General features: G+C 64.2%; 96 protein-coding genes, 1 tRNA gene, 1 other RNA gene, 23 pseudogenes and 1 riboswitch (2 of these 122 cut by a window edge). Of the genes and pseudogenes, 64 read left to right on the top strand and 57 right to left on the bottom strand.

Features of this window, described 5'->3' with window-relative positions; genetic code table 11:
• Positions 1-676, top strand: partial view of a hypothetical protein gene (locus AAF143_RS05405; protein ID WP_414026618.1) — the 3' portion only. 425 nt of this gene lie to the left of the window's left edge; only the last 676 of its 1101 coding nucleotides appear in the window; its start codon lies off the left edge, out of view; it ends in the stop codon at positions 674-676.
• A gap of 9 nt (positions 677-685) precedes the next feature.
• On the opposite strand, the pseudogene smpB reads toward AAF143_RS05405, so the two are convergent.
• Positions 686-1182 (bottom strand): annotated as a pseudogene (gene smpB, locus AAF143_RS05400) (SsrA-binding protein SmpB).
• 51 nt (positions 1183-1233) lie between these two features.
• Between smpB and ruvB the strand changes: the two are divergent.
• From ruvB to thiC, 6 genes and pseudogenes are all read left to right on the top strand, one after another.
• A pseudogene (gene ruvB / locus AAF143_RS05395) lies at positions 1234-2342 on the top strand (Holliday junction branch migration DNA helicase RuvB).
• Positions 2342-3103, top strand: coding sequence for a tetratricopeptide repeat protein (locus tag AAF143_RS05390; RefSeq protein ID WP_255008638.1), 762 nt, complete (start codon positions 2342-2344; stop codon positions 3101-3103). Before ruvB ends, AAF143_RS05390 begins: the two are co-directional and overlap by 1 nt.
• Positions 3103-4310: pseudogene (locus AAF143_RS05385) on the top strand (amidohydrolase). Before AAF143_RS05390 ends, AAF143_RS05385 begins: the two are co-directional and overlap by 1 nt.
• A complete protein-coding gene (locus tag AAF143_RS05380; RefSeq protein WP_255008633.1) occupies positions 4307-4513 on the top strand; it encodes a DUF3188 domain-containing protein in 207 nt (68 codons plus the stop codon). The pseudogene AAF143_RS05385 and the gene AAF143_RS05380 overlap by 4 nt, the downstream one beginning before the upstream one ends.
• 24 nt (positions 4514-4537) lie before the next feature.
• Complete coding sequence (locus tag AAF143_RS05375; protein ID WP_414026617.1) at positions 4538-5113, top strand: HEAT repeat domain-containing protein; 576 nt, start codon at positions 4538-4540, stop codon at positions 5111-5113.
• A 53-nt stretch (positions 5114-5166) separates the two neighbouring features.
• Positions 5167-5272, top strand: a riboswitch (TPP riboswitch).
• A 92-nt stretch (positions 5273-5364) separates the two neighbouring features.
• On the top strand, positions 5365-6750 hold the full coding sequence (thiC, locus tag AAF143_RS05370; protein ID WP_255008630.1) for a phosphomethylpyrimidine synthase ThiC: 1386 nt from the start codon (positions 5365-5367) through the stop codon (positions 6748-6750).
• Between the two features lie 269 nt (positions 6751-7019).
• On the opposite strand, the gene AAF143_RS05365 is transcribed toward thiC, so the two are convergent.
• Entirely contained in the window at positions 7020-7274 is a 255-nt protein-coding gene (locus AAF143_RS05365) for a hypothetical protein (protein ID WP_255008763.1), read from the bottom strand.
• A gap of 2 nt (positions 7275-7276) precedes the next feature.
• Here AAF143_RS05365 and AAF143_RS05360 point away from each other — a divergent pair, with 2 nt between their 5' ends.
• Together AAF143_RS05360 and AAF143_RS05355 are read left to right on the top strand one after the other, a co-directional pair.
• The gene (locus tag AAF143_RS05360; RefSeq protein WP_255008747.1) at positions 7277-7450 is read left to right on the top strand and encodes a DUF4160 domain-containing protein; all 174 of its coding nucleotides are present in this window, start codon (positions 7277-7279) and stop codon (positions 7448-7450) included.
• A gap of 78 nt (positions 7451-7528) precedes the next feature.
• Positions 7529-7690: a DUF2442 domain-containing protein gene (locus AAF143_RS05355; RefSeq protein ID WP_414026616.1), complete on the top strand. Its 162-nt coding sequence runs from the start codon at positions 7529-7531 to the stop codon at positions 7688-7690.
• Positions 7691-7898: 208 nt separating this feature from the next.
• On the opposite strand, the gene tkt is transcribed toward AAF143_RS05355, so the two are convergent.
• The 3 genes from tkt to acpP all read right to left on the bottom strand — a co-directional run bounded on the left by tkt (position 7899) and on the right by acpP (position 11455).
• Entirely contained in the window at positions 7899-9890 is a 1992-nt protein-coding gene (tkt, locus tag AAF143_RS05350) for a transketolase (RefSeq protein ID WP_414026615.1), read from the bottom strand.
• A 66-nt stretch (positions 9891-9956) separates the two neighbouring features.
• Positions 9957-11204 (bottom strand): beta-ketoacyl-ACP synthase II, encoded by a 1248-nt coding sequence (gene fabF / locus AAF143_RS05345; RefSeq protein ID WP_255008626.1) that lies wholly within the window; start codon positions 11202-11204, stop codon positions 9957-9959.
• Between the two features lie 8 nt (positions 11205-11212).
• Positions 11213-11455: an acyl carrier protein gene (gene acpP / locus AAF143_RS05340; RefSeq protein WP_255008624.1), complete on the bottom strand. Its 243-nt coding sequence runs from the start codon at positions 11453-11455 to the stop codon at positions 11213-11215.
• A 144-nt stretch (positions 11456-11599) separates the two neighbouring features.
• On the opposite strand from acpP, the gene psaC reads away from it, so the two are divergent.
• Together psaC and glmS are read left to right on the top strand one after the other, a co-directional pair.
• Positions 11600-11845: a photosystem I iron-sulfur center protein PsaC gene (gene psaC / locus AAF143_RS05335; RefSeq protein WP_254939178.1), complete on the top strand. Its 246-nt coding sequence runs from the start codon at positions 11600-11602 to the stop codon at positions 11843-11845.
• Positions 11846-11937: 92 nt separating this feature from the next.
• Positions 11938-13842: a glutamine--fructose-6-phosphate transaminase (isomerizing) gene (gene glmS, locus AAF143_RS05330; RefSeq protein WP_414026614.1), complete on the top strand. Its 1905-nt coding sequence runs from the start codon at positions 11938-11940 to the stop codon at positions 13840-13842.
• 129 nt (positions 13843-13971) lie between these two features.
• Here the strand turns inward: glmS and AAF143_RS05325 are convergent.
• Both AAF143_RS05325 and rimM read right to left on the bottom strand, forming a co-directional pair.
• Positions 13972-15431 (bottom strand): annotated as a pseudogene (locus AAF143_RS05325) (mannose-1-phosphate guanylyltransferase/mannose-6-phosphate isomerase).
• Positions 15432-15472: 41 nt separating this feature from the next.
• Positions 15473-16014: pseudogene (gene rimM, locus AAF143_RS05320) on the bottom strand (ribosome maturation factor RimM).
• 53 nt (positions 16015-16067) lie between these two features.
• Between rimM and AAF143_RS05315 the strand changes: the two are divergent.
• A complete protein-coding gene (locus AAF143_RS05315) occupies positions 16068-16244 on the top strand; it encodes an NAD(P)H dehydrogenase subunit NdhS (RefSeq protein ID WP_255008619.1) in 177 nt (58 codons plus the stop codon).
• Positions 16245-16263: 19 nt separating this feature from the next.
• Here the strand turns inward: AAF143_RS05315 and rnc are convergent, their stop codons facing one another.
• Complete coding sequence (gene rnc, locus AAF143_RS05310) at positions 16264-16977, bottom strand: ribonuclease III (RefSeq protein ID WP_255008618.1); 714 nt, start codon at positions 16975-16977, stop codon at positions 16264-16266.
• Positions 16978-17012: 35 nt separating this feature from the next.
• An RNA gene (gene rnpB / locus AAF143_RS05305) (RNase P RNA component class A) lies at positions 17013-17397 on the bottom strand.
• 59 nt (positions 17398-17456) lie between these two features.
• Here rnpB and AAF143_RS05300 point away from each other — a divergent pair.
• The 3 genes and pseudogenes from AAF143_RS05300 (at position 17457) to AAF143_RS05290 (ending at position 18543) form a co-directional block, all read left to right on the top strand.
• Positions 17457-17530, top strand: a tRNA-Arg gene (locus tag AAF143_RS05300).
• 159 nt (positions 17531-17689) lie between these two features.
• A complete protein-coding gene (locus AAF143_RS05295; protein ID WP_255008617.1) occupies positions 17690-18013 on the top strand; it encodes a hypothetical protein in 324 nt (107 codons plus the stop codon).
• Between the two features lie 54 nt (positions 18014-18067).
• Positions 18068-18543 (top strand): annotated as a pseudogene (locus tag AAF143_RS05290) (hypothetical protein).
• On the opposite strand, the pseudogene AAF143_RS05285 reads toward AAF143_RS05290, so the two are convergent.
• From AAF143_RS05285 to AAF143_RS05275, 3 genes and pseudogenes are all read right to left on the bottom strand, one after another.
• A pseudogene (locus AAF143_RS05285) lies at positions 18540-19387 on the bottom strand (acetate/propionate family kinase). The pseudogenes AAF143_RS05290 and AAF143_RS05285 sit on opposite strands and share 4 nt — an antisense overlap.
• 184 nt (positions 19388-19571) lie before the next feature.
• A pseudogene (locus AAF143_RS05280) lies at positions 19572-22077 on the bottom strand (glycogen/starch/alpha-glucan phosphorylase).
• 14 nt (positions 22078-22091) lie between these two features.
• A complete protein-coding gene (locus AAF143_RS05275; RefSeq protein WP_255008613.1) occupies positions 22092-24521 on the bottom strand; it encodes a phosphoketolase in 2430 nt (809 codons plus the stop codon).
• Between the two features lie 146 nt (positions 24522-24667).
• On the opposite strand from AAF143_RS05275, the pseudogene AAF143_RS05270 reads away from it, so the two are divergent.
• Positions 24668-25209: pseudogene (locus tag AAF143_RS05270) on the top strand (methyltransferase family protein).
• 4 nt (positions 25210-25213) lie between these two features.
• Here AAF143_RS05270 and AAF143_RS05265 read toward each other — a convergent pair.
• Positions 25214-25516, bottom strand: coding sequence for a hypothetical protein (locus AAF143_RS05265; RefSeq protein WP_255008609.1), 303 nt, complete (start codon positions 25514-25516; stop codon positions 25214-25216).
• A 114-nt stretch (positions 25517-25630) separates the two neighbouring features.
• On the opposite strand from AAF143_RS05265, the pseudogene AAF143_RS05260 reads away from it, so the two are divergent.
• From AAF143_RS05260 to AAF143_RS05250, 3 genes and pseudogenes are all read left to right on the top strand, one after another.
• Positions 25631-26454 (top strand): annotated as a pseudogene (locus AAF143_RS05260) (alpha/beta fold hydrolase).
• A gap of 6 nt (positions 26455-26460) precedes the next feature.
• Positions 26461-26820, top strand: a complete 360-nt coding sequence (locus tag AAF143_RS05255; RefSeq protein WP_414026613.1) for a hypothetical protein — start codon at positions 26461-26463, stop codon at positions 26818-26820.
• On the top strand, positions 26757-27260 hold the full coding sequence (locus AAF143_RS05250) for a hypothetical protein (RefSeq protein ID WP_414026612.1): 504 nt from the start codon (positions 26757-26759) through the stop codon (positions 27258-27260). The genes AAF143_RS05255 and AAF143_RS05250 overlap by 64 nt, the downstream gene beginning before the upstream one ends.
• A 93-nt stretch (positions 27261-27353) precedes the next feature.
• Here AAF143_RS05250 and AAF143_RS05245 read toward each other — a convergent pair whose 3' ends face one another.
• Together AAF143_RS05245 and AAF143_RS05240 are read right to left on the bottom strand one after the other, a co-directional pair.
• Entirely contained in the window at positions 27354-27617 is a 264-nt protein-coding gene (locus AAF143_RS05245) for a hypothetical protein (protein WP_414026611.1), read from the bottom strand.
• Positions 27618-27861: 244 nt separating this feature from the next.
• The gene (locus AAF143_RS05240) at positions 27862-28503 is read right to left on the bottom strand and encodes an FAD-binding oxidoreductase (protein ID WP_414026610.1); all 642 of its coding nucleotides are present in this window, start codon (positions 28501-28503) and stop codon (positions 27862-27864) included.
• On the opposite strand from AAF143_RS05240, the pseudogene AAF143_RS05235 reads away from it, so the two are divergent.
• Together AAF143_RS05235 and AAF143_RS05230 are read left to right on the top strand one after the other, a co-directional pair.
• A pseudogene (locus AAF143_RS05235) lies at positions 28502-29889 on the top strand (four-carbon acid sugar kinase family protein). The gene AAF143_RS05240 and the pseudogene AAF143_RS05235 sit on opposite strands and share 2 nt — an antisense overlap.
• A gap of 49 nt (positions 29890-29938) precedes the next feature.
• The gene (locus tag AAF143_RS05230; RefSeq protein ID WP_255008601.1) at positions 29939-31270 is read left to right on the top strand and encodes a cation:proton antiporter; all 1332 of its coding nucleotides are present in this window, start codon (positions 29939-29941) and stop codon (positions 31268-31270) included.
• A 38-nt stretch (positions 31271-31308) separates the two neighbouring features.
• Here the strand turns inward: AAF143_RS05230 and AAF143_RS05225 are convergent, their stop codons facing one another.
• The 6 genes and pseudogenes from AAF143_RS05225 to AAF143_RS05200 all read right to left on the bottom strand — a co-directional run bounded on the left by AAF143_RS05225 (position 31309) and on the right by AAF143_RS05200 (position 36048).
• Entirely contained in the window at positions 31309-31605 is a 297-nt protein-coding gene (locus AAF143_RS05225) for a hypothetical protein (RefSeq protein WP_414026609.1), read from the bottom strand.
• A 192-nt stretch (positions 31606-31797) separates the two neighbouring features.
• Positions 31798-32184: a cupin domain-containing protein gene (locus tag AAF143_RS05220; RefSeq protein ID WP_255008598.1), complete on the bottom strand. Its 387-nt coding sequence runs from the start codon at positions 32182-32184 to the stop codon at positions 31798-31800.
• A complete protein-coding gene (locus AAF143_RS05215; protein ID WP_255008596.1) occupies positions 32181-32462 on the bottom strand; it encodes a putative quinol monooxygenase in 282 nt (93 codons plus the stop codon). The genes AAF143_RS05220 and AAF143_RS05215 overlap by 4 nt, the downstream gene beginning before the upstream one ends.
• A 55-nt stretch (positions 32463-32517) precedes the next feature.
• Positions 32518-33060 (bottom strand): hypothetical protein, encoded by a 543-nt coding sequence (locus tag AAF143_RS05210; protein ID WP_255008594.1) that lies wholly within the window; start codon positions 33058-33060, stop codon positions 32518-32520.
• Between the two features lie 108 nt (positions 33061-33168).
• Positions 33169-34580: pseudogene (locus tag AAF143_RS05205) on the bottom strand ((Fe-S)-binding protein).
• Positions 34555-36048: an NADP-dependent isocitrate dehydrogenase gene (locus tag AAF143_RS05200; protein WP_414026893.1), complete on the bottom strand. Its 1494-nt coding sequence runs from the start codon at positions 36046-36048 to the stop codon at positions 34555-34557. Before AAF143_RS05200 ends, AAF143_RS05205 begins: the two are co-directional and overlap by 26 nt.
• 69 nt (positions 36049-36117) lie before the next feature.
• Between AAF143_RS05200 and AAF143_RS05195 the strand changes: the two genes are divergently transcribed.
• Complete coding sequence (locus AAF143_RS05195; RefSeq protein WP_255008591.1) at positions 36118-36561, top strand: hypothetical protein; 444 nt, start codon at positions 36118-36120, stop codon at positions 36559-36561.
• Between the two features lie 11 nt (positions 36562-36572).
• Here AAF143_RS05195 and AAF143_RS05190 read toward each other — a convergent pair whose 3' ends face one another.
• A complete protein-coding gene (locus AAF143_RS05190) occupies positions 36573-36965 on the bottom strand; it encodes a type II toxin-antitoxin system VapC family toxin (RefSeq protein ID WP_255008589.1) in 393 nt (130 codons plus the stop codon).
• 439 nt (positions 36966-37404) lie between these two features.
• Between AAF143_RS05190 and AAF143_RS05185 the strand changes: the two genes are divergently transcribed.
• Both AAF143_RS05185 and AAF143_RS05180 read left to right on the top strand, forming a co-directional pair.
• Positions 37405-38118: a heme oxygenase (biliverdin-producing) gene (locus tag AAF143_RS05185; RefSeq protein WP_255008581.1), complete on the top strand. Its 714-nt coding sequence runs from the start codon at positions 37405-37407 to the stop codon at positions 38116-38118.
• Between the two features lie 10 nt (positions 38119-38128).
• Positions 38129-39159, top strand: a pseudogene (locus tag AAF143_RS05180) (glycosyltransferase family 4 protein).
• A 24-nt stretch (positions 39160-39183) separates the two neighbouring features.
• Here AAF143_RS05180 and AAF143_RS05175 read toward each other — a convergent pair.
• Complete coding sequence (locus AAF143_RS05175) at positions 39184-39930, bottom strand: O-antigen ligase family protein (protein ID WP_255008585.1); 747 nt, start codon at positions 39928-39930, stop codon at positions 39184-39186.
• A 704-nt stretch (positions 39931-40634) separates the two neighbouring features.
• Here AAF143_RS05175 and AAF143_RS05170 point away from each other — a divergent pair.
• The 4 genes and pseudogenes from AAF143_RS05170 to AAF143_RS05155 all read left to right on the top strand — a co-directional run bounded on the left by AAF143_RS05170 (position 40635) and on the right by AAF143_RS05155 (position 44698).
• A complete protein-coding gene (locus AAF143_RS05170; protein ID WP_255008583.1) occupies positions 40635-41348 on the top strand; it encodes a sulfotransferase family protein in 714 nt (237 codons plus the stop codon).
• Between the two features lie 496 nt (positions 41349-41844).
• Positions 41845-42558 carry a heme oxygenase (biliverdin-producing) gene (locus AAF143_RS05165; RefSeq protein ID WP_255008581.1) on the top strand — a complete coding sequence of 238 codons (714 nt, stop codon included), beginning with the start codon at positions 41845-41847 and terminating at the stop codon, positions 42556-42558.
• Between the two features lie 10 nt (positions 42559-42568).
• Positions 42569-43601 (top strand): annotated as a pseudogene (locus AAF143_RS05160) (glycosyltransferase).
• Positions 43598-44698 carry a hypothetical protein gene (locus AAF143_RS05155; protein ID WP_255008577.1) on the top strand — a complete coding sequence of 367 codons (1101 nt, stop codon included), beginning with the start codon at positions 43598-43600 and terminating at the stop codon, positions 44696-44698. Before AAF143_RS05160 ends, AAF143_RS05155 begins: the two are co-directional and overlap by 4 nt.
• Here the strand turns inward: AAF143_RS05155 and AAF143_RS05150 are convergent.
• The 13 genes and pseudogenes from AAF143_RS05150 to AAF143_RS05090 form a co-directional block, all read right to left on the bottom strand.
• The gene (locus tag AAF143_RS05150; protein ID WP_414026608.1) at positions 44692-45243 is read right to left on the bottom strand and encodes a hypothetical protein; all 552 of its coding nucleotides are present in this window, start codon (positions 45241-45243) and stop codon (positions 44692-44694) included. The two genes, AAF143_RS05155 and AAF143_RS05150, sit on opposite strands and share 7 nt — an antisense overlap.
• Entirely contained in the window at positions 45243-45434 is a 192-nt protein-coding gene (locus AAF143_RS05145) for a hypothetical protein (RefSeq protein ID WP_414026607.1), read from the bottom strand. Before AAF143_RS05145 ends, AAF143_RS05150 begins: the two co-directional genes overlap by 1 nt.
• Positions 45435-45448: 14 nt before the next feature.
• Positions 45449-45811 (bottom strand): hypothetical protein, encoded by a 363-nt coding sequence (locus AAF143_RS05140; RefSeq protein ID WP_414026606.1) that lies wholly within the window; start codon positions 45809-45811, stop codon positions 45449-45451.
• Positions 45812-45880: 69 nt separating this feature from the next.
• The gene (locus AAF143_RS05135; protein WP_414026605.1) at positions 45881-47245 is read right to left on the bottom strand and encodes a hypothetical protein; all 1365 of its coding nucleotides are present in this window, start codon (positions 47243-47245) and stop codon (positions 45881-45883) included.
• Positions 47246-49258: 2013 nt separating this feature from the next.
• Positions 49259-49927 carry a hypothetical protein gene (locus tag AAF143_RS05130; RefSeq protein WP_255008571.1) on the bottom strand — a complete coding sequence of 223 codons (669 nt, stop codon included), beginning with the start codon at positions 49925-49927 and terminating at the stop codon, positions 49259-49261.
• 344 nt (positions 49928-50271) lie between these two features.
• Positions 50272-51351, bottom strand: a complete 1080-nt coding sequence (locus AAF143_RS05125; RefSeq protein ID WP_414026604.1) for an IS3 family transposase — start codon at positions 51349-51351, stop codon at positions 50272-50274.
• Entirely contained in the window at positions 51296-51826 is a 531-nt protein-coding gene (locus AAF143_RS05120) for a hypothetical protein (protein ID WP_414026603.1), read from the bottom strand. The genes AAF143_RS05125 and AAF143_RS05120 overlap by 56 nt, the downstream gene beginning before the upstream one ends.
• A 378-nt stretch (positions 51827-52204) precedes the next feature.
• On the bottom strand, positions 52205-53068 hold the full coding sequence (locus tag AAF143_RS05115) for a hypothetical protein (RefSeq protein WP_255008565.1): 864 nt from the start codon (positions 53066-53068) through the stop codon (positions 52205-52207).
• Positions 53069-53361: 293 nt separating this feature from the next.
• Positions 53362-54489, bottom strand: a complete 1128-nt coding sequence (locus AAF143_RS05110) for a hypothetical protein (protein WP_255008740.1) — start codon at positions 54487-54489, stop codon at positions 53362-53364.
• Entirely contained in the window at positions 54482-54982 is a 501-nt protein-coding gene (locus AAF143_RS05105) for a KdsC family phosphatase (RefSeq protein WP_414026602.1), read from the bottom strand. The genes AAF143_RS05110 and AAF143_RS05105 overlap by 8 nt, the downstream gene beginning before the upstream one ends.
• Positions 54983-55059: 77 nt before the next feature.
• Positions 55060-55873 (bottom strand): annotated as a pseudogene (kdsA, locus tag AAF143_RS05100) (3-deoxy-8-phosphooctulonate synthase).
• 4 nt (positions 55874-55877) lie between these two features.
• Positions 55878-56078: a hypothetical protein gene (locus AAF143_RS05095; protein WP_414026927.1), complete on the bottom strand. Its 201-nt coding sequence runs from the start codon at positions 56076-56078 to the stop codon at positions 55878-55880.
• A gap of 87 nt (positions 56079-56165) precedes the next feature.
• Positions 56166-57568: pseudogene (locus tag AAF143_RS05090) on the bottom strand (ATP-binding cassette domain-containing protein); the annotation flags it as partial.
• A 306-nt stretch (positions 57569-57874) separates the two neighbouring features.
• On the opposite strand from AAF143_RS05090, the pseudogene AAF143_RS05085 reads away from it, so the two are divergent.
• Positions 57875-58871: pseudogene (locus AAF143_RS05085) on the top strand (KpsF/GutQ family sugar-phosphate isomerase).
• Between the two features lie 4 nt (positions 58872-58875).
• On the opposite strand, the gene kdsB reads toward AAF143_RS05085, so the two are convergent.
• Positions 58876-59646, bottom strand: a complete 771-nt coding sequence (gene kdsB / locus AAF143_RS05080) for a 3-deoxy-manno-octulosonate cytidylyltransferase (protein WP_255008556.1) — start codon at positions 59644-59646, stop codon at positions 58876-58878.
• 181 nt (positions 59647-59827) lie between these two features.
• Positions 59828-60166, bottom strand: a complete 339-nt coding sequence (locus AAF143_RS05075) for a hypothetical protein (RefSeq protein WP_414026601.1) — start codon at positions 60164-60166, stop codon at positions 59828-59830.
• A 28-nt stretch (positions 60167-60194) separates the two neighbouring features.
• Between AAF143_RS05075 and AAF143_RS05070 the strand changes: the two genes are divergently transcribed.
• The 4 genes from AAF143_RS05070 (at position 60195) to AAF143_RS05055 (ending at position 62152) form a co-directional block, all read left to right on the top strand.
• Positions 60195-60686, top strand: coding sequence for a glycosyltransferase family 2 protein (locus AAF143_RS05070; RefSeq protein ID WP_414026600.1), 492 nt, complete (start codon positions 60195-60197; stop codon positions 60684-60686).
• A gap of 97 nt (positions 60687-60783) precedes the next feature.
• Positions 60784-61080, top strand: coding sequence for a glycosyltransferase family 2 protein (locus AAF143_RS05065; protein ID WP_414026599.1), 297 nt, complete (start codon positions 60784-60786; stop codon positions 61078-61080).
• Entirely contained in the window at positions 61077-61379 is a 303-nt protein-coding gene (locus tag AAF143_RS05060) for a hypothetical protein (RefSeq protein ID WP_414026598.1), read from the top strand. The genes AAF143_RS05065 and AAF143_RS05060 overlap by 4 nt, the downstream gene beginning before the upstream one ends.
• A gap of 2 nt (positions 61380-61381) precedes the next feature.
• Positions 61382-62152, top strand: a complete 771-nt coding sequence (locus tag AAF143_RS05055; RefSeq protein ID WP_414026597.1) for a glycosyltransferase family 4 protein — start codon at positions 61382-61384, stop codon at positions 62150-62152.
• Here AAF143_RS05055 and AAF143_RS05050 read toward each other — a convergent pair.
• The 8 genes and pseudogenes from AAF143_RS05050 to AAF143_RS05015 form a co-directional block, all read right to left on the bottom strand.
• Positions 62149-63210, bottom strand: a complete 1062-nt coding sequence (locus tag AAF143_RS05050; RefSeq protein WP_414026596.1) for a glycosyltransferase family 2 protein — start codon at positions 63208-63210, stop codon at positions 62149-62151. The two genes, AAF143_RS05055 and AAF143_RS05050, sit on opposite strands and share 4 nt — an antisense overlap.
• Positions 63183-63914: a hypothetical protein gene (locus AAF143_RS05045; protein ID WP_414026595.1), complete on the bottom strand. Its 732-nt coding sequence runs from the start codon at positions 63912-63914 to the stop codon at positions 63183-63185. The genes AAF143_RS05050 and AAF143_RS05045 overlap by 28 nt, the downstream gene beginning before the upstream one ends.
• A gap of 208 nt (positions 63915-64122) precedes the next feature.
• Entirely contained in the window at positions 64123-64818 is a 696-nt protein-coding gene (locus tag AAF143_RS05040) for a sulfotransferase family 2 domain-containing protein (protein WP_414026594.1), read from the bottom strand.
• Between the two features lie 187 nt (positions 64819-65005).
• A complete protein-coding gene (locus tag AAF143_RS05035) occupies positions 65006-65482 on the bottom strand; it encodes a hypothetical protein (RefSeq protein ID WP_414026926.1) in 477 nt (158 codons plus the stop codon).
• Positions 65483-65768: 286 nt separating this feature from the next.
• A pseudogene (locus AAF143_RS05030) lies at positions 65769-65984 on the bottom strand (glycosyltransferase family 2 protein); the annotation flags it as partial.
• 32 nt (positions 65985-66016) lie between these two features.
• Entirely contained in the window at positions 66017-66736 is a 720-nt protein-coding gene (locus tag AAF143_RS05025) for a hypothetical protein (protein ID WP_255008537.1), read from the bottom strand.
• 108 nt (positions 66737-66844) lie between these two features.
• Positions 66845-67111, bottom strand: coding sequence for a hypothetical protein (locus tag AAF143_RS05020; protein ID WP_414026593.1), 267 nt, complete (start codon positions 67109-67111; stop codon positions 66845-66847).
• Between the two features lie 50 nt (positions 67112-67161).
• Positions 67162-67521: a hypothetical protein gene (locus tag AAF143_RS05015; protein WP_414026592.1), complete on the bottom strand. Its 360-nt coding sequence runs from the start codon at positions 67519-67521 to the stop codon at positions 67162-67164.
• Between the two features lie 420 nt (positions 67522-67941).
• On the opposite strand from AAF143_RS05015, the pseudogene AAF143_RS05010 reads away from it, so the two are divergent.
• The 3 genes and pseudogenes from AAF143_RS05010 to AAF143_RS05000 all read left to right on the top strand — a co-directional run bounded on the left by AAF143_RS05010 (position 67942) and on the right by AAF143_RS05000 (position 72002).
• A pseudogene (locus AAF143_RS05010) lies at positions 67942-70418 on the top strand (UvrD-helicase domain-containing protein).
• Positions 70418-71533: a CCA tRNA nucleotidyltransferase gene (locus AAF143_RS05005; RefSeq protein WP_414026591.1), complete on the top strand. Its 1116-nt coding sequence runs from the start codon at positions 70418-70420 to the stop codon at positions 71531-71533. Before AAF143_RS05010 ends, AAF143_RS05005 begins: the two are co-directional and overlap by 1 nt.
• Before the next feature lie 148 nt (positions 71534-71681).
• The gene (locus AAF143_RS05000; RefSeq protein WP_255008529.1) at positions 71682-72002 is read left to right on the top strand and encodes a thioredoxin family protein; all 321 of its coding nucleotides are present in this window, start codon (positions 71682-71684) and stop codon (positions 72000-72002) included.
• Positions 72003-72025: 23 nt separating this feature from the next.
• Here the strand turns inward: AAF143_RS05000 and AAF143_RS04995 are convergent, their stop codons facing one another.
• The 5 genes from AAF143_RS04995 to galE all read right to left on the bottom strand — a co-directional run bounded on the left by AAF143_RS04995 (position 72026) and on the right by galE (position 75257).
• Positions 72026-72544, bottom strand: a complete 519-nt coding sequence (locus AAF143_RS04995) for an AIR synthase-related protein (RefSeq protein ID WP_414026590.1) — start codon at positions 72542-72544, stop codon at positions 72026-72028.
• Between the two features lie 20 nt (positions 72545-72564).
• Positions 72565-72816 (bottom strand): hypothetical protein, encoded by a 252-nt coding sequence (locus tag AAF143_RS04990; RefSeq protein ID WP_414026589.1) that lies wholly within the window; start codon positions 72814-72816, stop codon positions 72565-72567.
• Positions 72792-72950, bottom strand: coding sequence for a hypothetical protein (locus tag AAF143_RS04985; protein ID WP_414026588.1), 159 nt, complete (start codon positions 72948-72950; stop codon positions 72792-72794). The genes AAF143_RS04990 and AAF143_RS04985 overlap by 25 nt, the downstream gene beginning before the upstream one ends.
• 133 nt (positions 72951-73083) lie before the next feature.
• A complete protein-coding gene (locus tag AAF143_RS04980) occupies positions 73084-74190 on the bottom strand; it encodes a hypothetical protein (RefSeq protein ID WP_414026587.1) in 1107 nt (368 codons plus the stop codon).
• Positions 74187-75257: a UDP-glucose 4-epimerase GalE gene (gene galE, locus AAF143_RS04975; RefSeq protein ID WP_255008525.1), complete on the bottom strand. Its 1071-nt coding sequence runs from the start codon at positions 75255-75257 to the stop codon at positions 74187-74189. Before galE ends, AAF143_RS04980 begins: the two co-directional genes overlap by 4 nt.
• Before the next feature lie 58 nt (positions 75258-75315).
• Between galE and hisS the strand changes: the two genes are divergently transcribed.
• The 3 genes from hisS to AAF143_RS04960 are packed head-to-tail and all read left to right on the top strand — an operon-like array spanning position 75316 to position 77751.
• Positions 75316-76593, top strand: coding sequence for a histidine--tRNA ligase (gene hisS / locus AAF143_RS04970; protein ID WP_255008738.1), 1278 nt, complete (start codon positions 75316-75318; stop codon positions 76591-76593).
• Positions 76594-76613: 20 nt separating this feature from the next.
• Positions 76614-77057 (top strand): MGDG synthase family glycosyltransferase, encoded by a 444-nt coding sequence (locus tag AAF143_RS04965; protein WP_414026586.1) that lies wholly within the window; start codon positions 76614-76616, stop codon positions 77055-77057.
• On the top strand, positions 77026-77751 hold the full coding sequence (locus AAF143_RS04960; RefSeq protein ID WP_414026585.1) for a glycosyltransferase: 726 nt from the start codon (positions 77026-77028) through the stop codon (positions 77749-77751). The genes AAF143_RS04965 and AAF143_RS04960 overlap by 32 nt, the downstream gene beginning before the upstream one ends.
• Positions 77752-77906: 155 nt before the next feature.
• Here AAF143_RS04960 and AAF143_RS04955 read toward each other — a convergent pair whose 3' ends face one another.
• Positions 77907-78422 carry an SRPBCC family protein gene (locus tag AAF143_RS04955; protein WP_255008522.1) on the bottom strand — a complete coding sequence of 172 codons (516 nt, stop codon included), beginning with the start codon at positions 78420-78422 and terminating at the stop codon, positions 77907-77909.
• On the opposite strand from AAF143_RS04955, the gene AAF143_RS04950 reads away from it, so the two are divergent.
• The 4 genes and pseudogenes from AAF143_RS04950 (at position 78403) to AAF143_RS04935 (ending at position 84498) form a co-directional block, all read left to right on the top strand.
• On the top strand, positions 78403-79659 hold the full coding sequence (locus AAF143_RS04950) for a hypothetical protein (RefSeq protein WP_414026584.1): 1257 nt from the start codon (positions 78403-78405) through the stop codon (positions 79657-79659). The two genes, AAF143_RS04955 and AAF143_RS04950, sit on opposite strands and share 20 nt — an antisense overlap.
• Positions 79656-82890: pseudogene (locus AAF143_RS04945) on the top strand (cytochrome P450). Before AAF143_RS04950 ends, AAF143_RS04945 begins: the two are co-directional and overlap by 4 nt.
• A 138-nt stretch (positions 82891-83028) precedes the next feature.
• Positions 83029-83295, top strand: a complete 267-nt coding sequence (locus AAF143_RS04940; protein WP_255008516.1) for an acyl carrier protein — start codon at positions 83029-83031, stop codon at positions 83293-83295.
• A 144-nt stretch (positions 83296-83439) separates the two neighbouring features.
• The gene (locus AAF143_RS04935; protein ID WP_414026583.1) at positions 83440-84498 is read left to right on the top strand and encodes a hypothetical protein; all 1059 of its coding nucleotides are present in this window, start codon (positions 83440-83442) and stop codon (positions 84496-84498) included.
• Between the two features lie 271 nt (positions 84499-84769).
• Here the strand turns inward: AAF143_RS04935 and AAF143_RS04930 are convergent, their stop codons facing one another.
• A complete protein-coding gene (locus AAF143_RS04930; RefSeq protein ID WP_414026582.1) occupies positions 84770-85480 on the bottom strand; it encodes a 4'-phosphopantetheinyl transferase family protein in 711 nt (236 codons plus the stop codon).
• Between the two features lie 234 nt (positions 85481-85714).
• Between AAF143_RS04930 and AAF143_RS04925 the strand changes: the two genes are divergently transcribed.
• The 13 genes and pseudogenes from AAF143_RS04925 to AAF143_RS04865 all read left to right on the top strand — a co-directional run bounded on the left by AAF143_RS04925 (position 85715) and on the right by AAF143_RS04865 (position 100326).
• A complete protein-coding gene (locus AAF143_RS04925) occupies positions 85715-86227 on the top strand; it encodes a Rieske 2Fe-2S domain-containing protein (RefSeq protein WP_414026581.1) in 513 nt (170 codons plus the stop codon).
• Entirely contained in the window at positions 86115-86813 is a 699-nt protein-coding gene (locus AAF143_RS04920) for an RHO alpha subunit C-terminal catalytic domain-containing protein (RefSeq protein ID WP_414026580.1), read from the top strand. Before AAF143_RS04925 ends, AAF143_RS04920 begins: the two co-directional genes overlap by 113 nt.
• Positions 86814-86995: 182 nt before the next feature.
• Positions 86996-88000, top strand: coding sequence for an MFS transporter (locus AAF143_RS04915; RefSeq protein ID WP_414026579.1), 1005 nt, complete (start codon positions 86996-86998; stop codon positions 87998-88000).
• Positions 87997-88284 carry a hypothetical protein gene (locus tag AAF143_RS04910; RefSeq protein ID WP_414026578.1) on the top strand — a complete coding sequence of 96 codons (288 nt, stop codon included), beginning with the start codon at positions 87997-87999 and terminating at the stop codon, positions 88282-88284. Before AAF143_RS04915 ends, AAF143_RS04910 begins: the two co-directional genes overlap by 4 nt.
• A gap of 601 nt (positions 88285-88885) precedes the next feature.
• A pseudogene (locus AAF143_RS04905) lies at positions 88886-89158 on the top strand (beta-ketoacyl synthase N-terminal-like domain-containing protein); the annotation flags it as partial.
• Positions 89121-90617 (top strand): beta-ketoacyl synthase N-terminal-like domain-containing protein, encoded by a 1497-nt coding sequence (locus AAF143_RS04900; RefSeq protein ID WP_414026577.1) that lies wholly within the window; start codon positions 89121-89123, stop codon positions 90615-90617. The pseudogene AAF143_RS04905 and the gene AAF143_RS04900, both read left to right, overlap by 38 nt.
• 20 nt (positions 90618-90637) lie before the next feature.
• On the top strand, positions 90638-93163 hold the full coding sequence (locus AAF143_RS04895) for an SDR family NAD(P)-dependent oxidoreductase (RefSeq protein ID WP_414026576.1): 2526 nt from the start codon (positions 90638-90640) through the stop codon (positions 93161-93163).
• The gene (locus AAF143_RS04890) at positions 93099-93812 is read left to right on the top strand and encodes an SDR family oxidoreductase (RefSeq protein ID WP_414026575.1); all 714 of its coding nucleotides are present in this window, start codon (positions 93099-93101) and stop codon (positions 93810-93812) included. The genes AAF143_RS04895 and AAF143_RS04890 overlap by 65 nt, the downstream gene beginning before the upstream one ends.
• A gap of 4 nt (positions 93813-93816) precedes the next feature.
• Positions 93817-96888 (top strand): type I polyketide synthase, encoded by a 3072-nt coding sequence (locus tag AAF143_RS04885; RefSeq protein ID WP_414026574.1) that lies wholly within the window; start codon positions 93817-93819, stop codon positions 96886-96888.
• Complete coding sequence (locus tag AAF143_RS04880; RefSeq protein WP_414026573.1) at positions 96870-97865, top strand: polyketide synthase dehydratase domain-containing protein; 996 nt, start codon at positions 96870-96872, stop codon at positions 97863-97865. Before AAF143_RS04885 ends, AAF143_RS04880 begins: the two co-directional genes overlap by 19 nt.
• On the top strand, positions 97865-98959 hold the full coding sequence (locus AAF143_RS04875) for a zinc-binding dehydrogenase (RefSeq protein ID WP_414026572.1): 1095 nt from the start codon (positions 97865-97867) through the stop codon (positions 98957-98959). Before AAF143_RS04880 ends, AAF143_RS04875 begins: the two co-directional genes overlap by 1 nt.
• Positions 98842-99590: pseudogene (locus AAF143_RS04870) on the top strand (SDR family NAD(P)-dependent oxidoreductase); the annotation flags it as partial. The gene AAF143_RS04875 and the pseudogene AAF143_RS04870, both read left to right, overlap by 118 nt.
• 271 nt (positions 99591-99861) lie before the next feature.
• Positions 99862-100326: an acyl carrier protein gene (locus AAF143_RS04865; RefSeq protein ID WP_414026571.1), complete on the top strand. Its 465-nt coding sequence runs from the start codon at positions 99862-99864 to the stop codon at positions 100324-100326.
• On the opposite strand, the gene AAF143_RS04860 is transcribed toward AAF143_RS04865, so the two are convergent.
• The 4 genes and pseudogenes from AAF143_RS04860 to AAF143_RS04845 form a co-directional block, all read right to left on the bottom strand.
• Positions 100323-101882 (bottom strand): hypothetical protein, encoded by a 1560-nt coding sequence (locus tag AAF143_RS04860; protein WP_414026570.1) that lies wholly within the window; start codon positions 101880-101882, stop codon positions 100323-100325. The two genes, AAF143_RS04865 and AAF143_RS04860, sit on opposite strands and share 4 nt — an antisense overlap.
• A gap of 447 nt (positions 101883-102329) precedes the next feature.
• Complete coding sequence (locus AAF143_RS04855; protein WP_414026925.1) at positions 102330-103496, bottom strand: hypothetical protein; 1167 nt, start codon at positions 103494-103496, stop codon at positions 102330-102332.
• Between the two features lie 237 nt (positions 103497-103733).
• A pseudogene (locus tag AAF143_RS04850) lies at positions 103734-104075 on the bottom strand (Wzz/FepE/Etk N-terminal domain-containing protein); the annotation flags it as partial.
• A gap of 177 nt (positions 104076-104252) precedes the next feature.
• Positions 104253-105230: a polysaccharide biosynthesis/export family protein gene (locus tag AAF143_RS04845; RefSeq protein WP_414026569.1), complete on the bottom strand. Its 978-nt coding sequence runs from the start codon at positions 105228-105230 to the stop codon at positions 104253-104255.
• Between the two features lie 323 nt (positions 105231-105553).
• Between AAF143_RS04845 and AAF143_RS04840 the strand changes: the two genes are divergently transcribed.
• From AAF143_RS04840 to AAF143_RS04805, 8 genes are all read left to right on the top strand, one after another.
• A complete protein-coding gene (locus AAF143_RS04840; protein ID WP_255008487.1) occupies positions 105554-105808 on the top strand; it encodes a hypothetical protein in 255 nt (84 codons plus the stop codon).
• A gap of 23 nt (positions 105809-105831) precedes the next feature.
• Positions 105832-106119 carry a hypothetical protein gene (locus AAF143_RS04835; protein ID WP_414026568.1) on the top strand — a complete coding sequence of 96 codons (288 nt, stop codon included), beginning with the start codon at positions 105832-105834 and terminating at the stop codon, positions 106117-106119.
• 54 nt (positions 106120-106173) lie between these two features.
• Positions 106174-106944, top strand: coding sequence for a glucose-1-phosphate cytidylyltransferase (gene rfbF / locus AAF143_RS04830; protein WP_255008483.1), 771 nt, complete (start codon positions 106174-106176; stop codon positions 106942-106944).
• Entirely contained in the window at positions 106944-108023 is a 1080-nt protein-coding gene (gene rfbG / locus AAF143_RS04825) for a CDP-glucose 4,6-dehydratase (RefSeq protein WP_255008481.1), read from the top strand. The genes rfbF and rfbG overlap by 1 nt, the downstream gene beginning before the upstream one ends.
• A 60-nt stretch (positions 108024-108083) precedes the next feature.
• Positions 108084-109619 (top strand): lipopolysaccharide biosynthesis protein RfbH, encoded by a 1536-nt coding sequence (gene rfbH, locus AAF143_RS04820; protein WP_255008479.1) that lies wholly within the window; start codon positions 108084-108086, stop codon positions 109617-109619.
• Positions 109616-111379, top strand: coding sequence for a thiamine pyrophosphate-binding protein (locus tag AAF143_RS04815; RefSeq protein WP_255008477.1), 1764 nt, complete (start codon positions 109616-109618; stop codon positions 111377-111379). Before rfbH ends, AAF143_RS04815 begins: the two co-directional genes overlap by 4 nt.
• A gap of 5 nt (positions 111380-111384) precedes the next feature.
• Positions 111385-112311 (top strand): NAD-dependent epimerase/dehydratase family protein, encoded by a 927-nt coding sequence (locus AAF143_RS04810; protein ID WP_255008475.1) that lies wholly within the window; start codon positions 111385-111387, stop codon positions 112309-112311.
• A gap of 231 nt (positions 112312-112542) precedes the next feature.
• Positions 112543-113780: the 5' portion of a hypothetical protein gene (locus AAF143_RS04805; RefSeq protein WP_255008473.1), read on the top strand. Its footprint extends 64 nt past the window's final position; the window shows 1238 of its 1302 coding nt (coding positions 1-1238); its start codon is at positions 112543-112545; its stop codon lies off the right edge, out of view.

Raw genomic sequence — 113780 nt, 5'->3', positions numbered from 1 at the left:
GCGCCGGCGCCTGGGCAGCTTCAGTGCCGGCGACTGGCAGAGCCAGCAGACCCGCCTGGGGGCCCAGGGGCTGAGCCCGGCGGTGCTGCGCCAGCTGGTGTCGGGCTCAGCCCAGAACTTGCTGCCCGGCCGCTCCGGTGAGGACATCCCCCCGGAGCCCTTCCGCCAGCTCTGGTATGCGGCGGCCCAGAAGAGCCTGGCCAACGTGCAGATCGAGCAGATCCAGACCCAGCTCGGTCAGACCCGGGTGCTCTCGGCCCAGGTGGAGGCCGGGGGTGCCCGCCTGTTCCCGATCCAGATCGGCCCCGGCTCCCGGCTGGTGCTGGGGGTCAACGGTTCGCCGCTGATGCAGATGAGCGTGTTCGCTGCCGACGGCGCCCTGTTGGAGGCCAAGGGGCCCCTGCGGGTGATCAGCCTCGACAGGATCACCAGCGCGCCGGTGCAGCTGCTGATCACCAATGAGGGCGTGGCACCGGCCCTGATCACCCTGTCGCTGCGCGTGGATCCTGCCCCGCCGGTGACGCCCACCACCCCGACCACCCCAGGGGAGCCCACGCCCACCGATCCGGCCCCCAGCACGCCCACCCCCGCCCCGACGCCCGAGCCCACTCCATCGGCGCCCGCGGGGCCCACCCCGCCGCCGCCGGTGCCCGGCGCCGAGCCCAAGGCGAACTGAGCGCTCCGATCAGATCCGGGCGATCGCGGCGCGGGTCTCCTTGGCGTCCTGCTTGCGTTTTTCATCCTGGCGCTTGTCGTGGAGCTTGCGCCCCTTGGCCAGGCCAATGGTGAGCTTGATCCAGGAGCCCTTGAGGTGGAGGTTGAGCGGCACCAGGGTGAGCCCCTTCTGATCGAGGGCGACGCGGAACTTGTCGATCTCACGTCGGTGGGCCAGCAGTTTGCGCACCCGCAGCGGCTCGTGGTTGAAGTAGGCGCCGGCGTGGCTGTGGGGGAGATATGCACGTTGTGCAGCTGCAGTTCGCCGTTCCTGATCAGGCAGAAGCCATCCCGCAGGTTGGCCTTGCCGGCGCGGATCGATTTCACCTCCGTGCCCAGCAGCTCCACGCCGGTTTCGAGCGTGTCGAGGATCTCGTACTGGTGGCGGGCGAAGCGGTTGTCCGCCAGCAGCTTGTTGGCGGCGTCCCGTGCGGACTTGGCGGTTTTCTTGCCTCCGCCCTTCGCCATCACCGTCCCTGGAATCTCCCGACCCTAGGCAGGGGCCGGTACCCTCGCCCCATGGCGATCGTTTCCTCAGGGGCCGGACGGGGCGCTGACGCCGCCGGGCGCTCCAAGCGCAAGCCGGCGGCGTCGGCGGGGGACTCGCTGGGGTCCCGGCCGCGGCTGGTGGATCCCGAAAGCCTGGCGGAGGAGAGCGCCCCCGACGCCCCTGTGCTGCGTGAAGACACCCTGCGCCCCCGTCGCCTGGCGGACTACATCGGCCAGCGGGAGCTCAAGCAGGTGCTGGGCATCGCCATCGAGGCCACCCGCCACCGGGGCGAGGCGCTCGATCACGTGCTGCTCTACGGCCCCCCGGCCTCGGCAAGACCACCATGGCCCTGGTACTGGCCGAGGAGCTCGGGGTGCGCTGCCGCATCACCAGCGCGCCGGCCCTGGAGCGCCCCCGCGACATCGTCGGTCTGCTGGTGAACCTGCAGCCCCACGAGCTGCTGTTCATCGACGAGATCCACCGGCTCAACCGGGTGGCCGAGGAACTGCTGTATCCGGCGATGGAGGATTTCAGGCTCGATCTCACCGTGGGCATGGGCGCTTCGGCGCGCACCCGCAGCCTGCCGATCGCCCCCTTCACCCTGGTGGGCGCCACCACCCGCGCCGGTTCGCTCAGTTCACCCCTGCGCGATCGCTTCGGGCTGGTGCAGCGGCTGGAGTTCTACGACCTGCCCGACCTCCAGGCGATCGTGGAACGGGCGGCGGGCCTGCTGAAGCTGCATCTGGAGCCCTTGGCGGCCCTGGAGGTGGCCCGGCGCTGCCGCGGCACGCCCCGGATCGCCAACAGGCTGCTGCGCCGCGTACGCGATGTGGCCAGCGTGGGTGGCCACGGCACCATCAGCGCCGAGCTGGTGGGCGAGGCCCTCAGCCTGCACCGGGTGGATGAACGGGGCCTCGACGCCAGCGATCGCCGTTTGATGGTGTTGCTGTTGGAGGGTTATGGCGGTGGCCCCGTCGGCATCGACACCCTGGCGGCGGGCCTGGGCGAGGACCCCGCCACCCTGGAGGCGGTGGTGGAGCCGTTCCTGCTGCAACTGGGCTTTCTGCAGCGCACCCCCCGCGGCCGGGTGGTGACCGCCAAGGGCCGGGAGCACCTGGGCTGGCCGGAGGCGGCCTGATGCTCGGGGTGCCACTGCTGGGGCCACCGCTGCTGGCCCTGCTGCTCACGGTGCAACTGACCCTGCCCCAGCTGTTCGATCAGGCGCTGGCCGCCAGCCAGGCGGGGCGCTTCGGTGAGGCCCTGCCCCTGTGGGATCGGGTGCTGGAGGAGGCGCCTGAATCGGCCTCGGCCTGGAGCAACCGCGGCAACGTGCAGCTGGCCCTGGGCCGGCCGGAGGCGGACATCGCCGACCAGAACCGGGCCATGGTCCTGGAGCCGGAGAGCCCCGATCCTCACCTCAACCGCGGCACCGCCGAGGAGGCGCTGCAGCAATGGCCGGAGGCGGAGGCGGATTACCGCTGGATCCTCGAGCGCGACCCCGCCGATGCCTCCGCCCTCTACAACCTGGGCAACGTGCGCGGCTCCCAGGGGGATTGGAGCGCAGCCCGCTCCTGCTTCGAGGCCGCCGCCGCGGCCCGTCCCGGCTTCGCCATGGCCCGTTCCAGCGCCGCCCTGGCCGCGATTCAACTGGGCGAGCAGGAGAACGCCGAGCGGCAGCTGCGCTCGTTGATCCGCCGTTACCCGATGTTCGCCGATGCCCGCGCCGGCCTCACCGCCCTGCTGTGGCGCCGGGGAGCCAGCGGTGAGGCCGAAAGCAACTGGGCGGCGGCCTCCGGCCTTGATCCCCGTTACGGCCAGCCAGAATGGTTGCTGGCGCAGCGGCGTTGGCCGCCGGAGCCCGTTCACGCCCTCGAGGATTTCCTCGCCCTCACCCGCTGATGTCCCCCGCCGCAACGGCTTCCACTGATCTCTGGCAGGCGCTGGCTCTGGAGGGCGCCCTGGCGGAGGCTCTGCCCCAGTGGATCGGCCTGCGGCGCCACCTCCATGCCCACCCGGAGCTGAGCGGGGAGGAGCACCAGAGCGCCGCCCTGGTGGCTGGTGAGCTGCGCCAGTGGGGTTGGCGGGTGCGCGAGGGGGTGGGCCGCACCGGGGTGGTGGCGGAACTGGGCCCGTCCCATGGCCCCCTGGCGGCCCTGCGGGTCGACATGGATGCCCTGCCGGTGGAGGAGCGCACGGGGCTGGCCTATGCCTCCACCCGTCAGGGGTTGATGCACGCCTGTGGCCACGACCTGCACACCACCCTGGGCCTCGGGGTGGCCCAGCTGCTGGCGCCCCACGCGGATCGGCTGCAGGGCCGGGTAAGGCTGCTGTTCCAGCCCGCCGAGGAGATTGCCCAGGGGGCCAGCTGGATGGTGGCCGACGGGGCGATGGAGGGGGTGGACGCCCTCTTCGGGGTGCATGTGTTCCCGAGCCTGCCGGTGGGCACGATCGGCGTGCGCAGCGGCGGCCTGACGGCGGCAGCGGGCGAGTTGGAGGTGGAGGTGCTGGGGGAGGGGGCCACGGGGCCCGGCCCCACCAGAGCACCGATGCGATCTGGATCGCCGCGAAGGTGGTGAGCGGCCTGCAGGAGGCGATCAGCCGCAAGCTGGATGCCCTCCACCCGGTGGTGGTCAGCTTCGGGCGCATCGAAGGCGGCAAGGCCTTCAACGTGATCGCCGACCACGTGCGCCTGCTGGGCACCGTGCGCTGCCTGGATCCGGATGTGCATGCCCAACTGCCGGGCTGGATCGAAGAAACCGTGCACGCCATTTGCCGCGGCTACGGCGGCGAGGCGCGGGTGCGCTATCGCTGCATCGCCCCTCCGGTGCAGAACGACCCGGAACTCACGGACCTGGTGGAGGAGGCCGCGATCGAGCGGCTGGGGCGCGCCCGGGTGTTGCGCCTGGAGCAGCCATCGTTGGGGGCAGAGGATTTCGCGATGCTGCTGCAGGACACCCGCGGCACGATGTTCCGCCTCGGGGTGGCCGGGCCCCAGGGCTGCTCGCCGCTGCACAGCAACAGCTTCGATCCCGATGAAGGCGCCCTGGCCGTGGGGGTGCAGGTGCTCACCCTCAGCCTGTTGCGCTGGCTGGAGCGGCAGCGATGACCCGGCGTCTGCTGGCCCTGGCCTCGCCGCTGCTGATCCTCCTTGCCCTGCTGGTCATGGTCAGCCGCCAGGAGCGGGAACGGCTCCAGGCTTTGCCGGCCCTGCTGATCGGTTCAGGGCTGCTGGCCACCAGTGCCATCGTGCGGGGCCAGCGCCGCCGGGCCCTGCTGAGCGCCCTACGGTCTGAGAAGACGGGTCGTTGAAGGAGACGTTGAATGGATCTGGAGATGCTCAAGCAGGCGATCGTCTCAGGTGATCCCAGCCGCTCAATGCCAGCGCTGGTGGGTTTGCGGGCGGCGGAGGTGGAGCAGGCGGTGCCCCTGCTGCTACTGGGGCTTGAGCAGGAGGTGTTCATGGTGCGCTCGTTGAGTTGCGCGGGCCTGGGGCAGAAACGCAACGAGGCGGGCTGGCAGGCCCTGGTGGAGGCCCTGCGTCACGACGGAGACCCCAATGTGCGGGCCGAGGCGGCCAATGCTCTCGTGAGCCATGGGGTGGCACGCGCCTGGCCGCTGGTGCGGGAGGCCTTCGAGCGCGATGGCCAGTGGCTGGTGCGCTGCAGCATTCTCTCGGCCCTGGCCGAGCAGCCGGAGATGGGGCCGGCAGCGCTGCTGGAGCTGGCCGAACTGGCCGTGGCCGATGGCGATGGCAGCGTGCGCGTGGGCGGCACCGAGATTCTGGGGAGGCTGGTGCGGGAGGCGACGGATCCAGGCGCCGCCGCCGCCGCCCGGGAGTTGCTGGTGGGCCTCCAGCAGGACGGGGACCACCGGGTGGTGGCGGCGGCCCTCAATGGATTGCGGGGTTAGGTCGTCGGCTCAGCTCCGGATTGGCGCTTGACCAAACAGCCTTGCTAGGTTTCACAGGTCACTAGGGGTGCCCGGCCAAATCAGAAGGCCTGGGCTGAGATCACACCCTCCGAACCTGATCCGGGTCATGCCGGCGCAGGGAAGTGCCCCGAAATCTGCCTTGCCTTCGGGCCCGGTGGGCGTCGGCTCCGGAGACGACCTCGCTCAGCCGACTGTCCCCAGCCCCGTTCTCCGCCCTACCCCCCACGATCATGCGCAGCGCCTGGATTGAGAAGCGTCGCGGCGACGCCAACGTGTCGCAAATGCACTACGCCCGCCAGGGCGTGGTCACCGAGGAGATGGCCTATGTGGCCAAGCGCGAGAACCTGCCCGAATCGCTGGTGATGGAGGAGGTGGCGCGGGGGCGGATGATCATCCCCGCCAACATCAACCACACCAACCTGGAGCCGATGGCGATCGGCATCGCCTCCAGATGCAAGGTGAACGCCAACATCGGCGCCTCCCCCAATGCCTCCGACCTTGAGGAAGAGGTGGCCAAGCTGCGCCTGGCCGTGAAGTACGGCGCCGACACGGTGATGGATCTCTCCACTGGCGGTGTCAACCTCGATGAGGTGCGCACGGCAATCATCAATGCCTCCACGGTGCCGATCGGCACGGTGCCGGTGTATCAGGCGCTGGAGAGCGTGCATGGCTCGATCGAGAAGCTCGACGCCGATGATTTCCTGCACATCATCGAGAAGCACTGCCAGCAGGGCGTCGATTACCAGACCATCCACGCGGGACTGCTGATCGAGCACCTGCCGCTGGTGAAGGGACGCCTCACCGGCATCGTGAGCCGCGGCGGCGGCATCCTGGCCCAGTGGATGCTGTATCACCACAAGCAGAACCCGCTGTTCACGCGCTTCGATGACATCATCGAGATCTTCAAGCGCTACGACTGCAGCTTTTCGCTGGGAGATTCCCTGCGGCCCGGCTGCCAGCACGATGCCTCCGATGCTGCCCAGCTGGCGGAACTCAAAACCCTGGGTCAGCTCACGCGCCGCGCCTGGGAGCACGACATCCAGGTGATGGTGGAGGGCCCGGGCCATGTGCCGATGGATCAGATCGAGTTCAATGTCAAAAAGCAGATGGAGGAGTGCTGCGAGGCGCCCTTCTATGTGCTCGGTCCGTTGGTGACAGACATCGCTCCGGGTTATGACCACATCACCAGCGCCATTGGCGCGGCCCTGGCCGGCTGGCACGGCACGGCGATGCTCTGCTACGTGACCCCGAAGGAACACCTGGGCCTGCCCAATGCCAATGACGTGCGTGAGGGCCTGATCGCCTACAAGATCGCTGCCCACGCCGCCGACATCGCCCGCCACCGCCCGGGCGCCCGCGACCGCGACGACGAGCTGAGCCGGGCTCGCTATGCCTTCGACTGGAACAAGCAGTTCGATTTAGCGCTCGATCCCGAACGCGCCCGCGAGTACCACGACGAAACCCTGCCGGCCGACATCTACAAGCAGGCCGAATTCTGCTCGATGTGCGGGCCGAAGCACTGCCCGATGCAGACGAAGATCACCGATGAGGACATCGCAGGGCTCGAAGAGGTGCTCAAGGCGCAGGCACAGGAGAAGGAGGCCGCGGTGGTGTGAGTAGCCAACCTGCTTGCTGATGATTGGCCCAGGGGAGTAACTCCTGGGCCTTGTTCATGTCTGAGGATCAGGGAAGTTGGCTGGTTGGATTGGCATTGGCTGGCATGGGCGGGCTGAGCCAGAAGCGCTGGCGAGAGCAGACCAGCTTCTGGGGAGTGTCAACAGTTGATTCTCGGTTCCGCCCAAGACTCTGCCTGGTCAAAGCCGTTGGCCCAAGGCCCTTGTGCCGCTGGAGTTTCATGCCATGCATCACACCTTGGTTGGGTCACCTACAACAGGAGGGCCTTGACTTCAGTTTGTTCGCTGGCCAGCCCAATCGGCGTTGGGAAGATCGTATGACCGGCTGAGGAGCATTCATCCTGTTTGAGCTTCCCGGAGATCATTAGGGCTGTTGCTGCGCCACGCCGCATGACATGGGCGACCTTCCTGCCTATGCTTGAGTGGTTATCTAGAGGAGTCCTTGTTGCCAACTGTTCTTCGAGATGGAGAATATCGTTTATTCTTCTTTTCGCGAGAAGAGCCACGCATGCATGTTCACGTCAGTCATCCTGATGGAGAAGCAAAGTTCTGGTTGACACCAGCTGTGCAAATTGCAAAGAATATTTGCCTTGGCGATTCGCGACTCAGGGATGCCCAACGCGTAGTGGAAGCTCACCATCAGGAGATCATCGATGCCTGGAACAACTACTTTCCCAGCTGAGGTCACCAATGTCTCCAGGCATTGCCTGTGGATACTGGTCGATGAAGAGGAGTTGGTGATCCCCTACTCGGAATTCCCTTGGTTCAGGGGGGCACAATTGAACAAGTAGCCAATGTGCTCCGCCCAACAGAAGATCATCTCTATTGGCCCGATCTCGACGTAGATCTATCTGTAGCCTCAATCCGTCATCCAAGTGAGTTTCCGCTTCAAGCAAGGATGACTTCCGAACATCAAGAATAAGCAGGCATGGCATGGCTTGCGTGATGCGCTCCCATGGCTGCTATCCGCCGCTGATCTTGACCGTTAGATCCAGCAATGGTTTCTGCGATCGAACCTTCTCAGCCAATGATCTCCCACAAGCCATCAAAAAGCCCCACCCATCTGGGCGGGGCTTTGATCGGCCGAGAAGCGTCCCGGCCCACATTCACTGGCTGAGTTCCGCCCAGCCTCAGCCCAGCAACGCCTTCGCCTTCGCCACCACGTTCTCCACCGTGAAGCCGAACTTCTCCAAGCACACGCCGCCCGGAGCCGAGGCTCCGAAGCGATCGATCGACACGGTGTCACCGTCGAAGCCGGTGTACTTGTGCCAACCGAAGGAACTGGAGGCTTCCACCACCAGGCGCTGGCGCACGGCGGCGGGGAGCACGGATTCGCGGTAGGCGGCGTCCTGCTCCTCGAACAGTTCCACGCAGGGCATCGACACCACGCGCACGTTTTTGCCCTCGGCCCGCAGTTGGGCGGCGGCCTTGGTGCAGAGCTCGAGCTCGGTGCCCGAACCGATCACGATCAGCTCGGGGGTGCCGTCGCTGTCCTCGAGGATGTAGCCGCCCTTGGCCACCTTGTCGGCGCTGGAGTTGGCCTGGTTGGCCATGGCCTGGCGGCTGAGGGCCAGCACCGTGGGCCGCTTGCGGTTGGTGACGGCCACCTGGTAAGCGCCGCTGGTTTCGTTGCCATCGCCCGGGCGGATCACCAGCAGATTGGGGATCGCGCGCAGATTCGCCAGCGTTTCCACCGGCTGGTGGGTGGGACCGTCTTCGCCCAGGCCGATCGAGTCGTGGGTGAACACGTAGATCACCCCCAGCTCACTCAGGGCCGAGAGCCGGATGGCGCCCAGGGCGTAGCCCGCGAACACCAGGAAGGTGCCGCCGTAGGGAATCAAGCCGCTGCCGTGATACGCGAGGCCATTGAGGATCGCTGCCATGGCGTGTTCGCGCACGCCGAAGTGCAGGTAGCGGTTGGCCTCGGCGCCCTTCTGAAAACTCTTCTCTCCCTTGATGTCGGTGAGGTTGGAGTGGGTGAGGTCGGCCGAGCCGCCGATCAGCTCGGGCAGCTTGGGCCCGATCGCATTGAGCACGTTGTAGGAGTACTGGCGCGTGGCCAGGCCCTTGTCGGCGGGGGTGAAGCTGGGCAGGGCCTGCTCCCAGCCGCTGGGCAGCTCGCCCCGCAGCCGGCGCTCGAATTCAGCGGCTTCAGCGGGGTAGGCGGAGCGGTAGGAGGCCAGGGTGTCGTTCCAGGCCGATTCCAGGGCGGCGCCGCGCTCGATTGCCTGGCGCCAGTGGTCGTAGGACGCCTGGGGCACTTCGAAGTCGCCGTAGGTCCACTCCAGGGCCGCCCGGGTGAGGGCCGCTTCCTCAACGCCCAGGGCCGCCCCATGCACGCCGGCGGTGTCGGCCTTGTTGGGGGAGCCGTAGCCGATGGTGGTGGTGACCTTGATCAGGCTTGGCCTGTCGGTGACCGCCTTGGCCGCCTCGATCGCCCGGCTGATCGCGTCCACATCGGTGTTGCCCTCGGCCACGTGCTGCACGTGCCAGCCGTAGGCCTCATAGCGCTTGAGCACATCCTCGGTGAAGGAAACCTCGGTGTTTCCATCGATGGTGATGTGGTTGTCGTCGTAGAGGCCAATCAGCTTGCCCAGGCCCAGGTGACCCGCCAGGGAGGCGGCCTCACCGGAGATCCCCTCCTGGTGGCAACCGTCGCCCATGATCACGTAGGTGTAGTGATCGACGAGCGGCAGACCGGGTTTGTTGAACTGCGCCGCCAGGTGCGCTTCGGCGATCGCCAGGCCCACGGCGTTGGCGATGCCCTGGCCCAGGGGGCCGGTGGTGACTTCAACGCCCGGTGTCTCAAACGTTTCCGGGTGGCCGGGGGTCTTCGATCCCCATTGGCGGAACTGCTTGATGTCCTCGATGGTGACGCTGTCGTAGCCGGTGAGGTGCAGCAGCGCGTAGAGCAGCATGCAGCCGTGGCCGGCGGAGAGCACGAAGCGGTCGCGGTTGAACCAGAGGGGGTTCTTGGGGTTGTGCTTCAACGCCCGATCCCAGAGGGCGTAGGCCATGGGAGCGGCGCCCATGGGCAGGCCGGGGTGCCCCGAGTTCGACTTGTTGATCGCGTCGATCGCCAGGAAGCGGATGCTGTTGACGCAGAGGGTGTCGATGGACACGGGGGCGCGGCGACCATGGGGATGGAGGGAAGGGTGAGGGGAGTGGGGCGTTCCGGGGGCTGGGAATCAGCCCATCCGACGGAAGGCAAGACAGACGTTGTGACCACCAAACCCGAAGGAGTTCGAGAGCACCACGTTCAGCTTCTGTTCCCGGGCTTGGTTGGGAACGTAATCCAGATCACAGGCCGGATCCGGGTTTTGGTAATTGATCGTAGGTGGAACGAGGCCGTGAACAAGCGCCAGCACGGAGGCCACGGCCTCGATCCCGCCGCTGCCACCGAGCAGGTGCCCCGTCATCGATTTGGTCGAGCTCACCGGGATCTGGAACGCACGCTCCCCAAGGACCGTCTTGATGGCGGCGGTTTCGTTGCTGTCGTTGGCCTGGGTGCTGGTGCCGTGGGCGTTGATGTAGTCCACGTCCGCCGGGTCGAGGTGCGCGTCCGCCAGGGCCAAGCGGATCGCCTCGGCGGCGCCCACTCCACCGGGGGAGGGCAAGGTGTAGTGATAGGCGTCACAGGTCATGCCGTAGCCCACCACCTCCGCCAGGATCTCGGCGCCGCGGGCCTCGGCGTGCTCCAGGCTTTCGAGCACCAGCAGGCCGGCCCCTTCACCGATCACGAAGCCGTTGCGCTCGGCATCGAAGGGGCGGCTCGCCGTGGCCGGGTCGTCGTTGCGGAAGGAGAGGGCCTTGGCGCTGGCGAAACCGGCCACCCCCAGAGGCGTGATTGCCGATTCGGCCCCGCCGCAGACCATGGCGTCGGCCAGACCAAGTTGAATCAGCCGGTAGGCGTCACCGATGGCATTGGAGCCAGCGGCGCAAGCGGTGGCCACGGCGCTGCTGGGTCCCTTGGCCCCCAGGGCGATGGCCGCCAATCCCGTGGCCATGTTCGGGATCATCATCGGCACACAGAAGGGGCTGACCCGATCCGGCCCCCGTTCCGCCAGCACGTGGGCCTGGGTCTCCATCATCAGCAGTCCGCCCACCCCAGAACCGATCGCCACACCGACCCGATGCTGGTTGAGATCGTCGACGCTGAGGCCCGCATCCGCGACCGCCTGTTTGGCGGCCACCACACCGAACTTGCAGAAGCGGTCCCAGCGCTTCGCCTCCTTGGGTTCGATCCAGCCCGTGGGGTCGAAGCCCTTGACCTCGGCCGCGAACCGACAGGCATGGCGTGAGGCATCGAACAGGGCGATCGGCGCCACCCCGTTGCGACCGGTGCTCAAACCTTCCCAGTAGGAGGAAACGTCATTGCCGATCGGTGTGACCGCGCCCAGGCCCGTGACCACGACGCGGTGGAGACCCTCCACCATCGGGATCCTCAGGCCTGCTTGTCCTGGATGTACTTGACGGCGTCACCGACGGTGAGGATGCCTTCGGCGGCCTCGTCGGGGATCTCGATGTCGAAGGCTTCTTCCAGGGCCATCACCAGTTCAACGGTGTCGAGGGAGTCAGCGCCCAGATCGTTCTGAAAGTTCGACTCTGGCTTGACTTCAGCGGCATCGACGCTGAGTTGCTCGGCAACGATCGAGCGGACTTTCTCGTAGGTCGCTTCCTGGGACATGACCGGTTGGTGGGAGGCCGCATCCTACGGGTCGCCCGGACACCCCCTGGCTTATGAACAAGGGTGACGGGGTGCCCAGGGCCCCGGTTGGCCCCGGTCCGCTTTGGGTACTTTGGGCTCCACGCCGTTCGCTTCCGGTCGGGCATGTCCCATTCCGTCAAGATCTACGACACCTGCATTGGTTGCACCCAGTGTGTGCGCGCCTGCCCACTCGACGTGCTCGAGATGGTCCCCTGGGATGGCTGTAAGGCAGCCCAGATCGCCTCGTCCCCCCGCACCGAAGACTGCGTCGGTTGCAAGCGTTGCGAAACCGCCTGCCCCACCGACTTCCTCAGCATCCGCGTCTACCTCGGCGACGAGACCAGCCGCAGCATGGGTCTGGCCTACTAATCGGCCCTCCATCAAGGAATCAAGCCCGGCCTCGGCCGGGCTTTTTCTGCCTGGCGATCCACTAGAAACGAGCCCACTCAGCCCCTTCCTCCATGTGCGGCATCGTCGCGGTGATCGGTTCCCGCGAGGCGGCTCCTCTGCTGCTTGAGGGCTTGCGTCAGCTGGAGTACCGCGGCTACGACTCCGCCGGCCTGGCCACCGTGGCCGGGGGTGAGCTCACTTGCCTGCGGGCCCAGGGCAAGTTGGTCAACCTCACCAGCCGCTACGAGCAGCAGGGGGCCCGGGGGCTCTGCGGCATCGGCCACACCCGTTGGGCCACCCACGGCAAACCGGAGGAACGCAATGCCCATCCCCACCTGGATGGTTCCGGCCAGGTGGCGGTGGTGCAGAACGGCATCATCGAGAACTTCCGCAGCCTGCGCCAGGAGCTGCAGGCCGAAGGGGTGGTGTTTCTCTCGGAGACCGACACCGAGGTGATCCCCCACCTGCTGGGCCGTGAACTGGCGGCCCTGCGTCAAGCCGGCCGTGCCGCCAGCGGCCAGCTCTTGCTGGAGGCGCTCCAGCGGGTGCTGCCGCTGCTCCACGGCGCCTACGCCCTTGCGGTGGTCTGGGCGGAGACTCCCGGTGCCCTGGTGGTGGCCCGCCGCCAGGCTCCCCTGCTGATCGGCCTGGGGGAAGGGGAGTTCCTCTGCGCCAGCGACACTCCGGCCCTGGCGGGCTTCCACCCGCACGATCCTGCCCATGGAGGACGGCGAGGTGGCCCTGCTCACCCCCTGGGAATCGAGCTCTATGACGGGGCCGGTGAGCGCCAGCAGCGCACGCCGACGCTGCTCAGCGGCACGGAGCACGTGGCTGACAAGCGCAGCTTCCGCCATTTCATGCTCAAGGAAATCCACGAGCAATCCGAGACCGCGGCCCTCTGGGTCGCCCGCCATCTGCCTGAATCGAGCGAGGCCGAGCGAACCGTGGCCGGGGCTGCACCTCTGGTGGCCCTGCCCCTCGATGAGTCGGTCTTCGCAGGGGTGGAACGCATCCAGATTCTGGCCTGCGGCACCAGCCGCCATGCCGCCCTGGTGGGGGCCTACCTGCTCGAGCAACTCGCCGGCCTGCCCACCTCGGTGTTCCATGCCAGCGAGTTCCGCTATGCCCCGCCGCCCCTGGCCCCCCACACCCTGACCATTGGGGTGACCCAGTCGGGAGAGACGGCCGACACCCTGGCGGCCCTGTTGATGGAGCAGGAGCGGCGGGAACTGGTGGCCGACCCGGCCTTCGCCCCGCGGCTGCTGGGGATCACCAACCGCCCGGAAAGCTCCCTGGGTCGCCTGGTGAGCCACATCCTCGACATCGGCGCCGGCATCGAGGTGGGGGTGGCGGCCACCAAGACCTTCATGGGCCAGATGCTGACCTTCTACGGTCTGGCGATCGCCTTCGCCGAGCGCCGGGGGCAGTGCCCGGAGACCTTGCAGCGGCTGGTGGGGGAACTGCGCACCATCCCCGCCCAGCTCTCTCAGCTGGTGGACGAACACGACCGGCGCTGCGCCGAAGTGGCCCACCTGTTCAACGAGACCCACGACATGATCTTCCTGGGCCGGGGGATCAACTATCCGATTGCCCTCGAGGGCGCCCTCAAGCTCAAGGAGATCAGCTACATCCACGCCGAGGGTTATCCCGCTGGCGAGATGAAGCACGGACCGATCGCTCTGCTCGATGCCCGGGTTCCCGTGGTCTCGATCGCGGTGCCGGGCGTGGTCTTCGACAAGGTGCTCTCCAATGCCCAAGAGGCCAAGGCCCGCGATGCCCAGCTGATCGGCGTGGCCCCTGAGGGCCCCGACACCGAGCTGTTCGACCTGCTGCTGCCGGTGCCGGTGGTCGATGAACTGATCTCGCCGCTGCTGACGGTGATTCCCATGCAGCTGCTCAGCTATCACATCGCCGCCCACCGGGGGTTGGATGTGGATCAACCACGAAATCTGGCGAAGAGTGTCACGGTGGAGTGAACCGGGGTCCCGGTCCGCTTCGGCGGCTGAGCTCGCGGGGCGAGCAAGGCCGCCTGCGCAGACCGGGACCCCGGTTCAACGGGGGTGACGCCCTGGGGTCGCTGGGTCAGGGGGGGACGTTTGGGGCGACTACGGCACCAGCGCGGCGTCGCTGCGGCCGTAGCGGTCTTCGAAGCGGACGATGTCGTCTTCGCCCAGGTAGGGGCCGCTCTGCACCTCGATCAGCTCCACCGGGATCTTGCCGGGGTTGGAGAGGCGGTGCTTGGCGCCCAGGGGGATGTAGGTGCTCTGGTTTTCGCCCACCAGTTCTTCGACCCCGTCTTTTTCGACCACGGCCGTGCCCTTGACCACCACCCAGTGCTCGGCCCGGTGATGGTGCATCTGCAGGGACAGGCAGGCGCCCGGTTTGACCTGGATCTTCTTGACCTGCCAGCGCTCCCCTTCCACGACGCCGTCGTAGTGGCCCCAGGGGCGGTAGATGCGGCGGTGGGCCTTGCCTTCGGAACTGCCATCGGCCGCCAGCCTGTTCACGATCGTCTTGACGTCCTGGGCCCGGTCGCGGTGGGCCACCAGCACGGCGTCATCGGTTTCGATCACGACCAGATCCTCCACCCCCAGCCCCACCACCAGGCGGTGCTCGCTGCGCAGATAGCAATTGCGCGCCCCTTCGCTGATCACCCGGCCCCGCAACACGTTGCCCGCCCCGTCGCGGTCGCCCGTCTCCCACAGGGCACTCCAGCTGCCGACATCGCTCCAGCCCGCCTCCAGGGCCAGCACGGCCCCCCGCTCGGTCTTCTCCATCACCGCCACATCGAAGGCGACGTTGGGGCAGGTGGCGAAGGCCTCCCGCTCCAGCCGCAGGAAATCCAGATCGCTGCTGTCGTGGTCGAGGGCAGCGCGGCAGGCGCTCACCACCTCCGGCGCCAGCCGTTCGAGCTCCAAGAGCACCGTGCTGGCACGGAACAGGAACATGCCGCTGTTCCAGGTGAAGCGACCGGTGGACAAGAACTGCTCGGCGGTGGCGCGGTCGGGTTTCTCGACGAAGCGGGCGATCGGCACCGGTGAGGGCCCCAGGCTCTCGGCGGCCTCGATGTAGCCATAGCCGGTTTCCGCCGAGCTGGGGACGATGCCGAAGGTGACCAGGGAACCGGCTTCGGCGCTGGCGATGCCGGCGCAGACCGTGGCGCGGAAGCGACCGGCGTCACGGATCACATGGTCGGCGGCCAGCACCAGCAGCAGGGGGTCCTCCCCCAGGGCCGTGGCCTTGAGGGCCGCCACCGCCACGGCGGGAGCGGTATTGCGCCCCAGGGGCTCCAGCAGGATCGCCCCGGGCTCGATCCCGATCTGGCGCATCTGCTCGGCAACGATGAAGCGGTGGTCTTCGTTGCAGATCAGCAGCGGCGGGGCCAGGCCGGGCAGGCCCTCGAGCCGTTGCTGGGTCTGTTGCAGCAGGGTCTCCTCCCCTGGCCGGCCAGGGCCCAGTACTGCTTGGGGTAACTGGCCCGCGACAGGGGCCAGAGCCGGGTGCCGGTGCCCCCGCACAGGATCACCGGCACGAGCGAGGTCGGTGCGCTGGCCAAGGAACTCATGGGGGCAGAGCCGGGCATGGGAGCTGATGCTATGGGGCCCCTCAGGAATCCAACAACCCCGGTGGTGGTGTCAGGCCCAGCCAACCCTCGGCAAGGTTCACCGTGGGCACGATCGCCTCGACGAACGGCACCAGCACGCGCCTCCCCTTCCCCTCCCCCGCACCTTCGGCGTTGAGTTCCACCTCCAGCAGATCGTTGCCGGCCGAGAGCAGATCGACCACGGTGCCGATGCTGCGGCCATCGGCCTCGAGCCGCACCTGCAGACCGACCAGGTCACTGAGGTGGAACTCCCCTCGGCCAGCTCCGGCCGGTCGTCGCCGCGCACCAGCAGTTCCTGGCCGACGAGGGCTTCGGCGGCCTCGCGGCTGTCGATGCCCGCCAGGCGCACCACGAACAGCTCTTTGCCCGGCAGCTGCCGCCCGGCCACCAGATCCACCGGGCGGGGTTCTGCCTGCTTCAGGCGCAACCAGCGGGGTCCGGGGGCGGTGAAACGTTCCGGGAAATCGCTGCGGGGCACCACGCGCAGCTCTCCGCGCAGACCCTGCGCCGCCACCACCTTGCCCACCATCAGCCACTCATCCATCGCGTCGGTTGCGGGCGCCTGAGCCGATAATGGCGGCACGACGGGCTGACCCCATGGCTGAACTGATCCTGCCGGGCTCCACCGTGGTGGTGCGCGACGCCCGCTCCATCTACGACGGCTACCGCGGCTTCGTGCAGCGCATCAGCGATGTGCGGGCGGCGGTGCTGTTCGAGGGCGGCAACTGGGACAAGCTGGTGACCCTGCCCCTCAAGCACCTGGAAAAGGTCTGAGCGCCGTGCTGGCACCCGCTCAGGGGCTGGGCTGCTCCTGCTTCAACCGCTCCAGGGCCTGACGGGCCGCCTGTTGCTCCGCATCGCGGCGCGAGCGGCCGTAACCCTCACCCAGGGGTTTCCCCGCCAGCTGCACCCGGCCATGGAAGCGCTCCGGGTGGCCATGGCTGCTGTGGCGTTCCTCGACCGCGTAGCTCGGCAGCCCCAGCCCCAAGCCCTGGCTCCATTCCTGCAGCGCCTGCTTCCAGTTGTGGCGGTGAGGGTCCGCCAGCAGCTCGGCGGTGGCGCGCTGCCAATGGGGCGCCAGCCAGCGGTGCACGGGCTCCAGGCTGCCCCAGGCTTCGTAGAGGCCACCGATCAGCGCTTCGGTGCTCTCGGCGCGCACGGTGGGGGCGGCCAGCGGGTCGCGGCGGGTGGCCTCCGCTTGCAGCAACACTGATTCGATCCCACAGGCGGCGCCGAGGTCGGCCAGGGCTCGGTCGCTCACCAGCTGGGCGCGCAGGGCTGAGCAAGCACCAACGCTGAGTTGCGGGTGGTGGCGTTGCAGGTGTTCGGACGCCGCCAGCCTGAGCACCGCATCGCCCAGGAACTCCAGGTGCTCATGGTTGCGGGCCCGGCCGGCGGAGGTGTGGGTCAGGGCCTCATCGATCGGGCCCAGATCCGGGGGCTCCTCCAGCCCCAGGGACGCCAGGAAGGCAACCAACTGCTGGCGGCGTTCGCTCGTGATCGACATCGGATCGGGAGGGGCGGTCCGTTGGGGCCGCGAAGGGGTGAAAGCAGGACGTAAGCCGGGTTCTGTTCCGGTTCGCCGAAGCGATCCGGGGCGGTCATCTATCTGGGACCGTTGTTACCAACGGCCTCGAGCGGCGCACTTAGGTCGGGACGGGTGTCATGGCCAACCGTTGTCCCTGGGCCTTGCTCCCAGCCGGGGTTTACCGAGCCAGCACCTCTCGATGCTGCTGGTGCGCTCTTACCGCACCTTTGCACCCTTGCCTGTGCGCCGGGCAAGCCCGGGCCATCGGCGGTGTGTTTCTGTGGCACTCTCCTCACGGTCACCCGCACTGGGCGTTACCCAGCAGGCCTGGACATTGGGGAGCCCGGACTTTCCTCAACCGGGGGTGAACCCCCGATTGCGACCACCTCGCCTGCTTTCGAGCTCCATCATGCCCCCGTGGGCTGACCCCGCAGGCGGCGCCCATAATGGCCAGCCAGGGGGCTGTAGCTCAGCCGGATAGAGCGACGGTTTCCTAAACCGTAGGTCGTGGGTTCGAGTCCCGCCAGCCCCGTAGGCAGCCCCCAGTCAGCACGCTCGTTGGAGAAAGGGACCCCGCCAGCGCTTCCACCATGGCCCGTAAACAAAGGCTGGCGCCGGTAGCCTGCGCTACGGGTGGTGGTCTTTCCATTCGGGCCCCTGCAGCTAGCGTGGGCCCAGTCGTCCTTCCCCGATGACCCAGCTTCACGATCTGCGCTTGCGGCTGCTGGTGCAACAGGAAAGTGAGCGCATCGCCGCCAACCAGGGAGGTGACCTGGACCTTTCCGTGGTTCAGGCCCGCTGCCTCTGTTGGCTGGCCCTGCTGGCGGAGGCCCATGAGGATCAGGCCACCGACGCCGAGAAGCGCGGGGATGTGGAGCAGGCCATGGGCTGGTTTGCCGACTCCATGCGGCTGCGGGACGTGATCGGGGTGGTCAGCTCGATCGAAATTCCCCTCCCCGTCGTGCTCGAGTGTGACGACGGTCCGGAGTACGACGCCGGATCGATGACGGCTTGAGAGAAGCCAGGGCTGGGCAATGCCATGATGGAATTTGAGAACCAAGGGAGTGCGGTGCCCGAAGAGCCCTGCCAATGCCCTGACTGCCAGCGTTTTTATCGGGAACACGACCGATTGATTCGCGAAAACCCCACCCTGCGCCAGCAGCAGGAGCTCAATTGGGCTGCGCTGCAATCCTTTCGCACCCTGGCCGGGCGGGTGCTCGAAGACCTGCAGAAGATCCACGGTGACGCTGAGACACCACCTGCCGCACCGCCCACGGCAGCCGGGGCCAAGGAGCTCCCGAGCCACCGTCAGAGGAGAACGACGCCATGCAGCAGGCCATCGGCGACCTGGAGAACATCAATGCTCACCTGTTCTCGATCGAGGCGCTGATGGAGCGCATCTTCGATGTGCGGGTGCCCGAGGAGGTGGAGCAAAAATTCAAGGAGCAGGCCGGTGAGCTGGCCCCTGATCCCCTCAATGCCGATCGGCTGCGCCTGAATCGCCTGCTGCACCAGACCCCCGACCTGCCCGACCACCGCAGCTAAGCCGCGGTTGCCAGTGCCAGGCATTGGCGGGCCATCAGGCCTTCCTCATCGGAGGGAACGCGCAGCCATTCGATCGGCCCCAGCCAGCCCAGCCGCTCCCTGAGCTCGATCTCCAACAGGGCATCGTTGGCGCCGATGCCGCCGCTGAGGGCGATGGCATCGACTCCGCCGAGGCTGGCGGCCATGGCTCCGATGCCCGCCAGCAGCCGGTGCTGAAACACGGCGAGGGCCAGCCTGGCGCCCCGGTGGCCCGCGGCGGCGGCGCGGCGCAGCTCGGCCCAGTCGCCACTGAGCTCCGAGAGACCGAGCAGGCCGCTTTCGCGGCTGAGGGCCTGATCGATCTGATCGGGGCGCAGGCCCTCGCGCATCAGATGCAGCAGCAGGCCGGGGTCCACAGAGCCGCTGCGGCTGGCCATCACCAGACCCTCCAGGGGGTGTAGCCCATGGTGGTGTCGATGCTGCGGCCGGCCTGGATCGCCGCCAGGGAGCAACCCGCCCCCAGGTGGCAGCTGATCAGCCGAAGTTGCGTGGGGTGGCCCAGGCGGGCGGCCACCGTCTCGCTCACGTGCTGGTGGTTGAGGCCGTGGAAGCCGAAGCGCCGCAGCCCCTGGGCCCGCCAGCGCGCCGGCAGGGCATAGGTGTAGGCGGCCTCCGGGAGGTGGTGGTGGAAGGCGGTGTCGAAGCAGGCCCACTGCTCGAGCGCCGGATCCCAAGCGATCAAGGCGCGAATCAAGGCCAGGGCGGGCCCGTTGTGGAGCGGCGCCAGGGGCACCAGCGCCTCCAGCGCTTCCACCAGTTCCGGTGTGATCCGGGCCGGCCCGCTGAAGCGCTCTCCCCCGTGCACCACCCGGTGGGCCGCCAGGGTCAGTCGGCCGCGCCAGGGCTCCAGCTGCTCTGCCAACCAGGGCGATGCCCCGCTGCCGCCGGGGCCCTGCCCCTGCCAGAGCCGCTCCCCGGCGCGATCGATCACCGCGCCCTTGAGGCTGGAGCTGCCCAGATTCACCACCAGGGCAAGCTCCACGGCCCGCTCAGTCGAGATCGCAGCTGATGGTGACGGGGAAGGGGGCCACCTGCCAGATGCGCTCGGCGTATTCACCGATGGAGCGGTCGGAGGAGAAGAAGCCCGAGCGGGCGGAGTTCAACAGCGACATCCGGTTCCAGCGCTCCCGATCGGCCCAGGCCCGGTTCACCTCCTGCTGGGCCTTGAGGTAGGCGCTGAAGTCGGCGAACACGTAGAAGGGATCGCGGCCGATGAGGTTCTGCAGCAGCGGGCGGAACAGATCTCCATCACCGTGGCTGAAATGCCCCTGCTCCACCAGGCGAATCACCTCCGGCAGTTCCTCGATCGTGTGCACCAGATCCCAGGGGCGATAGCCCGAGGCGTGCAGGGTGGCGATTTCCTCGGTGGTGTGGCCGAACAGGAAGAAGTTCTCCGCTTCCACCTGCTCGCGGATCTCCACGTTGGCCCCATCGAGGGTGCCGATGGTGAGGGCGCCATTCATGGCGAACTTCATGTTGCCGGTGCCTGAGGCCTCCAGGCCGGCGGTGGAGATCTGCTCGGAGAGATCGGCGGAGGGGTAGACCTTTTCCCCAAGCTTCACGGTGTAGTCCGCCAGGAACACCACCCGCAGACGACCCTCCATGTCAGGGTCGGAGTTGATTGTTTCGGCGATGCCGTTGATAAAACGAATAATAAGTTTGGCCATGTAGTAGCCCGGCGCTGCCTTGCCGCCGAAGATCACCGTGCGCGGCGCTTCCACCATCAGCCAGGCCATTCTTGATGCGCAGGTACTGGGCGATCACCTGCAGGGCGTTGAGGTGTTGGCGCTTGTATTCGTGAATCCGCTTCCACCTGCACATCGAACAGGGAGGAAGGATCCACCAGCAGGCCGTTGGTGCGGTGGATGTACTGGGCGAGATGTTTCTTGCCGGCGAGCTTGCTCTGCTCCCAGCGCTCCAGGAAGGACCGATCGTGCTGGAGGGGCTCCAGCCGGCGCAGCTGAGCGAGGTCGGCGACCCAGCCCTCACCGATCGCCTCGCTCACCAGAGCGGCCAGCGGTGGATTGGCCAGGGCCAGCCAGCGCCTGGGCGTGACGCCGTTGGTGATGTTGGTGAACTTCTCGGGCCAGAGGCTGGCGAACTCCGGGAAGAGCTGGCTTTTCACCAGATCACTGTGCAGGGCGGCGACCCCATTGACGTGGTGGCTGGCCACGGTGGCCAGGTGGGCCATGCGCACCGCCTTGCGACCCTCCTCATCGATGATCGACACCTTGCGCAGGATCGCTTCGTTGCCGGGGAAGCGCAGGCGCACCTGTTGCAGGAAGCGACGGTTGATCTCGAAGATCAGCTCCAGGTGGCGGGGCAGCAGGCTGCCGAACAGGTCGAGGCCCCATTTCTCGAGCGCTTCGGGCAGGAGCGTGTGGTTCGTGTAGGCCAGTGACTGGCTGGTGATCTCCCAGGCCTGATCCCAGGTCAGACGCTTGTCGTCGATCAGGAGCCGCATCAGCTCGGCCACGGCGATCGCCGGATGGGTGTCGTTCAGCTGCACCGTCCAGTGCTTGGGGAAGTCCGTCACCGGCAGGCCGCGGCGCTCCAGGCTGCGCAGCATGTCCTGCAGGGAACAGCTGACGAAGAAGTGCTGCTGCTTGAGCCGCAGCCGGCGGCCCTCGTCGGTGCCGTCGTTGGGGTAGAGCACCTTGGAGAGGGTTTCCGACCCCACCTTCTCCTCGACGGCGCCGTAGAAGTCGCCGATGTTGAAGGCGTAGAAGTCGAAGCTTTCGGCGGCGTCGGCGCGCCACAGCCTCAGGCGGTTGCAGGTGTTGACCCGGTAGCCCAGCACCGGCACGTCATGGGGAATGCCGATAGCATGCTCCACCGGGATCCAGCGCACGCGGTAGTGGCCCAGGTCGTCCTGGTAGCTCTCGGTGCGGCCACCGAAGCCCACGAAGCAGGATTGGTCCGGGTGGGGCACCTCCCAGGGCCAGCCCCCTTAAGCCACTTGTCGGTGATCTCCACCTGCCAGCCATCGCGAATCAGCTGGTCGAAGATCCCGAACTCGTAGCGGATGCCGTAGCCGGTGGCGGGGATTTCCAGGCTGGAGAGGGATTCCAGGTAGCAGGCCGCCAGGCGACCGAGACCGCCGTTGCCCAGGCCCGGTTCCTCCTCCATCTCGGTGATCTGTTCCAGGGAATTCACCCCGAAGCGGCGCAGGGCTTCGCTGGCCTGCTCCTGGATGCCCAGCATCAACAGGTTGTTGCCCAGCTGGGGCCCGACCAGGAACTCGGCCGAGAGGTAGGCCACCACCCGCTTAGGGGTGGCGCTGATCGCCTCGATGCCCGCCAGGTAGCGGGTCATCAGCCGGTCGCGCACCGCATGGCTCAGGGCCATGTAGAGGTCGTGGTGGTTGGCGGCGGGGGCGAGCTTGCCGAGGCTGAAGAACAGGTGCTCGGTCATGCCGGCGAACACGTCGTCAGCGGTGAGGCCGTTGCGGTTGGTGTCCGCGTTGCAGCCCGGGGTGGGCAGCCTTAGCTCCATGGGCAGGGTGTCGCTCAAAGCCGATCCTCCAGGGCGGGGTTCCAGCGCCAGTCGGTCACGTCAGGGCTGTCCATGCCGTGAGTATGGGCGTAGGCGCGGTTCTCGAGGATCAGATCCTTCATGCGTTCCTTCACGTGGGCGGCGCGGGAGCCCAGGGAGGGCACCCGGTCGATCACGTCGATCACCAGGTTGAAGCGGTCGATCTGATTGTTCATCGCCAGCTCCAAAGGGGTGTTGATGTTGCCCTTTTCCTTGTACCCGCGAACGTGGAAATTGGCGTGGTTGGTGCGGTTGTAGGTGAGCCGGTGGATCAACCAGGGGTAGCCGTGGAAGTTGAACATCACAGGCCGATCGGTGGTGAACAGGCTGTCGAAATCCCGGTCGCTCAGCCCGTGCGGGTGCTCGCTCGGCTGGGTGAGAGCAAACAGCTTGACCACGTTGATCACCCGGACTCTGAGCTGCGGAATTTCGCTGCGCAGGATCTCGACGGCGGCGAGGGTCTCCTTGGTGGGGATGTCGCCGGCGCAGGCCATCACCACATCCGGGTTGTCGGGTTCGGTGCCCCGGTCGTCGTTGCTGGCCCACTCCCAGAGGCCGATTCCCTTGGCCACATGCCGCTGGGCCTGCTCCAGGGAGAGGTATTGCAGATGCTTCTGCTTGTCGGAAACGATGATGTTGCAGACGTTGGTTTCCAGGAAGGCCTCCTCGGCCACCGCCAGCAGGGAGTTGGCATCGGCCGGAAGATACACACGCACCACCTCGCCGCTCTTGTTCCCGGCCAGGTCGATGAAGCCCGGGTCCTGGTGGGTGAAGCCGTTGTGGTCCTGGCGCCAGACGGTGCTGGAAATCAGGCAGTTCCAGGGGCCGATCGGGGCGCGCCAGGGGGCGTGGTGGATGCAGGATTCCAGCCACTTGGCGTGCTGGTTGAACATCGAGGCGATCACATGGGCGAAGGCCTCATAGGTGTGGAAGAAGCCGTAGCGCCCGGTGAGCAGGTAGCCCTCCATCATTCCCACCAGGGTGTGCTCGCTGAGCATCTCCACCACACGACCTGAACGGCTCAGTTCGCCGCCGCCCACGTCTTCCGGAAGCAGTTCCTCCATCCAGACCTTCTTGCTGACCTCGTAGATCGCCTGCAGCCGGTTCGAGGCGGTTTCATCGGGCCCGAACACCCGCAGGGAATCGGGGTTGCGGGCAATGGTGTCGCGCAACAGGGCCCCGAGCGGCGCGGTGTTCTCCACCTCCTCCTGGCCGGGCTGATCCACCGGCACGGCGTAGTGGGAGATCGGCGGCAGCTGCAGCTTGCGGCGCAGCTGGCCGCCGTTGGCATGGGGGTTGGAGCCCATGCGGCGGCCGCCTGCCGGTGAGAGGCTCTGCAGCTCCGGGATCAGGGTTCCGCCCGCGTCGAACAGCTCCTCGGGCCGGTAGCTGCGCAGCCAGTCCTCCAGCATCCGCAACTGCTCGGGATCCTTGTTCGGCGCCGGCAGCGGCACCTGGTGGGAGCGCCAGAAACCCTCCAGCTTCTTGCCGTTGAGTTCCGTCGGACCGGTCCAGCCCTTGGGGGAGCGCAGCACGATCATCGGCCAGGCGGGCCGGAAGGCCTCACCGCTGGAGCGGGCCTGCTGGCGGATGGCCAGGATCTGCCCCACCGCCTGATCCATCGCCGCGGCCATCGCCCGGTGCATGGCCTCCGGTTCGTGCCCTTCCACGAACAGCGGATTCCAGCCGTAACCGCGCATCAGATGCTCCAGTTCCTGATGGCCGATGCGGGCCAGCAGGGTGGGGTTGGCGATCTTGTAGCCGTTCAGGTGCAGCACCGGCAGCACGGCGCCATCGCTGATCGGATTGAGGAACTTGTTGATGTGCCAGGAGGTGGCCAGGGGGCCGGTCTCGGCCTCCCCGTCACCGACGCAGGCCAGGGCGATCAGCTCCGGGTTGTCGAACACCGCGCCGCAGGCGTGGGAGAGCACATAGCCCAGTTCGCCCCCCTCGTGGATCGAGCCCGGGGTTTCGGGGGTGCAGTGGCTGCCGATGTGGCCGGGGAAGGAGAATTGCTTGAAGAAGCGCCGCATCCCATCGGCGTCCTGGGATTTGTCGGGATAGACCGCGCTGTAGCTGCCATCGAGGTAGGTGGGGCCCAGCACCCCCGGAGCTCCATGGCCCGGCCCCGACAGGTAGATCATGTCCAGGTCGTGCCGGCGGATCATCCGGTTGGCGTGGGCCCAGATGAACGCCTGACCCGGACTGGAGCCCCAGTGGCCCAGCAGCCGGTTCTTGATGTGCTCGGGCCGCAGCGGCTCCCGTAGCAGGGGGTTGTCCTGCAAGTAGATCATTCCCACGGCCAGGTAGTTGGCCGCCCGCCACCAGGCGTCGATCAGGGCCAGTTCCTCCGCGCCGGGGTCAACCAGGCTCTGCGGGTCGACCTCGATCGTGAGGGGTTCCATAGGGTCGCGGCGCCGGACCGTCGGACCGTAGCCAGAGTTCGGCAAGGGACGGGCATGGAGCATCACAAGCCAGGGTCTCGACACCAACCCTCCGCAGCGATCCCCTTCGGGGCTGGTCAGAGTGGAGAGAGCCGCCTGGCCCCGCGATGAGCCATCCCCTGCCGGAGACCCTCAGGGGCTGGGGCCTGAGCTGGGGCGGCTGGCTGGACAACCGCCGCGGGGAGTGGTGGCTGCTGGCCCAGCTGCTGCTGATCGCCCTGCTGCTGCTGCTGCCAGCTTTTCCACCCCCGGCCGCCCTTGGGTTGGTGTGGCCCCTGGCCCTGCGGCTGCTGGGTGCCGGCGCCGTGGCCGTCGGACTGGCGCAAGCTCTGCGCGCCTTCCTGAACCTGGGGCCCAGCCTCACCCCCTGCCGGACCCCATGCCCGGGGCGCCCCTGGTGACCACGGGGGCCTATGGCCGGGTGCGTCACCCGCTCTATCAGGCCGTTCTGATCGCTGCCCTGGGGATGGCCCTGGCCCTCGGCAGCGTCCTGCACCTGCTGCTGCTGCTGGCCCTGGCCGCTGTGCTTGGCGGCAAGGCCCGGCGCGAGGAGCGGCAGCTGCTGCTCCAACACCCGGATTACGCCGGTTACCGCACCTCCACGGCGGCGATCGTGCCGGGGCTGCCCTGGCTCGACTGGCGCGCCTGAGGCTTCAGGGATCCTGATCGTTTTCCCGGTTGGCCAGGCTCCAGAACAGGCCGGCGAGCACCGCCATCAGCCCCAGGCTGCTGGCCCAGGCGGGTCCCAGGGCCCAGCTCACGGCCAGGTCGGTGAGCAACCCCACCACCAGGGCCAGGGCGAGACTGCTGAGGATCAAGGCGACCTGCTGGAGCCGCTCATCCAATGGGCCCTCCCCCAGGGCCTGCTCGAAGCGGGCCAGGGGGGCGCTCAGGGGCAGGTAGAGCGCCAGGGCCCACAGCGCCGAGCCCGGCAGCAGGGGGGACCAGTCGGGCACGGGGTGGCCTGCGATGGAAGCTCCCTAGCATCGACGACCTTGCGCCGTTCCATGGCCCCCTGGTCGTATCTGGACCATTCCGTGTTCAGCCTGTCTCGCACCCCGGACGCCCCGGTGGGGCCTGCCCTGCTGCTGGTGCATGGGTTCGGGGCCTCCACGGACCACTGGCGCTTCAACATCCCGGTGCTGGCGGAGCGCCACGAGGTGCACGCCATCGACCTGCTCGGCTTCGGCCGCAGCGCCAAGCCGGAGGGACTGGCCTACGGCGGCGACCTCTGGCGCGATCAGCTGGCGACCTACGTGCGCGAGTGCATCGGCCGCCCCACCGTGCTCGTGGGTAACTCCCTGGGGGCTACTCCGCCCTCGCGGCCGCGGTGGCCCTGGGCGAGCTGGCGGCGGGGGTGGTGCTGCTCAACGCCGCCGGCCCGTTCAGCGCCGAACAACGGGAGCCGCAGGGCTGGGGCGCCATCGCCCGGGCCACAGTGGGTTCGGCCTTGCTGCGCAGCCCTGTGCTGCAGCGGCTGCTGTTCGAGAACCTGCGCCGGCCGGCGACGATCCGCCGCACCCTCAACCAGGTGTATGTGGATCGCACCAACGTGGATGCGGAGCTGGTGGAAGCGATCCGGCGGCCCTCCAGGGATCCTGGTGCCTTTGGGGTCTTCCGCACCGTCTTCGACATCCCCCGCGGCCAGCCCCTCGATGGGCTGTTTGAGCAGCTCCAGGCGCCCTTGCTGCTGATCTGGGGCCTGAAGGATCCCTGGATCAACGCCGAGGGGCGTCGGGCCCGGTTCCTCGCCCATGCCCCCGCCGGCACCCGTGAGGTGCTGCTGGAGGCGGGCCACTGCCCCCACGATGAGGTGCCGGCGGTGGTGAACAAGGAGCTGCTGGGCTGGCTGGCCGAGCTCCAGGATCCGCGTCCACTGCCCCCTTCACCCTGATCCCCCATGCCCCTCAGCCAACGCGCCGAGCCCTACCCCCACTGGACTTACACCCACCCCGCCACGGGCGATCAGTTGCTACTGGTGCCTGAACGGGGCGGCCTGGTGACGGGCTGGAGCAGCGCCGGCCGCGAGCGGCTCTATTTCGATGCGGCGCGTTTCGCCGATCCGGCCCTCTCGGTGCGCGGCGGCATCCCGGTGCTGTTTCCGATCTGCGGCGGCCTGCCGGATCACCCGTTGCCCCAGCACGGCTTCGCCCGTGACCGGCCCTGGTCGCTGGCGCTGCTGGAGGACGGCGAGGGGTGCGGCTGCAGCTGTGCGACGACCCCAGCACCCTGGCCCTGTTTCCCCATCCCTTCCGCCTGAGCCTGGAGGTGCGCCCCCAGAGTGCGGCGCTGGAGATCCGGGTCCGGGTGGAGAACCCGGGGGATCAGCCCTTGCCGTTCAGCTTCGGGCTCCATCCCTATTTTCAGGTCACGTCCCTGGAAGAGGCGCGGATCGAGGGGTTGCCTGAGCAGGTGGTGAACCAGCTCACGATGGAGCCGGCCACCAGCGCCGAACTGCTGGAGGGCTTGCCGCAGGGGGTGGACTTGCTGGCTGCCCCGACGCAGCAGGTGCGACTGCTGGACACGGCAAGGGGCGAGGCGATCAGCCTGGAGACCACGGCCCCGTTGGATCTGGTGGTGGTCTGGAGCGATCCGCCCCGGCCGATGGTCTGCCTGGAGCCCTGGACGGCCCCCGTGGCGCCCTGCTCAGTGGCGACCGGCTGCAGCGACTGGCTCCCGGAGAAGCGTTGGATCTGCTGACCCGCTACAGGCTGACGCCGGCCTGAGCCACCCCTGGCAGCCGGCCCCGGGCCAGTTGCTGCAGGGGGTCGAACTGGCGCTTGAGCGCTTCGATCAGAAGCCGATCGGGGGCGTCCCCCAGGCGGCAAGTTCCGCCCCCTCGGGCTGCTCCAGCACCGTGAGATAGCCGCCCAGATCGATGCAGCGCCGCCGCAGCTCCTGCACCTGGTAGGGCGCCAGCTGACCAAGACCTGCGCCCGCCGGCGCCCAGGCCAGCCCCAGGCCGCTGCCGGCCCCGAGGGCCAGCGGCACCGCCTGAAGCAGGCGGTGGGCCAGCAGCTCGGCGCCGTGGGCGGGCAGCACCCCCAGCCGCAGCAACCAGCGCTCCTCTTTTTGGGGGCTGGTTGGCTCAGCAGGCCATCGCCCAGCCCCAGGGCCCGCAGGGCCTCGAGGCGCTCGCTGTCGAGGGGCTGGGGGTAAACGCCCTGGGCGCGGGCTTCGGCGGCGACCGCCGCGATTTGCTCGGCCAGGGCCTCGGGGCTGACGCTGGCCAGGCTGAGCAGCAGCGCCGGGGTTGGCTCCAGGCCCGTCTGGGCTGTGAGCGCCGCTCCCCAGAGGTCAATCAGTTCAGGGGTGAGGCTGGAGCTGAGCAGCCAGCGGCGCAGGCGCTCCAGGGCCTCGCCTTCCCCAGCAGCAGCAGGCCGCGGCGCTGGGGCGGCACGGGCGCTGTGCGCAGGGTGAGTTCGGTGATCAGGCCCAGGGATCCCCAGCTTCCGGTGAACAGGCGCATCAGGTCGTAGCCCGCCACGTTCTTCACCACCCGCCCGCCGGCGTGGGCGGCAATGCCGTCGCTGCGCAGCAGGCCAATGCCGATCACCTGGTCGCGCACCCCCAGGTGGCGGTGCCGCAGACCACCGGCCAGGCCCCGGGCCACCAGACCGCCGACGCTGCCGGAGTCGCTGCCATCGGAGCCGCTGCCCCAGGGCCAATCAATTGCGAGCCACTGCTGCCGCTCCGCCAGGGCTTCTTGCAGCTCCTTGAGCCCCAGACCGGCCTGGACGGTGACGGTGAAATCGCCGACGGCGTGGTCGATCAGCCGATCCAGCCGCCGGCAGCTGACCGCGGTGGCCTTCGGGCTGGGCGGACCCCAATGCAGGCGGCTGCCGTGACCGGCGGGCAGCCAGGGGTGGCCTCGGCGTGCAGCTGGCGCACCAGCTCCGGCAACTCCCTGGGATCCGGGGTGATCACGGCACGATGGTGCCATGCGAGCGCTCCCGAAGATCGTCGTTTTCGACGACGACCCCACAGGCTCCCAGACGGTTCACAGCTGCCCACTGCTGCTGCGCTGGGACCAGCCGGCGTTGGTGGAAGCTCTGAACGATCCCTCGCCGTTGCTGTTCTTACTCACCGACACCCGAGCCCTGCCGCCCGAGCAGGTGGCCGAGCGGGTGCGGGAGATCTGCCGGGCGCTTGAGGCGGCCCGCCAGGAGGCGGGTCTCCAGGACTGGCTGCTGGTGAGTCGGGGAGATTCGACCCTGCGGGGTCACTTCCCCTTGGAGGTGGAGGTGATCGCCGCTGAACTGGGTCCGTTTGAGGCCACCCTGCTGGTGCCGGCTTTCCTGGAGGGGGGACGCACCACGGTGGACGGGGTGCACCTGTTGCAGGGGGAGCCCGTGCACAGCACACCCTTCGGCCGCGACCGCTTGTTCGGTTACAGCAGCAGTTTCCTGCCGGACTGGGTGGAGCAAAAGACGGGCGGCCGCGTGCCAGCTGCGGCGGTGCGGCGGATCGGCCGCACCGAGCTGGAAGCGGCGATCGCCAGCCCCGCAGGAGCCCGAGCCCTGGCTGACACACTCCTGAGCCTGCGCGGCAACCCGTTCGTGGTGGCCGATGCCGAGCGGCCCCAGCACCTGGAGGCCCTGGCCGCGGCTGTTTGGACCGCCCAGGAGACCGGAGCGCGCCTGCTGATTCAGTCGGCGGCGGGGCTGATCCGGGCCCTGGCGGCCCTGACGCCCCAGCCCCTTAATGCTGCTGGCCTGGCGGCGTTGCGGCGTGGCCCCGCCCCGGGGGCGGTGCTGGTGGGCTCCCATGTGCCCTTGGCGGACGAGCAGCTGGCAGCCCTGCTGGCGGAACCCGATTGCGGCGGTGTCGAGTTGCCGGTGGAACGCGTGCTCGACAACCTGCGCCAGGGGAGACCGCCCGGTGAGGGGATTGAGACGGAGCTCCTGGAGGCGATGCAAAGCCTGCGCCGGCAGGGCCGTACCCCTGTGCTGTTCACCAGCCGCGGTGAAGCCAGCTGTGTCGACGAAGCCGAACGCCGGGCCTTCGGTGAGGCGCTAGCGGCGCTGATGGCCCGAATCGCCGCCGCCCTGCCGCAGGATCTGAGCTATCTGATCAGCAAGGGGGCATCACCACCCAGACCCTGCTGGCCGAGGGGCTGGATGCGGCGGCGGTGCGGCTGGAGGGTCAGTTGCTGCCGGGGCTTTCCCTGGTGTGGCTGTCGGCTGATCATCCCCGCTTCCCGCTGCTGCCGGTGCTCACCTTCCCGGGGAACCTGGGCGAGGCCGCCACCCTGGTCATGGCCTGGCGGCACATGGCCAGCGCCCGCGACGTCCACTGGGATCAATCCGATCCAGCCGGAAGCACCTAGGGTCACGCCCATCCGTACGGGCCCGGGCAGCCGGCTTTGCAAGCACTTCATGACCTTTCCAGCGCTGTTGCTTGAGGTGGGCAGCCACGAGATCGAGGTGGCCGAAACCCTGATCGGGGTTGGCCGCTTCGTGCTGATCTTCATTGCCGCCCGCGCCCTGGCGGAAGTGCTGGTGCGGCTGCAGTTGCCCACGATCCTCGGGGAACTGATCGCCGGGGTGCTGATCGGCCTCTCGGGCCTGCACCTGATCCTGCCGCCTGAAACCCAGGGTGAGCTCAGCTCCTGGTTCGTGAACACCATCTCGTCCCTGGCCCACCTGGGCCCCACGGAGGTGCGGGAGCTCTATGCCGAAACCTTCCCCAACCTGCAGGCGGTGGCCACCATCGGCCTGTTCTCGCTGCTGTTCCTCACGGGCCTGGAGAGCGATCTCGATGAGCTGATGGCGGTGGGCACCCAGGCCTTCACCGTGGCGACCACGGGGGTGGTGCTGCCCTTCGCGATCGGCACTTTTGGCCTGCTCTGGATCTTCCACGTGCCGCTGATTCCGGCTGTATTTGCTGGAGCGTCGATGACCGCCACCAGCATCGGCATCACCGCCAGTGTGTTCAGCGAACTCAAGTTCCTGCGCACCAAGGAGGGACAGATCGTGATCGGTGCGGCCGTGCTCGATGACATTCTCGGCATCGTGATCCTGGCGGTGGTGGTGGCCCTGGCCGCCAGCGGCACCGTGGCGATCGGGCCGATCGTGAAGCTCTGCCTAGCCGCCGTGGTGTTCGTGGTGGTGTCACTGGTGCTCAGCCGCACGGCCGCTCCCCTGTTCGACTGGGCGCTGGATCAGCTCAAGGCCCCCGGTGAGGTGGTGGTGGCCTCCTTCCTGGTGCTGTGTGTGGCCTGCTTCGCCTCCCAGGCGATCGGCCTGGAGGCGGCCCTGGGGGCCTTCGCCGCCGGCCTGATCCTCAGCAGCTCCCGCCATATCAAGGCGATCGAGGCGGCGGTGAAACCTCTGGTCGGCCTGTTCTCCACGGTGTTCTTCGTGCTGATCGGCACGACCATGGACCTGTCGGTGCTCAATCCGATGGATCCCGCCAACCGGGAGGGCCTGATCGTGGCCGGTTTCCTGCTGACGGTGGCGGTGGTCACCAAGGTGGTGGCCGGCTGGAGCTACCTCTGCAAGGAACCCACCAACCGGCTGGTGGTGGGGCTGGGGATGATGCCCCGGGGTGAAGTCGGCTTGATTTTCCTTGGGCTCGGCACCCAGGCCGGCCTGCTCACGCCTGCCCTGGAGGCGGCCATTCTGCTCATGGTGATCGGCACCACCTTCCTGGCGCCGGTGTTGCTGCGGCTGGTGATCAAACCCGCCCCCGCTGAGCAGCTGGCCTGAGGCAAGGCCGGGCCTGATCGGGGTGCTTGAGGCCCCCGTCAGCCGCAAAGCGCTTGGCGTGTCACCCAAGTGGCCCGGAAGCGGCCCCGCACCCGCTCACCCATGGGGCTCACCAGGTCGAAGCTTCCCAGCACCGGCTGGCCCGGAAGCACCGATCGGAAGCTGACGCGGCCCTTGAGCAGGCCGTCCACCCCTGGTCTTGGCTGCAGGGTGATCGAGCCGATCCTGGCGTCGGCAGGGAAGTCGAACGCACTCGGTTCGCTCAGGTTGGGCCCCTTCCAGATCGCGATCGAGAGCGTGGCGGCCGGTCGGTTGGGCCGGGCGGGCCAGGGCATGGTGACCGTGAAGGCGGCCCCGTCCCAGGGGCGCAGTCGTTCCAGATCTGGGCGGGCAGGGGCGTGGCGGCGGATCCGGGCTGTTTGGTTGGGCTGGCCAGCAGGTCGGTGGGCAGGCCCAGGGCCAGGAGGCCGCCCACCGTGACCAGGGCCCTGAGGACAGCTGAGGGGGATGGAGCGGCCATGGCTGGATCAGGAGTCGGGGGCGGCGCGCTGGGGGAACGAGATCTCCAACACAACACAACCCTGATCGGTCCGAAAGGGCCCATGGACCTCACCCGGCGGGCGGCTGGCGTAGTGGCCGGCCTCCAGCCAGATCCCGAAGGCCGCATCGAACAGCCGCCCACTGACGATGAACACCTCTTCCGGGTATGCATGCACCTTGGCGCCGAAGGCGGCCGTATCAGCGCCTGGGTGGAAGCGGGTCAGGCGCGTGATCTCGCCGGTGGCGGGAGCAAGGCTCAAGGTGAGCTCCTCGGCCTGGTGCTCGAGCCCCGCCACCGGCGTCCAGCGGTGGCGTTGGTCTTCGGCGTAGACGTTCCCATATGGGCTGATGCTTTTCACCGTGGTGCTTTTCACAGATCGCCCTGCTCGATTTCATCGAGGTAGAGGAAGGTGGGGGCATGCACGCCGGCCTCCTGGCGCAGTTTCACCAGTCCCGGCGATTCGAAGAAGGCGCGCGCCGCCTCGAGCGAGGTCCAGGCGGAGAAATGAATCACGTGGTTCGGATCGGAGGCCTCCCGCAGCAGCTGATAGCTGCGTTCCCCGGCTTTGCGGCGGATGCTGGCGGCGTCATCGAAGATCCGCTTCCAGGCTGGATAGCTCTCCACGGCATGGAGGATCAGCACGTGGGGCATGGGCGCTGGGCGTAGCCCCTGAGTCAAGCAGCGCCAGCGCAGGCCTCAGCGGGATTCAATCCTGTTGGCCGGGGCCCTCGGGCCCGTCATCGAGCTGGCGGCGCAGGCGGTCGAGTTCGCTGCGCAGGTCATCGAGATCGCTGCGGTTGCGCTCCCGTTCCTGGTCGGGGTACTGACGCAGGGAGCGGAACATCAGGCCGGCGCCGCCACCAACCATGGCCACCATCGCCAGCAGGCTCCACAGGCTGGTGGGCCGGAAGCTGAACACCAGGCTTTGGAGCACCAGCACCCCGAGGGCGGCGGAGGTGGCCCCGATCAGAAGCCAGGCCAATTTGCGGTAGGTGCCGGCCAGGAGCAGGGCAGCGCCGATGGCGAGGGGCACCATCAGCAGACCGAAACCCTGGCCATTGTCGAAGCCCATCAGCCCACCGAAGAAACTGCCTCCGCGGCCGGCCGAGCCCCTTCCGAACCAGCCCCCCAACCCCAACGACCCCTGGGAGCCCACCATCACCTGGCTGGTGAAGAGCACGATGCCGGCGGCGAACAGGGCCCCACCGAACAGGAACAGGAGGAAGTCCTCGGTGGGCTTGCGGCGCATGGATAGGGCCCAATGCGCTCATCCTGCGCAGGGGGCCGGAGGCTGTCAATCGCGCCTCCCCTCCCTTCACAGCCTCACCAGGGGACTCCTCCGTCACCCCCACCAACCTCAGCTGCCTGCGAGGCTCCGTGCCAGCAGTTGGATCGGATGCAGCACCTCGATCGCTCGCCCGGTGCCTTCCATGTGCTGACGGATCTGCAGCGTGCAGCCGATGTTGGCGCTCACCGCCAGGTCGGCGCCGGTGCCGGAGAGATCCTGGGCTTTGAGGCGGCCCAGTTCGGCGGCCTCGGTGGGCTGCACCAGGTTGTAGATGCCGGCGCTGCCGCAGCACACCCCTGCTTCTGTGGCCTCGCGCAGCTGCACGTGGGGGATGCGCCGCAGCAACGCCCGGGGCTGCTCGGAGATCCCCTGGCCGTGGAGCATGTGGCAGGCGTCGTGATAAGCGAGCCGCAGAGGCCGCTCGGCGCTGGCGGGTGTGCCATCGCCGTGGCGCAGGGGCTGCAGGCGCGCCATGGCCTCCTTGCTCAGGCCGACGCGTTCCAGAAATTCCTGGATGTCTTCGACCCGGGCGGCGAAGGCGCTGCCGCGGGCGGCCCAGGCGGGTTCGTTCGCCAGCAGGCGGTCATAGGCCTTGAGGGTGTGGCCGCAGCCGGAGGCCGCCACCAGCACGGCATCCAGGGGTTCACTCCCCGCCGGCTTGCCCGGGCCGATCACGGCGTCGAAGGCGATGATCAGATCCCCCGCCAGCTGCCGGGTCTGCTCCAGTTCCCCCTGGTGGTGGGTGACGGCCCCGCAGCAGTTCTGGGCCGGGGGGATCACCACCTCGATGCCATTGGCGCTCAGCACTTCGATGGCCGCCCGGTTCACCTCGGGATCAAACAGCCGCTGCACGCAGCCCAGCACCAGCCCCACCCGGTGGCGCCGCTCGCCCTGGGCGGGCACCACCAGGGGGAATCATCTGTGAACGCCTCGGGTGCCAGGGGCGGCAGCAGCCGCTCCATCGCCTCGAGCCCCGGCCCGAGCAACCGGGTGAGGCCGCTGGAGCGCGCCAGTCGTTGCAGCGGTGTGCCGGCGTAGGGGCGCAGCGGCGTCAGAAGCGCCCGAAGCCGCCGGGGGTAGGGCAGCAGCGCAAACAGCAGCTGACGAAAGCGGCGCTGGCCGGGACTGCGCAGCTCCGGCGCGTTGAGCTTGGGCCGGGTGGCCTCGATCAGTTCGTCGTAACGCACGCCCGAGGGGCAGGCCGTGACGCAGGCGAGGCAGCCCAGGCAGGAATCGAAGTGGCCCGCCACCGTGGCATCGAGTTCCAGTTCGCCCGCTTCAATCGCCTTGAGCAGGTGAATGCGCCCCCGGGGCGAATCCATTTCCGTGCCCAGCACCCGGTAGCTGGCACAGCTGGGCAGGCAGAAGCCGCAGTGCACGCAGGGGTCGCTGGCCGGGTTGGCCGGCAGTGCCGGGGCCGCCGGGGACGCGGCTGACAGGGCAGGAGCAGGCAGCTCAGTGGCAGGCAGTGGGGCGCTCATAGGAGCCAGTCTGCCCCGCTGCTTCACCCCCGAAGTGCCGCACCACGGCCTCGGCGAAGCCCGAGCAGCTCACCGGCTCCACCCGGGGCTCCATCAACCGCGCCAGGTCGTAGGTGACTTCGCCGTTGGCGATGGCGGCGCTGATCCCGGCGGTGATCAGATCGGCCGCCTCTTGCCATCCCAGGTATTCGAGCATCATCACGCCGCTCAGGATCACCGAACCGGGGTTGATGCGATCGAGGCCGGCGTGCTTGGGGGCCGTGCCGTGGGTGGCCTCGAAGATCGCCGCGTTGTCGCCGATGTTGGCGCCAGGGGCCATCCCCAGGCCCCCCACCACGGCGGCGGCGGCGTCGGAGATGTAGTCGCCGTTGAGGTTGAGGGTGCAGAGCACCGAATACTCCTGGGGCCGGGTCTGGATCTGCTGGAAGATGCTGTCGGCGATGCGGTCGTCGACGAGCACCATGCTCTTCCACTTGCCGTAGCCGTGGCTCTCGCCGATGGCCTCGATCACCCCCTTCACCTCCTCATCCACCGCCGCTTTCTTCTCGGGGGTGAGGCTGTCGTAGCCTGGTTCGATCATGCGCGCGTTGGCCTCGACCGTGAGGCCGTGGTTGCGCTCCAGGTTGGAGAGGATCCAGCTCTCGCGCTCGGTCACGCAGACGTCGCGGAACTCGGTGGTGGCCAGTTCGTAGCCCCAGTCGCGGAAGGCACCTTCGGTGAATTTCATGATGTTGCCCTTGTGCACGAGGGTCACGTGGCGCTTGGCGCCCTCGAGGCCAAGGGCGTGCTGGATCGCCTTGCGCGCGTGGCGCTGGGTGCCGAATTTGCTCACCGGCTTGATGCCGATGCCGGCCCCTTCGGGGATGCGGCGGCCCTTGAGCTTGCCGTTGGCGGGGATCACCTCGTCGTTGAGGTGGCGGATCAGTTCGATGCCCACCGGGTCATCGGAGGCCCACTCGATCCCCATGTAGATGTCTTCGGTGTTCTCCCGGTAGACGATCACATCGAGATCCTGCGGCCGCTTGTGGGGGCTGGGGGTGCCCTCGTAGTAGCGGCAGGGGCGAACGCAGCAGTAGAGATCGAAGATCTGGCGCAGGGCCACGTTGAGTGAGCGGATGCCACCACCGATCGGCGTGGTCAGCGGGCCCTTGATCGCCACGCCGAACTGCTCGATTGCCGTGAGCGTGTCCTGGGGGAGGTACTGGTAGGTGCCATAGAGCTCGCAGGCCTCGTCGCCCGCGAAAACCTTGAACCACTCGATCCGCCGCTCGCCGCCGTAGGCCTTGGCCACCGCCGCATCCAGCACCCGCTGGGTGGCGGGCCAGATGTCGACGCCGGTGCCATCGCCGCGGATGAAGGGAATGATCGGGTCGCTTGGGACGATCGGTTGGCCGTTCTCGAAGCGAATCGCCGTGCCGTTGGTGGGGGGCGTGAGCTTCTCGTAGGCCTTCTGTTCGGTGATCGCCATCGACGCCAGCAGTTGCGGAGCGCCGAGATTAGGTTGCGCATTCACCCCGTTCTGCTCAGGGGAAACGGCATGAACGCGGCGGATCAGGCACGCACCCTGGAGATCACCCAGGCGATCGCCACGGCGGCCGGCCTGTTTCGTCAGCAGTTCCCCGCCGCCAAGGCCAACCTCAACCCCTGGCGCGATGACCCGCTCACGCGTCAGTTTCAGGAGCGGGAATCGATCGACCTGGCCTTCCACTTCCCCGGCTGGAGCCCCCGGCTGCAGTGCCGCAGCTTGCTGGTGCAATTGCGCCTGGCCCAGCGACCGGAGCGCGGATCGACCGAGCGTCCGCGGCTTCTGGGGGTGTTGATCAGCGGCATGACCTTCCACGGCGAGCAGTGGCGCCTGGCCACCGTGGGCGCCTGGGAACCCAACGGCAGTCTCTTGCCCGAGGCCGCCGTGGTCACCAAGCTGCAGACCTTCTGCCGGGAGCTGTTTGAGCTGTTTGAGGGCGAGCGCTTGGCGGCCTGAAAGGCCAGGGCTCACCAGAGCACTCGAATCGGATAGAGCTGGATGGCTCGGTCCGAGGTCACCAGTTCAAGGCCGTGCTCGATCGCCTGACAAATGAGCATGCGATCGAAAGGATCGCGGTGATGGTCGGGCAGTTTGCTGAGATGGGTGAGCGCACCTTCTTGCAAGGGCAAGGTTTCGATGCCATGGCGTAAGCGCTCCCGCAGGATGTAAGCGGCAGGGGGCTCGGGAAACGGAAGTCGTCCGGCCTGGGCTTTGAGAACCATTTCCCACTCGCTCACCACGCTGAGGAAAAGGGGTCTGCTTGGATCGACAAGCGCGTCTCGGGCCTTGCTCGAAAGCTCATCAGGCGTTCGCAGCATCCAAAGAAAGGTGCAGCTATCGAGCAGCAGGCCTGGCTTCATGGGACCAGGCCTTCAAAGGCGGCCTGAAGGTCATCGGGAAGGGGTTCAAAAAAGCTGGGCGGGATGGGGATACCCGCATCCACCGCTTGGCCGAGTTGACGGGGTGCGCTGGGAAGGGGGCTTGCCAGCGGACGCAGTTCGGCAATGGTCTTGTTGCGTCGGCTGATCACCAGGCTTTCCCCCGTTCCACCCGATCGAGCAAGGCGGCGAAGTGGGTTTTGGCCTCTTGGGCGCTGAAGGTGGTCATCTGCTCAGCACCAAGTCTGGTATCAGACTAGGGGGACGACCCTTGAGCTGATCGATTGGTCGACCGGTAGACCGATCCGTTCGAGGAGATTGGCTGGCGCGTAACCCTTCGCAACCTTGCCGCCGGTCACCGGAAGCCCCCGCGTAGCTTTGAACGTCTGCCATGCCGCGTTTTCGAGCGCCCGTTTCGACGATGACCGTCGCCCTTGCCACCCAACTGCGTGAAGGGACCAAGAAGTCCCACACCATGGCCGAGAACACCGGTTTCGTGACCTGCTTCCTCAAGGGGGTCGTTGACAAGGCCAGCTACCGCAAGCTTGTGGCCGACCTCTACTTCGTCTACGCCGCGATGGAGGAGGAAATCGGCAAGCTCAAGAACCATCCCGTGGTGGGTCCGGTGGCTTTTGAGCAGCTCAACCGCCGCGAGAGCCTCGAGGCCGACCTGGCCTACTACTTCGGCCCCGACTGGCGCAACCAGATCAAGCCCTCACCCGCGGCGGCCGCCTACGTGGCCCGCCTCCACCAAGTGGCGGCTGAGTCGCCCGAGCTGCTGGTGGGCCACCACTACACCCGCTATCTGGGCGATCTCTCTGGCGGCCAGATCCTCAAGAACATTGCCCAGAAGGCCATGAACCTGGGCGAAACTGATGGCCTGAACTTCTACGAGTTCGAGGCCATCGACGACGAGAAGGCCTTCAAGGTCACCTACCGCGCCACCCTCGATCAGCTGCCGATCGACCAGGCCACGGCCGATCGCATCGTTGAGGAAGCCAATGAGGCGTTCCACCTGAACATGACCATGTTCCAGGAGCTCGAAGGCAACCTGGTGGCCGCCATCGGCAAGGTGCTGTTCGGCTTCCTCACCCGCCGTCAGCGCACCGGCAGCACTGAGGTCGTGGCCGCCTGAGCGCCCGGCTTTGCGTCCGCTCCGCTTTCTGGTCCCCGGCACCACGGGGAAGTTCCGCTGCGGCGGCCTGCAGGTGGAACTGCAGACCGCCCGCCTGGTAGGGGCCCTCACGGGGTCTGAGCTGGTCACCTACCGGCGCCGGGAGCCGGGCAGGCCGTTTCTTCCCGATCTGCTGCGCAACGAACCAAGCCCCGGCCAGGCCCTGTGGGTGGTGAGCTGGGGGTTCGACGTGCCCAAGCTGCTGCGGCGTCTGCGGGGCCGCCCCAGCGCCTACCACGCCCACAGCAGCGGCTATGGCTTCGATCTCCCCCGGGGTGCCGGTGCTGGCGGTGAGCCCCAACACCCTGGGCTATTGGGGCGATCGGGCCCCGCGGAACCCGTTGTTTCTGGTGCCCAATGCGATCGAGCCCCGTTGGGGCGACGACGGCGCCGTGCGCGATCCTGCCCGGGTCGCCCGGCGGCCGATCGACGTGCTGGTGCAGGCGCGTAAGAGCAGCGCCTATGTGCTCAGGCAGCTGGTGCCCGCGCTACGGGCCCGGGGGCTACGGGTGGAGGTGCAGAGCGGCTGGGTGGAGGATCTGGTGGATCTGTTCCGTTCCGCCAGGGTCTACCTCTACGACTCCGCCGACTACTGGCGCGGCCGGGGGTGAGCGAGGGCTTCGGACTGCCGCCCCTGGAGGCCATGGCCAGTGGCTGTGTGGTGTTCAGCAGCCATAACAACGCCTTGGCAGACTTGCTGGATCCAGGGGTGGTGGGCCATCAGATCGGCTGCGGCACGCTGGAGGTGGATCTCGGCGGATTGTGGCGGCTGTTGCGGAGCCAACGGTCTGGCAGCCTGCGGTCGCTGAATTGGAGACATTGCTTCAGCAAGTGGGCGAGGAAGTTCTGTTGCAGCGTTGGCGGTTGGGGCTTGAGCAGATCAGGCATCATTGGCACCGGGTTCTGAACCAGCGCTCCAGCATGCTTAAGGTTCCATCACCCCGTGCGTTGCGTTTTCGTCTATTCAAGGATGTACTTCTAAGCAAACTTGGTTTACTTTGACCGCATTTGCATCGCGTTCGGCGCCTAGCTTCGGTTGTTCCGCAAGAGCAGTCGATAGTAGATGGCCAAACAACGCTGTGAGAAGGGGCACCGCACCTTGAGCATGCCTAGCTCTAGGAGGTTGAATAAAAGTGCGTACATGAAAAGTGCAGTTAGACCCGTGATGGTGGCGTTAAAGCGTAGTCGACGCCATAGCCGAAGCCCCAGAGTTGCAAGCGCAACTAGCAGCGCCGCAAGTGGCAGGGTGCCAGATTTGGCCCAGATTTGCAGGGGTAGGTTGTGAGCATGAGTCAGCGGTCGATCGTGACCAGGTAGGAATATTTGGCAGAGTTGGCGAGCCTTGCCATAGCCTGCCCCAAAAAGAAAGCGATTGTTGCCACTGAAAGGTAGACTTGCATAGCAACGCCAAAGATCGATCCGGCCTTGGTCACTAATAAGATTTTCTTCTCCGTAGAGCTCGGTGGCTGCCTTTGTGAGCTCTTGAATCTGGGGAGTTTCGCGAAGAATGAAAACACCTAAAAGAACGATTGAGGTGCCAGCTAATACAGCCGCCTCTGGGCCTTTCAGTCTGAAGGTTTTCCAGTGACGTTTCATTGCGCCATGGCGCAGTGCCCATCCCATGATCAGGGTGATGGGAATGAGACCCAGTCCGGCTCTTGACTGGGTTCCAAGAACCATGACTGTATAGAGCAATGTGCCCAGTCCGATCAGCAGGCGGATGGGTTGGTTCTTGGTCAGCTGGAAAGCCGCCGCACCTGCAACGGCAGCCAAGCCTGACAGCAGGGCCGTATGGTTAATCAGTAAAAACCCCTAATTTGAATCCTTCGATATCGCTGGCGAGGATATGGACTAGGATACGATTCATGTTCAGCGCGGCTCCTGTGGCGACTGCCAGGCAGAGGCTTGTTGCCTGCAACCGCCAATAATCACAGGCTCTTGCCCTGGCCGCTCAGGAAAGCTGCAATCAGAAGCACGTAATCCATATGGGAAACCGGCCGTGGGCCTTCACTCAGCACAATTCCTCGCAAATTCAGTAGTATGATTGTACCTACCGCAAATGCCCAGATCCTTGATTTTGCTTGTCCGCATAGGCCAACGAGAACCCACGCGGTGGTCAGTGCAGCGCTGATCTGCGGCTCATCTGGCATCAGTCAAATGGCCGTGATCGCCAAAGCCAGCAATGCTGCTTCAGCAAGTTTAACAATCCATCGGCGGTTCATCGCTGATGCTTGCGGTGAAGTATCTGATATAGTGGCTGTGCGCAGGAGCCATGAGAACACCGCTCACAATAGAGCCTATCGTGTTGGTGTAGATACGAGCCAGGTGTGGGAAAACGAATGCAGAATGAATGGGAGCCTCCGAGATCAATCCGTATCGGAAAAGGCCGCGAAATAGGGATCAAGGATCGGCTAGCGGCAAGGCTGTTCAATGCTCTCAGCGGACGCCGGGGATGCAATCCAAGCACTGCCCACAGCTTGGTATTTTACCCTAGACAGGGACTTGTTTATAATCGTATTAAGAAAAGTGGCAATTCCTCAATGCTTTTGTATCTTAGAGATGCGATTGCCGGGGTTCCTGCAAATCCGCTCCAGCCCTATCATAGGGCTAAGGATGATGCCATTGCAATTGGCATGAACATTAGACAAGTGCTGAAGCAACCCATCGAGTTGTTGCGGCTTCAGCGCTGCTTCTATTTTGCTGTGATGCGGCATCCGGAAGCACGGATACTTTCTGCCTTTTTGGAAAAAGTTGGCTCTGGCCACTCCCATCGCTATAGCAGCGCTGGCGGCTTTGGTGATGCTAGCGCTGAAGGATTCGCTCGCTTTGTCGCTTACCTGGAGGCTGGTGGCTTGCACGATGATGCCCACTGGTGGCCTCAGGTTGATCTGCTGGCTTTGCCTCCGGATCAATACGATGCCATTTATCGGCTTGAGGAGCTTGCTCAATGGCTCCCGGCGCTGCTTGGCAGCCGCGGTCTTCGAACAACCGGGCTTGATCTGAGCGGCCCCCACAGGATCGAGCGCCAGTTCAGTGTTCCGGGCAAGCCCGCGAAGCTGAAGGGTGCTGCCAGCAGGCTCGATGTGTTCTTCACTCCGGGGCTGCGTGCGCGGGTGAACCGACTGTATGGGCAGGATTACCAAATTGGCGGCTACCCGTGGCCCGCATCCACGGCCGGACCCCTGGCCTGAGGTCGAACGGTTCTCTGGCTGGCCTCGTGGTGGATCGGGAGGTGGTTGTGCCGGGTACCACTAACTATACGACTTTAACTATTCTGGCTTCGGTGAATCCACGGGTGGGCAGTACCAAAGGGCTGGCTCTGTAGGCAGTAGCCCGGATTCACGATTCCGACGCAGAGTGCGTCTCCCTCAGGGCAGGTTGCTTAACAGCGCCACCTCGTACCAGATCAGCGCGCTCCTTGGCTACCTGCCCAGACAGCGGCTGCGAGGTCTGCTTGTGCTGCTCGGCGTGTCGTTGACAGTGGGCGTCTTCGATCTTATTTTCATTGGCCTTCTGGCAAGACTGGTGGGACGACCCTTGAGCTGATCGATTGGTCGACCGGTAGACCGATCCGTTCGAGGAGATTGGCTGGCGCGTAACCCTTCGCAACCTTGCCGCCGGTCACCGGAAGCCCCCGCGTAGCTTTGAACGTCTGCCATGCCGCGTTTTCGAGCGCCCGTTTCGACGATGACCGTCGCCCTTGCCACCCAACTGCGTGAAGGGACCAAGAAGTCCCACACCATGGCCGAGAACACCGGTTTCGTGACCTGCTTCCTCAAGGGGGTCGTTGACAAGGCCAGCTACCGCAAGCTTGTGGCCGACCTCTACTTCGTCTACGCCGCGATGGAGGAGGAAATCGGCAAGCTCAAGAACCATCCCGTGGTGGGTCCGGTGGCTTTTGAGCAGCTCAACCGCCGCGAGAGCCTCGAGGCCGACCTGGCCTACTACTTCGGCCCCGACTGGCGCAACCAGATCAAGCCCTCACCCGCGGCGGCCGCCTACGTGGCCCGCCTCCACCAAGTGGCGGCTGAGTCGCCCGAGCTGCTGGTGGGCCACCACTACACCCGCTATCTGGGCGATCTCTCTGGCGGCCAGATCCTCAAGAACATTGCCCAGAAGGCCATGAACCTGGGCGAAACTGATGGCCTGAACTTCTACGAGTTCGAGGCCATCGACGACGAGAAGGCCTTCAAGGTCACCTACCGCGCCACCCTCGATCAGCTGCCGATCGACCAGGCCACGGCCGATCGCATCGTTGAGGAAGCCAATGAGGCGTTCCACCTGAACATGACCATGTTCCAGGAGCTCGAAGGCAACCTGGTGGCCGCCATCGGCAAGGTGCTGTTCGGCTTCCTCACCCGCCGTCAGCGCACCGGCAGCACTGAGGTCGTGGCCGCCTGAGCGCCCGGCTTTGCGTCCGCTCCGCTTTCTGGTCCCCGGCACCACGGGGAAGTTCCGCTGCGGCGGCCTGCAGGTGGAACTGCAGACCGCCCGCCTGGTAGGGGCCCTCACGGGGTCTGAGCTGGTCACCTACCGGCGCCGGGAGCCGGGCAGGCCGTTTCTTCCCGATCTGCTGCGCAACGAACCAAGCCCCGGCCAGGCCCTGTGGGTGGTGAGCTGGGGGTTCGACGTGCCCAAGCTGCTGCGGCGTCTGCGGGGCCGCCCCAGCGCCTACCACGCCCACAGCAGCGGCTATGGCTTCGATCTCCCCCGGGGTGCCGGTGCTGGCGGTGAGCCCCAACACCCTGGGCTATTGGGGCGATCGGGCCCCGCGGAACCCGTTGTTTCTGGTGCCCAATGCGATCGAGCCCCGTTGGGGCGACGACGGCGCCGTGCGCGATCCTGCCCGGGTCGCCCGGCGGCCGATCGACGTGCTGGTGCAGGCGCGTAAGAGCAGCGCCTATGTGCTCAGGCAGCTGGTGCCCGCGCTACGGGCCCGGGGGCTACGGGTGGAGGTGCAGAGCGGCTGGGTGGAGGATCTGGTGGATCTGTTCCGTTCCGCCAGGGTCTACCTCTACGACTCCGCCGACTACTGGCGCGGCCGGGGGGTGAGCGAGGGCTTCGGACTGCCGCCCTTGGAGGCCATGGCCAGCGGCTGCGTGGTGTTCAGCAGCCTCAACCATGCCCTCGCCGACGGCCTCGACCCCGGCCGTCTGGGGCACCAGATCGGCGCAGGCACCCTCAGCGCCGATCTGGAGCGGATCGCGGCGGCGGTGGCCGACCCGGCCGCCTTCCTGGCCGATCCGGTGCGCTTGGCCGAGCGGCTGCATCAGTGCTCCGAGGGGGCGCTGCAGCTGCGCTGGCGCGAAGCTCTGGTGGCCATCGACGCCCACTGGGACCGGCTGCTGGCGGGCGATGCGCCGCTCATGTCCCCCAGTCGGCTAGAGGTGCGCCTGGCTCAGCTGCGAAGTCGTCTCAGGCGTCTGGGCGGAACGAGGCTTTGATCGAGAAGCCTGCTCGCCTGCGGGTGCTGGTGCTCACAGGCGGGCTGATTCACCTGGTGAACCAATTGGCCGTGGTGTTCGACCTGCCCGAGACCCAGGCCGCTGGCGCTGAGGTGCGCCTGTTGTTCACCGGTGTGATCACCGGAGATGCGCAGCGGCTGCAGGCCCAGCACCAGGCGATCGAGAACTGGCTGGCGTTGCTGCGGCGTGAGGATCCCGTTCGCTTCGGCGCGGTGGAACTGATCGCTCGCGCTGAAGACCTTCGGCCTGGCGGCTGGGATCTGGTCTGCCTCAACAACCTGTGGCAGGAAGGACAACGCGAACCGGTGCAACGGCTCGGGATTACTACCGTGGTGGTGTGTGGCGATGGCTTGGGGGTCTACTACCGCACGGGCCGTGAACTGCGGGCCATCGTTCCAAGTCTGTTGGGATGTCCGATCGCCTTCGGCGATCGCCAGGTGCATTACGTGCTCGACGGACGCCAACCGTGTTGGCATCGACCTCCTGAGCTCGCCAGGCCTGTACCTGTGGCCATGCGCCGGACGTTGTTCCTTGCCCTGGCAGCGAGCCAGCGGCAGCAGTGCCAGGTCTTCGTTCAGAGCTGCCTGGAGCGGACGCCACCCGATCGGCCGATCTGGCTCTGCTCCGTTCCCAACCTGGCTCACCAGTTCCCCTTGAACCAGATCTCCGTCTCGGTGCTCGAGCGCTGGCTGCGCCAGCTGGGCCGTTGTCATGGCTTCGATCGCCACAGGGATGCTCTGCTGCTCATCGACCATCCCAAGGCCCCAGCCCCGGGGAGTTTCGGGCGTGATCTTCCCGGCGGCGTCAGCGGACAGATCCGCAGTGCCGTGCCCCTGGAGGTGCTGGTGCGGGCCCTTGAGGCCGCGGCTCCCGAGCGATTGATCGTGGTGGCCGGCCTGAGCTCGGCCCTCTACGGCGTGCGCTGCCTCACCGGTGCAGCCGTGGTGTGGCTGTCACTGGCGCCGCTCTGGTCCGGCAATCGCCTCTACAGGCGCAGGCCTCTGGAGTTTCTCCACAGGGCGCTGAGGGTGAGGCGGATGGCGCTGCTCACGGCGCAATTGAGGAGCTATCAGTAGCGCACCTGCCAGGGCCAGCGGTCGGGGATGCAAAGGAAGGAGTCGTTTGCCCCGCAGGCCAGCGTTTCGGTGTTGAGGATGCGTTCGAACAACCAGTAGTGAAGGGTGAACAGCAGGGCGGGCAGCAGGAAGGCGTAGGCCTGGTAGCGGTGGATCCAGGCCAAATAGGTGATCAATAGAAAGAACCCCACACCGTCGGCAAACCGGAAGGTGAGTTGGGGGAACCACTCCCATTCGACCGAGGCCTGAATCAGCAGAAACAGCAGTGAGAACAGAGCCAGCTGCCGGCTCAGGGAACAGCTCAACAACTGCATGGCTCCCAGGCGCCGTCGCCAGCAGGTGAGGGCGACGCCCAGAGCCAAGGTCCACTGCAAGCGCTGAACGTACCGCGTGACGGAGTAGTGGTTGAAGAAGGAAACGGCGGCATAGGCAGCCATTTTCTCCAAGGCGCGCGGAGCTACAACTACAACCAGGGTTACCAGGACGCCCAGGGCCAGCAGCAACCGCCAGCGGTTGATGGGCGATCCGGTCGCCCGATCGCGCATCAGCAGGGGGACAGGCTGAGCAGCAGGTTGATGGGGAAAGTGGTGTGAACCAGGGCAGACCAGATCACCCCTACCGCGATCACTGGACGACGGGGATCAACCAGGCGCCCTGCCCAGAGCATCAGGGGCAGCAGCAGCAGCAGGGCCAGGGCCTGCCTGGTGTGGGCGTTCTGCAGAAATCCTCGCAGCATGGGGCTGCAGCAGATCAGAAGACTCCACCAGCCCCCCAGGCCAGGGCTCTCCAGCGCCAGGCCAGCAGGATCGGTGCGGCGGCATAGCCGGCTGCCACCAGACCGTGCACCGCCGCCATGCGGTACGGAGAGGCCACGATCAGCGGGCCGACCAACACCCAGAACGGTTCGCCTTTCGTGCCACCACCCGGGTAGATCGCGAAGAAGTGGTTCAGCTTGGTGATGTCGCTGGTCCCCCAGGTGGCGAGGGCGAAGAACAGGGCCACCAGGCTCAGCAGGACCCCTGCGCCGATCCACCAGCCGCGCCGGCGCCCATTGACCGCGGCCCATGACATCCAGGTCGCCGCTGCCAGCTGGCACCCGAAGAGGCTTGCCATCAGCAGGGGAGCTGCTGTGACCTGATCGATGCGATAAGGGCTAGCGCTGGGAAACATATGAGATTCAGCTCAGAGCAGCTGCGGGTAGGCCCGCATGATGTATTGATTTTGCCATAGAAAGAACAACCACAAGAGGCCAGACATGTAGAGATAGCAGTGTGTTTTTCGGAGGTGACGGCGTAGAAATGCAAATAGTTGAGTGGCTAAAAAAGCCAACCCCAATACGTAGGAAGGTACCCAGAGAATCGCCACCAGATCGGGGTGCTCCGCCGCCGACTGGTTCAGTAAAATTGTCCACGTCAGGGGTAGGAAGAGCAGCAGCTCGAGGCAGGGACGAGTTGGGAAGAAGTTTCGAGCACCCATAACCATTGCCATGGACACGATGGCTAGGGTCCAAATCATCAAGTGGTGAATCGAGATCCAGATTGGCAGGTTATTAATCACGTTTCCCGACTGTCTCCAGAGAAAGGTGAAGGCATCCAGTGGTGTCAGATAGTTCAGAGGCCCTTGACCGGCCCTCTCCCACCAGCTGGAAAGCCCCATCCGCGGTAGAAGATCGCTGCCTCTGAATTGCAATCCGAGCAGGCGAGCAGCAAGCGCCACCCGTACGAAGTGGCTCATGGAAAGCAGGAAAACCAATCCGATCACAGGCCAGGAGAAAAAGGCCGAACCTGCGAATCTTGCCCCAGAGGTACGACGGGCCAAGGCTATGAATCGAATGATTAGAAGAGAGGTAAGCATCACTAGGCCAAATCTCGCGCAAGCAAGGCTGGCCAAAAGAACGAACAGCATGGAAAGCCATCGGATCAGCCGTCCGTTAAAGAGACAAGTTAGGGCAATCGCCACGGTGAGGAAGACGATTGAGTAAGATCCATCAAAGCTGTTCCATGCCAAACTCCAGATTGGCTCACTGGTGAACGTGATTGAGAACGCCGCCGTAGCGCCTACGAACGGGGCTCCCCTCAACTTGGCCCAGGAATGATTCGTTGACAGCGCCTTAATTGAGCCCCAGGCGATCACAGCCAAGGCCAACGAAAGTACGAACGCAACGAGGACAGGAATTAAGCCGGTAACTACCCAAAATGCATCTTTTCCAGCATGTGAGGTGGCCCAGAAATGAGGTAAAACATAATAGGGAGAATGTGATTTGTAGAGATTGAGAGGGAGGGTTCCATCGTATTCCTCCTGAAAATAGAGGAAGCCACCGAGCTTCCAGTAGCCATGATCAATCCAGGCAAGAGAAGAATTCAGTAGGCGTAGATTGCAATCACTTTCAAGCTTTGAAAACAGCCCATACTTAATGATAAAAAGATAGAGCGTGAGCAGCGCAGTCGCAACTGCGCTGCTGGCTAATAAAAGCTCTTCGCGGCAGCCGATGAATCGTATCTTTGAAGATGCCACTTTCAAGGGAGCATCAGCAACGGCGGGGTCCATCTCCATGCTATTAATGGCGAATGATGTACGTGTGAGCATAATGATGTGAAGCAATTAATCACAATTTTAACATACTAGATCACATAAAAATGAAGAGGCTTCGTCGCTAGTGACAAAGGTAATTATTTTGGTCGTATCTTTAAGGCGTATTGGTTGTTGAGTTCTTGCGGTGTAACTCTTGCTAGCTTGTCCCCTATTTCTGGGAATTTCTGAAGATTTATAAGCACTCACGACCAATCCATTAGCTCATTGCGGCTGCAGAGTAGCATGAATACGCCATCATTTCTGATCTTGCAGAAGGCAGTAAGATTTGAGGCAAGCACTGGGGTGTCGTGGTTATCTGGACCAAGGCCATCGCTAACCTCTGAGGCGGTGTACTGCCCCAATCCGGAGTTTGCCAACCATGACCAAGCGCAGAACCCACAGTCCCGAGTTCAAGGCCTGTTTGGCCATAGTGGCCATTTCCGATAGCAAGACCCTTCAAGAGATCGAGGCTCGCCATGCCCTCCGCCTAGTCTAGGTGAGCCAATGGAAAAGCAACTGCTTGAGGGTTCCGGCGATCTGTTCTGTAAAGGCAGAAGGAATAAGGAGAATGGAGATCTACTGAACAGAGATGCTGAGCTGCTTCAAGGAATCGGGAAACTCAAGATGGAGCTGGAATGATTTAAACAATGTGGAAGTTCTTCGACCGCCCATTAACTGCGTAGATTGCTTGATCTGATTCATCCTCAGCTCACGATCTGGCGTCAATGTGAGTTGCTGGGACTGGCGAAATCCACCCTTTACTAAGAGCTGGTTTCGGTTAGGCCCGAGGACCCCGGAATTATGGCCAGAATCGATGCCGGGTTCCTGGCAGACGCTGCTTCCGGCAGCCGATTCATGGTCGACTACCAGGCCGCAGATGGGATCTAGGTTGGGCGTGACCAGGTACGGCACCTCATGCGGTATGTGGGGTTACGGGCTCGGTACCCCAATTCCATGACCACAATTCCTGGCGATACGTCAGAACGTTTCCCGTGTCTTCTGGATCTGGAAAAGTTCAAGGCCTCGAATCAGGTCTGGGTAGCTGATATCACTTACATCCCCCTGCGGAAGGGGCTTCCTCTACCTGGTGGCCATCGTTAATCTGTACTCAAGGCACATTCTCACCGGGGAGCTTTCCAACAGCTTTGAAACGGAGTTTTGACTGTAGGTTCTGGAGATGGGCCTGGGAACTAGCCACAAGTCCAGTATCTCCCACTCCAATCAAGGTTGTCAATTAACTTCAACCGACGTACTGGGGCGGCTGCATTAAGTATAAAAATAGGATTAAATTGTCAGGCCGAAAGCATTGCCAATGCTTTGCAGAAGCATGTGGCCATGACAACATTATGGTGGAATGTCTGTGGCAATCGGTTAAATAGTAGAAGGAGTACATCAGAGCCTGTAAGGATGGCTGGAATGCGGAAGTCAGCCTGGCCCACGTATCCGTAAGATACTGCTATGTATGACCTTATTGCTCACTGGAAGCCAGAATTCTCTACGTGATTTATGTCAAAATAGCGCCTATCTCTCAGCGTTAAAAAATCACTGAGTCTGTATTGTTCCAGTAGAGGCCAACCACCACCCCTCACGGAAGGGCCACTAAAGTCCACGAGCATCTTTGTTTAGATACTCAGTCTGGACAAAATCATCAATGTATTTCCAAATATATTCTCGTCCATGAATAGATCTTGGATATTGCCTGAGATGGAATCCAAAATATTTATTTTTCCACGAAAATTCCTCAGGTGAAGGGAATTCAAAATTTTCTTCAAAAAGACTCTTACAGGATGAATAGCGTAAATAGTGGAAACGCAGAAATCTTGGCATCAAAGTGTCTATCATAGCTCTAAGCGTATAGAGGAGTGTCGATCTATTCAGGGATTGACTTTGGTGCCACAAAGGATCAAGAATCTCTAGGCTGATATTAGGTTGTTGGGCGTACTTTAAGAAAATACGTGACCCTGTATCCAAAGAAGCACCTATTGAGAATCAATTGTTAGTTTTGATTAAATCTTGCTTGACGATTTGAGATGTAAGTTTATCAATTCCCTTGCATAGCTTTAAAAAACCTGCAAATTGCTTCCAAAGAGCCCAGTCTGGAAGAAATTGACGATCAGTAAGCTTGCCATCTTCGTATTTTGGAGCAAAGTCCAAACTCTCTACCTTGGCAATATCAGTATCAATGAATAGACAGTGTGGGCACGGAAAGTCTCGATACTTTTTTATGTATTTTGGATGCCATGGAGCGCCAAAAAAAGCGAGACCGTGCTTATTCATGTGTAAAAGAACATGCAGTATTGCGTCATTCATTAAGATAAAGAAATCTGGATCTAATACGAGCATGTACCTTGTGTGAACATGCTCTAGGCAACTATTTAACCCAAAGCCATGATGGTAGCTATCCATGCCATATATATTTTTAGGTCTCGCCACGCATGGTAATTCGGTAAAATAAGTGTCAAGAAGTGGGCGACTGGACCTCTCCTCATCATAACGCGTATTATTGACAACCAGCCAAGTAATATCCACGCTAGAATTTAACTGTAATAGCAAGCGTTTATTGAGACCTAAAATAGCCTCTGTTTTATAATTTACTGTGCATATAGTTAAGCTGTAAGGTCTACTCGCCTTGCTCTTTTCTCTCATTGTCTTGTGCATTTTTTATTTTCGAAAGTTTGATGCTAGGCGAGATTGATTTTTTGGGCTATAATCGTCAATATAATCTGTTGTGGCATTGACCTAAGGTTAAGGTTGGACAGCCATGATCCGCGCAGAATATATTCGTGATGTAGCATCCCTAATCTATAGCATTGAATCCTTTATCTCTTACAGTAAAAGCTGGTTGTTGACGCAAAAACTTTACAAATAGTACCAAAATATAACTAAAGGGGTGAAAGTTGCCGAGCACCTTACCATTTTAATTGGTGAAGGTTAGCGATTGGAAAAAGCGACCATTCTAACTGCGGTAGCTTTCAGGAAAGTTGTCACTCCTTGCCGGCCACTCAGGCGGCCTGAGTCAAGGATAACGCCAGCATCGATTTTGGCTCTTCTGGCGGCTTGTTGATCCACACTTCTTCGGGTTGGCGCCAACAGCGGATGCTTCGGCTCCAGCGTGTTGGATTGGATCGGCGGGCCCTTTCGTAGACATCGGCTCGCTGCTGGCAAATGGCCATGGCGGCGCCACTGTGGCGCTGGTGGGGCGTGACGAATTTGATGCCGCTGTGGCGGTGCCGGTGGTTGTACCAGTCGGCAAATGCCGCTACCCACTCGCACGCCTCCGCTTTGCTGGCAAAAGGCCGATTGGGGTAGTCGGGCCGGTATTTGAGCGTTCGAAACAGGGATTCTGAGTAGGGGTTGTCGTTTGAGACCCTTGGCCTGGAAAAGGATCTGAGCACGCCCATCTCCTCCAGCCGTGATTCCAGCGTCGCCCCACGCATGGCGTTGCCGTTATCGGCATGGAGGATCAGCGGCGGCTGCTGGCACTGGTGGCTGCCAAAGCCGCTGGGGCGGCGGTAGCGCTCCTTGAGGCAGGCCCGCTGCACCAGATCAGCGGCGATTTCAGCCGATTCCACCTCAGCCACATCCCAGGCCACCACCTTGCGGCTCCAGACGTCGACCACCAGATAGAGGTACAGCCACACACCCCGCACCGTGGTGGGCAGATAGGTGATGTCCCACGACCACACCGCATTGGCTCGATCCGCCATCAGGCGCGGCATAGAGCGCGGTTCCTGGGGCAGCCGGGCACGCCCGCGGCGGTGGCACTGGCCAGCTTGGTGCAACACCCGATAGAAGCTGCTCTCTGAGCCAATGAACAGCCCCTGATCGGCCAGGGATGGCACGATCTGCCCCGGTGGCAGCGAGGCGTACTCGCGCTGGTTGCAGGTGTGCAGGATCCGCTGGCGCTCTTCTTCGCTGAGGCGGTGGGCCACATGCCGGCTGCTGCCCTTGCGGCCATCCACACCGCCCCCATCACCACCAAAAGCCTTACGCCAGCGTTTGAGGGTGCGCAGGCAGATACCGATCTCACGGCAGGCGCTCACCAGTCTGGCGCCAGTGGCATTCGCCTCGCCGATCAGCATGATCGCCTTCTGCCGGTGGGCGGCGCTGGTCAAGCGTCCGCGTCCTCCGAGAAGAAGGCTTCCCACTTTTTTCGCAGCACCAGCAATGCCGCCATCTCTGCCATGGCTGTTCGGCCTTTTCCTTGCGCTGCAGCTCCTTTTTGAGGGCTTTGATCTCCCGCTGATCCTGCGCACGGAGCTTCTCGAGCTCCTTCTGCTCGGCCATCGTCAGCACCGGCTTGGCGTTGGCATCTTGGGCTGACTGCCGCCAGCGGCTCACCTGCTCTGGGAACAGGCCCCGCTCGCGGCAGTAGGCGCTGAGCTCAGTGGCGTTGAGGCCTGCCGTCTCCAGCACCACCGTGAACTTGTCGGCAGCGCTCCAGCCCTCTGGTTCCTTCTCGGATGCTGGCACCACCTCTCCCTGCAACCGCCAGGTCTTTCTCCATTTGTAGAGGGTGATCACGTGGATGCCGAGCTCTTCTGAAATCCGGGCCACGCTCTGCCTGTGCGGCGGGCTCATCCGCCTCCTCACATCAGCCCTGACGGCTTCGCTGTATCCGCGCATTGGTCATGTCCTCAAGCCCCCAGGTGTATCGATTTGAGGGGTGACATCTTTCCTGAAACCGGGGGCTGTGAGGCTGTACTGGCTATGTTTAAACAACTGCTAGATGCATTTCATCTGTTGGTTTTCAAAGTTCAATTGTTAAGTGCTTTGGCTAATGATCCCTGAGTAGATCTTTTGTGTATACGAAACTACTCGCGCAAGACGGGATGGCTTCACTCTCTTGTTTCAAGAATCAAGATCATTGACAGCCTACATTTCAGCAAGTCATCAGACTTTTAAGAAATAATTTATGCAGAATTTGTTTGCATCTTAAAATACACTCGACACAGTCTTCTGCATTGTCATTGCTATCTTCTTAGCTTGGTTAAGTCTTTGGTTGAGTTGGGACTTTGCCCGTGAACGTAGACCAATCTTTGGTTTCTCGCAGATTTTCATGTCTATTAGAATTAGTTGTCGTTGCTCATCAAGTTCAGTATCCTGAAGCTTAGAGGAAACACCATGATAACTTGTAGGCAGATCTTGGATGGCATGCCGGAACCGTGTGTTCGGGATAAATAAGAATGAACAGAAATCTGGATAGATGGTCGTGACATGTTTAAAGTTTGCATAACATTCAGGCTTTACTGTTGTTATCACATCGAGACTGGCTTGTTGAAACTCTTTTCTGCCGGTAAAGTTATTTTCCCTTTCTTGGAGGCCATGCTCAGTAGACGGAGGCATACAAGAGTGATGACTCAGGCGATAGAGGCTTGTTCCACGCTTGCCGTGCCAAAGATAAATGATAAGAGCGCAAATTGTTTTAGGACAATCTGCGTGTGGACTTAAGTAATAACTTGACTCATCAACACACTTTCTAGCGTTTGTTGTAACATTGGCTTCATCTAAGTTGCATCCCAATGCGTTTTGCGAATTTTCAAGCATAAAGGCTTTCAACTCAGAGTTATCCTCTAGAAAAGTTAACAGCTTATTTGTTGCCTCTTTGTACTCGCTTCCTGAATTCTGCCTGCGTTTCCCTAGGCCGTATGCACAAAGCTCCCCACTAGATTGATCAATCGTGTTCCCGTCTAGCATGAAGTGGGCAGGTATGGAAATCCTGCCGACCATGTGACCATATGGGTAGTCGTACCATTCAGCTGATTCGATAAGTGAACCAGTATCGTCGAAGTTTGTCACGACTCAGGCTAGAACAAATGAGCTGAGAAGAATTTTATCACAGTGCATGAGGTGCGTGTTCGCTGTGGCCATAAAGAAGGGGCGTCCTAAATACTCTTCGTGAGCCAACCTTCAGCATTATCTACATCTACGCCGAGGGCTCTCTAGGTTCTCTCAGGTAGATCCGACTCATCAGGCGGTCGTGAAAGAAGCTCGAATTGTGATTGCTAGGGCATGCCGCCAAATGATTCAACACTCATTGGTAAATGTGTGAGTTTGTCTATGCCCGGAATGCGGATAAGCAGGGTTAAGCACTAAAATCTGATTTTATAGATGCCTTGCCCGCGCAATAGCGGGAGCAGCTCCTCAGGGCTTTGGGTACGACCAAAGCCCCAGAATGGATCAAGCAGGCTATACACGGCTCCTCTGGATTTGCTGGATGTCCCATCCGTAAGCAGCTCTCGAAGCGTGTTGCTCAGCCGTTGGCGCTCCTGCCATTCGAGAACCTCCTCCTCCGCCTTGTCGCCGGTGAGTGCGGTGACATCCTGATCGACCTCCACATCGACCCAGTGCAGCCGCTTGCCGAGGGCCACCCCGTAGCCCATGTGGGTTCCGAAGGCGTTGCTGGCCAGCCCATCGCTCAGCTCCAGCAGGGTGCGCAGCGCATCAAGGAACCAGGGGTTGGAGCGATGGCCGTTGCAGGCCACGATCCACTGCGGCGGCAACCCTTGCAACTCGGGATCCTTCCAATGGCGCAGCCAGATCACCGAGCGGTAGCCGCTGGCCTCGGCCCTGGTGCGCACCGCTTCGACGCAGCGCCCATGGTCCATGCGGCGCTCGACCTGATCCCAGCTGTGGGCCAGCACCACCAGGAGGGTGGGGCCGAGCTCATGCCGCAGACGGGCGATGGCGTCGCTGCTGAGCACGGGTCGTGCGTAGGCGATCCAGGGGCCGATGGCCATGGCCGGCAGGCCAAACCGCTCCGTCAGCCAGCGGGCCCGCAGGGGGCCCATGCAGAGGTAGCCCTTCGTCCATGGCTTGGGACTCTCGAATGTGGAGCCCTGGGCCACCTTGAGTCCGTGCTCCAGCAGAAAGGGCATCGGAGGGCCGATCAGGGGCAAGCCGGCCTGACGTTTGAGTTGTATGTCGTGGCCGTAGTGGTGGGAAGAGTTCTCCAGCTCCCGGCGCGCTGGGCTGAAGAAGTTCTTGCGTCCGGTTGACGACTGAAAGGCGCCCTGGTTCCAGAGGTCGGCGCTGACCTGTGGGGCGAAGGGGCGAGCGCTGTAGGCCTGGTGCACCAAGCCCCTGTAGGCGGCCAGGGCCATCCACTGGTCGCGGTCCAAACGGGCCACAGCTCCCAGGGGACCGAGCCGTCCAGCTCGCAACCAGTCACGCAACCGCAGGCGCAGGGCCTGGCCCATCGCTCGCGCCGGCTCAATCATTGCGCTCACGCCAGCCCTTCCCTGCCAGGGGAGTCCAGAGGCCGCGGGCCTGCAGGATCGCCTCGGCCAGCCCCCGCACGGCGCCATCCCCGCCCCGGCGGCTGAGAACCCAGTCGGCCTGGCGGCGCAGGGGAGCCACCGCATCGGCAGGAGCGATCAGGAGCCCCACCACGGGCCGTACCGCCAGATCGTTGAGATCGTCGCCGACGTAGGCCGTTTGCTCCGGGTTAACCCCGAGCTCCCTTTGCAGCGCGCCCAGGGCAGCGACTTTGTCCTTCACGCCGGTTACACAGTGGTGGATTCCGAGGTAGCGGGCCCGCTGTTTGGTGGCTCCGCTCTTGCCACCGCTCAGCAGGGCCACCTCCAGACCGGCTTGTTGCAGCAGCCGAATGCCCAGACCATCTCTGACATCGAAGCGCTTGATCACCTCACCGGATTCCGTGGTCCACAGCCCACCATCGGTGAGCACCCCATCCACATCCAGCACTAGCAACTTCAGCGTCCGCAAGCGCGGGTTGCAGCGCCATCGGCCCAGCAGGGACACACCACTGGGCCAAGCCCGCCAGGCGCTCACAGCACGGAGACGGCTTCACCCTGGCTGAGCAGGGGAGCCCTGATCGCCATCAGCTGCTCCAGCAGTGGCTCCAGGCGATGGAGGGGAACCATGTTCGGACCATCGCTGAGCGCCTTGTCGGGGTCGGGGTGCACCTCCAGGAAGAGCCCATCGACCCCCACGGCAACGGCCGCCCGCGCCAGGGGCGCCACGAATTCCCGCTGGCCGCCGCTGCTGCTGCCGCGTCCACCGGGCTGCTGCACCGAGTGGGTGGCATCGAAGATCACAGGACAGCCCAGGGCCTTCAGCTGCGGCAGGCTGCGGTAATCCACCACCAGGGTGTTGTAGCCGAAGCTGGAACCCCGCTCGGTGAGCCAGAGGTTCTCCACGCCAGCCTCCCGCAGCTTGGTCACCACCTGGGCCATGTCCCAGGGGGCGAGGAACTGGCCTTTTTTCACGTTGATCACTTTGCCTGTGCCCTCCACCGCCTTGGCCGCGGCCAGGAGCAGGTCGGTCTGGCGGCAGAGGAAGGCAGGAATCTGGAGAACGTCGACCACGGCGGCCACCGGCGCGGCCTGCTGGCTCTCATGGATGTCGGTCAGCACTGGCAGGCCGAAGCGGCGCTTCCACCTCCGCCAACACCTCAAGACCCTCTTCCACCCCCGGTCCGCGGAAGGTGCCGCCGGAGCTGCGGTTGGCCTTGTCGAAGCTGGCCTTGAACACGTAGGTGATGCCCAATCGATCGGTGATCGCCTTCACCCGTTCCGCCACCGAGAGCACCAGTTCGGGGCTTTCGATCACACAGGGGCCGGCGATCAGGGTGAAGCTCATGGGATCAGCTGACGAGTTTGCGTTCGAGCGAGGCCAGATCCCGGAACGTGTCCGATCGGTTCTGCAGCTCCTCGAACGTACCGGAGGCCTTGATCCTGCCGGCCTCGAATTCATAGATGCGATCGCAGCGCATCACCGTGCTGAGGCGGTGAGCGATCACCACCGTGGTGCAGCGACGCCCCACCATTTCCAGGGCTTCGATCACGTCGTTCTCGGTGCGGTTGTCGAGCGCGCTCGTGGCTTCGTCGAGGAGCAGGAAGCGGGCGCGTCGATAGAAGGCACGGGCCAGGGCCAAGCGTTGACGCTGACCTCCGGAGAGCTGGAGACCGTTTTCACCGACAGGGGTATGCAGTCCGTAGGGCATCTCGCTGACGAATTCCGCCAGCTGGGCGGCATCAAGGGCATCCCAGACCTCATCGAAGCCGATGGCGACTTCAGGCAAACCGAAGGCCACATTTTCCAGAACGCTCGCATCCAGCAGGTTGATGAATTGGGGCACCTGGGCGCAGCTCGCCTGCCAGGCCGGGACATCCAGATCGTTGACGGGGATGCCGTCCAGTTCCAGGCGGCCCTGCTGGGGGTGAGCAGACCGAGCAACAGGTGGGCGGTGGTGGTCTTGCCGCTGCCGGTCGACCCCACCAGCGCAATGCGGGAGCCCACCGGAATCGAGAGCGTGACCCCTTTCAGCACAGGATCCTGGCTCCCTGGGTAGCTGTACCAGATGTCGTTGAGGCGGATGGTGCGGTTAGGGAAGATGCCCTCGGGCGTAGGGACGCCGGGGGTCCGCAAGGTGGGTCTGGACTGGGGCAGGTCGAGATACTCGAGGGTCTTCTCGATCACAGGCAGCCCTGCTCGCAACTGGGTGAGGGCGGAGAAGAAATCCTGCAGGGGTGGGGTGAGCCTCAGGGCGACCACGGCCATCGTGGCGAGGAAGGGAACGATGTGAACGATCTGGCTGCGATCGCCGCTGAGCAGAGCCGGCACGGCCCCGACGGCGAAAATCAGGGTGATGCCGAAGGGCTCGATCAGCATCCGTGGCATGACCGGCAGCAACTCTGAGGCCCAGGAGAGCTGCTTGGCCTTCTCACCGGTGGAGACGAAGGCATCGCGGAAATAGGGCTCCGAACCGGTCAGCCGGATGTCGCGGATCGATCCCAGGGACTCGGCGAGGATGTGGGCCGATCGGGTTTCCAGCCTCAGTTTCTGTTTGGAGGCGTGACGCAGGTAGGGGGTGATCAGGAGCGAGAGGATCAGGTAGGCGGCCACCAGGCAACTGATCAGAACCACCGCCAGCCAGCGCCCCACCACCAACACGCCCAGGGATAGCAGCAGGATCGAAAACACACTCCCCACCATCCGCAGCAGCGGATTGACAACGGAATTGGAGGTTTTCTTGATATGGCTCAGCAGCAGGGTGGAGAGCTTGGAGGTGCTCCTGCTGAGGTGGAACTCATAGCCCTGGGCCAGCACCCTGGAGTGGATCAGATTGCAGAGATCGATCCAGATTCGAGCCGTCAGTCGTTGCTGGCAGAACTGAAGTCCGAGCTTGCTGAGGGAGCCCACCCAGGACAGAGCGATCAGCAGCACGATCAACCAGAGGCTCTGGTCGATCGCATTGCCGCCAAACACCTTCACGCCCGGGACGGTGTCCTTGAGATCACTGCCGACGAGGGACCCCATCAAACGGGCGACCATCGCCACGGTGGCCAGGTCGATCAGGCCAGGGACGATCGAGAGCGGCACCAGCACCAGCAGCGCCCGGAACCGTTCCGCTGGAAGGTAGGCGAGCAAGCGGCGCAGCTGCTTCACCGTCCTGCTGCTGAACTTGATGGGCGGGCGGGGCATCAATCGGAGCGAAGATCCCAGCGGAGCAGGGTCAATCTTGTTTAAACGGTATGTGACCCGTTCCGCCGCAGCTGAGTTCCTTGGCCAGCCCTGCAAGCGCACCTACTCCATTGGAAGCGGGCCATACACTCGCGCCACTGCTGGGGTAGGGCTGGAATGTCGGCACTGACGCGCTGTCTTGAGGAGGAGGCGGCCGCGATTGCGGCGGCGGCCGAGCGCCTGGACAGCGCCCAGGTGGATGCGGCGCTGATGCTGCTCGATCGCTGCGCCGACCAACGTTCCAAGTTGGTGATCACCGGCGTGGGCAAGAGCGGCATCGTGGCCCGCAAGATCGCCGCCACCTTCTCCTCGATCGGGCTGATGGCCCTCTATCTCAACCCCTTGGACGCGTTGCATGGTGATCTCGGGGTGGTGGCACCCGAGGACGTGGCCCTGTTGCTCTCCAACAGTGGTGAGACCCAGGAGCTGATCGAGATCGTGCCCCATCTGCGCCGGCGCGGCACCGCCCGGATCGCCTTGGTGGGCCGGATCGACTCCAGCCTGGCGCGGGGCTGTGACGTGGTGCTCGACGGTTCGGTGGATCGGGAGGTCTGTCCGCTGAATCTGGCCCCCACCGCCAGCACCGCCGTGGCCATGGCAGTCGGCGATGCCCTGGCGGCGGTCTGGATGGAGCGGCGGGGCATCTCGCCGGCGGATTTCGCCCTCAACCACCCGGCCGGCGCCCTTGGCAAGCAGCTCACCTTGACGGTTGCCGACCTGATGGTGCCCGCCGAGCGCCTTCATCCCCTCGATGAGGCGGACAGCCTCCAGGCGGTGATCTCCCAGCTCACCAGCGATGGGGTGGGGGCCTGCTGGGTGCGCAAGCCCGGAGTGGGGGAACGGCTGTCGGGGCTGATCACGGATGGGGATCTGCGGCGGGCCCTGGAGCACCACCCCCATGGCCTGGGCCCAGCTGTGCGCCGCCGAGCTGATGACGGCCGATCCGATCACCGTGGGCCCCGAACTGCTGGCGGTGGAAGCGCTCGAGCGGATGGAGCGCAACCGACGCAAACCCATCGGGGTGCTTCCCGTGCTGGCGGACCAGGGGCCGATGCTGGGCCTGTTGCGCCTGCATGACCTGGTCCAGGCGGGGCTTGGTCCTTCCGGCCGTTGAGCGTTCAGGCCCCGCGCGCGAGCACGCGGGCCTGCTCCAGCTGTTCCTCGGTGTCGACCGAGAGGAAGTCCCCGTCCACGGGAAAGGTCCCCAAGGTGATGCCGGCTTCGATCAGCCTCAACTGCTCGAGTTTCTCGGTGTGCTCCAGCGGCGAGTGGGGCAACTGGCCCCAGCGGGCCAGCACGTCGCCCCGGTAGCCGTAGAGGCCCACATGGCCCCAGTAGGGGGCGTGATCGTGCCAGCGGTCGGGCTCCTCACCGCGCACGTGGGGCAGGGCCGAGCGCGAGAAGTAGAGGGCACGGCCGTCGGCTGCCAGCAGCGTTTTCACCACATTGGGGTTGTGCACCTTCTCGGGCCCCATCCGGTAGACTGGGGTGAGCACCTCCGGTGTGGGATGGCGCTGCTCGAATTCCTCGGCCATGGCGTCGATCACATCCGGGTCGATGAACGGCTGATCCCCCTGCACATTGATGATCACCGTCTGAGTTGGGTCACTCCCACCTGCGAGCGCCACCAGCTGGTCCACCACCGAGGCGAGGCGATCGCTGCCGGAGCTGCAGGCCGGGCTGGTCATCAGAACCTGGAAGCCCCAGTCCCCTGCGGCCTGCCGGAGCCGGTCGCTGTCGGTGCAGAGCACCACGGCTGCCGGGCGACGGGCGGCGCGGCAGCACTCCAGCACCCGTTGCAGCATCGGCCGACCGCCGATGTCGGCCATCACCTTGTTCGGCAGCCTGGAGGATTCGAGCCGGGCCGGCACCGCCACCACGCATTGCATCGGGCTGTTCAGCCAGTTCGGGCCGGAGCCTATCGCCAGAGGGCCGTCCGTTCACGGGCCCGACGCACCAGGACCGCAACCTCCTCCAGGTCTGCCGGCGGGCGGGCCCCCGATTCCATGGCGCGGTAGAGGTCGGCGACCCGCCAGGCCTCCGTGGCGGGTTCGCCGCCAAAGCGGGGGATCAGGTGCAGATGCAGGTGGCGGGCCCCTCGCCGAAGGCGATCGCATAGACCCGATCACAACCCGTGAGCTCGCGCACCAGGGCGCAGCCGCGCTGCAGCACCGGCCCGAAGCCAGCGGCCTCCTCGGGGTTGAAGTCGATCGGACCGCCCAGGTGGCGTCGCGCATCGAGCATCAGCCACCCTGGCAGCGGGGCGGGTAGGGGGTGGTGCCGCAACAACCACAACGGCTCACGGTGAATCTCGAAGTGGCTGATCGCGTCCTGGTCGTTGTGCAGTCGGCAGACTCCGCACGTCGCCTGATCGGGCTGCGAAGCTGCCCTAAGCGGTGAATCGATCATCGACAGCCCTCCTCCTGGCTCCTCACCCGTGCTGCTCAGCGTGGCCTACCGCAGCCAGGCGGCGCTGGAGGCGCTGGCGGCCGACCTGGCTCATCAGAGCCTGCCGCCGGCGCTCTGGCTGGTGGTCGACAACGCCCCGGAGTCGGCGCCGCTCCAGGCGGACGAACTCCAGGTGGGCGATGTCTTCAGGCTGGACGTGCTGCGCGCCAAGGAAGGGGAGGGCTTTGGCGCCGGCTGCAACCGAGGCTTTGACCACCTGGCGAAGCTGGGCTGGCGCGGTTGGGTGTGGTTGCTCAATCCCGACACCGCCCTGCCGCGGGGGGATGAGTTGGCGACACTCGCCTCCGCCCTGGCGACCCTGCCGGCGCAGGCCGTGGCCGGCACCGCCGTGCGTGAGGCCAATGGAGCCCTCGAGCCCAGCGGCGGCTGGATGGATCCGGGGCTGGATTTCAGGCGCCGCAAGCTCACGGAATCCAGCCTCATCGAGGCGCTTGCTTCGGGGGAAGTGCCCGGTATCTGAGTGTTGATTGGCTCAGCGGCTGCAGCCTGGCCCTCCGCCCCCAGGCCCACACCCCGCCGGCCCGCTTCGATCCGGCCTTCCCCTCTATTACGAGGACATGGACCTCTGCCTGCGCCTGGCTGGGCAGGGTGCTCCCGTGCTCTGGCTGCCCGATCCGGCTGTGATTCATCAGCGGGGCGAGGGCAGCCATACGCCCAGCGAGCGACGGCTTCGTCTCTCCACCGTCAGCTATCTGCGCTTCCTGCGGCGGCACCGCCCGCGCTGGGTGCTGGGGCTCCGCCTGGCCCGTCTGTGGCTGAAGGCGCTCCTGCGGCTGCCCCTGCAGCCCCGCCAGAGCGCTGCCGTGTTTGCGGCGACGGCCGAGGCGTTGACGACCCCGAAGGAGCGCCCATGAGCGCACCCACCCCGCTGGCTCTGTTCAACGGCAGCTACCTCAGCGAGCGGCCCACCGGCATCGGCGTGGTGGCCAGGGAGCTGGTGGCGGCGCTGGATCCCGCCCTCGTTCCCCTGCTCGATCCGCTCGATGGTGAGCGTCCCGGCAGCGTGGCGATCCCCGATGATCTCTCCCCCGAGCAGGGCCGCGCGGGGCACATGAGGCGGCTGATTTGGACCCAACGCCAGTTGCCCAAGCTGATGCGGGCGAGCGGAGCACCGCTGTTGCTCTCCCCCTGCCTGAGGCGCCCCTGTTGGTAGGCGTGCGTTCGATCGTGCTCGCCCACGATCTGCTGCCGCTGCGTTACCCCCAGCTGACACCGCTGTTGGCGTACCACCTCGCCTACGTGCCGCTGGTGTTGCACCGGGCGCTGCGGGTGCTGTGCAACTCCGAGGCCACCGCCCGGGAAGTGCACGGGCGCCTGGGGGTGCCGCTGCGGCGCCTGGTGCCGATTCGGCTCGGCTTCAACCCTGGTCAGCTGCGTCCCCTCGGCCTGGAGCGCCAGCCGTTCTTCCTGGTGCTGGGCCGCCACGACCCCCACAAGAACCTGGAGCGGGTGCTGAGGGCCTTCGCCGCCCTGGCGGATCGGGAGCATCGCCTCACCCTGGTGGGCCCCCACGACCGGCGCTACACCCCGAAGCTCCAGCGCCTGGCCCTGGAGTTGGGGATCGCCGGTCGCTGCGACTGGCTTCCCTGGGTGAGTGACCAAGAGCGCCTGCAGCTGTTGAACCGTTGCCGGGCGCTGGTACTGGTGAGCCTGTGGGAGGGTTTTGGCCTGCCTGCCCTGGAGGCCATGGCCTGCGGCGCCCCGGTGATCGCCGCCCGCGCTGGGGCTTTGGCGGAGGTAGTAGGTGAGGCGGCGCTGCTGGTGGAGCCGCGTTCGGTGCCTGCGATCGCCGCGGCCATGGGGGCTCTGATCCGGGAGCCGGCGCTGGCGGCCCGGCTCGCAGAAGCGGGCTTTGCCCGCGCCGCTCATTTTCGTTGGAGCGATACGGCCCGTCAGGTGGAAGGACTGTTGCGGGAGCTGTCCTAAGTGGTGTGGTCAGGATCGATCAGCCAGCGTTCGGCCTCCTGCCGGTAGCTGTGGCGGACACCCTCGGCACTGATGCCCGCCTGCAGCTCCGCCAACTTGGCCTGCACCACGAAGCGGTAGATCGTCATCATCACGGTGAGCTGCAGACCCCGCCAGCCCAGGCGGTAGCCCCGGCCCCGCAGCCAGCGCCCCCACCACTCCCGCCGCAGGGACACCAGCAGGGCCCACAGCAGTGAAGCTCGCCGCCCCTGCGCCCGCGCCTCGGCCGCCTCGATCGAGGTGTAGGTGTTGAGCTTGGCGAGGACGTGGGAGAGGTCGATGTAGTTGAAGTGAACGATGGCGCCGTCCGGCACGTAGCTCAAACGCCGCTCGCGGGCGCCGGGGCGGGCATGAAAGAAACGGTGGATGTCGCCGGTGACCTCCACCGCCGGCCGCCGAAACAGTCGCATCTGGGCGTCCTCGTCTGGCCCCCAGCCCATGCCCGGCAGCGCCGCCCCCAGCAAATAGTTGAGCCGCGGAATCCAGCAGATGTCACAGCTTCCCTCGGCCACCACCCCCGCCAATCGCCGCGCCAGAGCGGGTGGAATCAGCTCGTCGGCATCGAGCACCAGCACCCAGTCGTGGCGGGCCTGGGCGATGGCATAGGCCCGGGCCGGATCGGCGAAGCCGAGCCGTTCGTGCAGGCACACCCGGGCGCCGAAGGAGCGGGCGATCGCCACGGTGGCGTCGTCGCTGTGCATGTCGCAGACCACCACCTCCGCTGCCCAGCTCTGCACCGAGCGCAGGGCGTAGGGCAGGTTGGCCTCCTCATTGAGGGTGTTGATCACCACCGAGATCGGAACAGGCGAGGGATCCATCAGGACGGCGTCAGGGGGGACCGCTCTGAGCAGGCGGCTGGCCGGCCGCTGGGCGCAGAGGCACTCCACCATGGCCCGGAGCTGGGGGTCCACCGCCGGCGGCAGGGCCACCAGCAGGGGCCAGTCGACAGGGCGGTGCACCAGGGCGATCACCAGCAGGAAGCTCTCGCCGATCAGCAGCGGTCCAGGGAAGTGGAGCACCAGCCAATCGGGGTTCGGCCTTGATCGAGCAGGGGAAGTGGCCGCTGAGGAGGACGGCGGCGTGGGGGCCGCTGGCCAGCTGCGTTTACCGGCAGCCGGATGGGCCAGCACCAACCGCGGCGGCGGCAGGTCGGCCTCCAGCGGCGGCAGCCAATCGAGGCCTGGGGCATCCACCACCAGGCTGGCCGGCCGCTGGCGAGAGGCCAAAAGGGCCTCACCGCCGGGATCGCCGGCAGGCAGCGGAAAGCCCCCCAGCTCCCGGCAGGCGAAACGGGCGCACCAGGGGGCACGAAACGGCAGCGCGTCGGAGAAGAGGTAGAGGGGGTGCCTAGGGGGAACTGCCCGGTAATGAGGGCACGGGGCTGGCCCCGGTACTGGTCGAGGCCGTCATCGAGCAGGTGGATGTGGCGGCAGCGCGACAGAACGAAGCCCAAGCCCCGCCCTGCCTCGCGCCGGTGGGGGATGTAGATGCGCTCGATCAGCCCCAGCAGCGCCAGCAGCACAAGCACCGCCATCGTCCATGGGCCACTGGGGCCGCGCAGGTGAGCGATTCCTCTCGGCCAGGGCTTGCTGGCATCGGGCCGAACGCGGCTGGGCTCCACCAGCAGCAGGCTCAGATCCCGCGGCCGCTCCAGCAACCGCTGGCGCCAGGCGGCCAGGTAGTTCACCTGGTTGAAGCAGACATAGAGGCTGATTCCGCTCACGCTCGCGCCACTGGCTTCTGGATCGATGGAACCAGCATCAGGCCCGAACCAGCAAGTTTTGGTTCAGGTTGGCAGCTGGCGAAACCCGAGGTCGAGCTTGAAATGAACAGAACCAGGACATCGGCCTGAAGGGACATCATTGATTCGCCATTCAGTGATGAGATGTCCAGAGCATCTGAGCGTGATGGCTTGATCCAGGCAGAGGCCCTCAGATGGTGGTCAAGCGTTCGTGAAAACCCGAATCGATCAGGCCTCGATCCAGGCAGGCAGTGAGAAAGCTGAAGTCATCGTGATAGAACGCCTTAGCGATGGCCTTGAGGGATGGGTTGTAAAAGTCTGAGTAGGCAGGAGTCTGCTTGCTCTTGATGAGTTCCAGCAGGCGGCCAGCATCGAGTTTCCAGGGATCGCAGGGAAGTGAATCAGCTGCCGCAGCTGACGGCGATTCCCCAAGGTTCTTGGCTCCGTATTTGTTGACTCGAAAAGGCATCTCCACGCTGGTGAGAAACATGGAATTGATGTAGTTCTGCAGGGGCTCTAGATCTTCTGAGTTGAAGACGAGGTCGAATGTCCGGCGCTTGTAGGCTGAGATCTGGGACGTAAAGTGGAGCTTGTCGATCAGCTTGAGGCCATTTGAGCTGAGCTCACCGAGAAAATTTTCAAATGAATGGAGGTCGACCCGGGGGTTCTTCCTCTTGGCGTCATCGACATACTTGGTGTGTTCGACGTACTTGTTGAGGAATCCGCTGATCAGGCGGTTGAAGGGGTTCCGAAAGACGATGATGTTGACCTTCTCTCTGTTTCGTATTTCGCTCAGTTTCGCGACTTCCCAGGCAAAGTCACTGACACTCCTGCATGAACATTTCGGAGAGGTGAAGATCGTTACATTGTTGATCTTGTTGACCAAGGCTTTGGGTGCCATAAGGCCGGGCCTATTTCGGTAGTCTTTGGGGAAGTTTACGTCTCGGCTCGGTCGGAAGGATCGGCCCGGATGAGGCCCCGCTGCGGTTTCTGCCCAAAGGCCCGGAGCACTGGCTACGCCTCAAGATTGATTGGCTTGAAAGCGAATCCGATGGGCAGCCCGGTGAGCGGGCTCAGGCCCTGCCGAACCGCTGTTTGAGTTCCATCAGCAGCCCACGGGTCGAGGCCAGAAGGCAGACCGGGAGCGTCAACAGCTGCCGGCCGGTGTACCAGTAGAGCCGATGCCACCAGCGCACGTCCCAGCGGCCACGCCGGGCCGGCGGGAACATGGAATAAGGCAGCACCTCCAGGCAGGGTTCCGGGATCGCCAAAAAGTAGCCCCAGAAGGTCATCCGCCGCACATGGCCGATCTCCTCGGCGACCTCCGTCGAGGGTGACGGGACCGAGTCGGGTCGCACCAGCCAGGTTCCATCGGGTTGTTCGTGGTACTCGCTGGCGATGGAGTGGCTGCTCCAGGGGTGGTAGGCCACCAGCAGACGGTTGGAAAGGCGGGACGCACGCATCCGAGCCGTACCGAGCGACTGGCCGATCAGGCTGCGTTGTTCGCCGCGCCACAGCTCCGCCCGCTCGGCGTCCGTATGGGCGATCACCTCCAGCCAGGTGGGGGATCTCCAGGGGCTCCCGGCCGCTGAACACCCGAAGCCGGATCTTCAGATCCTTGTCGTCGAAGCCGTAGCCCACCAGATATTCGTTGAAGCCGCCAATGGCTGCGAACAGCTCCTTGGCGATCAGAAACTGACCCTTGCGCCCATCCGGACCGCTGCCCAGGGCGTAGGCCCCTTCCGCTGGGCCAGGGCCTCCGGATCCATCGGGCACCACGAGCGATGGATCGAAGTCGGCGGTCGGCCAGCAGTCGGCATCCAGCTTGAGGATCCACGGACCCCGCGCCCGGGAGATCCCGAAGTTGTAGGCCCGGCAGAGGTTCCAGCTGGGTTCGCCCTCCACCCGCACCAGCCGCAGGCGGGGATCATCCGGGAGGTCAGCCCGCCGCAGGGGCTCGGTGCTGCTCCAGTCAACGATCAGGTGCTCCTTGTGGTGGGGCCAGCGGCTGAGGGCGGCGGCGGAGTGCAGCAGGTGCTCGCGCCGATTCATGCAGACCGTGACGACGCTGAGGCCGGGCGCGGTCAATCCCACAGCTTCATGGCGTCATCCCGAGCGGAGAACCATTCGGCGGCCAATACACCACCCATGGTGCGCTGTTCCCGGAACCAGGGCCCCCCGAGGGTCCAGTGCAGCAGGGCGGGGCCGCCCTGGGCCGCGGTCTCCAGCGGGGCGGGCTGCACATCCACCAGGTGATTCCAGCGCTCGGGCAGAGGTCCGATCTCATGGTCGCCGGCCAGCCAGTGGAACCTGTGCAGCTCCAGGCCGCTGGCGCTGTTCACGTAGTCGGGGGTCAATGCTGTGCAGCGTCCGCAGTTGAGCAGCATCAGCGAGCTCCAGTTCTTTTTGGGATAGGGGCTCTGGGGTTCACCCAGGAACTTCACCACCTCATTGGGGTTGTGCTCGTGCTGCACACACTGCACGGCAAAGCGATCATCCCGCTCGGCCCAGAGCTCGGCGATATCCCCACGGCAGAGCATGTCGCAGTCCATGAAGATGGCCCAGCCCCCATAGCCCATCAGATGGGGCACGAGAAAACGGGTGAAGGAAAAAGCCGTGGCCTGCTTGGGATCCCGTTCCCGCCGGAATACCCCCAGAGCCTCCAGTTGGGGCGTGACGATCGGCGTGATCGCCAGCGGCAGGGAACTGTGCTGGGAAAGGGTGTCAATCAGCACGGCGGTGGCGGCCCGCTCACGCGGGTCGTGGCCAATGAAGATGGGAATTGTTCCGAGTGAAGCGGCCATGGTGTTGGAGGCGGCAAGAGCCACAGGCCTGTGGGAAGCACCGCAGGGCGGCGTAGCAAGCCAATCAATTTAGCCGCAGGGTCAGGGGCGCCATCCCGACGCCAGCACTCAGCCCCAGAACTCCCAGCGATCCATCACCTCTACAGGCGTGCCGTTCCGCAGCTGAGCCGCGACCCGAGCTGGGAACAGGGCCCGTGCCAATTGGTGCCGCAACAGATTGATCGCGCCCTTGGCGGCATGTTTGAGGTTGGTGGTTTTTTTGCCTCTGGCCAAATCCCAGTAGCCATAACTCTTGTAAGGAAGATTGTAGGCTTCAACGATGATGTTGAAAAGCCTTCTCGGCGCTTGGTTGTCGCTCTCCAGGTAGGGCGTCACCCCATGCAAGGCTGATTTTCCGTTGAGTAGAACCACGAATCGATTGTGCTTTAGGCAATTCGCTTCACTGGCTTCAGGCCATAGGCATTCCCCTTCAGGCGGGTGCCATCGAACACTGCGCCCGGGCGGTGTTCGTAGAGGATGAGATCACCGCCCACAGGGGGTGTTTCTGAAGGATGGAGATACAGCAAGCCGGCAAACAGTTCGTACTTGTCATCGAGATGGGGCTCCAGTCCTGCGAATTGAGGCGGGTTGATTCCCGGCTGGATGTCGTAAGACAGGGATGGGATCCCCTGAAGCCAGTTCTGCCGGTCGCCCATCGACATCCGCGGCAGATAGGGGAGCTGCTCCGTTTTGGCCTCGAGTGGATTTTCGAGGAAGGGTCGCAGCCTGCCGAACAGCGAACGCATCAGCGCCTCGATTCCGAGGGCCTGGTAGAAGGCCTTGAGATCGTTAAGCCTGGAGTCATCACACCCTTGGACCGTGGACAGATCCAGGCTGGCCCTTGAATTGGCCTGGAGATCCTCGGATCGACAGGCCAGATCGCTGATCAGGCCACGGTCCGGGAAGCCCCGGAGGGCTGCCGCCAAAGGTCCTCCGGCAGGAAATCATCGATGACCAGGTGGGGCAAGGGGTGGCGATGCACGTCAGCCCTTTCAAGCTTTTCCGCCCAGGTCATCTCCATCGGTTCAGATCGCTTCGTTGGCTCTCGGCAGTGAAGGCGGGCAAGCGGTCGGCCGCTTCCCTGGCCATGGGCAAGACGCTGGCGTCGGGAATTTACGCGGTTTCGCCGATGGGGTTCCCCGTCCCTCCTTCCTAGGCTCCCCGGCATGGCTGCCCCAACCCACTCCTCAGACCCAGGCCAGGGCCAGGCTGCCCCTTTGACTTCTTTTCTGGCCGGCCTCAATGACGCCCAGCGGCGGGCGGTGGATCACCACAACGGCCCGCTGCTGGTGGTGGCCGGCGCCGGCAGTGGCAAGACTCGCGCCCTCACCCACCGGATCGCCCACCTGATCGGTCACCACGGTGTCGATCCGGCCCAGTTGCTGGCGGTCACCTTCACCAACAAGGCGGCCAGGGAGATGAAGGAGCGGCTGGAGGTCCTGCTGGCCCAGAAGCTCGCCCAGAGCCAGTTCGGCCAGCCCTTCAGCACGTTGAGCGCCGTGGAGCAGCGCCAGCTGCGCAGCCGCATCTATCGCGAAGTGATCAAAGACCTCTGGATCGGCACCTTCCACGCCCTGTTCGCGCGGCTGCTGCGCTTCGACATCGACAAGTACACCGATCCCGAGGGCCTGAGCTGGACCCGCCAGTTCTCGATCTACGACGAGGCCGACGCCCAGACCCTGGTCAAGGAGATCGTCACCCAGGAACTGGGCCTGGATCCCAAGCGTTTCGAACCCAAGAAGGTGCGCTGGGCGATCAGCAACGCCAAGAACCAGGGCTGGTTGCCCGAGCAGCTCGAGGCCGATCAGCAGGGGCAACGGGGCAAGCAGATGGCCGAGGCCTACCGCCGCTACCGCCGCGCCCTGGCCGCCAACAACGCCCTTGACTTCGACGACCTGCTCCTGCTTCCGGTGCAGCTTTTAAGCGCGAATGAGCAGGTCCGCCACTACTGGCACGGGCGCTTCCGCCACGTGCTGGTGGATGAATACCAGGACACCAACCGCACCCAGTACGACCTGATCAAGCTGATCGTCACGGGCGGCGAGGAGCCCGAGCAGTTCACCAACTGGGCCGATCGCTCAGTGTTCGTGGTGGGCGATGCCGACCAGAGCATCTACAGCTTCCGGGCGGCCGACTTCACGATCCTGATGGGCTTCCAGGACGACTTCGGCGATCGCGCCGCCGACGACGCCACCCGCACGATGGTGAAGCTGGAGGAGAACTACCGCTCCACCGCCACGATCCTGGCGGCGGCCAACGCCCTGATCGCCCACAACAGCGAACGCATCGACAAGGTGCTGCGTCCCACCCGCGGCGAAGGCGAACCGATCACGCTCACCCGCTGCGACGACGAGATTGCCGAGGCCGAGGCGGTGGTGCACCGCATGCGCCTGCTCGATGCCAACCACCCCGAGTTGCGCTGGGGTGACATGGCCGTGCTGTATCGCACCAATGCCCAATCGCGGGCGATGGAGGAATCGCTGGTGCGCTGGGGCATCCCCTACATCGTGGTCGGGGGCCTGCGCTTCTACGACCGGCGCGAGATCAAGGACGTGCTCGCCTACCTGCGCCTGCTGGTGAACCCGGCCGACACCGTCAGCCTGTTGCGGGTGCTGAACGTGCCCCGGCGCGGCATCGGCAAGACCACAGTTCAGCGACTCACCGATGCCTCCAGTCAGCTGGGAATCCCCCTCTGGGATGTGGTCAGCGACGCCGAGGCGGTGCGGTCCCTGGGGGGCGTTCCGCCCGGGGCCTGCTCCAGTTCAGTGAGCTGATCGGCGATCTGGCCGGCCGGATCCAGGACGCGGCCCCCTCGGAGCTGGTGCAGCGGGTGATGGAGCAGAGCGGCTATGTGGCCGAGCTGATCAGCGAGGGCACCGATGAGGCCGAGGAGCGGCGCCGCAACCTGCAGGAGCTGGTGAATGCCGCCCTGCAGTACCAGGAGGAGAACGAGGAGGGCTCCCTGGAAGGGTTCCTGGCCAGCGCCGCCCTGGCCAGCGACGCCGATAGCAAGGACACCGCCGCCGACCGGGTCACCCTGATGACCCTGCACGCCAGCAAGGGTCTGGAGTTTCCCGTGGTGTTCATGGTGGGTCTGGAGCAGGGGCTGTTCCCCAGCTACCGCTCGCTGGAGGATCCCGCCGCCCTCGAGGAGGAGCGGCGCCTCTGCTACGTGGGCATCACCCGGGCCAAGGAGCGCCTGTTCCTCTCCCACGCCAGCGAACGGCGGCTCTGGGGCGGCCTGCGCGAGCCGGCCGTGCCCTCGGTGTTTCTCTCGGAGCTGCCAGCGGAGTTGATCCAGGGCGATCTGCCGGGCAGCGGTGGCGCGGCCCTGCGGCGGGAGCAGCGGCTGGAGCGGCTCACCCGGGTGGACCGCGATGAGAGTCTGCGCACCGCCGCCGGCGGGGCCGCGGGGGCGCCGGCCAACGCCGTGCGCCGCAAGGGGATCTCGCGCAGCTGGAGCGTGGGGGATCGCCTGCGCCACGCCAACTTCGGTGAGGGGAAGGTCACCCATCTGTTCGGCAGCGGCGAGAAGGTCTCGATCGCGGTGAAGTTCGCGGGCATGGGGCCGAAGATCCTTGATCCGCGCCTGGCGCCGATCGAAGCCCTGGGCGGCGATCCGACCGGCGGCGGTTCGGCCTGATGGAACTCCCTGGGCTGCCTCCTGGGCTGCTGGAGGCCCTGGTGGCCCACTCCGGCGGCCGGCGGCTGGCCCTGGTGGGGGGCGCCGTGCGTGATCTGTTGCTGCATCAGGTCCACAACGACCCCTGGCGCGGCCTGGTGGATCTGGATCTGGTGCTGGAGGGCTCGGCCCCGGAACTGGCGGAGCGGCTACGGGTCTGGGCCGGTCCGGAGCGGCTGGGGTTCTGTCACATTCACGGGGCCTATGGCACGGCGGAACTGGAGCTCGATGGGGTGCTGCTGGATCTGGCCAGCGCCCGCCAGGAGAGCTACCCCGCCCCTGGAGAGAACCCCGTGGTGCGCTTCGCCGCCCTGGCCGATGACCTGGCCCGCCGCGACTTCACAATCAACGCCATGGCCCTGGAGTTGGCCCCCGCCGCCGGCGGTGTGGTGGCCCTGGAGCTGCTGGATCCCCACGGCGGCCAGGCGGATCTGGCGGCCCGCCGCCTGCGCCTGCTCCACGGCAGCAGCCTCAACGATGACCCCACCCGCGTGCTGCGGGCGGCCCGCTACGCCGCCCGGCTTGGGTTCGAGCTGGCGCCAGGCAGCCTGGAGCAGTTGCGGCGCACCCTGGCCGCCTGGCCCTGGGCCTGGCGGCCGGGAGATCCTCCGGAGCTGGCCCCACCGGCCCTGGGCACCCGCCTGCGCATGGAGCTGGATCTGCTGCTGGAGCGGGAGGACTGGCGCGAGGCCCTGGGCTGTCTGCAGGCCTGGGGGCCCTGCCCCTGGTGGAGGAGGCCCTCCAGAACGACCGCCACTGGCGGCGCCGGCTGCGCTGGGCCCAGCGCTTCGCGTTACCCCTGCTGCCGGCCTGGCTGGCGGTGGTGGCTGATCTTCCGGCGCTGGCGGCCCGGCTGCAGTTGCCCCACCACGGCCAGAAGCTGCTGCACCAGTTCGTTCAGCTGCGCCAGTGGCTGGCGGCGGTGCAGGGCTCCAGCGCCGGCTGGTCGCCCTCGCGCTGGAGCGAGGCGCTGGAAGAGCGGGGTGGGTCGGCGGAGGCGGTGGCCCTGGCCCTGGCGGCGGGCCTCGGCCCCCGTCGGCCCCTGCTGCGCTGGTGGCTGCGCTGGCGTCACTTGAAGGCACCGGTCACCGCCACGGAGCTGATCGCCGAGGGCCTGACGCCGGGTCCGGCCCTGGGGCAGGCGCTGCGGGCGCGGCGGGCCCAGCGCCTCGACCAGGAGCGCCCCTGAGTTCGCTACCTTCCCGGCTCGTTGCCGAGACGGCCATGGCCACCGTGATCAAGTTCAGCTCCGTGGATTGCGGCACCTGCCACCGCATGGCCCACTACGACGCCAAGGTGGCTTCCGAACTGGGTCTGGAGTTCGTGAGCGTGATGCTCCAGGACACCACGACCTACCACAAGTACCGCCCGGTGCTGCTCAGCCAGTACCCCAACAAGGAGGGGATGGGCTGGCCCACCTACCTGGTGGTGAGCGATCCGGAGGGCAGCTTCGAGGTCCACGGCGAAGTGAAAGGCGGACTGCCCAAAGGGGAGTTCCGCGAACGCCTGGCGGTCGCAGCCGGTCTTCCCAGCCCGGTTGCCTGAGCGCCCAGAAGGGCCCAGGCGATTTAGGCCCCAGCGACCCGCCCGATCACGGCCGCCTGGGGGAAACCGGCCCCGCGAAGGGTTTGCAGCGCTTCGGGGGCCTGGGAACCGGGAAGCGCCACCAGCAACGGGCCACTGGTCTGGGGATCAATCAGCAGGCCCTCCTGAGCTCTTCGACTGACCCCATCCGGCGCGCAGGAGTCCACCCATTGGATCGGGCCTTCCAGCAGGGCCAGGGCGCTGGCATTGGCGGGGGCGAGGCTGCTGGCGAAGCCCAGTCCCAACAACTCCAGGGCCCCCTCCAGGGCGGGGACGGCGGCGGCCTCCAGCGCCACGGTCAGCTGCGGATCCACCCGGCGGCTGGCTTGCACCATCTCGCCCAGGTGGCCCAGCAGCCCGAATCCGGTCACGTCGGTGCAGGCGTGCACCTCGAAGCCCGCCAGCAGCTCCACCAGCGCTGCCTGGCTCTGGCCCATCAGCGCCAGCGCCCCATCGATCCATTCGGGCCGGGCCGCGCCCGCCTGGGCGGCGGCGAACAGCACGCCGCTGCCGATCGGCCGGCTCAGCAGCAGCGCATCGCCCGGCCGCAGGCCCCCTTGGTCCAGAAACGCCCGGGCGGGGCCTGCCCGTTCACCGTCAGCGCCAGGCTCAGTTCCTCGCCCGCATCCAGGCGCTGCAAGCTGTGGCCGCCAATGAGCTGGGCTTCCATGGGTTCCAGGACCGCTCGCACCCCGGCCAGGGTTTGCAGCAGCAGCTCCTCTTGAAGAGTCTCTCCGAGTCGCGGCAGGGTCACCAGCGCCTGCACGGAGTGCACCCGGCGCCGCAGGCCCACAGGTCAGAGCAGGCGTGCAGGGTGGTGAGCCGGGCGTTCAGCCAGGGGTCGTCCACCAGGGCCGGAAAGCCATCGAGGCTTTGCAACAACAGGCCGCCCTCGGCCGTTGGGCCCACCACCAGGGCGTCCTCGGGGTCGGAGGTCGCCCCTGGATCGAGGCGGGCGAGGGCCTTGCCCAGGGGGCGGCGGCGAGCTTGGCGGCGCAGCCCCGGCAGGCCATGGCTGTCGCTTGTTCTTCGGAGCCGCCCGTCATCGCCCCCAGGGCCGCGAAGCCCTCCATGAAGCGCCGGTCGATCTGCTCCTTCCAGCGCCAGAGCAGGGACGAGGGCCCCAGGGCGAAGGGACCCCAGAAGGCCAGTGCCTGGGGTTGATCCGAAAGCGCCCCGCCATCGCCGAGTAGCTGCAGGGCCCAGCGTTGGGGGCGCCAGCGGCGCAATGGGCGTGGCGGCTGTGCCATCCGGCGCTCCAGGTTGGCGGCCAGCACCGGAGCCGCTCGCACCGCCCAGACCCCCGAGGGGGCCGAGGTGCGTCCGAGATCAGGGCGCAGTCACCGCTGGCGAACACAGCGGGATGCCCGACCACCTGCAGGCTGGTCTCCGTGAGCAGGCGCCCCGTGGCTGGATCAGCGGCCAGCCCCGAGGCCGCCAGCCAGCCAGGGGCCCTGCTGCCGGTGCAGGCGAGGGCGGGCTCCGCGCCTGCTGCAGCACCTACCGCCTCGGGTGCTTCGGCATGCCGCTCGACCAGGATCCCCGCCCGCCCCAACAGCCGCTCGCCGCAGGCGTTGGCGGCCCTTGAACCCAGGTGCAATCCCTCGCCCCGCAGCATCAGCCGCGGGCGAACCCTGCGCTGCAGGGCCAGGGCCAGCTCCACCGCCGCGGCGCCGCCCCCCAGGATCCGCAGCTCCGCCGCTTCCCCGGAAGCGCCTGTGCCCAAGCCCGCGCACCAGTCCAAAAACGGTTCCAAGGGCTTCACAGCGATCTCGCCCGCCCCTACGGCCGCTGTCTCGGCGCCCAGATCGAGGCTGAGCAGATCCCAGCGCAGGGGCGGCCGGCCTTCCAGGACCAGCTCCCGCTGCTCCAGCTCCAGGCCAAGGATTTCGGCCCGCACGAAGCTCACCCCCGCCAGGCGGCAGAGCCGCCGCAGGTCGATGGCGCAGGCCTCGCGCAGGTAGAGCCCCGCCACCAGGCCCGGCACCATCCCGGAATACAGCGCCGTGCTGGCGCGGCTCACCAGGGTGATGCGGCAGACCTTCGGCCGGTGCTGGGGATGCATCACCCAGCGCTTCAACACCAGGGCATGGCTGTGGCCACCGCCCGCCAGGAGCAGCTGACGCTGGGGCGCGGGGGCAGGCGTCACCCGGAGCTGTTAGAGCCGGGGGTGTTGTAACCAGAAGGGTTGGCGCTTTGCCAGGCCCAGCCGTCACGGCAGATCTCCCCGAGGCCGCGGCGGGTGCGCCAGCCCAGCCGCTCCTCCGCCAGCGACGGGTCGGCCACGGTGATCGCGGCGTCACCCGCGCGCCGATCCACCTGCTCATAGGGAATCGATCGGCCGCTGGCGGCCTCGAAGGCCCGCACCACCTCCAGCACCGATTGGCCCTGGCCGCTGCCCAGGTTCAAGGAGAGCAGCTGGGGCGCTTCCGCCAGCAGCACCTCCAGGGCGGCCTTGTGGCCTTCGGCCAGGTCCATCACATGGATGTAGTCGCGCACGCCGGTGCCATCGACCGTGGGCCAGTCGCGGCCATAGACCGTGAGGCGTTCGCGCCGGCCCACCGCCACCTGGCTGACGAAAGGAAACAAGTTATTGGGTGTTCCCAAGGGGTCTTCGCCGATCCGGCCGCTGGGGTGGGCGCCCACGGGGTTGAAGTACCGCAGGCGCGCGATGCGCCAGCGGGCCAGCTCCGGCGCTTCGCTGGCCACCACATCCGCCAGCAGTTGCTCGACGGCGGCCTTCGTATGGCCGTAGGGGTTGATCGGCTGGATCGGGGCCGTCTCGTTGATCGGCATCTGCTCCGGGACGCCGTAGATCGTGCAACTGCTGCTGAACACGAGCGTGTGGCAGCCGTGCTCGGCCATCGCCGCCACCAGGCAGCGGCTGCCGCTGAGGTTCACGTCCCAGTAGCGCAGTGGTTTGGCCACCGATTCCCCCACCGCCTTGAGGCCAGCGAAGTGCACCACCGCCTCGATCGGCGCGGGGGCGGCCGCAAAGGCCCGCTGCAGATCGGCGCTCGAGCGGATGTCGCCCTCGATCCAGCTCAGCCGCCCCGCCGCCTCCGGCCCCACCATCTCCGCTACCCGCCGCAGCGCCTCCGGCGAACTGTTGTCGAAGTTGTCGAGCACCACCAGGTTGTGGCCCGCCTCCAGCAGCACCACGGCCGTGTGGCTGCCGATGAAGCCGGCGCCGCCGGTGATCAGGAGCTGGGCCATGGACCTGAGGTTAGGGCTGGGGCCATCGCCCAAGATGGCCCCAGTTCTGGCCCAGGGTGTGGAGAAGCTGCAGAGCCTGCGGGGCATGGTGGACCTGCTGCCCGCCGCGACGCCCCTGTGGCAAGGGGTGGAGTCCACGGCCCGGGAGCATTTCCGCCGCGCCGGCCTCGCTGAGATCCGCACCCCCGTGATGGAGGTCACCGAGCTGTTCGCCCGCGGCATCGGCGAGGCCACCGATGTGGTGGGCAAGGAGATGTATTCCTTCCTCGATCGGGGTGAGCGCCGCTGCACCCTGCGGCCGGAGGGCACCGCCTCGGTGGTGCGCGCCGCTCTCCAGCACGGGCTGCTCAGCCAGGGCTCCCAGCGGCTCTGGTACGGCGGGCCGATGTTCCGCTATGAGCGGCCCCAGGCGGGGCGCCAGCGTCAGTTCCATCAGATCGGCGTGGAGTATCTGGGCTTTGACGACCCCCGCAGCGACGCCGAGGTCATCGCCCTGGCCTGGGATCTGCTGGCGGACCTGGGTGTGCAGGGCCTGGCCCTGGAGCTCAACTCCCTGGGCAGCGGTGAGGATCGCGCCCGCTACCGCCAGGAGCTGGTGGCCTTCCTGGAGGCCCGACACGATCAGCTTGACCCCGACTCCCAGGCCCGCCTGGCCACCAACCCCCTGCGCATTCTCGATTCCAAGGACGCCGGCACCCAGGCGCTGCTGGCGGATGCCCCCACCCTGGCGGCGGCGTTGAGCGACAAGAGCCGCGAGCGTTTCGAGCGGGTGAAGGAATCCCTGGCGGCCCTGGTGATCCCCTTCCAGCTCAACCCCCGGCTGGTGCGCGGCCTCGACTACTACAGCCACACCGCCTTCGAGATCACCAGTGATCAGCTGGGGGCCCAGGCCACCGTCTGCGGTGGCGGCCGCTACGACGGCCTGATCGAGCAGCTCGGGGGCGCACCTACCGCGGCGATCGGCTGGGCGTTGGGGATGGAGCGGCTGCTGGTGCTTCTGGCCCAGGGGGATCCAGCCGCACTGCCGGCGGCCCCTGCCCCGGACCTGTATGTGGTCAGCCGCGGGGAGCGGGCCGAGCCACTGGCGCTGGTTCTGGCCCGGGGGTTGCGTCAGCGGGGGCTGGCGGTGGAGCTGGATCTGAGCGGCTCCGCCTTCGCCAAGCAGTTCAAGCGCGCCGACCGCAGCGGCGCCCGCTGGGCAGCCGTGATCGGCGACGGGGAAGCGGAAAGCGGCGAGTTGCTGCTCAAGGCCCTGCGGGAGGGATCGGGCGATCCAGCCCAGGAGCTGCGCCTGCCCCTGGCAGACCTGGCTGGTCTGCAGGCGCGGCTGGGTTGAAACGATGGGAAACTGAGCGGATGCGCGTGCTGATTTACACCTCAAGCTCAGGAACGGCCCATGACGCCGCTGCCGAAGCGATTGCCGAATGGCTCAAGATCCTGGCCCCCACGGTTGAGGTGAAGATCGATTCTGTGCTGGAGAATGCTAGCTGGGTGGCCCGCGCCGGGACCGATCTCTATAATTGGATTCAACGCCGAGCGCCGTGGCTGCATCAGATTTACTGGCGACTTTTGGAGTTTGAAGATCATGCCAAACCTGGCACAGTTATTTACGGCCACAGGTACCTGGTGCGCACCCTCCGTAGCCAGGGGCCCGATTTACTGATCTCCACTCATCCCCACATCAATCGGGGCCACTTTGATTTGGCCAAGCGGGTGGTTGGCACCCAGTTGCGTTGTGTTACGTGCTGCACCGAGTTGGATGGGGGCTTTGGCTTCCACCCGCAATTGGGTAAGCCCTAAGGCTGATGGTTTCTGGGCGATTACTGAGGAGGTGGCGGAGGAAGTGCGGCACCGAGGTTATCCGCCCGAACGTATTGCGGTGCTCGGTCCGTTGTTGCATCCGCCCTTCCATGACGACCAGCGACTGACCTCTTTAGAGTCGTCCAGTGATCCGCCCGTTCTGCCCCTGCTGGTGCTTGGCAGCGGTTCCAACGGTGCCAACAATCACGAGGCGCAGCTCAATGCGTTGCTCCCTTTCTCTGGTCGTCTGAGGGTGGTAGCCCTCTGCGGCAAGCGGGCTGGGGTGGTGGAGCAACTACACGACTGGGCCCGTGCTCATCCGGGTCTGCCCGTGCAGGCATTGGGATTTCAGGGTCCAGCGGAGATGGTTGAGCTCTACCGGGAGGCCTGGGCGATGGTGGCCCGGCCGGGCGCGCGCACGGCCACCGAGGCTCTTGCCCTGGGCTGTCCGCTCATCTTTAATTGCCATGGAGTGACCATGCCCCAAGAGTTGTTGGCTCTTCGCTATTTCCAAGCGCGTGATCTGCAGCTTTCGATTCGCAAGCCCGGTGATCTTGCCAATCATGTTGGACGCTTGCTTGATGACCCTGCCGCTTATCACGCCTGGCGGCAGCGCTATTCCAAGGCCCGCCTCAGCTCTGACCCTCTGGCCGTGGTGCGCTATCTCCTTCCTGATGCATTGATGCAGGTCTGAGCACTTTCGATCATCCCTCAAGGTTCAAGTGCCACATCCAATCTGATTGCGATCGTGGGCATTTGATGTTGCCTACTTTGACATCTCACTCTGACAGAGCAGACTGCGCTCGGGGTCAGGCTCCAGGGACTTGAGACCGTTGATGATCGAATCGCTCAGCTGCGCTCCATCAGGTTGCGGAGGATATTCATTGATTGTTTCAGGTTGGTTTCGCTGAGTTCAAAATAAAGTGGACGCAACACCGCAGGGAGATCAGGATCGATCTTGATCTGGTGCTTCACCAGCACGCCCCCTTTGACGGGTGTGAGGCTCCAGTTGCCCTCCAAGTTGCGGATGCGATCACCGCTGATCAGCCGATAGCTCATCTGGCGGGGCGGATTCTCAGTGATCGCGAGCCGGGCCTTGATGCGCAAACCGAAGGTGTAGGGGGCCTGATACGTCTGGGCGACTTCTAACTTATTGCCCTGGCGGCTGATCAGCTTGGCCAGTTTGATGTCCGGCATCGCGGTTGCGGTGGCTTCATAGTTGGTGAGCACCTTCCAGGCCTTTTCAGGTGTGGTGGCCACGTAGATCGAAGTGGTATATGACCCTTGGCTTCCCCTCAGAAGCGGTTGGGCAGCAGGGGAGCCGTCAGCACTGGGGGCGATCAGGATGGTGGCCGCTAAGCTCATGGCTAAGCAAAAGCCGGGTCGTCGCAGCATTGCGTGTGGGCGTGAATTGATGATGGAAGTGCCAGACCACTCTGTTGGAAGACGAGTTTACTATGTCAGTGGCTTTGATCCACGTGGGGCGCCTTTTTATCATCGATTTTTCTCTCAGCAACTGACCCGCTTCACTGAGCGCACGGGCCGTGTCTTTTCGATGGGTCCTAGGCGTAAGGATGGCCGAGGTTTGTTGAGTCGCTGGCAGGTCAAGGAAGAAGGTGATGTTGGTGCAGTTGTATGTAATCTTGATTATTGTTTCTTGCATTGGGATGACATTGTACGTGGAGCTTGGGTGCGCGATCCCATTCGTCTTCTTCGGTCTGGTTTGCTCATGTACAACTACTACCTACTGCAAGGTGCCCTCTGGCGAATCCGCCGTATTTCCTACCCAGCGGCAATCTGTATCTTGGTTCCGTTTGGTGTTGCTTTGGTGGCCATGCTTCTTGCCATCTTGGCCGGATTTGTTGTCGGTTCATTGGCTGCTACCACAGGATTGGTGGCACCGTTACCCTGGTTGTTGGCGCTTACGATTGGTCTAGGAGTGTTAGTGGTGGCTTGGCAACTGGCCGAGCAGCTGAAGATCGTGTGGATGTTTCGCAGCATGCAGTTCACCCGTTTGATCGGCCAATCTGGTGATGGTGCACTCAGGGGTCGTCTCAAGCTTCATGCATTGGCGATCCTGGAGCTTGAGCAGCGTGAGCCAGCTGCCGAGATCCTGATTGTCGGCCACAGTATCGGCTCTCTGGTGATGGCCATGCTGGCTGCGGAGCTGCGCCGCCAGCCGGGATTCGCTGTGATTGGCCCCAAGCTGAGCCTACTGACACTGGGTCAGATCCTTCCTTTTCTTGCTGAACAAGCTAGTGCCAAAACTTTTCACCGGGATCTTGTTGAACTTAGCCTAGAGCCCCGATTGCCCTGGCTTGATGTTAGCTCAACCGACGATTTCCTTTGTTTTCCGGGGGTCGATCCCTACGCCAGTTGTGGTTTAGACATTCCTGAACCCGCCTACCTGGTGATGGAACTGATCCCGCTGGCTCAGCGCCAGGCCCTCACATCACTTTGGGAAGTGATTAAACATCAATTGGGTCTTCATTTCGAATACATTGCCACGGCTGACCCGGAGCGCAGTGGCGGCTTTGACTACTTGGAGCTTGTGCTGAAGCCGGCCGCAGGTTCGGTGCTCAACGAGCACCCGTTTTCATGATGCCTTGCCCTTTCGCGTTTGAGCCTGTCCATCCCCGCCCAGAGCCCTTTACGCCGAACTACCTGATTCGATTGATTCGCGGCCTTCATTCCTGGTTGGGCCTGCTGAATGCCTGGGATTTTCAGATTCCGATCGGCGGGATTCGGTTCTTCGGGTTCAACCTGTTCCTGGTCAATCAGCCCGCGGCTGTCCGTCGGCTGATGGTGGAGCAGGTGGAGCAATTTCCGAAGCATCCGTTCACGCTCTGGGTGCTCCAGCCCCTGATCGGCCGGGCGATCTTCTCAGTGAACGGAACGGAGTGGGAGCGGCAACGGCGCCTGGTGGATCAGGCGTTCCAGGTGGCCCAGCTGCAGCGAGTGTTCCCCCAGATGGAGGCGGCCACCCATGATCTGATCGCGCGGCTCGACCCCCTGGCTGATGGCCGCACCGTGGGGATCGACGCCGAGATGACCCTGGTGGCCGCCGATGTGATCGTTCGCACAATTTTGTCGCGGCCGCTGGCGGGGCCTGAGGCGGCTGTGATCTTTGAAGACTTCTCGCGCTACCAACGACGGGCCGGTCAAGCGGTGATGTTGCGCTTGTTGCGTCTGCCCCAGAGTTTGCTCAATCGCTACCTGGCCACCCATGCCCGGCGGATCAGAGTCTGGATCCGCCAGGCGATCGAGGCGCGCCTCTCTGGTTCCGCCCCTGGCCAGGCAGCGAGCAGCCAGGATCTGCTCCAGGCCCTGCTGGAGGCCCGCGATCCGCTCACAGGCAGTTCCTTCAGCCTGGAGGAGTTGGTCGATCAGGTCTGCTTTCTCTTTCTGGCGGGCCATGAAACCTCCGCCAGTGCCCTGGCCATGGCGGTGTATCTGCTGTCCCAGGTTCCGGAGGCGCAGGGGCGCCTGCGGCAAGAGGTGACGGCGGCCCTGGCGGGTCAGAACGGCCCCCTGGGCTTCGAGGCCCTACGCCAGCTGCCCTACGGAGCGGCCCTGTTCAACGAAACCCTCAGGCTCTACCCCCCGTGAGCTTTTTCATGCGTGAAGCCCAGCTGACCACCAACCTGCTCGATCAGCGCTGCCCTGTGGGCTCCCTGTTGACCATCTCCCCCTGGGTGATCCAGCGGCACGAGCAGCACTGGAGCGATCCGAACAGCTTTCGACCCGAGCGTTTCCTGGCCGACCAGGCCAGCACCGAGGAGCGCCGAATGGCGCGGGAGGCATTCCTGCCCTTCGGCCTCGGGCCGCGCAAGTGCCCCGGTGCGGCCTTCGCCCTGCAAGAGGCGCTGCTGGTGCTGGCCGAACTGGTGCGCCGCTACGAGATCCTGCCGGATCCAGGCCACAGTCCCGAGCTGGTGGCGCGGTTGACCTTGCGCTCCGTCAATGGGGTGCGGGTGGAAGCTGCGGCGCTTGTGATCGAGCCGCCCGCTGGTTCCTGGCCCTGGCCGCCTGCTGGCTGTGGGGGAGGGCTGACAAAACAGCCCGTTCAGACCCTGGTCGATCTCCTTCGCTACAGGGCTCGGCACCAGCCAGAGTGCGTGGCTTACGTCTTTTTGAGCGATGGAGAGCGGGAGGCGGAGGAAATCACCTACCTCCAACTTGATCAACAAGCCCGACGGATCGGCGCTTGGTTGCAGGTCTGTGAGCCTGGATCTGAGGCGGTTGGTCTGCTTTATCAACCAGGTCTGAGCTTCATCGAGGCTTTCTTCGGTTGCCTCTACGCCGGCCTCGTGGCGATCCCGCTTCAAACGCCACCAGGCTTGAAGAGGCTCGAAGGCCTCTCGGCGATCCTCCGCGATGCCGGCACCAGCTTGGTCTTGACCCGTTCCGACATTCTGGAGACCCTGCAAAAGGGTGCCACCACCTGCGAATGGGCGCGGCCGCTGCGTTGGCTGGCCACCGATCACCTCACTGGGGACCAGGATCCCAGCTGGCATCATCCCGATCGTTCCGTTGATTCCGCGGCGTTCTACCAATACACCTCGGGTACCACCGGCGCCCCCAGGGGGTTGTGGTGTCCCACGCCAATGTTCTTGCCAACGAAGAGCTGATCCGGCAGGCCTTTCAGCATGATCAGAGCACCATGGGAATGGGCTGGCTCCCCCATTTTCATGACATGGGTTTGATCGGAAACATTTTGCAGATGCTTTATATTGGCAGGCCTTGCATTCTGATGTCTCCTTTTCACTTCATCCAGAGGCCATTCAGGTGGCTGCAGGCAATCAGTCACTACAGGGCAACGAGCAGTGGTGGCCCTAACTTTGCCTATGAATTGTGTGTTCAGAAGATCAGAGACGACCAGCGTGAGCAATTGGATCTGAGCAGCTGGACCCTTGCCTTCACGGGCGCAGAAACTGTTCGATGGGATACGATCCGGCGTTTTTCAGATCGCTTTGCTGGTTGTGGATTTAATCCCCAAGCCTTCTATCCATGCTATGGCTTGGCCGAAGCTACGCTCTTTGTCACAGGGATCAGGGATCGGAGGCCGATCGTTGTGAAAACCGTCAGCCGGCCGGATCTGATGGTCAACCGGGTTGTGCCCTCCACGGCTCCCTCTGACCAGAGCCTCACCATCGTGGGCTGCGGGCGTGAGGGTCTTCATCATCAGGTTCTGATCGTCGATCCCTTGAATCGAGCCCGTTGCCCTGCCGATCGGGTTGGAGAAATCTGGGTTCAAGGAGCGAGTGTGGCCAGGGGCTACCGGAATCGCGGGCTCGAAACAGAGCAAACCTTTTCAGCCACATTGGCTGATTCTGGGATGGGTCCATTCCTTCGAACAGGAGACCTGGGATTCATACAGGATGACAACCTCTTCATTACCGGACGGATCAAGGACATTATCATTCTCCAAGGGAAAACCTTGTATCCCCATGAGATCGAGCTGACCGTTGAGCGCTGCTTCAGCGGCTTGCAGTCTGGTGGTGGGGCGGCGTTCTCCCTGGAGGGGGAGGGAAGTGAGCAGGTGGTCGTTGTTCAGGAAATTGAGGGGAAGGCGCTCCGGTCGATTCATTTGATCCAATGCACCGAGACAATCCGCCGGCGCGTTCTCTCCGTGCATGGTGTCCGTGTCCAGGCGGTGGTTTTGATCAGGCCCGCCACGATCCCCAGGACAACGAGTGGCAAAGTCAGACGGGCTGACTGTCGGAGTGAGTTTCTCAGTGGGAGTCTTGCTGTCGTTCATTCCTGGATCCTGCCCTCAGCCCAATCAGAACGGGTGGCCGTCTCCGCAGACCTTCTGGGGCTGGGGGAGTGAACCCTGGCGGCTGGAGAGCCGGCCCTGGCGATGGGGTGTGGCAACTATCCTTAGGTCGTGGTGGTCTGCTGATCAATTGCTTAAAGGCGATTGCTCTTGTGCTAAGTTCTAAGTTAATAATATGGAGAAGCGTGTACCATGGCTACTGCAATCACGGCGCAAGATATCGATACCTGGTTAATCCATTATCTTGCGGATCTTCTTGAAGTGCCTGTAGACACGATTGATCCCACGGCCAACTTTCAAGAATTGGGATTGGACTCCTCCTTGGCAATCAGTTTGACGGGCGATCTGGAAGAGTGGTTAGGACGCAGGATCAATCCGACCCTTCTTTATAATTACACGACAATTGAAAGTCTCAGTGGTGGCCTTGCTGAGGAGATCGCGTCAACTTCTTTAAGCTAGTCCCATCATCTCAGGGCCACTGGGCAATGTTGGTTTCTGTTTGAATTGCGCTCAAAGCGATTATAGTGCTATGCCAGCTCCCGTCGATACGACCCAAATCCAGTCAGAGCAGGGAGCAGCTTCCCCCTGCAGCGACATGAGATCTTGGCTGAAACAACTTATAGAAATAATTGCGAATCTCGCTACACGGAAAAGATCGAGTCTATTGAGGGTGGCTATTGTTATGAAGCCAATCGCTCTCATTATTGGGGGCCGCAGGAGCTTTCCTTGTTTTTTGGCACTAACCTGTATAGACAATCTACGCCTGAGCAGAAGCTGGCGTTGAATCATCTCTATTGGGTCACGCAATACAACCAGACTGCCGCGACGGAAGCCAATGCAGTTCTCTATAATAACGTAACAGAGGGCGTTTTCTCTGCGGTTGGAGGATTTGGAGCACTCTGCAGTGAGCTATCTCTCGAAACAGAGCAAGAGCATCAGCATATTCATGCATTTCATGCCATTGGTTATGCAACCAGAAAGGCCTTGTTTGGCTCTGAGCGGATTGTCCGTCCTCGTCTAAGCAGCTTAAGCGCGACTTCGCGCAGAAACACAAAGAATTCCAGCGCGCCACCCTCTCTTCTCAGCTTGAAGATTCCAGCGCTGAACTGGACAAAGCTTCAAGACGAAGCTTGCCGCCTGATGATCCTTAAGCTTTCAAGCGGAGGAGGGTCTTGCTCCTATTCGGATTTTCTCCGTTCTCAGCAGAGAAGCGGTAAGCCCATACCGGTACAGCGGGCTGGTTTACTTGGCCAGGTTGTTCCTGCTTCGCTGTCGCGAATCATGACCATCAGCTTTGGGGCCTCTCCTTTCTCGGCCTGCTTTTTCTATGCGATTCGCTATCTGGCTAATATTCTTCTAAAGAACTATGAGCATTCTTATTTTCAGTTTCACCGAAGCCTGGAGCGTGCGGGTGACTTCATTCCGGCACCAACGGCTATCTCCTATTACCACATGCTTGACGAGTCATTTCATACAACGACATCACAGCTAATCTCTCAGGACTTGTACAAGGAGTTCCCAAGGCCCACGGCCTACGAGCATCTTATGGCCAATCTGATTTTCTATCGAGGCCAGCAGATGATGTTGGGTGGGCTATCTGCTGTGCTGCCTGGAATCTTCAGAAGTGACAGCACATTCATTCTCCCCTCTACCAGATCCTAAGGTCTTCTCTGTATGGTCTTCCCCATCAGGAGGCTCTGTACTGGCTTGAGCAGTCTTTGTGTCAGGAGCACGAAGGACATCATGTGAATCTCAAATACCATCAAAAGCTGCACACAACAATGCGCCAGGCCTTCAAACCGATGTCCTATCTCTGGCCCATCAACCGAGAACTGGGTTTGATGGCATCAGGTGCATCCATTGTGAAAAGCCTCAGGGTCAACCGTCAAGCCTTCGAGGCTATGCGTCCCACCTTGGCTCAGCTTGACCAACACTAGAGAAGTGAGATCTCACACCAAGGCAGCGGCGCCGCTGTAGCCCTCCGGAAGCCGAAGATCATGAAGGACGACCTCTGACAGGGAGGCCTTTTTTGTTCTGGCGAGGTCGCGAAGCCAGTTCCCCGCGCCTTCAGCTCAGCCTCGAGCCGACACCAGTGACGCAGAAAGGCCGGCAGCCTTGCAGGCGGAGGTAACGCCTCTATCTGCTGGCAGACTGCCGACGCCAGGCAGCGGCTGGCGATCTGCTGCCATGGCAGGCTTGGGCGGTGCCACTCCACATCAACCCCAACCGGCCGGGTGGCGTGGACACCCAGCAGCACGAGATCGCCAGAGTGGGCGACATTGAATTCTGGCGGTCTGAGGGGCATTTGTGAGGCGGTGACAGCCGCTAGCCGGGGCTTGCCATGGGGGCCGACCAACAGCTCCAGCCCGGCGGGCTCCACGCCACACAGGGCGCCCAGCAGAAGCCGCAGGGCAGCACGGCCGAGCAGGAACCTGTCGCGATCATCGGGCCGCCGCAACCTCTCGAATCTGGCTTTTTCCTCCGGGGCCAAGAGACGCAGGAGCTCCGGTCGAAGTTCTGCCAAACCGTCCTGACGACGATCGATTAGCCAGAGAGTCGGAGCTGCAGCTGGCGATGGATCGAGCTCACCCCATGGTCTCTCCGGCCACCAGGCCTTGGGGTGAAGGACCACGGTTGCAGGCATTACGAAACCATTCCAATCTTTAGCTCGTGGTCAATCCACAAGATCCAGTGGCGAATTGACCCGGACGTATTCAAGACAGCTAATTTTGTCATACTATTGATTGTGGTGGCTTCAGTTTGAATGGCAGGCATAACTTCTCGAATGAGTTGGAAGCATCGATCTGATTGGGCCCGCTCAATCAGGGACCCTGAGGCCTATGTAAGCGAACAAGCCGCCCTGGGCCAGAGCTGGACGTTGCTGGGCCTCAGTACGGACATCCCCAACGACAACGATTGGATTCGCTGCACCTTGGGCGGAGCATCGGTGTTTGTTCAGCGGTTTGGGGCATCGATCAAGGGCTTCGAGAATGTTTGCCGTCATCGCTTTTACCCGATTCGCACGGCAGCGAAGGGGTCTGGTCTGGTCCGTTGTGCGTTCCACCACTGGATCTACAACCAAGAAGGGGAAGCGGTGGGCATTCCCCAGTGCAAGAAGCTATTTGGTGTTTCCCCGAAGCAGCTGGGCGCAAGGCTTAGGGAGGTTGAGATCGCCACCTGCGGTGTGCTGATCTTCGGTAGGTTTCCTCTCCAGAATTTGACGAGATCCGAGCCTGACACCAAAGCAGATTCCCCACTCTCCAACCACAATAAAAGTCTTGAGGAGTATCTCGGCGAAGCCTGGCCAATTCTGCAGACGTTCTGTCGACCTGGCATTCGGCCGGCTTTCGCCTCCAGCGTCGTTAAAGCGAATTGGAGAACTTCTTTATGAAATCACGCTTGAGGAGTACCACGCAGTAGCCGTCCATCCTACTAGTTTCGGGAAGGATGGATACCTTGATCCCAAAGAAGCCTATTATCCAAGATTCGAACCGCATAGTGGATTTTTCCACAATGGAAAGCCTAACGACTTGTCGGTCATGGCCAATAATTGCAAAGACGAAGACTATCGGCCTGATGCCTATAGGGTCCTAAATATTTTCCCAAACTTTTTGGTTAATCACTATCGTGTTCTTTACACATGGTATGTATCAATTACACAGTACATCCCCGTGGCTTTCGATTCCACCGTCGTCCGTAGCTGGTACTACCAGGTGCCATTTCAGGGCCCTAAAGCTTCTTGGTTTCACCTTCTGTTCCGGAGATGGACAGACCTCTGGCTGCCGTTTTTTGTTGGGATTTATTTAAGGCGCATTACCAATGAGGATCACGTGATCTGCGAGGCGATGCAGATGACTGCAGGCTCAATGATCGAGGAGCCTTTGCTCGGGCTTGAGGAGCAGCGCATTGCCTGGTTCAGAGAGGCCTATTGGGATGCTCTGGCTCAGTTGAACGGGCAGGAGAACTCCGACGCTTGAAGCGTGCAGGTACAGACTCAGGTTCAGCGATGAAACTGCTCGGCAGGCCCCTCACGCTCGCTCCATCGGCTCAGCCGCGCCTTGGCTCACCCAAGGGGGCCATCGATCAGTGGCTTGCCGCCATCGGACTTAACAGGATGCTGGCCTGTCCGAGAGGGACACGCTCCTAGGATCCAGCCCCCTTGCAAGGCATTCGCTTGCCGAGAGCCTTCACTGTTCTGTGGGCAGGTCAGCTGGTGTCCAACTTCGGAACCCAGACGAGCCTGTATGCGCTCGGCCTTTGGTTGTTCCAGCGAGATGGCCAGCTGGCCAGTTTCACGACGGTGGCGATCGTGATCCTGCTAGCCAAGCTGCTGGCGTTGCCCTTGCTGGGTCGAAGGCTGGCCGGTTGGCCCCGGCGCCGCGTCATGGTCCTCGCCAATGGCCTAGGTGGAACCGTCACCTTGCTGCTGGCGCTTGCTCTTTACCGCGAGACGGCTCCCCTCAGCCTGATCCTGGCTCTCCTGTCTGTCGCGGCTGTCGCGGAAGCGACGCTGGTGCTTTGTTTCGCGAGCCTCATCCCGCAGATGGTTCCGATCGAGCAGCTGGGCAGGGCCAACGGCCTGTTCGCCAGCGGTGATGGACTGGTGATGGCAACGGCCCCCCTGCTGGGAGCTGTGTTGGTGGGGATCGGCGGGCTGGCGGGGGCTCTGGCCCTCGACGGTGGCACCTGTCTGGTGGCGCTGGTCTGCGTGGGCCTGGTCCGCTGGCCGAGGGCCGCTCTCGTCCCCCTTCAGCCGCGCCAGACCTGGATGCCTGGTCTGCGGGCCGGTGTGGCCGAGCTCTGGATGGGCGCCCTGACCAGACCATTGCTACTGCTGAGCACCACCGTGTCCTTTGCGATGGCTGCTTGTGAAATCCTTTTCCCCGCCTGGGTGCTCACGGCCAGCGGCGTCACCCGCCTCGGGGTCGCCCTTCTGGTCGGGGCGGCCGGGTTTGTGATGGGTGTCGTTGCTTGGCGGATGGTGCAGCGTCGGCACTGGGCTGCGGCGCTTCTTTCAGCCCTGGCCTTTCAAAGCGTGATCTTGATCGGCGCTGGTCTTGTGGTGTTTGAGCGGATGTCCGTGGTCTGGTTTTTGGACTTGCCCTTTTTTCCGTGGGCGTTCCGATCAGCGGAGCCGCTCTGCAGTGCCTCTGGCAAGCGGTGATCCCCGTTGAACAGCAGCCCCGCCTGTTCGCGGCGCGCTATGCGATGGAGTGGGGAGCGCGGCTCGTGGCGTTTTCCAGCAGCGCCCTGCTCGTCGATCGCTTTCTCCAGCCGGCGATGACCTGGACGTTCTGGCCGGGCTGGATCCGGGAAACGATGGGATCCTCCGCCGGGAGACCGATGGCGATCGGACTTTGGGCTGTCGGTTGGTTGCTGCTCGTGGTACTTGTCTGGCAGTCGGAACACATCAAGCGACAGGGACGTCAAGCGGCAACACTTTTCTGAGGCGTGTTTGGATTCCTGACGGGGCGGGCATGGTTGGCTGATCAGGCGGCGGGGAATGAACAAAGACCGGTGCTGTTCAGATCGGCCGCGGCCATGTCGATCTGGTCAAGCTGGTCGTCGGTCCCCTTCGGCGCTGAATTCTCTACGGCGCGGAAAAGGATGGGGCTTCGGCTTCATCCTCAAGTGTGATCAGAACGGCCGACAACTTCTTGGCCATCACCGAGCCCGTGGCCCCATTGTTAGAAGCAACTGTTTCTTCCCCGGCCCATGGCGTTGCTGGGGGCCCTTGCTTCAACGGCGCTTCCAGCCAGAAGACCTGGCACCGCTCCCTTCTCCAGGCCTGCCTCTGCTGGAGCAGCGGCTTCCCCGGTGATCTCAACGGGTGGCAGGGCCCCGTGCGAATGCAGGAAGGAGCTCCAGAATGCCCTCCAGGAGTGGGCTGAGCGCCACCCCAGCCTGGTGCTCACTGCCCTGGATTGTCCAGGACCTGCGGCCATGGGGGCCCCTACCGTCGCAGCGAAGATCAGGCTTTCGTTGTGGGGGGCTGACTGGGGGACCCTTTTCGAGGTCGATGTTGAGAGTGTCGTGAAATACTGGCTCGATGGTTAAGGGTCTTTCCGCGCTCCAGTTGGCCTTGCTGGCCCAAAAGGCCCACGACCAGCGTCAATTGCTCCAGGCTGAACCCATCGCCGTCGTGGGTGTGGGTTGCCGTTTCCCCGGTGGTGAAGGCAAGCCGAACCTCGACAGCCCTGAAGCCTTTTGGTCTTTTCTCTGCGAGGGGTGTGACGGGCTCAGTGAGGTGCCCCCCAGCCGTTGGCCGATCGAAGACTTTTTCGATGCCAACCCTGGCCGGCCAGGAAAGATGCATTTCCGCCGAGGGGCTTCCTGGCGGATGTCGACCAGTTCGATCCCGCCAGTTTCGGCGTCTCCCCCGGGAGGCCCAGGCGATGGATCCCCAGCAGCGGTTGATCCTCGAGGTGGCCCAGGAGGCCCTGGAATCGGCGGCCATCGCCACCGATCGGTTGAAGGGCACGGCCACGGGGGTGTTCATGGGCATCTGCACCAACGATTACGCCTGGCGCCAACTGCGCAGCGAGGTCGGTGACGAGCGATTCGACCTCTATTTCGCCTCCGGCTCCAGCCTGAGCATGGCGCCAGGCCGGCTCTCCTATCTGCTTGGCCTCACCGGACCCTCCCTGGCGGTCGACACCGCCTGCTCCTCCTCCCTTGTGACGGTGGACCTGGCCTGTCGCTCCCTGCGGGATCGCGGCTCCGACCTGGCCCTTGCCGGCGGCGTCAGCCTGATCCTCTCGCCGGTGAACAGCCTCTGCCTGGCCAAGAGCGGAATGATGGCGGCCGATGGCCGTTGCAAATCCTTCGATGCCGCCGCCGATGGCTACGTGCGCAGTGAGGGCTGTGGCGTGGTGGTGCTGAAGCGGCTGGCCGATGCGATGGCGGCCGGCGATCCGATCTGGGCGGTGTTGCGCGGTAGCGGCGTGAACCAGGACGGTGCCACGGCAGGGCTCACCGTTCCCAGCGGCGAGGCACAGGCCGCCCTGATGCGCCAGACCCTCGCCCTGGCTCAATTGGAGGGGGATCAGATCGACGTGCTGGAGGCCCACGGCACCGGCACCGCCCTGGGCGATCCGATCGAGCTGAAGGCCCTGGCTCCGATCTATGCCAGTCCGGATCGCGATGCTCCGCTGCTGCTGGGCTCGGTGAAAACGAACATCGGCCACCTGGAGGGGGCTTCCGGAATCGCCGGGCTGATCAAGGGGATCCTGATGGTCCAGAAGGGGCTGGTGCCGCCTCACCTGCACCTGCGCCGACCGACACCCCTGATGGACTGGGACCAGTGGGCGCTTCGGCTGCCGGAGGTCCTGGAGCCCTGGCCCCGTCAGGGCGGCCTGCGCCGGGTGGCGGTGAGTTCGTTCGGCTGGAGCGGCACCAACGCCCATGTGATCGTCGAGCAGGCCCCGACGGAGTCGATCCTTGCCCCAGCCGATTCCCCCTCGGCTGACGACTGGTTGCTGCTCTCTGCCTCGACGGAGTCGAGTCTTCACAAGCTGGTGGAGCGTTTCGTGCGCTGTCTGCCCGCTGTGCCCCAGGCGAACTGGCAGGCCGTGTGTGCCACCAGTCGCGAGGGCCGCCGCAGCCTTCGCTGGCGCCTGGCCTTGCGGGCGGCGACACCAATCGCCGCCGCTGCCGCCCTCGGCGATTGGCTGGAAGTAGAAGAAGCTTCAGCGCTGCGCTGGGGGAAGCTCCTGCCTCCCCTCCTCGCCTGGCCTGGGACCTTTTCGGCCCGTCGTCGCCAGAGGCCAGTGACTGGGTAGGGGACTGGGCGCGCCTCGGCGTGGAACCTGGCGCGGTGGTCTACGGAACCGATTCGGTGGACCTGGCCAAGACGATTGCGGCGTTCCCTTCGCGGCCACGCCTGGTGGAAGCTTCCGCTGCCAGCGAGGAACTCACAGCCCACGGGTACAGCCTGCGTCTTCCACTCGAGGCTCCGGGGATCACCCGGGCTGTTGAACTCTGGCTGGCCGGCTGCCCGATCGATTGGCGTCCGCTCTCGCCCTCGAAGCTCTGGCCCCGTCAGGTGCTCCCCACCGTTCCGTTCGAACGCGGCGCTTTCTGGATCGAGGAGCACGATCGGATCCACGCCAAACAGGCTTTTCACCTCGACCATTGGCGTTGCTGGAGAGCGCTGGAGACGCTCAAACCAGCCTCGAATCCAAGCTCCGCTCCCCTGGCCTTGCTCGGTGGAACGGCCGCCATCGGCTCGAAGCTTGCGGAACGGATCGGGGCCGGGGCCCGTTGGTGTGCCGACCTCGATGACCTCGATGCCTGGCTGGGTGGACCGCTGGCGAACCCGGAGGCCGCCAGCGGCCGGCCTTCGGTCGTGCTGCTGACGGCTCTCAGGCCGCCGGCGGCCGAAGCCCTGGCCGGGCAGCCCTTCTGGCAGGGCTGGCTGCCCCTGCTCCAGGGCCTGCTAGAGCGCAGCGGTCGCCTCGAGGCCGTGCACTGGGCCCTGAGTGGCCAAGACCAGCCAGGCGGTGAGGCCTTGGCGGCCCTCGCCCGCTGCTGGATCCGGGAAGCCGGACCCCAGGGCGGCGCCCTGTTGTGGTGCGATCCCGCCGGCGCCGATCTGCCTGACCTGCTCTCTCGGGCGCCCACCTTGGCCACGCTCGAAGAACGACGGCTTCAGTCTGGTGAGGTCGAACGGGTGTCCCTGGATCCGGCGCCTCCCGAGTTGTTTGTGGCCCCTGGCCCGGCGCTGCGGGCCGCCGCCACCGTGCTGATCAGCGGGGGGCTGGGGGCCTTGGGTCTGGCCACGGCCCGCTGGCTCGTTGGGGCCGGAAGCCGCCAGCTTGTGCTGCTGGCCCGGCGGCCGGCCAATCCGGCCCAGTTGGCCGTGATCGCCGAACTCGAAGCCCTCGGCGCCACCGTGACGGTGGAGAGCGTGGACGTGGCCGATGGCGCTGGCCTCGAAGCCGTCTTCGCCCGTATGGCGGCCAGTGGCCTGCCGCTGCAGGGCATCATTCATGCCGCCGGGGTCCTGGATGACGGCCTCCTGATCAACCAGACACCTGAGCGATGCGCTGCCGTTGCCGCCGCCAAGGTGTTGGGTGCCCAGCACCTCGACCGCTTGAGTCGTGACCTGCCTCTTGATTTTTTCCTCTGCTACTCCTCCGTGGCCGGACTGCTGGGATCGCCGGGGCAGGTCGCCTACGGAGCCGCCAATGGAGCCCTCGATGGTCTGATGGCCCAGCGGCGGGCCCAGGGCTGGCCGGCGATGAGCATCAACTGGGGCCCCTGGGCGGGGGAGGGGATGGCCGCGGGGACGGCCGATTTCCTGCGCAAGATCAAGCCTGAGCAGGCCCTCGCCAGCCTGGAGCGCTGGATGGGCAGCAGCGAGGCCAGGGCGGTGGTCGTGGAACTGGAAGAGCAGGACCATGATCGCTTTGTGCCCCGGTTCAAGGCATTGACCCAGGAGCTCACCGTGATCAGGGAGCTGGAGGGGATCGATGGTGGGGTCAAGGCCGAAGCCGCCATGCTGAGCTGCCTGGCCGATGTGCTCGCCGAGCTGGGCGGCTATGACCGGGCCGATCTTCAGGCCGGCACCGACCTCCAGGTGCTCGGCATGGATTCGATGATGGCTGTGGAGTTGGCCACGGCGGTCCAGGCCGGCCTGGGGGTGAGCCTGGGACTCGGAGCGATGGCGGGGGATCCCTCTCTGGGGAGCCTGGCCAGCCACCTGCTCCTGCTGATCGAAGGGGCCAGCCCATCCGTGACGGCTGTCGGTGCGGAGACCGACCTGGCCGTAGAAGCTGTTTTGCCGGCTGACTGGCACTGGCCCTTCAACACCCCTGGGCCTGACCCGGACGGCCCACTACAAGACGCCCCACGGCAGGATGGCCCCGGCCGGGCGGTGCTGGTGACCGGGGCCACCGGCTTTCTGGGCGCCCATCTGCTGGCCGACCAGCTGGAGCGCTGGCCCGAACTCCGTCTCCATTGCCTGGCTCGCGCCGATTCCGACCAGGGGGCCTGGGAGCGGGTGCAGGCCAACCTGCGTAGTTACGGCCTCTGGAAGGAGGCCTACGGCGAGCGGATCGTCGGGGTGGCGGGTGACCTTGCCAAGCCCCGCTTCGGCCTGGAGGCCGCCAGCTTCAAGGCCCTGGCCGAACGACTGGACGGCATCCTCCACAACGGAGCCCAGCTCAGCTACACCCTCCCCTACAGCCAACTCCGGGCCGCCAATGTGGGGGAACTCTGGAGGTCCTGCGCCTGGCGGTGGCTGGCCTACACCCCTGCCGGTGCAGTTCATCTCCAGCACGGCGGTGGCCGAGGCAGCCGCCTACCGCGATCGGGAGTTCCTTGAATCCGATGACCTCAGCGAATGGCGGGGGATCGTGCTCGGCTACTCCCAGACCAAGTGGGTCAGTGAGCGCCTGGTGTTGGCCGCCGCCGCCCGGGGTCTGCCGGTCACGGTCTATCGTCCGCCCCTGATCGGCGGTCACTCCTTGACGGGAGCCTGGAACGCCGACGATTACATCCACCGCCTGGTGCGGGGTTGCCTGGAGCTGGGCCAGACCCTCGACGTGATGGCGGAGCTGGATCTGGTGCCGGTCGACTATGTGAGTGCCGCCGTCGGCGTCCTGGCCTGGAAGTCCGAGCATGCCGGTCGGGTCTTCCACCTGAACCACCCCAGGCCCGTGCTCTGGAGCGACCTGCTGGCGGGATTCCGTGATCAGAGCCCCCAGCCCGTTCCGCTTCAGGACTGGCTTGAGGCGTTGTCGCAACAACCCAGCAATCCGCTTTACCCCCTCCTCCCCTTCTTCTCGCAGCGCTGGGGGAGTGAACAACTCACCTATTCCCAGTTGATGACGCCCGGCTTGCGATCCAGGCCCAGTTGCGATCAAACCGAGGCCGTGCTGCGCTCGCTCGGCGTGGTCTGCCCGAGCCGCGAGGAGCTGATCGAGCGCTATTCCGGCCTCTTCCTGCGGGCGTTGTCCGGCCGACCTGGATAAAAACTTGAGCCGCCCCGAGCCCCGAGCCGCCTGCCCCCCAGAGCCGATCGCGATCGTTGGGATCGGCTGCCGCCTGCCGGGCGGAGTCGACTCTCCTGCCGATTTCTGGCAATTGCTGATCCAGGGCCGCGATGCGATCCGCGAGGTGCCGCCGGATCGTTGGGATCTGGCGCTCCATTTCGATCCCGATCCACAGCGGCCCCTGCATCAGCACGTGCGGCATGGGGGCTTCATCGAGGGAATCGACCAGTTCGATGCGGCCTTCTTCGGCATCTCACCCCGGGAGGCCATCTGCATGGATCCCCAGCAACGGCTGCTGCTCGAGGTGGCCTGGCGTGCTCTCGAAGATGGGGGTCAGCCGGTGGAGGCTTTGCGCGGCAAGGCGGTGGGAGTGTTCATCGGAATCTCCGCGGCGGATTACAGAAATCTGCTCTGGAGTTCCACCGAGAACTATGCCGTTCCCGATAACGAGCCCTTTGTGCTGCCGGGGAACTCCGGCTCGATCGCAGCGAATCGGCTCTCTTATTTCTTCGACTTCAAGGGTCCAAGCTTCGCCGTGGACACGGCCTGTTCCTCGTCGCTGGTGGCCGTGTATCTGGCCTGCGAGAGCCTGTGGAGGGGCGAGTCGGCTGCGGCCCTGGCGGGTGGCGTCCAGGCCCTGATCAGCCCTGGCAGCCAGATGGGGTTCTGCAAGGCCGGGCTGCTTTCCTCCGATGGCCGCTGCAAGAGTTTTGATGCCAGCGCCGATGGCTACGTGCGTTCCGAAGGGGCTGGAGCGGTGCTGCTCAAGCCTCTTTCGGCTGCCCTGGCCAATGGTGATGCGATCTATGCGCTGATTCACGGCACGGCGATCAATTCCGATGGCCGCAGCAACGGCATGGTGGCGCCCAATCTGCAGTCCCAGGTGGCCTGTGTCCGCCAGGCCTTCCAGCGCGCCGGCATCGATCCGGCCGCCACCCAGTACGTCGAAGCCCATGGCACGGGAACGCGCCAGGGGGACCCTGTGGAGCTGCAGGCCCTCGGCACCGTGCTCGGGGAAGGCCGGCCCCATGACCAGCCCTGCCGGGTGGGCTCGGTGAAGAGCAACCTCGGCCATGGCGAAACTGCGGCCGGGGTCACCGGCCTGATCAAGGCCGCCCTCTGCGTTCATCACCGCCAGCTTCCCGCCAGCCTCCATTTTCGCAACCCCAATCCCGGCATTGATTTCAGCGGGCTGAAGCTCAGGGTCCAGACCTCCCTGGAGCCGTTCCCGCAAGCGGATCGAGCGGTCGTGGTGGGGGTCAGTTCCTTCGGTTTTGGCGGCACCAATGCCCATGTCGTGCTGGGAGAGCCGCCCGAACCAGCGGCTGGGTTGAGTGCGCAGCCCCAGGCACCGAATCCACTGCCGCTTCAACTGCTCTGCCTCTCGGCCCACTCCGATGCGGCCTTACGGCAGAAAGCGAGCGACCTGGCCGGCTTGGTGCGTGAGCAGCCTGGTCTGTCCCTGGTGGATCTCTGCGCCACGGCCAACCAGAGGCGCAGTCAGCTGGCACGCCGACTGGTCTGCCTGGCCGCGAGTCACGCCGATTTGCAGCAGCAGCTCGATGGCTTCGCCGCGGGCGAGGAGCCCCTTGGGGTCATCTGGGGCCAGGCCTCACGGCGCCCCGGCAAGCTCGCCTTCCTGTTCACCGGCCAGGGATCCCAGACCCTGGGCATGGCTGAAGGGCTGCTGCGTCACCACCCTGTGTTCCAGGAGGCGTTCGAGGCCTGCACCCGCCTGATTGACCCGCTGCTGCCCCAGCCTCTGGCCGGGGTGCTCTACCCAGCTCCTGGCAGGGAAGAGGCCGCCGCCTCTGCCCTCAACCAGACCCGTTACACCCAACCGGCCCTGTTCGCCGTGGGCTATGCCCTCGCCCAGCTCTGGCTGAGCTGGGGCATCCGCCCAGACCTGCTGATGGGTCACAGCGTTGGGGAAGTGGTGGCCGCCCATCTCGCTGGGGTGTTCAGCCTGGAAGATGCCATCCGGCTGGTGGTGGCCCGGGGGCGTCTGATGCAGGAGCTGCCCCCCGGCGGTGGCATGGCGGCCCTGCTGGCCACGGCCGACCAGCTGGAGAGGTTGTTGCGGGAGCATCCCCAGCTCACGGTCGCCGCCAGCAACGGGCCCGCCAACTCCGTGCTCTCCGGTCCACTCAAGGCCTTGGATCGCTTGGAGCGCCAGGCCCAGGCGCAGGGGCTGGCGGTTCACCGCCTTGCGGTGAGCCATGCCTTCCATTCCCCGGCCATGGAACCGATGCTCGAGGCTTTCGAGCAGGAGCTGGCCCAGATTCGCTTCCAGCCCCCCTGTCAGCCTCTGGTGAGCAACCTCACGGGCCGCCTTGCCGGCGAGGAGATCGCCCATCCCTCCTATTGGTGTGATCACCTGATTCGTCCGGTGAAGTTTGCCAGGGGGATGGACTGCCTGGCAGCCCAGGGCGCCCAGACCTTCCTGGAGATCGGAGCCCGCCCCACCCTCACCGGCATGGGGCGCCAGTGTTTACAGGAACCGTCCCTGGCCTGGTGGCCCAGCCTGCGCCCCGGTCACGAGGACGTGCGCGTCATGCTCACCAGCCTGGCCCAGTTGCATCGACAGGGCCACCGGGTCGACTGGATCGGCTTCCACCAGCCTTTCCCCCACCGCTGGGTTGACTTGCCCGGTTACCCGTTCCAGCGCCAGCGGTTCTGGTGGCCCGTGTTCGGGCAGTCGAAGGAACCGGCCAGTCTCTGGCTGGATCAGATCCTGGGGTCCCCCGCTGAGGTGGCAGCTCGCAGCGGTGGCGTCTCGGCTGGATCCGCCCCCTGTCCAAATGACGACGGGCAGCTGAGGCGGCTCGACCTCCCCGGTGGTAGGGAGCAGCGCTTCGAGATCGTGCTCCATGGGGAGCGACAGGCCGACCTGGCCGACCACGCCCTGCGCCGCCAGGCGGTGTTCCCCGCCGCTGGCTTCCTGATCCTCGCCTTGCAGGAGCTCCAGAAGCAGGGAGACCCCTGGCCATTGAAGGGCTGGAGCTGGAGCGCAGCCTCAAGCTGCACGAGTCCCCGGTGCGCTTGCAGCTGGTGATCGCCGAGGGCCCCGCTTGCCAGGAGCTGGAGTTTCACAGTCTGGAGTGGCCCAAGGCCCACGCTGAGGGGGACGAGAAGCAGCCCCGGTGGAGCTTCCATGGCAGTGGCCGGCTGCCCGGTTCCGGCGATTGGAGCCCAGCCGCGCCCTTCGAGCCCTGCGAATGCCCCTCCACGGCCATGGCGGTTGAGCTGACGGGTTTCTACGCGGCTTTGGAGCGCATCGGACTGGTCTACGGCCCCAGCTTCCGTGGGGTGGTCGGGCTCAGGCAGGACCAAGGCCGGGCCTGGGCCGAACTGGCCCGCCCGCCGGGTGCCAGGGACTGGGCCCTGCTCGATGCCTGTCTCCAGGTGGTGGCGGCCACGATTGATCCGTCCGTGGCGGCCGGCCAGGTCTTCCTTCCCGTCGGCTTTGAGCGCGTTTGGTTGGCCCGGTTGCCGCTGCCGGATCGTTTGCAGGTCCAGGTGCGGCTGGTCGCCCATGACGACGCGGCTTTCGTGGAAGCTGAGCTGCTCCTGCTCGACCCGAGCCTGGCCGGACCGGAGGCTGTGATCGGCTGGATCGGTGGCTTCCGGCTGCGCCGGCTTCCCCGCCAGGCCCTCGATTGGCTGTTCCCCCTGCCGGAGGAGGCACGCTCTGGGGCCGACCATCCAGCGGATTGGCTGTATCAGAGCGTCTGGACGTGCTTGCCGGCGGAGCCCCAGGGGACACCACAGCGAGCGCCGGTTCGCCCGCCCCAGGTCTCCTGGCTGGTGGGTGCCAGCGAGGACCAGGCCGCTCCCTTCCTGGCCTGGGTGGCCCAGGAGGGTGGGGAGGTCGGCCGGCTTGGGCTGGGGGAGCCGGTGCCAGGTCCGGGCCCGGTGCTGTTCTGGCCGAACCTGCCCAGCCATTCTCTGCAGGAGGCGCTCGGGGCTCTGCTGGCCCTTGCCCAGCAACTTGGCAGCGACCCGAAACGCTCCCCCAGCCCCGCCGGGTGATGCTGGTGCTGGAGGGGGACGGCCCCGCCCAGGGAGCCCTTGGGGCCTTCAGCAGAACCGCTGCCCTCGAGCAGGGGCAGCTGAGCTGGAGCCAGCTCGGGCTGCCGGAGGATCGGGCCGAGGCTCCTGGAGCGAACGACTGGCCACGGCTTTGGGCGCTGCTCGAGCAGGAGGCGTCGATCAGCTGGCAGAACGGCGCCGCTCGGGTTGAGCGCTTGCTTCCCCTTCCGCCTGATCGTTTTCGCTGGGCGATTGGCTCGTTCGGAAGCCTCGAAACCCTGTGGGCGGAGCCCATGCCTGCCCAGGAACCGGCGCCTGGCGAGGTGCTGATCGCCGTGGCGGCCACCGGTCTCAACTTCCGTGATGTGCTCAATGCCCTCGGTCTGCTGCGGACCTACAGCCGTCAGCTGGGGCTCGACGAGGAAGCCCGGGTGCCCTTCGGGGGCGAGTGCGTCGGCCAGGTGGTGGCCTGCGGTGAGGCCGTGCCCCCTGGGTTGATCGGCCAGACGGTGGTGGCGGCCCTGGCGGTGGGCAGCCTGGCCAGCCATGTCTGCTGCCGGGCCGAGCTGGTGGTGCCGTTGCCGGCGGCCATGGACCCGGAGGTGGGCGCCAGTGTGACCACCGCCTTCCTCACCGCCCAGTACGGGCTGGTGGAGCTCGCTGGTCTGCAGCCCGGTGAAACGGTGCTGATCCATGCGGCAGCCGGCGGCGTGGGCCAGGCTGCACTGCAGGTGGCCCGCCAATGCGGAGCCCGCATCCTGGCCACGGCCAGCGCTCCCAAGCAGGAGCAACTTCTGGCCCAGGGAGTGGAAGCGGTGTTCGACTCCCGCAGCCTCGCCTTCGCCGAGCAGGTGCTGGAGCACACCGCTGGCCGCGGCGTCGATGTGGTGCTCAACAGCCTCAAGGGCGACGGGGTGGAGGCCGGCTTCCGCGCCCTGGCGACGGGGGGCGCTTCATCGAGCTCGGCAAGATCGAGATCTGGAGCCGCCATCAGGCGCTTGAACAGCGCCCCGATGCCCGCTATCTGCCCTTCGATCTGCTGGAGGTGGCGGCGGCGACGCCTGGGCTGGTCCGTGAGCTCCTGGTGCGGTTGATCGAGCAGCTCAGTAATGGCCAGCTCACACCGTTGCCAATCACCGTTTTCCCGAACGAGCGCAGCGTCGAGGCCTTCCGGCTGATGGCCCAGGCCCGCCACACCGGCAAGGTGGTGATCACCCAGCCCCCCAGGCCGTCGGCCTTGAGGGTCCATGGCGAAGGGGCCTACCTGGTCAGTGGTGCCCTGGGGGGCATCGGCCGGCAGTTGCTGCCCTGGCTCGTTGAGCAGGGGGCGAAGGAGTTGGTACTGGTGTCCCGCTCCACAGACGAGCCCCCACCGCCAGCCCGTGCCTTGATGGCGAGCCTGGAGCGCCAGGGGGTGCGACTGCATCGCTTGGCCCTCGATCTGGCGGCGGCGGATGCCGCCGATCGCTTGCGGCTGGGCCTTGGCGCGCTGGAGAGGCCGGTTCGAGGCTTTTCCATGCAGCTGGCCAACTGGATGACGGCCTGATCGAGCGCCAGACACCGGAGCGCCTGGCGGCGGCACTGGCCGTCAAATACAGCAGTTGGCTGGCCATCGAGGCGGCCCTTGCGGAGCAACCCCTCGACTTCGGCGTGGCCTTCTCCTCGATGGCTGCGCTGTTGGGTTCCCCGGGTCAGAGCGGCTATGGAGCAGCCAATGGGGCTCTCGATGGTGCCTGCCGGGCGGCCCGCAGCCATCGGCTGGCGATCCAGTGGGGGCCATGGGAGGGGGAGGGGATGGCAGCGGCCATGACTGGACGCGATCGCCAGAGGCTCAAGGCGCTGGGCGTGGGCCTGCTGCCAGCGGCGGGCTGCCTGGTGGCGATGGAGAGCCTGCTCGGCAGGGGCAGCTGCGGCAACGTGGCGGTGCTCAACATCAACTGGGAGCGACTGGTGCGCCAGGCTCCCCGGGGTCAGCGGACCTTGCTGGCGAGTCTGCTTGGCGCCGGCGCTGCTGGGGCGTCAGCGGCAGGCGACGCAGGCCCCCGCCCTTCTGGCCGTGCTGCAGGCCACCCCGGCGATGGAACGCCAGGCCGTGCTGCGAAGGTTTGTGCAGGAACAATTGGCGAAGGTGCTGGGCCTGGCCGAGGCGGAGCAGATCGATGCGTCCGAACCGCTCTTCAACATGGGGCTCGATTCGCTGATGGCGCTCGAGTTCAATGTGCTGCTGGAGAAAAATCTTGGCGTTTCGCTATCCGAATCGCTGGTCTTCGAGAAACCCACGGTGGATGATCTGGTGGATCACTTCCTTGTGGAGGTGCTATTTCTGACGGAGCCAGAGCCGCAGTCTCCAGACCCTGATCCGTTGGAAACGGTGGCTTCCAACCTCGCCTGGGATCAAAAGCTCGAAGCGGTTGCGGCGATGCCGATTGAGGATCTGGTGCGGCAACTGCGGGGTGATTAGAACGCCAGCAGTAGGCGTCCGCCGAAGCGCACCTGGCGGTTGCCCATCAGCTGGCCCATGTCCAGCAGGCCGGCAGCATTGCTCACGTAGAGATCAATGGCACCGCTGTCGCTGGCCAGCCAGCGCAGGGCGAGGGTGCCGTTGCTGGCGCTGAATTCGGAGCCCACGAGATTGAGTTCGGGGATCAGCTGGAAACTGCGACCCAGCTGCACATTGGCGCTCAGGCCCACACCCCAGGGAGAACTGACGCCACTCCAGGCGATCTTGGGGTTGAGGTTGAGAGCGAGCCACTTGGTCGCCTCCCAGGTGTTGATCGTCTCGAAGAACACATAGCCCTGATAGCTGTCGGGATCAAGGTTGCGGCCCACGGTGATGCGCCCGCCGGAAGAGAATGGCGCGCCGCGCAGCTGGTTGAACACAATCCCCTTGCCACCCCAGCGTTCGTTGTAGCCCCCGTCCGTGGCGTAGGTGCTGCTGAGGTCTGTGGCGGGGCGAATGTTGTTGAACACGCCGCCGCTGTATTGGAGTTGGAAGTCATTGGAGAGGGAATAGCCGGCGAAACCAAACAGATTGCCAAGGCTGTCGGCGTTGGCCCAGAGCTGGAGGGTGCCATCGGGTGGAACTTGAGCGATGTTCACCGTGAGGCCACCGAGGGCGAGGCTGCGCTGGCGGGCACTCATCTCCAGGGCAGTGGAATCAAGGGCGCCGGGGTTGTAGATGAAGCGGCCTGTGAAGCCGAGCTTGTTGTCGCTCGGGAGGGCCAGCAGGGCGGTGGCGGGGGTGGCACCCCAACCGTTGGTGACGGCCGCCTCCAAGGCGATGCGAGGGTTGATGGCGTAGTTCAACCCGGCGGTAAGGATCGGAACGCGCGAAAAACTGAGGTTGGCATCAAAGCTGTTGGTGCCAGGGCCCAGGGGCACGAGCCCCGAGCCAAACAGGGTGAGCTGGGGTGCCAACCGCCAGCTGGCGCCGGCCGCGAGGGTCAGGTTGGTGCCGTAGAAGGTGCCGGCGCCCCCTTTCCCCGCTCCCTGGGTGGGGGGCAGGAAGCTGGCCCCGGGGGTGACGGTGAACTGAAGCGTGCGGGTGGCCTGCCAGCTGATCGGCAGAGCGATTGAGCCCACCAGGTTGCGGGTGAACACCCGACGGCCACTGTTGTTGAAGATGTTGGGGCTGTAGCTGCGGTTGGTTTTGCAGCTGAAGGAATCGCAGCCGCCGCTGCCCACGTTGAATTGCTCCAGCGAGCCTCCCAGGCCCAGCTTCCAGCTCTGGCCTGCGGCCAGTTGCCACTGGAGGGCGGCGCCGAAGGCCTCCATGTAGTTGGCAGGCTGGGTGGAGATGTTGAAGGGTTGGCCCCGGCCGCTGATCAGGGCGTAGAGGGGGTCATCCGCCACTGAATAGAAGGCCGAGAACTGCAACCGATCGGTGACCCCGGCATCGAAACGGGCGTAGTAGTTCTGGTTGCCGGTGCCGCCGGCCTGGCCACCGCCGCCAAAGGGCGCCACCTGGCCGTAGCTGAACTGCCAGCTCTGCTCGGGTAACTGGTTGGCGGTGGGCACCGCCAGACCGAGGCGCAGCAGGGGAGGTAGTCGCTCGCTGTGATCGGTAAGATCTCCAGGAGGGCGTCGGCTTCGGCCTGGCTGGTGGGAGTCGTGCGGGGAGGAGTCGTTGGACCCCCTGGCTTCGCGACCGGGCCGGAGGCGGTGATGGGTGCCTCGGGGCCTGGAGGCCCAGGTTCCACTGCCATCCATTGGGGCGGTCGACTCGGAACGGAAGCTGTGCCTTCGACGGGTTGCCAGATGGGCCCCTGTCCCTGTCCACTGCTGGCGGCGCTGCTGGGTACCGGTAGGAATTGGGGACTTTGCCTGGGCTTGCCCTGGGAGGGGTCTGCCGAAGGGGCCAGAGGCTGCCAATTGGGCTGGGCCAGGGCCGAACCGGCCAGCAAGGGGGCGACCAAAACCAGGCAGCGGCTCAGGTGAAAAAAATAAGGACGCCCCCGGCGTTGATCAGCCATCGGCCGACCGAGAGGGTGTCAGCAGGATCAGGCCAGCGACGGGTTTACCCTGCAGCTCCAACTGCTGGCGCAACTTTGTCAGCTGCTCCCGGCCGATGGCCCCGGTGGCAGTGATCAACAGCTGGCGGTCGGCATGGCGGGCACTGACCAGGTCTGCGTTGGAGGTCACAACTGTGGAAGGCCCCTCGGGATTGAGCTGCTGCAGAACCCGTTGCAGGGCAAGGGCCAGATCCTTGGAGCTTTCCTGCACCGGGCCATCGCCGATCGGCACCAGGGCCAAGGTGCGAGAACCGTGGAGCGGACCTTCCGCCAGCAGGCTCAAGGAGGAGTCCCAGCCGCTTGAGGAATGGGCATCGAGTTCGGCCAGCAGGGGATAGGGAAGTTGCTGGAGAAGTTCGTCACGGCTGAATACCCGGCCGCTGCGGCGATCAACAACAAGGGCAGCCCCGGAACCCAGCACCAGGCCCGCCAGCAGTCCCAGGGCCAGGTTACGGCCCTTCTTCGGCGCGACAGGTTTGTCGAGCAACGTGGGCGTGGAGATCAACTCCCAGGGGTTGGTGCGGCGGGCTTTCTCGAGCTGCAACGCCTGCAATTGGCCGTCTAATTCGGCGAGAAGCTTTTCATCACGCAGGGCTTCACTGACCAGGGCCCTGTGTTGAAGGACGATTTCGCGGGGCCGCTCGAGGGATTGAAGGGCCGCTTCGGCCGTGGCCAATTGGCCGGCTACCAATCCAACGGTCTGTTGATTGATGTAACCGATCAATCCAACGCGTTCCCGTTGCAGCGCTTGGATCAATTCATCCTTTGGTTGGAGGAGTGCAGACTTTTGGATCAGGCGCGCCTCCAGTTCTTGGAGTTTGGAGTAGAGATCTTTGTTGGCCGCCAGTTGGGGGGCCTGATAAAGCACCCGGTTGCCTGAAGCCTTGGCGTCCAATAGTTGCTGGCGTAATAGATTCACCTGGTTCTGAGCTGCCTCACGGCTGCCTTCTACCGAATTGCTCGGCCCCCCTGATGCCGAGGAAGGCAAACTCGCAGAGGCCGAGGCGGGAAGGCCGTCTAAAAGACCAAGTCCATGGGTCAAGGCATAGGACTGGGCCCGTCGCATGGAGGCGTTGGCCCGGGAGCGGGCCAGGCCAACCTGCTGTTCGAGATAGCTCACCCCTTGGCTGAGGTCCCGTTGGCGATCGCGACCTGAATAGGCCTGGTAGGCTCTGGAAATTTTTTCGATGACTGGCAGTACCAGTGAGCGATCGGTGTCGCGGTAGGACAGATTCAGAACACTTGTTCCTTTTTCTAGTTTGACTGAGAGGTTCTTTTCTGCCCAAGTTGTGAAGTCCCAATCGTCCACATTTTGGCCGTTGCGTTCCTTGGTGGATCGGACGTGGTCATAAACGGGCTTGAGGACGGAAGGGCTCTCCAGTACCTTCACTTCGGTTTCGAGGGAATCAGTGCCCCCACCGCCTAAGCCAGCGAGGTTGGCGAGCATGGGATTGGCCGCGGCTAGCTGGGCGAGTTTGCCGCCTTGGCCCTGTTGTCTCGCCAAGACAATCTGAAAATTGCCCTCCCAGACAGGCTTTCGGGTCAACGTCCACAAACCCGCCAGCACCACCGTTCCGCCGACCACACCAGCCAAGATCTTCCAGCGCCGGGCCAGGGCGGCCCCCACTTGGCCGAGATCAATCTCGTCATCACTGGGCTGGGGGCCAGCGGGAGTTGCCGTTGCGGGAGCGGATGTCATTATTTGAAGATGCTGTAGACCGAATAGGCACCCACGAACGGTCCGGCGAACTCATTGAGCACTTCAATCGAGCCGGAGAGGGCCGAATCGTTGATTCGGATGATATCGCCAGCCATCAGCACGGGGTTGTTGGGGGCATCCAGGGGGGCGTTGGGGCTGTACTTGAACTGGCGCCGATCAATTTCGCCTTCGCGGGTGGAAGCGCACGAATTCCACCTTGCCGTGCAGCAGCTTGAGGCCGCCCGCACTCACGATCGCCTGGTTGAGGGAGGAGCCTTGGGGCAGGGTTGTTGGCCCCGGGATTTTGACCCGACCGCTCACATACACCTGAAGGAACTGGGGGCTGAGGTTGGTCTGGCCGGCCTTGAGCAGCTGCTCCCGCAGCACGATCGGGCTCTTACTCACATTCACCACATCACCATCGAAGAGGCGAATGTTCTGGGTTTCATCCCCTTCGGTGATCAGGGAAAGAAAATTCACCTGGGCCCTGACCTTGCCGCCGCCTGCACTGACCGGCTGACGGCGGGTCACGGTCACCTGGGAAAGATCGGAGTAGGGGGTGATCCCTTGGGCCGTGCGGATAGCGTCGAACAGGGTGGGGAAAAGAGTGAGACTGGAGGACCCTCCTGCAATTCCCCGCCTTGAGAGTGAGCGCTCAACGGTTTGAGCAGGACCCAAGGTTGCTTCTGTGGCTGAAGTTTCAGGACTCTCTACTTCTGGGTTTTGAACACCAGAAAGAGTAAAGAAACCTGGACGTTTCACCTCCCCTCCCACGTAGACGCGCACAGCCCGATAGCCCAGTGGCCGGATGTAGATCTCCGGCTTGCGCACATAGGCTTTGAACTGCTGGGTGAGGAAGTAGCGCAGCTCCTCGATGGTGAGGCCTTCCACATACAACGCCCGCAGCCTTGGCAGGTAGAGGGTGCCATCAGGGCCGATCGAGAAGCTGCCGCTGAATTCAGGGATGTCGAGCAGTTCGATCTGCAGCGTGTCTCCAGGACCCACGATGTAGGTGTCGTAGACGACCCGGCTGCGTTGGGGGCTGGCGGCTGCGCTGGGCACCGGCGCAGCCGGTGAAGGGATCGCCGCTGCCGCCAGCGAAGGCATGGATGGCGCGAGCAGTGCCAGAGGCGCGAGCAGGGCAATCAAGCGCAAGGTGAAGCGTGCGAAAGCTCAGTGGACTAAGCGTATGGCTTCTGGGACCGTGGCCAGGAAGCCAAGGTGCGCTTTGGTTTGTGGTGGAGCGGATGGCTTCTCTCGGTTTTCTGAGCTGATGGGCGCCGGATCGAACCGGCGCCTTCTGGCCTGATGCAGGGGCTTTCCCCAAACCTCAATGAATTGCCTTGGATGCCTGGCTTATGGTGTGGGGCTAAGAGTCTGAGATGGTCGAGCACAGCTCCCATCCTGAGCTGGAGGGCTTTTGGTGCCCACGGTTCGGCGAAGGTCGACTGGGTCCATACAGTTGCTGCGCTGTTGCCATGCGCACCACTTTGGACATTGAAGACGACTTGCTCGCCGCGGCCAAGGAGCTGGCGATGCGGCAAGGCACCTCGGCTGGGAAGGTCGTCTCCCGTTTGATCCGAGCTGCATTGTCTAGTCAAGTGACTGAGGCTGGGTCGGGAGGCATCACTCGATCCAGCTCTGTTGCTGGATTCAGACCCTTCAACGCAAGCACTCAGAAACTGGTTACCAACGAGCAGGTTGATCAGCTGCGTGATCAGGATGGAATTTGATGAGCGCATTGCTCGACATCAATGTGATCATCGCCCTGCTCGATCCTCGGCCTGTGGCGCATTTGGCAGAGCGCTTGGTAGAGGCCTGCGAAGACGCCAGTCATCAGTTTTGGTCTCAGGAGATCAGCCTGTTGCAGCACGGCCTCAATCGCTGGGACCTGCTCTTGGGACCCCTTCAGATCACCGATGCCTACCTACTGGAGCTTGACGCCGCCAAGGGAGGCCGATTTGTGAGCTTTGACCAGCGCATTAGCCTTGAACTGGTTCCAATGGCCAGCGAGGCCAATCTTTCTATCTCCAGGCTGGTCTGATCCTTCACCGCTGAATTCTCTGGCGGCTATACATTTGTTGCGCTAAGTATCACAGTGAAAGCCGTTATTCTCGCCGGGGGCTTAGGCACTCGCATCAGCGAAGAAACCCACCTCAAGCCCAAGCCGATGGTGGAAATCGGCGGCAAGCCGATCCTTTGGCACATCCTCAAAACCTACAGCCATCACGGCATCAACGAATTTGTAATCTGCTGTGGCTACAAGGGTTATGTGATCAAGGAGTATTTCGCCAACTACTTCCTTCACACGAGCGATGTCACCTTCCACATGGATCTCAACCACATGGAGGTGCACCGCCAGGCGGCCGAGCCGTGGAAGGTGACCTTGGTGGACACAGGAGAAGCCACGCTCACAGGTGGACGGCTCAAGCGGGTCAGGAATTACATCAACGATGAGTCGTTCTGCTTCACCTATGGCGACGGGGTTGCCGATGTCGACATCACAGCCTTGTTGGCTTTTCATCGCAGCCACGGCCTCGAGGCCACCCTTACGGCTGTACAGCCTCCGGGTCGCTTTGGTGCCCTGAACTTTAACGAGCAGAACATCGTTCATGGCTTTCAGGAAAAGCCCGAAGGAGATGGGGGCTGGATCAACGGCGGATACTTCGTGCTTGAGCCCTCAGTGATCGAGCGCATCACTGACGACCAGATAATCTGGGAGCAGGAGCCGCTGCGAAGCCTGGCTAAGGATGGGCAATTGGCGGCGTATAAGCACACAGGCTTCTGGCAGCCAATGGATACCCTGCGCGACCGGGTGAACTTGGAGGAGCTTTGGGAATCCCGCCACGCCCCTTGGAAAGTCTGGTGATGAACCCAGATTCAAGTTTTTGGCCTGGCAAGCGCGTCTTGCTCACGGGCCACACCGGTTTCAAGGGCAGTTGGCTGCTTATGTGGCTGGTGGAGCTTGGCGCTGAGGTGTGGGGCTATGCCCTGGAGGCCGAGCCGGCCCCCAACCTCTTTCGTGCGTTGCAGCCTGCCCTAAATGGGAGGTTTCTTCACCTTGAGTCTGATCTGACCGATCGGGAGGTCCTCAGCCAATGGGTGCAGGAGGCCCAACCGGAGATCGTGCTGCACCTGGCCGCCCAGCCCTTGGTGCGACGCAGCTATCTCGATCCCCTGGGCACCTGGGCCACCAATGTGATGGGCTCCCTCCACCTGCTGGAGGCGCTCAAGCCTTTATCCCATCCCTGTGCCGTGGTGATGGTGACCACTGATAAGGTCTATCAGAACCAAGAGTGGCTCTACGGCTACCGCGAGAACGACCCCTTGGGCGGCCACGACCCTTACAGCGCGAGCAAGGCCGGCGCTGAGATCGCCATCGCCAGCTGGCGGGCCAGCTTCTGCGGCACGGCGCCCCATCAGAGCAACCACTTGCGTATCGCCACGGCCCGGGCCGGCAACGTGATCGGCGGAGGCGACTGGGCCGCGGATCGGATCGTGCCCGATGCCATGCGCGCCCTGGCGGCAGGAGAGCCCATCGCCGTGCGCAACCCTGGCGCCACCCGCCCCTGGCAGCACGTGCTGGAGCCGCTCGGTGGCTACCTGCAGCTGGCCGAGCGCCTGGCCACCAGCTCAGAACCTCCGGTAGAGGCCTTCAATTTTGGCCCCACCCTGGCCAGTAATCGCCCTGTGCGGGAGCTGGTGGAATCGATCCTCGAGCACTGGAATGGCCGCTGGGTGGACCAGGGCGATCCAGCGGCGGTCCATGAGGCCAACCTGCTGCACCTCCAAATCGACAAGGCCCATCACCAGCTTGGCTGGAGGCCGCGTTGGGACTTCGCCCAGACGATCGAGCGCACCGTGGGCTGGTATCGCTCCGTCCACGCTGGATCCGATCCAACGGGGTGTTGCCGGGCCGACATCGAGGCCTACGCCCGCTCCGCTTAGCGTCGCCCCCTTTACAGGCTTCCCTTCCCGCTCATTCCTGTCAACGCCGTACTCCTTTCGATGCCACCCACCCCCCAGGCGCTCAAAGCGCAGATCCTCGACCTTACCCGGGAGTACGCCCTCCAGGTGCATGCCTCCTTTCGCCCAGCTTCTGATCCGTTGCGACCCAGCAGCAACGGCAGCGGTCCGATCCCCTACGCGGGGCGTGTGTTCACAGAAGACGAGGTTGAGGCGGCGGTCTCGAGCACGCTGGATTTCTGGCTGACGCTAGGCAAGGAAGGCGAGGCCTTCCAGAACGAACTGGCGGCCTTTCTGGGGGTGCGGGCCTGCCTGGCAGTGAACTCAGGATCGTCGGCGAACCTGCTGGCTCTCTCGGCACTCACATCCCACCTGCTGCCCACCGAGCGGCGCTTGAAGCCGGGCGATGAGGTGATCACCTGCGCCGCCGGCTTCCCTACCACCGTCACGCCGATCCTGCAGAACGGTTGTGTACCGGTGTTTGTCGACAATGATCCGAGCACTTCTAATGTGCGGGTCGACCAGCTGGAGATGGCCTACAGCCCTGGCAAATCGAAGGCGGTGATGCTGGCCCATGCCCTGGGGAATCCCTTCGATCTAGGAGCTGTGCTGGCCTTCTGCCGCAGGCACAACCTCTGGCTTGTCGAAGACAATTGCGATGCCCTGGGATGCAGCTATTCGATGCCCCGGGTGCTGGCGGAATCCCTGGGCATTTCTGAGAACAGCCCAGGCCTCGATGAGGGCCCCGATCGGGTGGCGCGCTGGACGGGGACATGGGGCGATCTGAGTACCCAGAGCTTTTACCCGCCCCATCACCTCACCATGGGCGAGGGCGGCTCAGTCAACATTGTGAGCAGTGCCCTGCTGCGGCGCATCGTTGAGAGCCTGCGCGATTGGGGTCGTGATTGCTGGTGCCCCAGCGGTAAGGACGACACCTGCAACAAGCGCTACGACTGGCAGTTGGGGGAACTACCCAAGGGATATGACCATAAGTACATCTATTCCCACTTCGGCTACAACCTCAAACCTCTCGATCCGCAGGCGGCCATCGGAAGGGTGCAGTTGCGCCGTTTGCCTGCCTTCATTGAGGCCCGTAAGCGCAACTGGGAGCGCCTGCGCAGGGGGCTGGATGGGTTGTCGGAGGTGCTGAGTTTCTCCCTGCCCACCCATGCCACGGGTTACGCGGCCACTACAGGTGACTGCAGCTGGGATGCCAGCGAATGCCGCACGGACTGTAGTTGGTTTGGTTTCCTGCTCCTCGTGAAGGCCGAGGCGCCTTTCAGCAGCTCTGATATGGGCCGGTATCTGGCGGAGCAGGGCGTGGGCACCCGCATGCTGTTTGGCGGCAACCTGCTAAGGCAGCCTGCCTTTGTGCAGCTGCGGAAAGATCGCCCCGAGGCCATGCGGTTGGCGGTGGACGAATTGCCCGGAGCCGATCAGTTGATGCAGCAGGCCTTGTTCCTCGGTACCTATCCAGGACTCACCGAGGAGATGATCGATCGGGAGATTGGGATCATCCATGCCTTCGTCGCAGAGCGAGCCGGTGCGGCTGGAGTCATGGCTGGGACATATGTATGAAGGCCTCTGATTTCGTCGCCCGATATCTCGAAGCAAGAGGTGTGACCCATACCTTCGAGCTGGTGGGTGGCATGATCACCCACCTGCTGGATTCCCTGAGCCGCACTACTGCTATTCAGATTGTTTCCTGCCATCACGAGCAAGGAGCGGGCTTCTCCGCCGAAGGCTTTGCGCGGGTGAGTGGCGTTCCCGGTGTTGCCCTGGCCACCAGTGGCCCGGGCGCCACCAATCTGCTCACATCCATCGGTAGCTGTTACTTCGATTCAACGCCGGCGGTATTCATCACTGGGCAGGTGAACACCCATGAGCTGAAAGCTGAAACCGGTGTCCGGCAGCTGGGTTTTCAGGAGACCGATATCGTGACTATGGCCCGTCCGATCTGTAAGTGGGCCGTTCAAGTGAGGCAGGCGGCTGATCTGCCAAGTGTTCTGGTGACTGCCTTTGAGGTTGCCTTGGAGGGTCGTCAGGGCCCCTGCCTGGTAGACATTCCGATGAATGTCCAGGCAGAAAATATCCCGCCAGAACTTGCTGATCTAGCCATTGAGCAGGCACGCCAATGGATCGCTCCCACTCCGGCTTTTTCTACCCAGGAAGGTGTTTTGGCAGGCCGAGTGGCTGATCTTCTCGAGGCCATTGCCCGAGCCGAGCGACCACTGTTACTCCTCGGAGGTGGTGCTTCGAGCTTTCAAAACAGAGAGGCAGCCAGACGAATCAGCGCCCATCTGGCCATTCCCGTGGTGCTCTCGCTGATGGCCGTGGATGTGCTCGGCCCCAGCGATCCCCAGCGGGTGGGCTTTATCGGGTCCTATGGCAATCGGTGGGCTAACAAGATCCTGGGGGAGGCGGACCTGCTGGTGGTGGTCGGCAGCCGCCTAGACATTCGCCAAACCGGGGCTGACCTGGAGAGCTTTTGTGAGGGCAAGCAGATCTGGCAGGTGGATGTGGATACCGCAGAGATCGGAGTACGCATCAAACCCCAGCAGGCTGTTCAGGCAAGCATTGCTGAGTTGGCCGCTGCAATGACGCGGGCCACTCCCCAGCCACCCCTTGGTTCAACCCCTCTGGCCTGGCAGCATCGGATCACCAGCCTTCGTCAACAGTTCCCCGCAGAGTTGGAGTTCCAGGCTGGAGAAAATGAGATCAATCCGGTCTCTTTGCTTCAGGAACTTTGTGGAGCCAAGTCTGAGAATCGAACGCTCTATGTCACCGACGTAGGCCAGCATCAGATGTGGGCCGCTCAGAGCCTTGCTTTCTATCGGGGTGATCGCTTTCTCACCTCTGGTGGCATGGGGGCGATGGGCTTTGGTCTTCCTGCAGCGATCGGTGCGGCGATGGCGGCACCTGATGCGTGTACCATTCTTGTGAGCGGCGATGGCAGCTTCCAGCTCAATCTGCAGGAGCTGGAAACTTTGTTCCGCAACCAACTTAATCTCAAAATTCTGCTGTTCAACAACAGCTGTCATGGAATGGTGCGCCAGTTCCAGGAGTCGTATTTCGGCGATAATTTGCAATCCACGGTGACCGGCTATTCGGCACCGGATTTCGTCGCTGTGGCTGGGGCCTATGGAATTCCAGCACAGCGTCTCGACCAATCCAATCTCACCCAGGAAGCTTTGGCGGGGATGCTGCGTGAGCCAGGGCCTTATTTGCTTGAGGTGACTCTGTCCCAGGTCAGCAAGGTGTATCCAAAGCTGGCTTTCGGTAGGCGCTTTGGCGAGATGGAACCGGAGTCAAGCCCTTTGTCGATGGAGTCCACCTGATCGGCATGGAGGGCTTGATCGCGGTCACTGGCGCCACAGGATGGTTTGGCCGTACGGCGATCGATGAACTTCAGAAAATTTTCTCTCCTGAGGAATTCAAGCTCCGTGTCCGAGCCTTTGCCAGCCGGGCGGGTAGCTTGCAACTTCCCGGAGGATTCAGTCTCCCAGTGCAACCGCTGGAGGCGTTGCCAATGCTGGCGAGGCAAGAGACCATAGGGGGCATCTTGCACTGTGCCTTCCTGACCCCTGACCGCTTGCAAGAAGTGGGGGAAGAGGCGTATGTTTCAACCAATCGCCAGATCACAGAGTGGGTGGTCAAGGCTTTGGAGGCGAGTCCATCGACACGTGTCGTGGAGATCTCCTCTGGCGCTGCCAAGTTGGTGGAAAATGAATATGTTGAAGGCAACGGTCGTCTTTCCACTGCTCAGAGGCTTTACGGAAGCTTAAAGCTTGAAGAAGAGCGGCTGTTAGTTTCGATCGCACCCACGATGGTGTTGCGGATCTATGCCTTGAGCGGCCGCTGGATGCGTGATCCGAAGAAGTATGCTTTAGGTGACTTTTTGCTGCAAGCCGCTGCGGGAAAGAGGATCGTCGTTAAGTCCAGCCATCCGGTGATAAGGGGGTATGGGAATGCGGGAGATATCGCGAAGCTCTCAATAGGCTGGCTTTTTATTGAGGACACTCCTCCTTTGAGCCCGGTGGCCACGGTCAATGCAGTAGTGGATTTGGCAAACCTTGCAGAAATTGTTTCCAATTGCTTTAATCTGCCCGCTCCAATTCTACACGTCGATCCAGATTCAAAGCCAGATATTTATAGCGCTAGTAGTGTGGCTTATCGTAGCCTTGCTAATGTATTTCGAGTCAATCTATGCTCAATCGAAGGCCAAGTTATCGATTCGGCGGTTGCAATGAGTATACTGCGCGCGGCTTGATTTAGTTTTTTATACTTTGCTGCATGCATTTTTTATGCAAGATTACTTCAATGGTGAATCTTGGCTAGACACCAATCTTCTGTTGGCACGCGCTGTTCTCGCATAGAGCCTGCTTCAATTTGTGTAGAATGAGTATCCTTTATGGACAGTGCAATTCATGGAATTTTTCTTTGAGTTTTAGTTTGAAATCCTTCTCTAGACTCACTGTGGCCCAGCAAGGTTGAGGCAGAGATGAATCGCAATGTTATCAATACTCTTGTCTTAAGGGGGTGGAGTTTCCTTTCTGGCATTCTAGCCTTCTTGGCGATTCCATTTTTTCTTGATACTGTTGAGCAGGGTTATTATTTTACCTTCTACTCGTTGATCGCGCTTCAGGTTTTCTTCGAATTAGGCTTGGGTCAGGTATTGATATATATCTTTTCGGCTCAGCATGCAAGCCAAAGCGACGGCAAGCCTAGAAATAATCCTGATGACAATTCACAGTTTGCAACTCTATTGTCAACCCGATTAGTGTATCGGGCGATGGCGCTTGGATTCTTTGTTGTAAGTACTACGGTTGGCTTTGTTTTCTTCTCTAAGAGTAGTCACTCATCGGTAGATTGGATGGCGCCATGGTTGATGCTCTCAGCGGCCACGGCGTGGAATCTAGCTCAAAGTGGAAAGCTCACTTACCTTGAGGCAATAGGCTGCATGGCTGATGTGTCAGCGATGAGAACTAAGCAGAGCATCTTTGGGAGTCTATTCTTTCTATTGGCGCTGAGTTCTGGGCTCAAGCTTTGGGCTGCCGTTGCCATTCCTTTGACCGCCGCGATGTTTTCTACTTATTGGCTTTATCAGCATCCTCTAGCGGCGCCCTATCGAAAGATGCGTCAAGGAAGTTCGCTTGCAAGGCGGGATTTATTGGCACTATGGAAGGTCAAAATCTTCCCGATGCAATGGAAGATTTCGCTCAGCTGGATCAGTGGATACTTCATCTTTCAGCTATTTACACCGATTGCATTCAGATCTTTTGGGCCAGCAGTCGCTGGAAGGCTTGGTTTGATTATGAATGTCATGAGTTCATTACTTGTTGTAGGCAGCACGTTCACAACGGCGCTGGCGCCAGACTTTGCAAAAATGATTGCCAATGGAGAGTTTATCTCATTAGATTGTCTATTTTTTCGAAGTCTTCGATTGTCAATAATATCTCTAGTTCTAGTGACACAAGGCGCAGCCCTAGGGGCATTGTTTGGAGTGCAGCAATGGCCAATCTTAGCCACTAGAATCCTTGACCCAGTTGACATCTGGCTAATTGCTACTGCAACGCTGTTTATTGGCATCACGTATTGCTTGTCGATTTATCTGCGTGCTCACAGAGATGAGCCACTTTTAATGGTATCTATCTTTACCGCATTGGCCATGCTGCCGGTATTAATTATTGGCAGCAGGATGAATCTGAGCACAATGCTTCTTGGCTATTCAGTTGTAAG

Source organism: Cyanobium sp. ATX-6F1, from assembly GCF_047395825.1.
In the GTDB taxonomy this organism is placed as follows: Bacteria; Cyanobacteriota; Cyanobacteriia; order PCC-6307; family Cyanobiaceae; genus ATX-6F1.
This window is presented reverse-complemented; position numbering and strand designations above follow the sequence as displayed.

Bases quoted from the DNA above. Each gene is read 5' to 3' on its own strand.
- AAF143_RS05315 (WP_255008619.1), top strand. From the start codon at position 16,068: ATGGCTGAACTGATCCTGCCGGGCTCCACCGTGGTGGTGCGCGACGCC.
- AAF143_RS05390 (WP_255008638.1), top strand. From the start codon at position 2,342: ATGCTCGGGGTGCCACTGCTGGGGCCACCGCTGCTGGCCCTGCTGCTC.
- AAF143_RS05225 (WP_414026609.1), bottom strand. From the start codon at position 31,605: ATGCCCTGGCCCGCCCGGCCCAACCGACCGGCCGCCACGCTCTCGATC.
- AAF143_RS04900 (WP_414026577.1), top strand. From the start codon at position 89,121: ATGCCAACCCTGGCCGGCCAGGAAAGATGCATTTCCGCCGAGGGGCTT.
- AAF143_RS05255 (WP_414026613.1), top strand. From the start codon at position 26,461: ATGCCCCTCAGCCAACGCGCCGAGCCCTACCCCCACTGGACTTACACC.
- AAF143_RS05200 (WP_414026893.1), bottom strand. From the start codon at position 36,048: ATGGCGATCACCGAACAGAAGGCCTACGAGAAGCTCACGCCCCCCACC.
- galE (WP_255008525.1), bottom strand. From the start codon at position 75,257: ATGGCCCAGCTCCTGATCACCGGCGGCGCCGGCTTCATCGGCAGCCAC.
- AAF143_RS05130 (WP_255008571.1), bottom strand. From the start codon at position 49,927: ATGCACAAGACAATGAGAGAAAAGAGCAAGGCGAGTAGACCTTACAGC.
- AAF143_RS05075 (WP_414026601.1), bottom strand. From the start codon at position 60,166: ATGATCGATTCACCGCTTAGGGCAGCTTCGCAGCCCGATCAGGCGACG.
- AAF143_RS05215 (WP_255008596.1), bottom strand. From the start codon at position 32,462: ATGCCCCACGTGCTGATCCTCCATGCCGTGGAGAGCTATCCAGCCTGG.
- AAF143_RS05000 (WP_255008529.1), top strand. From the start codon at position 71,682: ATGGCCACCGTGATCAAGTTCAGCTCCGTGGATTGCGGCACCTGCCAC.
- AAF143_RS05015 (WP_414026592.1), bottom strand. From the start codon at position 67,521: ATGCGTTCGCTGTTCGGCAGGCTGCGACCCTTCCTCGAAAATCCACTC.
- glmS (WP_414026614.1), top strand. From the start codon at position 11,938: ATGTGCGGCATCGTCGCGGTGATCGGTTCCCGCGAGGCGGCTCCTCTG.
- rnc (WP_255008618.1), bottom strand. From the start codon at position 16,977: ATGTCGATCACGAGCGAACGCCGCCAGCAGTTGGTTGCCTTCCTGGCG.
- AAF143_RS05135 (WP_414026605.1), bottom strand. From the start codon at position 47,245: ATGGACCCCGCCGTTGCTGATGCTCCCTTGAAAGTGGCATCTTCAAAG.
- rfbG (WP_255008481.1), top strand. From the start codon at position 106,944: ATGAACCCAGATTCAAGTTTTTGGCCTGGCAAGCGCGTCTTGCTCACG.
- AAF143_RS05125 (WP_414026604.1), bottom strand. From the start codon at position 51,351: ATGCTGATCGGCGAGGCGAATGCCACTGGCGCCAGACTGGTGAGCGCC.
- AAF143_RS05360 (WP_255008747.1), top strand. From the start codon at position 7,277: ATGCATGTTCACGTCAGTCATCCTGATGGAGAAGCAAAGTTCTGGTTG.
- AAF143_RS05025 (WP_255008537.1), bottom strand. From the start codon at position 66,736: ATGGCCGCTTCACTCGGAACAATTCCCATCTTCATTGGCCACGACCCG.
- fabF (WP_255008626.1), bottom strand. From the start codon at position 11,204: ATGGTGGAGGGTCTCCACCGCGTCGTGGTCACGGGCCTGGGCGCGGTC.
- AAF143_RS04940 (WP_255008516.1), top strand. From the start codon at position 83,029: ATGGCTACTGCAATCACGGCGCAAGATATCGATACCTGGTTAATCCAT.
- psaC (WP_254939178.1), top strand. From the start codon at position 11,600: ATGTCCCATTCCGTCAAGATCTACGACACCTGCATTGGTTGCACCCAG.
- AAF143_RS05275 (WP_255008613.1), bottom strand. From the start codon at position 24,521: ATGGAACCCCTCACGATCGAGGTCGACCCGCAGAGCCTGGTTGACCCC.
- acpP (WP_255008624.1), bottom strand. From the start codon at position 11,455: ATGTCCCAGGAAGCGACCTACGAGAAAGTCCGCTCGATCGTTGCCGAG.
- AAF143_RS04955 (WP_255008522.1), bottom strand. From the start codon at position 78,422: ATGAGCTTAGCGGCCACCATCCTGATCGCCCCCAGTGCTGACGGCTCC.
- rfbH (WP_255008479.1), top strand. From the start codon at position 108,084: ATGCCACCCACCCCCCAGGCGCTCAAAGCGCAGATCCTCGACCTTACC.
- AAF143_RS05190 (WP_255008589.1), bottom strand. From the start codon at position 36,965: ATGAAGCCAGGCCTGCTGCTCGATAGCTGCACCTTTCTTTGGATGCTG.
- AAF143_RS05060 (WP_414026598.1), top strand. From the start codon at position 61,077: ATGAGCGCACCCACCCCGCTGGCTCTGTTCAACGGCAGCTACCTCAGC.
- AAF143_RS04810 (WP_255008475.1), top strand. From the start codon at position 111,385: ATGGAGGGCTTGATCGCGGTCACTGGCGCCACAGGATGGTTTGGCCGT.
- AAF143_RS05005 (WP_414026591.1), top strand. From the start codon at position 70,418: ATGGAACTCCCTGGGCTGCCTCCTGGGCTGCTGGAGGCCCTGGTGGCC.
- AAF143_RS05165 (WP_255008581.1), top strand. From the start codon at position 41,845: ATGACCGTCGCCCTTGCCACCCAACTGCGTGAAGGGACCAAGAAGTCC.
- AAF143_RS05210 (WP_255008594.1), bottom strand. From the start codon at position 33,060: ATGCGCCGCAAGCCCACCGAGGACTTCCTCCTGTTCCTGTTCGGTGGG.
- AAF143_RS05145 (WP_414026607.1), bottom strand. From the start codon at position 45,434: ATGCTGCGAGGATTTCTGCAGAACGCCCACACCAGGCAGGCCCTGGCC.
- AAF143_RS05240 (WP_414026610.1), bottom strand. From the start codon at position 28,503: ATGGCACCATCGTGCCGTGATCACCCCGGATCCCAGGGAGTTGCCGGA.
- AAF143_RS04840 (WP_255008487.1), top strand. From the start codon at position 105,554: ATGCGCACCACTTTGGACATTGAAGACGACTTGCTCGCCGCGGCCAAG.
- AAF143_RS04950 (WP_414026584.1), top strand. From the start codon at position 78,403: ATGGTGGCCGCTAAGCTCATGGCTAAGCAAAAGCCGGGTCGTCGCAGC.
- thiC (WP_255008630.1), top strand. From the start codon at position 5,365: ATGCGCAGCGCCTGGATTGAGAAGCGTCGCGGCGACGCCAACGTGTCG.
- AAF143_RS05150 (WP_414026608.1), bottom strand. From the start codon at position 45,243: ATGCGCGATCGGGCGACCGGATCGCCCATCAACCGCTGGCGGTTGCTG.
- AAF143_RS05065 (WP_414026599.1), top strand. From the start codon at position 60,784: ATGGACCTCTGCCTGCGCCTGGCTGGGCAGGGTGCTCCCGTGCTCTGG.
- AAF143_RS05195 (WP_255008591.1), top strand. From the start codon at position 36,118: ATGAACGCGGCGGATCAGGCACGCACCCTGGAGATCACCCAGGCGATC.
- AAF143_RS05110 (WP_255008740.1), bottom strand. From the start codon at position 54,489: ATGATTGAGCCGGCGCGAGCGATGGGCCAGGCCCTGCGCCTGCGGTTG.
- AAF143_RS05230 (WP_255008601.1), top strand. From the start codon at position 29,939: ATGACCTTTCCAGCGCTGTTGCTTGAGGTGGGCAGCCACGAGATCGAG.
- AAF143_RS05295 (WP_255008617.1), top strand. From the start codon at position 17,690: ATGACCCAGCTTCACGATCTGCGCTTGCGGCTGCTGGTGCAACAGGAA.
- kdsB (WP_255008556.1), bottom strand. From the start codon at position 59,646: ATGCAATGCGTGGTGGCGGTGCCGGCCCGGCTCGAATCCTCCAGGCTG.
- AAF143_RS05185 (WP_255008581.1), top strand. From the start codon at position 37,405: ATGACCGTCGCCCTTGCCACCCAACTGCGTGAAGGGACCAAGAAGTCC.
- AAF143_RS05375 (WP_414026617.1), top strand. From the start codon at position 4,538: ATGCTCAAGCAGGCGATCGTCTCAGGTGATCCCAGCCGCTCAATGCCA.
- AAF143_RS04965 (WP_414026586.1), top strand. From the start codon at position 76,614: ATGCGCGTGCTGATTTACACCTCAAGCTCAGGAACGGCCCATGACGCC.
- AAF143_RS04815 (WP_255008477.1), top strand. From the start codon at position 109,616: ATGAAGGCCTCTGATTTCGTCGCCCGATATCTCGAAGCAAGAGGTGTG.
- AAF143_RS04930 (WP_414026582.1), bottom strand. From the start codon at position 85,480: ATGCCTGCAACCGTGGTCCTTCACCCCAAGGCCTGGTGGCCGGAGAGA.
- AAF143_RS05380 (WP_255008633.1), top strand. From the start codon at position 4,307: ATGACCCGGCGTCTGCTGGCCCTGGCCTCGCCGCTGCTGATCCTCCTT.
- AAF143_RS05140 (WP_414026606.1), bottom strand. From the start codon at position 45,811: ATGGCAAGCCTCTTCGGGTGCCAGCTGGCAGCGGCGACCTGGATGTCA.
- AAF143_RS04875 (WP_414026572.1), top strand. From the start codon at position 97,865: ATGCTGGTGCTGGAGGGGGACGGCCCCGCCCAGGGAGCCCTTGGGGCC.